This window comes from Paenibacillus sp. LBL (assembly GCF_029893715.1).
GTDB classification, from domain to species: domain Bacteria; phylum Bacillota; class Bacilli; order Paenibacillales; family Paenibacillaceae; genus Paenibacillus_AQ; species Paenibacillus_AQ glucanolyticus.
Genome location: NZ_JARXYU010000001.1, coordinates 173,014 through 288,356, shown reverse-complemented (window position 1 = coordinate 288,356; position 115,343 = coordinate 173,014). Strand labels below are relative to the sequence as shown.

Here is a 115,343-nt window from a genome sequence, read left to right as displayed (position 1 = left end):
CGGCGCCTGATCACTATAATAAAAGATATGGTGACGATCGCTCGGTGTATCGCCATACGTATAAAATATTGGTTAACGCATGGCTGTTGTCAAGGCATCTGTGTTGCAGGGAAGCTAATGAAACTGCCCGACATGTTCTGCTGAACCCTTTCATATATGTAAGAGTGACGATAATGAATCTATGAAATGGGGTATCTGACTCATGGCAAAACAAAAAAGAGGCAAATCACTTTGGCACTTACCTACTCGCGCTCGCGGTACATGTCCCGTATGTAAAAGCACTCGGATTAAACTGTTGTATCCTCGTACCAAATCGGACGGCACTGCGCTGAAAGTATGCAAGCGCTGTGATGGCGCATCCCAGGAGCGAGTGGATGCAGCAGTGTAGCGCTAAGAGCTGCAAGTCCCTTTGAGGGAGCCCGGCTCCGCTGATAGCTGCAAGTCCCTTTTAGGGGACTTGGAAGCTCGAGTCCAGCTCAACCCGGAGGCTTATTCACGTGTAACGGGCAAGCCTCCCCTCTCGTTGAATAACTCTGCTTTCCTTGCGGCTCAGGGATTATTTGGAATATAATAGTTTTACAATATGAGAGCATAGACCGTTTCCACGTGAGGCGGTCTATGCCTTTTTACACGGATTGAAGCGTGCTCTGTTTTTCGCATTCGGCCAGATCATGGGATATGTGGGAGATAGATGAACATGTGAACGTGAGCGTGAACAAGTAACACCATATTAAACCAATGGCGGTGAATTTAATGTTGGAGTTGCGGTTGAAGGAGTACATAAGGGAGCATAAGCAGCTGATGGATGATTTGGCTATCGTTCGAGATCTGGAGCTGTCGCAATGCTACATTGCGGCAGGCTATATTCGAAATTACGTGTGGGATATCCTGCATGGTTTTGAGAGAACCGACCGTCATACGGATATCGATGTTGTATATTTCGATCCCGATGATGTGTCGGAAGCACGGGATATCGATTTGGAACAGAAGTTAAGAGCAGCGACAAAGAATCCGAAATGGTCAGTCAAGAATCAGGCCAGAATGCATGTCAAGAATGGAGATGAGCCGTACAGCTCAACCCATGCAGCGTTAACCCAATGGCCGGAGACAGCTACAGCGATTGGTGCAAGACTGAACCGCGAAGGGGAGCTTGAGCTCTGCTGCCCTTACGGATTGGAGGATTTATTCGCTTTAAAGGTTCGAAGATGCCCGAATTTTCATAAGCGAAGCTATTATTTGGAGCGTGTCCGGAAGAAACAATGGAAGAATCAGTGGGCACGGTTAACAATACTCGAAGTTTAGAGGGGGAGAAGTTCTATGGAGATCCGTCCCTATCCACCGGTGATCTGGAGTCAAAAACCCCTTAATGAGAGCAATATAGGATATCCGGTATTGAAGGAGCGAATTTAGTGTCCGGATCGGATGAGAACACGGAATCGGCACTCCTTTATCATACCTTTGTAGCCAGCCGATCAAGCGAAGCGGGTAGCGGAGATGATCCGCTGCCGGGAATTTTTAAGTTATGAGAATAACGGAGTTGCCACGCACTTCAGTGCACTGTTTACATAGAAAGAGCGGCAAGGGCAAGGAATTGGGAGAACGCTTGTGGAATTTGTAAAGAGGTGGGCTCTGGAGAGGGGCGACAATGTGCTGCTGACCAGCGGGAACAAACCCGAGCGCAAGCGTGCCCATACGTTTTATGAGAAAATGGGGTTTCTCCATCGGGATTCCGGTTTGTGAAGACATTATAACAACATGATTGAGGGGTCTGTAGCATGGAAACATTCAATCACGCGCGTGAGAAGGAAATATTGTATCACGAGAAGTTTTATGAATCGGCCGCCTTGTTTGAGCCGGGCAGCTGGTTAGCACGCCCCGTCCAGACGGTTATGGATCATCTGGAGTTGTTGCCTTTTCAAAATATGCGAGTGCTGGATCTGGGCAGTGGTGTCGGTCGTAACAGCATTCCGATTGCACAGCGAATCCAACCTGCAGGCGGTAAGGTTCTATGCGTGGATTTGCTGCCCTCGGCAGTGGACAAGCTCCGGCAGTATGCTGCCTCCTATGGCGTAAGTTCCAGCATTGAGGCACTGGCAGCGGATGTGCAGCATTATGACATCGCGAAGGATACCTATCATTACATCATTGCCTGCTCTTGTCTTGAGCATATGAGCTCGGAGGCCGCCTTTGTATCCAAGATCAAACAAATGCAAGCAGGAACCATGGATCGGGGAATTCATTGCATATTAATGAGTACGGAAGTGAAGGAAATCGATCTGGAGACCGGTGTGGAGGAAGAGGGGTTAATCGAGTTGAATTTATCCGCTGACCAAGCCTTCTCTATCTTTTACGAGCTGTATCCAGAATGGGAGATTTTAATGAAGCGCCAAATACAGCAGGACATTCAAGAGGTGAAGGACGGAAGGGACGTCCTCTTTCGAAGCCAGTGGATTACGTTCATTGCCAGAAAAGGAGTGTCGTGACCATGGAGAAATATACGCATCTCGGCGTTTATGGTGTTCTGATCCAGGATGATCATATTCTGCTGATCCAAAAAGCAAGAGGGCCTCACAAAGGGAAGTGGGATTTACCTGGAGGTTCCATTGAATTTGGAGAGGAGCCGGAGTTTACGCTGAAGCGTGAATTTATGGAGGAAACCGGACTGTCTCCGATAAAAGGCAGTATTCGCACAGCCATATCCTATACCATTGTGTATCAGTATGCCGAGAACCAGATGGAAGAGCTGCATCACATCGGCATCATATATGATGTGGAGCTGTCTGATGATCAAGCTGTTATTAAGGCAGAAGGCGATGGACAGGATTCCTTAGGAGCCAGATGGGTTCCGCTTGAGTCGCTGAGTCTGTTACCGTTAACGCCATTTGTTGAGATGATGATGGAGTCGGCATTGATTGAAGAAGCCGAGGGGGAAGCATGACAACCTTATATTTTGTGAGACACGCAGAATCCCCGTATAGCGAAGGGAAGGAGCGGTCCCGCGGATTGTCCGTACAGGGTGCAAGCGATGCCGAGCGAGTTAAGGGTTTGCTGCTGGGAGAGGGTATTGGGGTTATCGTATCCAGCCCTTATCAGAGAGCGAAGGATACGGTACAGCCATTGGCGGATGCCCTGGGTTTACCGATTACGGTGCTGGAGGATCTGAGAGAACGGAAGATCGGGGATTTCCAAGGGAACTCATTTACGGATGCCAAAAGGAAACTGTTTAACGAACCCGATACCTGCTTCCCGGAGGGAGAATCCAGTAAAGATGCGCAAAGGCGTGCAGTCCAGGCAATGGAGGGAATTCTGGATACGTACAAAGGCAAGAATGTCGTGATGGGTACTCATGGGGACATTATGACATTAATGCTGCACCATTACGATCAGCGGTTCGATTATGAATTCTGGCAGGGAACGAGTATGCCGGACATATACCGAGCCGAATTTGAAGAGGGAAAACTCGTGAACATATCGCGGCTATGGCGTGAAGGCTAACAAGAAGCTCAAGTTGGTCCATAGTATATTGAATGTACAAAGAAACCGTTTCTTTCGTAAATGGTGGGTCGGACTTCCATTTTACCATAAGATGAATTCAGGATATTGGAGGGCAACAGCCGATTGGAGGGATGCTTCGTTCCGCAGCGGCAGCGTACTCATAACAGACAAAGGGGCCTCCCTCAGGTCAAGTGACTTTTGGGATACCCCTTCTGCTTTTATAAAAATAACAGCTTAACTAAATTCCTTATGTAGAATAGACGAATAAAAAATAGACGTTATACTTTTTAGAATTTGAAAATATTGATGGTCTTCTGCAGTTGGAAGACGGCATTATTCATCGCTTCGGCTTCCTCAGCCATCTTCTGGATAGACGAAATCCCTTCGTTCATGGAAGCAGATACCTGCTCCGTTCCTGCAGCGGATTGCTGCGTAATCGCAGATATGTTCTGAATGGCGGAAGAGATGTTCTGCGCACTCTCCAGCATGGACTCGCTCTCCTTGGAGAAAGCTGCGATCTGCTCCGAAATATACTGCACGCTGTTTACAATCTGCATGAACACCAGCTCCGCCTCACGGATCATCTCGGTTTGCTGCCGTACGACTTCTTCATTGATCTTAATATTCTGTGCTGCATGTTTGACATCCGATTCAATGCTCCGTACCAGATTAAATACCTCGCGGGTGGAGGAAGTGGATTCCTCGGCCAATTTACGGACCTCTTGGGCAACAACGGCAAAGCCTGCACCATGCTCGCCGGCTCTGGCCGCTTCAATGGAGGCGTTCAAGGACAGCAAGTTGGTCTGATCGGCAAGCTCGGATATGGTTTCGGTGATTTTGGTAATCCCTCTGGCGCTCTTGGCCAGTGCATCGATGGATTCCGAGACTTTTCCGGTGGCGTCGATATTTCGCTGCATCCCCGCGGATTGTTTGGCTACGGAATCTCTTCCTTGCTCAACGAGTCCCAGCGTCTCGATAGAACGGGCGTTCATTTCATGGGTGGAGTGCGTATAATTGCTGACCTTCTCTTCGATTTCGCGGATGGAATGCGTCATCTCCGATACGTCCTCCGAGATTTCGTTCGCACCGACGGCCAGCTCGTTGGAGGAGAGGGATACTTGATTCATAACTTGAATAAGCTCCTGATTTTTATTCGAAATGCTTCGGCTTGATGTCATTACCTTGCGGGTAATGTCCGAGGTTTCCTGTAAAATTTTGCGAAGCTTGTCCACCATGCTGTTGAAGGTTCGGCTTAGGTCGTTCATGCCTCCAACCTCTTCTACCTGGAAGGTAAAGTCGCCTTTGGCGATTTTGGCAGAAACGCTGGAAATTTCGGCGAATGAATTCGTAAGCGTTTTCTCAATAACGCGAGAAAGAGGAAGGGTAAGTCCAATTAAAGCCAAGACAAGTACCACGCCAATGATTGCTTTGCCCATTAGAATAAACGCAAGCAGCATTGGAACCGCAAATAAAGCGGCAATAAGATAACAGGCTGCAGTAATTTTTTGTGAGATTGGGAGTCTGTTGAACCATGCCATAAGAATGAGTCCTCCTCGACAACATAGGATATATTTACCATGATTATAGCATCGCCGGGCTGAACTAGATATAACGAATTGACAAAAAGTGTTGAAATGGGTCGAAAGAACTGATGTTTTGGAAGGGGAGGGGAAGCGCAGCTAACTAGCCAACAGACAAATCCCCTCTCGTTGCATAGATACGCAGCAATATTATTTTACGGCACGGAATAAGGCGGAAGCGAGATAATCGGTGTTATCCAGGATCATCCGGTCATGCTTGAATAACGTTTCCCATAACGTTACATCAAACAGAAGTCCTTTATCGCGCTGCTCAAATGTATCCAGATGACGTGTTTGCTCTTCCTTCAATTGTTCGTTGAAGTGGTTATACTCCAGAATTTCCTCCTGCTTAAAACCGCAAGCCAGCAAGGATTGTGCCCATTCTTCCCGCAGCATCAGATTCGGAATCCCGAAGAATTCCAGCAGCTCCTTGAGCTTTGGCTCAGGCATTGGCTTATTCAGCAGCAATTCTCTGTCCAGCAGAACGCCTCCTTGATCCAGAACGCGATAATATTCAGGGAGTGATCTCGACGTATCCGTGAATACGGTGACTGATTCGGCCATAATCAGATCAAACTGGTTGTCTTCAAAAGGCAGCTCGCACACATCAGCCTGCAAAAATTGCACGTCCATTTTCATGGCTTCGGCTCTGGTGCGTGCTTTTTTAATCATATTCTCATTGAGATCTATGGCCGTGACTTGATAGCCCATCTCCGAAAGATGGCATGCTGTCCTGCCTGTTCCGCAGCCAACCTCCAGAATACGACTGTTCGGCTCAATCGGATAATTCTTCAGCATTCTTAAGGTAGCCTCGAATCCGCCCGGATGCGCACTGCCCATACCTAATCTGGATAGCATGTGAATGTAGTTCATTTCATCTTCCCTTCTTCCTTGTAGTCATCATGAGGGTAATCGTTTATTTACCATATGATTAAGGTACGTTTGGGGTTTTTGCTGAATTAAATATTTTGAGCCCTTTTTTTCGGGAGCTATGAGAACTACTGGGGGAAATAGCCATGAAGAAGGAACCGATGGAGGCAGCAGAGCGTGTTATTCACCGTCATTATCCCGACTGTTTGCTAGCTGTGCTTGGCGGCAGTGCAAGCAGAGGAGAACATAACGAGCAATCTGATTTGGACATCGTCATCCTTGAGCGGGACGGAGATGAGATGCGGAGAAAGACCCTGGAAGCGGATGGATGGATTGTGGAATTGTTTATATTGTCTTTGTCATCCTATCGTGAATACTTCGACGAGGGCGTGATGGCAGCCAATCCGACATTGCAGCGGATCACAGCGGAGGGTAAGGTGCTGCGCTCGTTGCCGGAAGGAGAAGCAGTCCGCGCAGAGGCCCAGCATGATTTGAATTACGGACCGATGCCATGGATGCAAACCGATATTGATGAATACCGTTACATGATTACGGAATATGTGCAGGATTTGAAGAATCCTAAGCGGGATGGCGAGAAATGGTTTACGGTGCAAAAGATCATGATGGTACTTTGCGAATTTGTACTTAGAGTGAATGGGGAATGGACAGGGGAAGGCAAGATGCTGTTTCGGCTGTTCCACCGATTCAGCACGGCATTGGGAGATCAATTGGAGGTTTCGCTTTCAGCGATGTATCGACAGGACGATCCCTCCCTCCTTCTGGCATTCACAGAGCAAGTGCTGAACCCGTTCGGGGGCATGCTTCTTGTGGGTTATGAGGAATAGATTTTGACGGGTGAGCAATAAGAGAGGTACATTAGCCGTGACGTTCGCCTTCCACGACCAATACAATAATCATGTGATTCGGTCACGTCATTCTTTAAATCCAGGAGGGATCTTCATGAGCGGAGTATATGGCGGTGGATGGGGTAATTCAGTAGGTATTATTTTGGTTCTCTTCATCCTGCTCGTAATCATCTCGAGTGCTTGGGTTTAATTCGTCAAGCTCTTGGAGCAAATCGCAAAAGCCCGGCATGCGCCGGGCTTTTGCCTGTTATATAGAAGTGATCACGGTCTTGGCTTGGCTGATGGACTGTGTGCAGACACGACTGCGGTCATGACAAGGTGACTGCTGTCCGATTGGATCGCATGCAAAAACGCATCTTCGAGGGATTCAAACACCTTGGAGATGGAGCCGTCCAACCGGCTGGCATAGTGAACGCTTCCGGCGAACGTTCCTTTTTCCTTAGCCCGATGCACCTCTTTATAGATAACATCCATGTAATGGTCTGTACCCAGTGGATAAAGGGCAAATTGGCAGGCCGTGTCTATATCGGCATTCTTCCCAATCTCGCGGTTCAAACGCTCCGAATCCTCTGACATATATACATCGGCTTCCGTATCACCAGGACAGCCAATAGAATAAGTTCCGTTAAAGACGGTGTGCACACCGCTTGCTGCCGCATAAGCAAAAATCGCCCTCGTTACATCAAATACATGCTCCGCCCGTCCACGAATACAGGTGCTCACATCATCCGTCTGAATCCATACTTTCCCCGTGTTGACGGATTTCAGCGCGTCCATAATGACTTCCACAAATCGGTCAGTCATCGGAAACACCGAGAATCGGCATCCGACGATGCGACTGGTTCCACATGTTAGCTCACTCATTGTTGTTATCCTCCCCTATGATATAAATCCACGCAAAAAAACCGCACCCCGTGAAGAAAGTGCAGTTATGCCTACGTGAAAAAGTATAAACATAAATGCTACACTTCCCCACGCTAGTATGACCTAGATCGGGTGATAAGGGTTAACGGCAGCACGCCGTCTCTCAGCACATGGCACCCCTAGTACAGCCAACATGATATGCAGTTGGTCCCGGAACTATTGCCAGTTCAGGAAGACAAAGGTTTCTTGCTTGTGTTATTGTATCGTTTTGTCGGAAGGTTTTCAATCATTCGATTTTTTTTCGACATTGATCCAAATTGATGCAACCGATGAAAGACCAGACGCATCATAGTTATAGAGAGGGGGAGATGGCCTGGATGTCATACAGCGCTTAAAACAAAAAGAAGAGGCGGCTCTCCGGGAATTGATGGAACAGTATGGAGATTATCTGCTTCGCACGGCAGTATTGCTGCTGCGTGACCGTCAAGCGGCTGAAGAGGCCGTTCAAGATACCTTTATCCAGGCGTTCGAGAATATCGCTCAGCTTCGTGACGGCGACAAACTTCGTAGCTGGTTGACCCGAATTGCAGTGAATCGATGCCGGATGCGGCAGCGTACATGGGATTGGCGTCATATTTTTCCCATGCCGAGGATGGACCAGCATGTAAACGAAAGTGTACCTGCCGTGGATGAAATGCTGGGCGTCCATTGGCGTGAGGCTGAAATGATCAAATCAGTGCAGCAGCTGCCCTATACATACCGAGAAGTGATTACGCTCTATTATTATAATGAGTTGGGTGTTCAAGAAATTGCAGCGCAATTGCAGCTGAATATAAACACGGTTAAGGCACGTTTAATGAGAGGGCGGCATAAACTCCGGCAGATTGTTGTCGAGAAGGGGGAGAGCGATGCGTAGCGAAGAACAGGAAATGGCCGAACAACTAAAGCAGGAGCTGGAGGAAATTCGATTCCTGGGCGCAGAGAAGGTGATTTCTCGCACATTTCCAAAATCCAGCCGCGAACGTTTGTCTTCCTTGTGGAATAAGGAAGTAGAAATTTCTGCTGCCGCAATTGGTTATTTTGGCGCAGTAGCGGCCGTTCTGCTGCTCGGAGGTTTGTTATGGAGGGAAGCAATTGTGAAACCTGCTGTTTCCGTGCCCTTGCAGGTGAGCAATGAACTGCTTGAAGCCGGGGGGAATTATTACTGGAAGGATCAGTACGAGAGGATGGTGGCCAGGCTTGAAAATTCGGGTCAAGATTAAACACCTGGTGTTGGGGGTTTCGGGTTTAATCCTCTTCGTTATGATGGTATCTATGCTCACACCTCGAATAGGGCTGCTGATTGCGGAGAAGCAGATAGAACAAGGCCAAGCTGAGGGGATAGCCAAAGTCATTGACCTTATTCATGAAGAAAGCAGCAGCAACCGGAAATGGGAGATGATCGAGAAGTATGTGATTGTGCCTAGAGCAACAGAGCTATCTCATCGGTTTGATGTGTTTATTAGTCCGGGGTTCACCAGCACAGGAGGAAGCACCGATCAGCAGATTCGTTTTACTGAGGATGAACGTTTGCCGCTGCTGAATCAATATGTGCTGGGAGCGCCAGCCGGAGAATATATGAAATATGCCGCAATAGACCTTGCGGAGCATTATTCGATGAATGGTGATGTGGAGGGAGCAGCGGATATATTGGAAACCGCTATCCAAAAGTTCGGGGATCTGAGCAGCGGATATTCTCCGGAGCCTGTTCTTTATTCCTATCAGCATGAATTGGTGCTGGAGCTTGCGAGCCTCTATGACAGGCTGGACCAGCCTGATCAGGCGGCGCTGCAATATGAGCGATTAGGGAAAGTCCTTTCTGGAGATTGGAGGGACATCCATAGTAAGGCCCTTTTATATCACTCGGAAATGCTCCTGCGTCGGGGGAGCCCCCAAGCCGCTATGGACGTGTTGAATCGGATATCAGAAGGGTCCGGCGGGAACTTTGCAAATTCGGATATCTCAAAACGGGCGAATCAGCTGAAAGGACGGCTGAAGAGGATTTTAGACGGAGAGACCTTGTCAACAGTAAGCGGAACCTTGCGAAATCGTGAGGGGGATCCGATTCCATTCGCAGGTGTATTTTTACGTAAAAACAACGATCTGAATCACAGTCTGCTGTTAAGCGAACCGTACCAAATGCTGACAGACGCGAACGGTCGCTATCATTTCGAGGGTGTAGAGCCCGGCAGGTATCAACTCGGCATTGGTTTGAATTATGAACAAATCAATGGCAGAACGTGGCCTGTAGAATCGGGGGATTGGGTGGAGGTCGCCCCGGAATCGACACGACGGATTGATGTCACGCTGCAGCCATTGATTCAATTGACAACTCCAGTAAACCATGATGAGATACGCGGCGACATGATCTATTTTGAATGGGAGGCTATACCCGAAGCCGCCTACTATAAACTGAGTGTTGGTATCGAATTTGGCAGCGGATCGATGATGACGGCGATGGATAACTATATTGAAGGGAATTCGCTGCGGGTTGCTGTTCAGGATCTGTATGATCTCAGAATCGGACTTTCCTACGAGGATCCGCATGATTGGACGACCGTTGCACCTGAGAGTGTGCTTGGTTACTCCAACCCAGAGGCTCCCTATTTCTGGTCGGTGGATGCTTACAAGGATGACGGCACGAAGTTAACAAGCAGCAGCGGCTACCGGCTCAATGAGAGCACCATGGGTTATTTACCGTATTTCTTGTTAAAAGGTCGTGAATTGACGCCGGAGGACCAGCTGGTACTCGAACGTAAATATGATGAAGCGCTCGCGGCCTATAACGATAATGTGAGCTCGCATCCAGAAGATATTCACAGCTTAAGGATGAAACTCCGATTGCAACAGATCAAGGATCAGTTGTCCAAGGATGTAGATAACAGAAGTTCAGAGGAAACCTTATCCACCCTGCAGGAGATGATCGAACGGCATCCGGCACCAAGCTACCTGATGGATTTGACGAATTACTTCTATAATAATGAAGATTGGGACAGTTACAATCCGGCATTCGATCGGTACTCCTCTGTACGGAGCGAAAGCGAGGATCATTCCTATACCGATTCTCTCCACGCAACAGCGCTTATGAAGCAGGGCAGGCTGGAGGAGGCGGAGAGATGGTTTGCGCGGGTGATCCGACAGGATAAATCCCACCGTTTTATCGGCAATTACCTCGCCGTTCATATGCTGCACAGCGGTTCGCTGGAAAGCACGCTGCAATTGGCCCGGAAATATCCGGAGCGCATGATGTCAAGCGATACGGATTGGGCTGTTCTGGTGGAGCGAATGCTGATCGAATCTGAGGGAAACTCAGGCTATACCGAGATACTGAAAGAGAAATTGCAATGGGGCATGAGCGGAGAGCGGGATGCCATTCAGTTGTGGACGCCGGGAGAGGACTTCCAAGAGATCAAGCCATTCCTTCAGGCCTTATTACATGTTGATTAAGTAGAGTCGCAGTTTCACTGCTGGATAAAGTGTTGGTATGAAAAAAGGCCGCCTATCCAAGTTATCAAAAACTTGGGTGGACGGCCTTTTCCGCTAAGGACTTAGCTGTATACTTTCACGCGATCTTCAATCGGAGCAAATTCTTTTTCGCCTGGTTCAGCAACCGGTTTACCGAAAGGCATTTGAGCGATCAGTTTCCAGCTCTCTGGAATGTTCCATTCGGATTTCACCTTTTCGTCGATCAATGGGTTATAGTGCTGCAGTGATGCACCTAGGCCCTCTGCCTCCAGGGAAGTCCATACCACGAATTGCAGCATGCCGTTGGATTGGTTGGACCATACCGGGAAGTTGTCTGCATACAGCGCAAAGTTTTGCTGCAGGCCTGTAACGACGTCATTGTCCTCGAAGAACAGTACTGTACCGTATCCAGCGCGGAATGCGCCCATTTTTTCAGCCGTGGATTTGAATGCTTCTTCGTTACCGACAACTTCTTTCAAGATGCCCTCGGTCAGGTTCCACAGCTTGTCATGCTGTTCGCCGAGCAGTACAACGACACGTGCGCTTTGGGAGTTGAAGGAAGACGGAGTGTACTTAACAGCTTCGTTCACAATTTCCTGGATACGCTCGTCCGAAATGACAGGGTCCTTGCTGATAGCATAGTGGGAGCGACGATTTTTGAGTGCAGTTGAAAAATCTTTAGACATAAGAAAAAACCTCCTGATGTAATGGTGTTGCATAAGCCTGATAAGAAGATGTCCTTTAATTCAGGTAAATATGCATTTTAGTGAAGCATTTTGCTCATAATCATTATTCCATATCAACTAACAATTTGTTAGAAAAGATATTTATGTTAGCATGTTAATATAATGAGTTGCAAATGTCAACAATTCAGAACGAAACTCAGAACTAAAAGTTTATCTTTAATACCCGCTTACTGAGAATTAAAACACTTTTCTAAGGTCAGTCCTCTGATTGCTTTACACGATATGTCGAAACTTCATATCATGAACAAATCGTGAACAAATGATACGCAGATGAGAAAAATTAAATGATTTTGATTCTCAATTAGGGTTGTCGAGTGAGAATGAGAGTGATATAATGCATATCAGAACGCAATTGATAATCAATCTCATTGAGAAGCTGATGAGATTGCGGACTGTCGGATATTAAGAGACATACGCATAGAAGGAAGAGCCATGAAGATTAGATACTTATTTGCAGCCGTTGTGGTACTCTCCATAATCTCACTATTTATTGGAGTTAAGGACATTTCACCACTGGAACTGTTCTCCATGTCAGAACAACAACAACATATTATGCTTGTCAGCCGGATCCCGAGGCTTGTCAGTCTTATACTGGCAGGGGTCAGCATGAGTATCTGCGGATTGATCATGCAGCAGTTAAGTCGCAACAAATTCGTGTCACCAACAACAGCGGGTACGATGGATTCCGCGAGACTTGGAATTTTGGTTGCCATGCTGGTCTTCACAACAAGCGGTCCACTAATCAAGATGCTTGTGGCATTTGTATTCGCACTAGCGGGAACCTTCATCTTTATGAAGATCCTGGACCGGATCAAGTTCAAGGACGCCATCTTTATTCCCCTCGTTGGACTGATGTTCGGTAATATTGTTAGTTCGATAGCAACCTTCTTTGCTTACAAATATGATCTTATTCAGAATATGTCCGCATGGCTCCAGGGTGATTTCTCCATGATCATCAAGGGACAATATGAAATGCTATATATTAGTATCCCGCTTGTCATTCTGGCCTACCTGTTCGCTAACAAGTTTACGGTAGCCGGGATGGGAGAGGAGTTTGCAACGAACCTTGGTCTCAAGTACCGGAGAGTTGTGAACCTGGGATTGGTCATTGTAGCGCTGGTCACCGCATCCGTCGTTCTAACCGTCGGCGTGATTCCTTTTCTCGGTCTGATCATACCTAATATCGTTAGCCTGTATCTGGGAGACCACTTGAAAAAAAGCCTTTCGCATACCGCGCTGCTGGGGGCCGGATTCGTATTGTTCTGTGACATCCTTGGCAGGATCATCATTTATCCCTATGAGATTCCAATCAGCCTGACCGTGGGCGTCCTTGGAAGCGGTATATTCATTTTCTTACTGATGAGGAGAAAGGCTTATGACTTATAAAGCCAAAATCGGCCTGTTGGCCGCGGCGGCAATCATCCTGGTGGCAGTCTTTCTGTTCATTGATCTTGGCAGCAATTGGGACTACGCGCTTCCGAGAAGGATCAAAAAGGTGCTTGCTATTATTCTGACCGGCGGAGCCATTGCTCTGTCTACCACGGTGTTTCAAACGGTCACGAATAACCGGATACTAACGCCGAGTGTTATGGGATTGGATTCCTTATATATTCTTATCCAGACAACGGTAATCTTCGTCTTTGGATCGTTTACGCTGTACAAACTGGGCAGCAATGTGAACTTCCTGATTAATGTCGGAGCCATGATATTGTTTGCTGGAGTTTTATACAAAATACTGTTCAAAAGGGAAGGGAATAATATTTACTTCCTGCTGCTCATCGGTATGATATTCGGTACGCTGTTCTCCAGCATGTCCTCCTTCATGGAGGTGCTGATTGATCCGAATGAGTTCCAGTATGTGGCGGACAAAATGTTTGCCAGCTTCAACAACGTAAAGACGGAGCTGCTCATTCTTGCCATGATTGTGGTTGCTTTGTCACTTCTCTATTTTGCTCGATTCGCCAAGTATCTAAACGTGCTTTCACTTGGACGTGAGCAGGCGATCAACCTCGGTGTGAATTATGATTACGTGGTGAAGCGGCTCCTGATTATTGTCGCTGTTCTGATCTCTGTAGCAACTGCGCTGGTCGGGCCGATTACATTCCTGGGACTTCTTGTTGTCAATGTTGCCTATGAGGTTATGAAGACATATCGGCATTCATACTTAATCACAGCTTCTATACTTATTAGCATCATCGCGTTAGTGGGCGGTCAACTGGTTGTCGAACGGGTGTTTACGTTCTCCACAACGCTCAGTGTTATCATCAACTTCATCGGCGGTGTCTACTTCATATACCTGCTACTAAAGGAGAGTAAAGCATGATCCAGGTTACGAACGTATCGAAAGTCTATAGCGGCAAAAAAGTCGTTGATAACGTGTCGGTTACGATCCCGAAGGGGCAAATCACTTCCTTTATCGGCCCTAACGGTGCCGGTAAAAGTACTTTGCTGTCCATGATAAGCAGATTAACGGGCAAGGACAGCGGTCAAATTACGGTGGATGGCAAAGAGGTCAGCCAGTGGAAGAGCAGCGACCTTGCGAAGAAGGTTTCGATTCTGAAGCAATCTAACCATATCAGTCTTCGTTTGACCGTGAGGGAACTCGTATCTTTTGGCCGATTCCCTTACTCTCAAGGCAGGTTGAATGCGGAAGATGAGAAGTTCGTGGATGAAGCGATCTCGTATATGGAGCTCGGAGATATGCAGCATAAATTTCTTCATCAGCTCAGCGGCGGTCAAACCCAGCGTGCTTACATCGCTATGGTTATCGCCCAGAATACAGAGTATATTTTGCTGGATGAGCCACTGAACAACCTGGATATGAAACACTCCGTGCAGATCATGAAGATTCTTCGAAAGCTTGTCGCCGACATGAATAAAACGATTGTTATCGTGATTCACGACATCAACTTCGCTTCCTTCTACTCGGATTACATCGTTGCCTTGAAGGATGGCGCTATTGAGAGCGAAGGGAAGACCGAGAGCATCATTCAGAGCAATGTTCTGCGCGGAATCTACGACATGGACATTGAGATTGAAGAGATTAACGACAATAGAGTATGTGTGTACTACGCCTAATCTATAACAACGTTTGTAAGGGATAAGGAACGGTTCAACTGCCATCGGCAGGTTCCTTATCTCTGCTAAAATAGCTGGGGCTGCCTTGCGAAGGGACGGCATGATTCAATCTGTCCTTATTTAATTACTAATTCAACCATACATTCAAATATATGTTGAAGATCAATATGAAGCAGGAAAATACAAATATAAAAGATGGGGTGTACGTAATGAAAAAATGGTTAACTTTATTCATGGTAGTAATGTTCACGATTGTACTCGCAGCTTGTGGTCAAGACGATAAAACAACAGGTGCCGGTGGCGGAGACGCTGCAGGGGATACGCCTCCAGCCGAAGCGGAAACAATTAAGATCACCCACCAGCTTGGTGAAACCGATGTACCGAAGAACCCTTCACGTCTGGTTGTATTCGATTTTGGTATTCTGGATTCCGTAGATAAATTGGGCGTTGAAGTATTAGGCGTTCCGCAAGCGAATATTCCTGCTTACTTGTCCAAATTTGAAGATAAGAAGTACGAGAATGTAGGGAGCCTGAAAGAGCCGGACTTTGAGAAAATCAACAGCATTGATCCCGATCTGATCATCATTTCCGGCAGACAGCAAGATGCTTATGAGGAACTGAGCAAAATTGCTCCAACGATCTTCTTGGGCGTGGATACAAGCAAATACATGGAATCCTTCAAATCCAACATGAACACGCTTGGTCAAATCTTTGGTAAAGAAGCAGAAGTTGAGAAAGAAATGGCTGCCATCGATGAGAACATCAAAGCGCTGAATGAAAAAGCAACGGCAACAGGCAAGAAGGCATTGATCATTCTTGCTAACGAAGGCAAAATCAGTGCATACGGTCCAGGTTCCCGTTTTGGTATTTTGCATGATGTGTTTGGTTTCGGAGCAATAGATCCTAACATCGAAGTCAGCACACATGGTAAAGATATTTCGAACGAGTACATTGTAGAGATGAACCCTGACTATCTGTTTGTGGTTGACCGCGGTGCAGCTGTTGCCACTGGCGAAGGGGAATCAGGCGCTAAAGCGGTAGTTGAGAATGAGCTTGTAAAAACAACCAATGCCGCTAAAGACGGAAACATCGTTTACTTGAACCCGGATTTCTGGTATCTTTCCGGCGGCGGGTTGACTTCCGTATCTGAAATGATTACTGAAGTTGACGCAGCTATTAAATAATCCAAGACCCTTTCCGAAGGGAACGGTAATGAACATAGAAGACACCGGAGCAGCTTTTACCAGGCGCTCCGGTGTTTTATTTTTTTGCATTAGGGTAAGTGGTTAACGGATAATAAGATAAGGCAGATGTTGACGTAATAAGATGATGATCATCAGGCTCGCTCAACCTGGAATAGTCGATTAGGAGGAGGTCTTTATATGTATCGGAATCAAATCTATATAGATGGACAATGGGTTCAGACCGAGGAGCAAATGGACGTATATAATCCGGCGAACGGGAAGGTTATAGGCACCGTGCCTAAAGGCGGCAAGAGAGAAGCCCAGCAAGCGGTGGATGCTGCAGCGGCAGCTTTTTCGGATTGGTCCGGCAGAACCGCGAATGATCGCGGGGAACTGCTTCGCCGGTGGCATCAGTTAATTGCAGATCATACGGATGAATTGGCCCGAATCATGACCACGGAGCAGGGGAAACCGCTGAAGGAAGCAGCAGGCGAGATTCGATATGCCAACAGCTTTGTTGATTGGTATGCGGAAGAAGGTAAACGAATATATGGCGAGACCATACCCGGTTCTTCCAGTCGTCAACGTATCATCGTGACCAAGCAACCAGTGGGTGTTGTAGCTGCCATTACGCCTTGGAACTTCCCGGCTTCGATGATTACACGCAAGGTAGCCCCTGCGCTGGCAGCTGGCTGCACCGTAGTTATCAAGCCGTCCGGTGAGACGCCATTCACGGCGATCAAGCTGGTGGAGCTAGCAGATGAGGCGGGCATTCCTGCCGGGGTAATCAACATCGTAACTGGACCTTCAGGTGATATCGCTGACGTGTGGCAGAAGGACAGTCGGGTGAGAAAACTGTCATTCACGGGTTCAACCGAAGTGGGGAAACAACTGATGGCTGGCGCTGCGGCCAATGTGAAGAAAATATCGCTGGAGCTTGGTGGTCATGCTCCATTTATCGTGACAGATCAGGCAGACCTGGATCAAGCGGCAGCGGGATTAATCTCTTCCAAGTTCCGCAATGGGGGACAGACCTGTGTATGTGCCAACCGGATTTATGTTCAAGAATCAGTTGCGGAGAAGTTCGCAGCGAAGTTTACGGAGCTTGTCAAACAATTGAGGGTGGGGAATGGACTGGAGAACGGAATCGATATCGGACCCTTGATTAACGAGGAGGCTGTGGATAAAGTCGTTCGACAGATCAAGGATGCGGAAGAGAAGGGTGGCGTTATATTGGCTGGCGGTCAAGCTCTCCCTGATCTGGGAGGCAACTATGTCGAGCCAACCGTGATCATGAATGCCACGGATGACATGGAGTGCATGAATGAGGAGACCTTCGGTCCCCTTGCACCCATTACCACCTTCAAAACCATAGACGAAGCGGTCAAGCGAGCCAATAACAGTCCTTACGGATTGGCTGCCTATGTGTTTACGCAGAATTTGGGCGAAGCGGTCAAAATCGCGGAATCTCTCGATTATGGCATCGTAGGAGTGAATGACCCTGTACCTTCCACCGCTCAAGCTCCGTTTGGCGGATTTAAAGAGAGCGGACTGGGCCGGGAAGGCGGCCATTACGGAATGGAGGAATTCCTGGAGGTAAAGTACATTTCACTTGGTTTGTAAGAGCGGAATGAGTATTGCGATATTCAATGAACATGGACAAGCTGAGCTGTCCAAACGAATTTAAGCCGTACTGCATCAGGGCAACAAAAATTCAGGGGCGTTCTCCAGGTTCAGACCTGGAGAACGCCCCCTTTTGAGCTATTGCTGAATCAATACCGGCTTACCGGTTTCCGCGGATTCATTCGCGGCCAGCGTCACCTCGAGTGTCTTGAACCCGTCTTCGTAGGAGGCAAGCACAAGGCTTGGATCCTGGTTTCGAATGGCGTCGATCAAGGCCGTAGTAAGATCCTTGTAGAAGTCGGTTTTGCTGCGGTATACCACTTCTTTCTCCTTATCTGCGATGGAAAGCGTGGTTCCATCCAGAACGACCCGGAAATCGCGTCCCATGATCTCAATTCCGCTCCGATGATCGAATTGGATAAATCCCGTCTGCATATGGCCGACTGCTCCAGAGTCCAGCACGAATTGAATCGCGCCTACATCGGGAATGTCCAGATCCGGAATATCCTGCATAAGCAAGAGACTCATATCGGCATACAAACGGGTGATGTCGCCGCACAGGTAGCGTACAAGGTCCATGGTATGAGTAGACTGCTCAACCAGCTGTCCGCCGGACAATTCTTTTTTGCGCCACCAAGGAGTAGGTACAGGTGTCGTTATGTAGTGGGCACGGACCATGCCGATTTTTTTGTCTTTAAGAAAATCCTTGGCGATTGCAACGGTGTCCAGGTAGCGCAGACAGTATCCGGAAGCTGCTATGATTCCGCTTTCATTGATGACTTTGACTTTGTGACGGACGGACTTCACGTCCAGACCCAGCGGCTTCTCGACCATCAAGTGAATGCCCTTGGCTGCTGCCTGTTCTTCAATATCTCCATGGCAGAATGGCGGGATGCATACGTACAGAACATCCAGCGGTTCCTGCTCCAGCATCGTGCTGCCGTCCGTATAATAAGCGGAGCCATACAATTCGGCCTGCTGTTTGGCTAATGCTTCATTCGTATCGCATATTGCAGCCAGTTGAACATGTTCATTCTGGTGAAGGTTTTTAATATGGACAGCGCCCATACCTCCGGCTCCAATTACACCTGCTTTAATCATAGGTTGCTCACTCCTGATCGTATAATGATGATGGATAAATATTCCCCAATTCTAGGACTCACACGTGATTATAGCCCCGCTATCCATATTATTCAAGCTTTCCTTTGTATGCCGGTACAGAGGATTCACCTGGAAAAAAGTACAGCAAACCTTCCTGAATACATACTAGGTGCTTGCTGCTAATAACCCTCATACCCGGCATAGGTGCGTCGGCAGCGCCATAGGGACGATGTTTCCCATAGCGCCAACACCAACTCTGACATCGGTATCATCCGGCAGACTCCTTTATCGTGTATATTGCTGCGGCATGTGTTATCCTTTAATCCCGTTCATGGCAATGCCCTCAATGAAGTAGCGCTGAAGGAATATAAACAGGATGATGATCGGAAGGGTTGCCATAAGCGCACCGGCCATCAGGAGAGGATAGTCGGTGGAATGCTGTCCCTGAAAGCTGGAGATTCCAATGGATAGCACCCGCATGTCCTCTGAGCTTGTCATAATGAGCGGCCACAGTAAATCGTTCCACGAGGCGAGTATGGTGAAGATGGCCAGGGAGACAAGCGCAGCTTTGGATAACGGTAAGTAAATATTCCAGTAGATCCGGAAATAACTGCAGCCATCGATTTTGGCTGCCTCCTCCAGATCCTTCGGCAATGTCATGAAGAATTGTCTTAACAAGAACGTACCGAAGGCACTGAAAATACCCGGTACAATGAGCACATAGAACGTATCCAGCCAATTGAACTCACGCATAATGACAAAGCTCGGGATCATCACAACCTGTGACGGTACCATCAATACCGCAAGGAGCGCGAGGAAGATAGCATTCTTGAAAGGAAATCTCAGACTTGCAAAAGAATAGGCTGCAAGTGAGCACAGGACAAGCTGGCCCACTGTGCGTCCGAGTGTGACGATAACGGTATTCAAGTAATACGTGCCAAAATCAATGGTTTGAATGACACGGAGGTAGTTGTCCAAGTGCCATTCGACAGGGAGCCATTTGGGCGGAATCGACATGGAATCGGCAAAGGACTTGAAGGATGTGGATATCATCCACAGAAACGGCATAATCATGAGCAGCGCCCCGGCAGCTAACAGAACGTGGACTGCCAGACGGCTTGCTTTTCCCGATCGGGTTGAAGTATTCACGTCTTCATTCCTCCTGTTATTGGTAGTGAACCCAGCGCTTTTGAATATACATTTGAACCATGGTGATGACTAGAATCACAACGAATAGAATGAAGGCCTGCGCTGAAGCGTAACCCATATTGAAATATTTGAACCCGTCTTCCCAAATGCTGTAAACGACGGTCCGGGTGGATTCCAGCATCGTAGTCTGCTGATCCATCATAATGAAAATCAGGTCAAACACCTGGAATGAATTGATAAAGGACATGACCAATACAAAGAACAGGCTGGGCGTCAGCAGCGGCAGCGTGATCCGAAAGAACTTGTACATCGTTCCGGCACCGTCCAGCGAAGCGGCTTCATAATAGCTGCTGGAGATGCACTGGAGACCGGAGAGCAGAATGACGGCGTTATACCCGATACTGCTCCAGACGCTGACAAGCACGATGGAAAACAAAGCGAATTTTTCATCAAACATCCAATTCGGCTGAGGCAGATTCAACACTCCCAGCACATGGTTGATCAACCCGAATTCGGAGTTGTACAGCCATTTCCAGACCATGCCGACCGCAATCGGCATCGTGATTACCGGGATGAAATACAGTGTGCGGTAGAAGACCATGCCTCTGATCTTCTGATTCAGCAGTACGGCCAGAACCGTTGCGATTGCAACGGACAACGGAACGGTGCCGACGGTATACATCATCGTGTTCAGCATGGAGCCGGTGAATTTGTCGTCCTTCATCAGATTCGTGAAATTATCCATTCCGACGAACTGGGGAGAGGTTAACCCGTCCCACGATGTAAACGACAGGAACAGGGATGCGGCGGAAGGGGCCATGTAGAACAAACCAAGCCCCAGCACGACCGGCAGGATGAAGATATATCCCCACAGGGCTTCGTGCCGGGCAAGTTTCCCGACCTTTCGCTTGGGTATCTCAGGAGGTTTCGTGGTCACAGTTATGGGAGAGCTCACAGGCTGCACAGTCCTTTCTTGGTATTCCTACTTGGGAGCGGATGGTTGTCATTTGGTTTCAGTTGCAAGGATTGCATCCATTTGTTCACCGGCGTTTTTGAGCGCTTCTTCAAAGGTTTTTTTGCCAAGAAAGGCTGCCTGGATTTCCTTCACTTCCGCATCCTGCCATTCCGCTGTTTTCTGGGACACCGGATAAGGCACGGCAAATTCCAGACTGTCCACAAATACCTGCAGATCGAGAGAAGGAATGGATTTCAGCCAGCCACCTTCCGTGCCTTTGTAGGCAGGCATCGAGAAGCCGGAATCGGCCAGCAGTTCCTGTCCTTCCTTGCCCGATAGTATCTGCAGCAATTCCCAGGATTCCTGCTCTACTTTTGTCTTGCCGTTGATTGCCCAGCTCAGTCCGTGAACGATGGAAGCTTTCTGTTTACCGGCAGGAAGAACAGCAACGCCGAGTTTATCGCCGAGAAGCTTGTGCAGCTCAGGCGAGTTGACCGAAATCCCCGGAAACATGGCGGCCTTGCCGGAGCCGAACAATTGGCGGGACTTCGTTTCAAGCTGCTGCTGCGCATTCGGCGAGTAGCCTTTGTCAATCAAGCCTTGTTCCCACTTAAAGGCCGACAGAGCTTCAGGCGTATTAAAGCCGGATGACTTCTTATCGTCCGAGATTACAAATCCTCCTGCTTGGGCAATAAAGTTGTAGTAACCGATTTGATTGTCGATCGGCGCTATGTAACCGTAAATACCGTTTGTTTTATCGGTCAGCTTGGCCGCATTCTCCTCTACGGTTTCCCAGGTCCAGGTATCGTCGGGATAGGATAAGCCCGCGTTGTCAAACAACTCTTTGTTGTAATAGAGTCCGATGGAATCCTGGAAGTAAGGAAGACCGTGAAGCTTGCCTTGATAGGTATACATATCGACGAGTGCTTCGGTATAAACCGAGGTGTCCAGTCCGCTTTGCTCAATGAGGGGAGAGAGGTCTTTGATCAGACCGGAGGAGGCGTAGGAGTGAAAGTTGGGTCCGTTCATCCAGTAAACATCAGGACCACTATTGCCGGCGAGGCTTGTTCTCAGCTTGGTCCAATAATCCGCCCATGGCGTATACGTTACTTTCACTTGAACATTCGGATGCTTCTCATTGAAAATTTTGATGGACTTGTCCAGCGTGTCCCGTACATTTTCGTCCCAGAGGGCGACGTTGATTACCTTTTTCCCATTGTCGCCACCGGAGGCATTGCCACCACAAGCGGACAGTAAGACAGTAAACACGAATAGCATCGTAATCAGGACAGACATTCCTTTTTTCATTACATAACCCTCCTTAAAATGTTGGCATGGTTTTGATCAAGCATGATGGGGTCATAAAGCTTGTTCGACGTGAAAACCAGTCTCCTTGGATGGGAGCGCCCCCTTTGTATAGCTGGAGTAAAAAGCATTAGTTATTCCAATCATCGAAAAAAGTTAACATCAACATGCTATCTTTTGTGACAGAATAACTAGCTTCTATTGCGAAAGATTATATAATCCCCTCGATTATTTTTCAAGATAGCGATTTCAATTACTTTTAAATTATTTTTTTCACATATTGTGAGGTTGGGATGAATTCTTACATATAACATTATTTTGATTGATGGAATAAGTTAATTTCGGTTATTGAAAATGTTATAGTGTAGCTAACCTCATTTTTCCGATACAGAAAGTCGCACTAATTGATGAACCTATAGAAAGGTTGAGCTTGCTTGAACAATATGAAAAAAGGGGATCACAAGCTGATCCAGGCGTTAAACCGATCCAAGGTGCTGAACAAGATTCGTACGGATGGTCCCATATCGAGAATTGAGCTGGCCAAAAAAAATAAGCTGAGCCCCTCCACAGTCGCTTCCGCCGTTCAGGAGCTGATTAAGGAGGGCTACGTCTCTGAAATCGGCACGGGTTCTTCCAGCGGAGGGAGAAAACCCATTCTTCTCCAATTCAATCCGGATAATCATTATTTATTTGCTGTAGCCATAACGAATTCATTCCTAAATCTGGCCCAGATGAACCTGGAGGCAAGGGTGCTGAGAAAGGAAACCTATCCGATCGAAGGACTTCAGGGTAATGCGGTTATCGAGCGGCTGCTCGAGCTCATGGATGATTTCACTGCAGGAGCGGAGGACTTGGAACGTTGTGTCGGCATTTCCCTCACCGTTCCAGGTATTGTGAGTGATAGTCAGGGAGTGCTGCACTATAACACCAAGCTGCGGATGACCGATGTTCCGCTAAGGCAGATCCTCGAAGACCGCTATGGAATGCGGACCTGGGTTGAAAACGATATGAATTCCGTTGTGCTCGCAGAGCGGCGATTTGGTGATTATGCATTCGGGAATTTGATCTATATTTCCATCGGTGACGGACTCGGCTCCGGTATATTAATAAACGATAGCCTCCTGAGAGGCAAGCATGGGGGTGCCGGCGAGTTTGGACACACCAGCGTGAATCGCAGCGGAATTCGGTGTGAATGCGGCAATGTAGGCTGCTTGGACAGTTATATCAGCTGGATCGCCGTGTATTCACGAATCATTACAGCAATAGCCACAGGACGACCGACTCTAATTCAGGAGCTGAGCGGAGGGGATTACAGTAAAATCGTTCCGTCCGTGTACAAGGAAGCCCTGTGCAGAGGGGACAAGCTGGCCATGGATCTGAATGAAGAAGTAGCGGAACACCTCGGCGCAGCCATTGTTAATCTGGTCAATATGTTTAATCCCGAAGCACTCGTTCTGGGCGGGGAGATGGCGCATGGGAATCCGGAGCTTTTGGCAATGGTTCGAAAATATATGGACCGGCATGCGATGCCGATCCTGAAGGATGATATGGTGTTTGGATTGGCATCCCTTGGCGAAGATGATAAGTTAATCGGTGCGGCTTCTGTCCTTCTGCAGGACTTATTTGGTTTCACCCTGACGGAATAATGAATTTGACAACGTTTCCACCTGCACGTTATCTTTGGTTAAATGCACTTAACGGAAGGGGAGAAGATGATTGGAGCAGTACATTCTGTCGCTTGACCAGGGAACGACAAGCTCTCGGGCAATCTTGTTTAACAGGGAAGGAGAAATTGTACACTCAGCGCAAAAGGAGTTCCCTCAGTATTTTCCTCAACCGGGGTGGGTGGAGCAGAATGCCAATGAAATATGGGGCTCCATCCTTGCGGTTATTGCGACCTGTTTATCCGAATCGGGTGTGAAGGCGGATCAGATAGCGGGCATCGGGATCACGAATCAGCGGGAGACCGCAGTATTGTGGGACCGCAACACGGGTGAACCGATATATCATGCGATTGTATGGCAGTCCAGGCAGACAGCCGGCCTATGCGAGGAGCTGATCGCTGCAGGGCATGACGGAAAGGTCAGGGAGAAGACCGGGCTTTTGATCGATCCGTATTTCTCTGGTACCAAAATCAAATGGATTCTCGACCATGTGGAGGGTGCGCGGGAACGCGCCCGGGGTGGAGAGATTATATTCGGCACCATTGATACCTGGCTGATCTGGAAGCTGTCCGGAGGCCAAGCGCATGTGACCGACTATTCCAATGCTTCACGCACGATGCTCTATAACATCCATGACCTGAAATGGGATGATGAGCTGCTGCAGCTGCTGGATATTCCGAAGGTCATGCTGCCTGAGGTAAGGCCTTCTTCTGAGATATACGCCAATACGGTGACCTATCACTTCTTCGGGCGTGAAGTGCCGATTGCCGGGGCTGCGGGAGATCAACAGGCAGCGCTGTTTGGTCAGACCTGCTTCTCCGAGGGCATGGTGAAGACAACGTACGGAACAGGCAGCTTCATGCTGATGAACACTGGCGACAAGCCGGTCAAATCCGAACATGGGCTGATTACGACGATTGCCTGGGGACTCGATGGCAAGGTGCAGTATGCGCTGGAGGGCAGCGTATTTGTGGCCGGATCAGCTATACAGTGGCTGCGCGACGGTCTGCGGATGTTCCGTGAGGCGAAGGACAGCGAGCCTTATGCGCGCAGGGTTGATTCAACGGAAGGCGTGTACGTTGTGCCCGCTTTTGTCGGACTTGGCAGTCCGTACTGGAACAGCGACGTACGGGGCGCTGTTTTTGGTCTGACCAGAGGTACGTCGAAGGAGCATTTCATCCGTGCAACCCTGGAGTCGCTTGCCTACCAGACCCGGGATGTACTGTCCGTCATGGAGGAGGATTCAGGGTATAACATCACATCCCTGCGAGTGGATGGAGGCGCGGTGACCAACACCTTTCTTATGGAATTCCAGAGCGATATTCTGAACGTTCCCGTGGAACGCCCGGACATCACGGAGACGACGGCTCTTGGAGCCGCATTCTTGGCGGGTCTTGCTGTTGGCTTCTGGAAGGACCAGGATGAGATATGCAGCAAATGGAGCATGGGGCGGAGCTTTACGCCAACCATGCAGGAAGAAGTAAGGGAACAATTATATGCGGGGTGGAAAAAAGCCGTTTATGCGGCAATGGCTTTTCATTAGCATTTTATATGTTATAATAATTCATAAGTGAATATTTGTCTGGAGACTTGGAGAGACCACTAGGCGCGGAAGACCTCATGGAACGAGGTTTGTTACTGCGTGTTTCGTGGTCTCTTTTTTGTTGCTGTTTCTATAAGAGGTAACAATAGATAAAAAAAAGGGTAAAACATACTGGGAGGGATTTGTTTGATGTTGCCACAGTCGTTTTCAAGCTTGGATCGCAAGCGTCGTTTTGAAGGAATTGCAGAGAGCACTTATGAGCTGATCGTGATTGGCGGCGGGATCACCGGTGCGGGGATTGCACTCGATGCGGTCACGCGCGGCATGTCGGTCCTGCTGGTGGAGATGCAGGATTTTGCCGCAGGAACCAGCAGCCGCTCGACCAAGCTGGTGCATGGCGGACTGCGGTATTTGAAGCAGTTGGAAGTGGGGATGGTGGCTGAAGTCGGCAAGGAACGGGCGGTAGTCTACGAGAACGGACCGCATGTTACTACGCCGGAGTGGATGCTGCTGCCCATACATCAAGGAGGCACCTTCGGGAAGTTCAGCACTTCTGTCGGCTTGATGGTATACGATTTCCTGGCTGGCGTGAAGCGGGGAGAACGGCGCTCCATGCTGTCTGTCTCCGAGACGCTGAAGCGGGAGCCGCTTCTGAAGCAGGAAGGCCTGAAGGGCGGCGGTTACTATGTAGAGTACCGGACGGATGATGCCAGACTCACGCTTGAGGTCATGAAAGAGGCAGCTGCCAGAGGGGCTGTGCTGTTCAATTACGCGAAGGCCGAGTCTTTGAACTATGATACGAATGGACGGATTACCGGCATCACGGTGAGAGATATGCTGGACGGCGAGGTCAGGACCGTAACCGGAACCAAAATCGTGAACGCAGCTGGCCCTTGGGTGGATCAGGTGCGAGAGATGGATAGGTCCAAGAAGGGAAAAATGCTTCAGTTGACCAAAGGGGTCCATCTGGTCATTGACCAGTCCAAATTCCCGCTCCGTCAAGCGGTGTACTTCGATACACCTGACGGCAGAATGGTGTTTGCTATTCCTCGTGACGGAAAGACCTACGTGGGAACAACCGATACGGTGTACAAGGCCAATCCCGTGCGTCCCCTGATTACGGTGGAAGACCGGGATTATATATTGAAAGCTATTCACTATATGTTTCCCGATGTGAAGCTGTCCGCGGCTGACGTTGAATCTGGGTGGGCCGGAGTCCGGCCGCTGATCTTGGAGGAGGGCAAGAGCCCGTCCGAAATTTCACGCAAGGATGAGATATGGGAATCCCCGTCCGGCCTGATCACCATTGCGGGTGGCAAACTGACCGGTTACCGCAAAATGGCGGATACGGTTGTGGATCTGGTTGCCAAACGAATTCAGGAGCAGGGCGGCCAAACGTTTGGTCCCGGGACAACGAAGAATCTGCCGATATCCGGCGGGCATATAGGCGGCTCCCGTCAATTTCCTGAATTTGTTCGCAAGCAGGCGGATATCGGAGCGGCACAAGGAATCGACCGTAAGCTCGCCGAGCAATGGGCGCAGATGTACGGCTCCAACGTAACGGAGTTGTTTCGCTTGGCCAGCGCAGGATCCAATCAAGCGGAAGCATCCGCGCTTCCCGTATCGGTTCTGGTACCTCTGATGTATGCGATCCAGTATGAGTTGGCGTCGAAGCCGACGGACTTTTTCATCCGCCGTACGGGTTCCCTGTTATTTAACATCCAGTGGACAAGAAAATGGAAGGAGCCCGTAATGGATTATATGGCTTCCGTTCTGGCATGGAGCGAGCAGCAGAGAACGGAATACGCAAGGGAACTGGATGAGGAACTGGCATCTGCCACACAGCCAATAGCACAGGAGCAATCGGAGGCAGTGTCCCTCTCACAAGACTCCACACAAGAAAAACTATCTTCTTAAACGATGTGCCTAACCAAGATGCAAGGAAGAGGGTTTGGTTAGAGCCATAACGGCTTATTCAAGCTCGACAATCTAGTCGTAAGGGCAACGGTATGATAATCTATATACGTTCACATTGAGAGGAGAGATGACCCGATGAACCACAAAGCGTATGAAGAATTATATCACGGAGAGAGCGCGGTTTGGCTCCAGCATGGCCCTTACGAAGCGGCGATATTGCCTGGGATCGGAGGCAATCTCATCGCTTTCAGGGATAACGAAAGCGGTTACCGTTTCCTTCGCGAACCTGAAGCACACGAGATGGAAGCATTCAAGTCCAATCCAGGCGTTCACGGCATTCCTGTCCTGTTTCCGCCGAATCGATATGAAGACGGGAGGTTTCCATGGAATGGACAGACCTATCAATTCCCGGTGAATGAGGTTGAGACAGGTAATCACCTCCATGGCTTTTTACATACGATACCGTGGACGGTCGAGGATTATGGCAGCAGTGAGGCTGAAAGTTATGTGGTCGTTTCCGTAACGATCGATGAGGATCACCCGGTGTACGCCATGCTTCCGCACACGTTCACGTTTCGGCTCCGCTATACGCTGAATCGGGATGGATTAGCCCAGCATGTGTTGATACGCAACCGGGGAACGAGCAGCATGCCTTGCCTGCTTGCCTTCCATACGGCGATCAATGCTCCGTTTGCACCTGAGAGCACAGCGGATGATTGCGTTGCAAGAATAACGATCGGAGAGCGGTGGGAAATGAGTGACCGCATGCTGCCGACCGGGGAATTCCAGTCCCTGACGGCGGAAGAAGAACGGCTGCGGACAAGCGGGGTCAACCCCTATTTTGCCCCCATGGACAACCATTACACGGCTGTACCGCAGAACGGCAGAAACCGTATGGAATTGACGGATACCAGGCTGGGAAAAACCTTGGTCTATGATGTCGGCAACTCATATAAGCAGTGGATGGTATGGAATAACAAGGCATCCCGGAAGTTTTTCTGTCCCGAGCCTCAGATCAATCTGGTGAATGCTCCAAACGTGAATTTGCCGGCGGATGATATCGGTTTGTTCGGTTTGGCACCGGGTGATATTTGGGAAGCCACCTCTCGGCTGTATCTTAAAGGCTGATCCTTAATTCCTCCCCCATAAAAAAGCGTATGGATCGCAACACCTGTTACTCAGGGCGTTTACAGTCCATACGTTTTTGCTATAAGACATATGATTTCATGCTTCAGCTCCCTGCGGAAGAGCCGGGAATCTCTTCACGTCCATGCCTGCGACTGCGTTTGATGTGGTCCGGAATGACAAAAAAGACAACATACATAAGGATAAATAATACAAGTCCAATGAATTCCTCAACCATAATGTATAGGGGATGTGGACCCAGCAGATCCAGCAGCGACGCGGTTTCCGGCTTGCGCATCAGGAACATGTAATTGGAACCAACAGCCCAATTAACAAGACCGACAAGCACGGCGGACACGTTAAGAAATACCATCGTCCAGCCAATGGATTTCCAGGTTGGCCGGTATCCTCTTACCCATGTCATGTACAGCGCTGTTAATATAATGGCGGTATGGACGGTAAAGAAATGAAAGAAGCGGAAGTGAGGGAAAGGATAATCCAGATTGGGTGTCAGTATGGCCTGAAATGCCCCTCCAATGCCTGCAAAATAAACTAACGGATATAAGCGGCGTTCATCCGTAAGCAGGATGGCTATGGAGAGAAACAGGGTCAGACTGCACAATTCCAGCGGCAATGACGTGGCAGGATCCCAGATGCCGGTTAACACATACCAGAGATGAAGGGACGCCTCCGGCAACGAGAGTGCGGCAAGCAGGCTCCATTTCACGGTCTTTTGAAGGGCAGTCGTTGAGACGATTACAGACCTGAACAGATACAGGAGCGCGGCAAGGGCGATCAGGATAATGATGGTTATCCAATGCTCGGTGGAGAAGGCGGCAAATGCCTTCGGATAACTCGGATCAAATAAGGATTCGATGCTGTATCATCCTCTCTGTAGTTCGCAAGCCCATTATGATCGATATTACCATGAAGTGGATGTAGAATGAATATCATTTTTATGCCGGAATACATTGAATTTATGTCGGATCGAGAAAGCGAGAAGCATACCGTCATCATTGCTTATTAAGGAAGTGGGTGCATTATTGTGAATAGACTGTATGGGCTCAAGCGGTATTTGAGTATAGGATTAAGCTTGGTTTTGATCTTCACCCTCATCGGTTTTGCTTACCCTGGTGAGGCGGAGGCTGCTTCCTCCAAGTACAAAAAGTTTTTTGATATTAGCAGAAAGGGAGCCGTGGTTCCCGGCTTATCCGGAAACAAAGAATGGATACCGCAGGGACTCGCCCTTGTGCCGAGCAAGAAGTGGATTATTATATCTCATTATTGGGGCAATACAAAGAGCAAGCAGGCCAGCAGCATCTCGATCACCAGCAGCAAAACCAACAAGCGAATCAAAACGCTCTATTTATATGAGAGCGGAAGCAAAAAGCATACCGGTCATGTTGGCGGACTCGCCGTCAGCAAAAATCATCTGTGGGTGGCGTCTGGCAAAAATGTGTACAAAATTCCGCTAAGCACCATCGAGGGCAAAAAAGATTACAGCCATGTTGTCATGACCCGATATGCGCTCGGTCATAAGGCATCTTATGCCACTTATTCCGACGGGATTCTCTGGGTAGGTGAATATATGGATGGAGAGGATAAGGGCAGCAAGCAGTGTGCCCCCGGACCGAAGGGCAAGCTTCGAGGTTATAAATTGACTTCCGGCGATGACCTGTCGTTGAACCGTAAGGCGGATTATACATGGAGCACGCCTGATCGTATCCAGGGTGCGGTTGTGACGAAATCCCGCGTATTATACAGTCAGTCCTGCGGCCGCAACAATGCAAGCAAGCTGCTTATTTATACACGTGGGGCATCCGGCAAGGCCGCAGCTACCCCTTTGACCATGCCGCCCATGTCCGAGAATATTGCGATACGTGGCAATGATCTGTATGTTCTGTTTGAATCCGGTGCCCGGAAGTACAGAAACGGCGCATTGCCGCTGAAGAACCTTTACATTGTGAATGCCAAGAAACTGAAGATTTAATACTGAACAAGCAAAAGATCCCGACTCCGCTCAACGGATAAGGGATCTTTTGCTTGTGATTCGAAAAAACAGAACCATATACATGTTGCGGCACTGCTCAAACAGGCTGTTTGGCTTCCGTGATCAGGCGCTTCAGCGACTCCTGCTTCCATCTCGGAATACGCAGATGCTTGGCAGAGGGCGCCTTTTCTCCAAAGTAAACGATGCCTTGCTCTACCGTAGTGACTTTGTCTACATTCACATAGCAGTTGCCGCCGACATGATAGAACTGTTTACCGGAGAGCAGGGATGCGATTTTGTCGGCAGTCATTCTCTTTTTAATATTATAGTTCCTGCCGTGAAAGCTGACCAAACCGTGCGATCCGGTTTTAAAGAACAGAATGTCTGTCTCCACCACGAAGTCCTCATACATGTTGCGGGATTCCGATACGTGCTTCATCATTCTGCTTCCCCCTTTGTCAAGATCAACAATTGATAACGCTTACATTCTAACATGTTTTCCGCAGGGTTTAAAGAACTTTTTATTTTGGCATGATAAAAGCCCCACACCACGAGGGTGCAGGGCTTGGTCAATCTTTAAGGTGCAGCAGGTGCTTCCGGTGTCTCTGTAGCAGGATCTGCCGGCGCTACTTCCTCCAGCGTGTTGGTGATGGTTGCTTTGTCTTTTAACTCTTGAATATAAGCGGAAGATTCCTGGTAAACTTTTTGATTCTCAAGCTGTTTACGGATTTCATCCTTCTTGTCTTCCAGAGTAGGATTCGTAGCTTCCTTGCGATCGGTAAGCTTGATGATATGATAACCGAAGGAGCTCTTCACCGGGTCGCTGATTTCATCCTTCTTCAATTTGAAGGCTGCTTCTTCAAAAGCAGGATCCATCTCGCCGCGTCCGAAGAAGTCCAGGTCACCGCCTGTGTCCTTGGTAGCGTCTTGATTTTTCTCTTTGGCAATTGCCGCGAAATCAGCGCCATCCTTAAGCTGCTTCACAATCTCATCGGCTTCTTCCTTGGTTTCAACCAGGATGTGAGAAGCGCGAACCTGTTCAGGTGTAGCAAAGGATTCTTTGTTCTGATCATAAATGGTTTTGATCTCTTCGTCCGTTACTTTGATTTTGTCGCCCATCAGTTTTTTGAGTTCGACTTGGGTTTTGGTCTGCCCTTTCAGATCCTCAAGTGTCATTCCCGATTGCTGCAGGGCCATATTGAATTGATCTTCGGATGGGAAGGATGCCTTGAGAGCGTCAACTTCTTCATTCACTTCCGCGTCCGTCACGGTAATGGACTGCTTGGCCAGTTCCTGCTTAATCAGCTCTTCCGTGATCATGGAATTTACGGTTTGTTTCCCGCCCGCTTCAACAAGCTCATTGTACAGGGTATCCTTCGTAATCTTGACGTCATTGACTTTGGCCACTGCTTCGTTACCGGATCCCTTGGCAAATGGAGGTACAATCAGGACGACGATCAACGCTGCCGCGAGTACCAGTGAAGCGATCATCCAGCCTTTGCTTCCATTACCGCCATCACCAGCCGGAGGCTGCTCATCGTGCAGGGGCTGCTCGGGCTGATCCTCTGAATGCATGACAGCAACCGGAGACAGGGGCTGATCGCTCTCTTCCTTATAAGGTTCACTGGATTCAGGATAGGTTGAATCCGAATCTATTCTTTCCTCTTCATTAGACAAGTCGCCCGGTTCTTGGGGGATATTCTCTTTCTCTGGGGCTTGTCCCTGTTCATCCTCGGGTTGCCCCGGGTGGTTTGGCTGCAAATCGTTATCTTTCATTTAATGATTGACTCCCTTCGACTGCATATAATAATGAGTTGGTTCATTCTTTAATCACTTTACCAGATAAGCTTTTGGTTTACCTTAAGAAAAAATAAAAATTGAAAATATAATTGAAAAGCCCTTGATTTGATTATAACTGATTATAACTCTTTGAAAAAAAATGCACCCATGTGCTGGTTACAGTATAAGCATTCCCGCTATGCCGCATGAAATACCAAGCAAGACTACAGACGAAACTACAAACCATATGACCTTTCTCGGGAACGAACGTCTTACCATGAGAAGGGAGGGAAGGCTGATGGCCGGCAAAGTAAGGAGCAGCGCTGCTGCGGGGCCGGCTCCAAGACCTGCTGCCATGAAGGCTTGAATGATCGGGATTTCGGCGGCAGTCGGAATGACAAAGAGCATCCCCATGACGGCAAAGAAAATGACAGCCAGCAGGCTGTTCCCGGCTGCTGTTCCCAGGTGAGGGAACATCCAGACTTGCAGCGCGCCAAGCAGCAGGACTGCGATAAAATAAGCCGGAACCACGCGAATGAGCATATTGCCGATGCTGGCGAGCCAGCGTTTCCACAGTGGGCGATCGTCTTGCTGATCGGTGCTCGGCGGTGTGTCGATCTCCACCGGCTCCGATTCTTTGGCAAAGCGGTTTGCCAAGTAGCTGACGCCAAAGGTTAGAAGGATGCCAAAGACCAGTCGCAGCAAGGTGAATTTCCAGGATAGAACAAACGTCATAAAGACGAGTGTTGCCGGATTAATGGTTGGATTACCGATCCAGAACGCAAGTGCAGACCCTACAGATACCTTTTTCTTGCGTAGACCGATGGCGATAGGTGCGGCACAGCAGGAGCACATCATGCCTGGAATGGATGCAATCCCTCCTATCGCCGTACTGCCAAAGGTCGATTTGCCGAGAACGCGAAGGAGCCACTGGGAGGGCAGCAGGGACTGGACTAATGTGCCAAGGAGAATACCCAGCACGGCTGCTTTCCAGACGGCTTTGAAATAAGTGATGGCATAATCCCAGGCTGCTTGCCATGAAGGTGTGGCACTGCTATCCATGCCTAGTATGGAAGAGCCGATGCTGTGCTCGACAATCGCCTTGAGTGCTTTATCGTAATAAGGCCACCACTTCACATAGGTCAGACCGGTTGCTGCAATTATAATGAAGATTGTGATGAACCAGATGGTTTTTCTGCGATTCGAATGATCAAAGGCCATTTTGCCGTCGCTTGAGTGATTCATAATTCGTACTCCCCCGATATATCGTGAAATTATTTACATATCCAATCTAATAGTATATCACAATGTGGACTTGTCGTAGAGAGATTTTCCCGGGAATTGCAAGAAATAGGAAGATCATTAGACTTGCGGCAGCTGATTTCATATAATATAAGTATTGTGTGCATAAATGAAGTGATTGGCAAAGATTAATATTAGATGATCCCCGGAGTAGATGAGACGTATTTCGAGCATCCGCGCCGGGGTTGTTGCACGTGCTCTTGCAATATATCAAAACTTAGATGATGAAGGGACGATCTGTGATGACTCAATCGGAGAAAATAAAATTAACTTCCTATTCCTCTAAAGGAGGATGCGGCTGCAAAATTGGTCCTGCGGATCTGGCTCAGGTCATTCGCAAGCTCCCCCAAGCGGAACCCAATCCGAATCTGCTGGTTGGTCTGGATACGAGCGATGATGCAGGTGTATACCGTCTTACCGATGATTTGGCTATGGTCCAGACGGTTGATTTCTTTACACCGATCGTGGATGACCCTTATGATTTCGGTCAAGTGGCAGCGGCCAATGCAATCAGCGATATCTATGCGATGGGAGGCAAGCCGCTAACGGCACTGAATATTGTGGCATTTCCGATCTCAACCCTCGATAAGCAGGTGTTGACCGATATTTTGAGAGGTGCTGGGGATAAACTGAAAGAAGCGGGTGTAACACTGGTTGGTGGACACTCCATTGATGATAAAGAGCCGAAATTCGGTCTTGCCGTAACAGGTACCGTACATCCTGACAAAGTGAGAACGAATGCAGGAGCCAAGCCGGGCGATGTGCTGATTCTTACAAAGCCCATAGGTGTCGGTATCCTTACGAGCTCCATTAAGAAAAACCTGTTAAGTGATGAGGAGATCCGCCGGGTTACCGCCGTAATGGCAGCACTCAACAAGACCGCTGCCGAAATGATGGAATCGTATAACGTTCACGCGTGCACCGATGTGACCGGATTCGGGCTGCTTGGCCATACACTCGAAATGGCAAAAGGAAGCGGGACGGGGATACGCATTTCCAAGTCCTCTGTACCTGTCCTGGAGCGAGTTAGAGAAATGGCCGAGGGTGGCGTCATTCCGGGTGGGACAAAAAACAACTATGATCACGTGAAGGACGATGTTGATTTTCCGGACGACATGGATCAGATCGACAAGTGGATACTGTGTGATGCGGTAACTTCGGGTGGACTTCTTATCGCCGTTGACGGCTCGCAGGCGGATCAGCTTCTAATGGAGCTTCGGCAAGCCGGGCTGGAAGCGGGAAGTGTCGGCAAGGTCGTAAACGATCATCCGTCCCGCATTGTCGTTGAGTTGTAAGTGAGCCTTTTTTTTGGATCAATAAAGGAGCGAGCAGACCATGTTTCAAGACATCAGCGTTAACGAGTTATTGGAGCTTCAGAATAAAAAGAAGATGACATTAATCGATGTCCGTTCCCCGTCGGAATACAGGGATTCAACGATCCCGGGAAGCCTGAACATTCCGGTCTTTAATGATGAGGAACGGGCGGAGATTGGCACCATCTATAAGCAGGTAGGCGTAGACGCGGCTAAAGAGCGCGGACTTGCCATTATGTCGGCCAAGCTTCCCGCCTTCGTTAAGCAATTCAAGGAAATTGACGGTGATAAAGCAGTTTATTGCTGGCGTGGGGGGATGCGCAGCCGGACAGCGGCAACCGTGCTCTCCCTGATGGATATCCATGTCAGCCGGATTACTGGCGGGATTAAGGCTTATCGAAAGTATGTGCTGGATACGCTTGAACATAAGACATTAGAGGCCGAAGCGTTTGTTCTGCATGGTTTGACGGGAACGGGCAAGACGGCCGTGCTCAGGCAGCTTCAGCAGGAGGGGTATCCTGTCGTTGACCTGGAAGGGCTGGCAGGTCATCGCGGCTCGATATTTGGCCATATCGGTTTACAGGCCAGCAATCAAAAGACCTTTGATTCGGAATTGGTTGAACGACTGAAGCAAGTGGAGTCGGCCCCTTACGTGTTATTCGAAGCCGAGAGCAAGCGGATTGGCAAAATCGTTGTACCCGACTTCCTTATGGAGAAGAAGGAGTCCGGCGTAGCTATCGTACTTGAACTGCCGATGGAAGAGCGTGTTCGCCAGATCATGGAGGACTACAATCCCGCTGCATACAAAGAACAGTATTTGGCGGCTTTCCAATTGATTAAAAACAGGATCCATACTCCTGTTGCTGCTGAGATCGGGAGGTCGCTGGAGGAGGGACGGTTTCCACAGGGAATCCGGATGCTGCTTGAGCATTATTATGATCCCAAGTATAACCATACCTCCAGTCAATATGAAGATGCCTCGCCTATCGTTGTCTCAGTGGATAAAGTAGAGGAAGCTGTGAAAGCCGTAAAAGAAATATTGCGGAATCAGATGCTGCAGAAGACCGGCACGTAATCATTCGTATAATCCGAGAGGATAAGGAGGATCCATTGTGGTTCTGTATTTAATCGTGATTACTTTGGCTTTGATCGGCGGCATTGCGACGCTGCTTGTTGGTTTTTCCCAGGAAAACCGCAAGTCGAATCCAGCGTATGAAAGTAAAACCAAAGCTAATATTACCAAGCTGATCGTCATCTATGTGTTGGCCTTGATCGCATTTATTGTGATTTGGTCACTATTCGATTAGAAAAAACAGATCGCCCCTGACCAAGAGCTGGATACCTGACGTATCGCTTTTGGCAGGGGCGATTTCTTTGAGATGAAAGGCTTTCTTTAAATAGACGAAAGGGCTTCGGATATGGGCGAATCGCCTGCGATCAGATCGAAGGAACGCCGGAAGGTGTTCTCTTCATCCAGGGATAACAGAATCGTGCTTGCTACATCCTCCCGTGGAATGGAGCCGCTATGGATGTCCTCGGCAGCGGTGATACGGCCTGTACCGGGTTCATTCAGAAGTCCTCCTGGACGAATAATCGTATAGGAGAGGCTGCTGCTGCGCAGGATCTGATCCGCATAATGCTTGGCTGTATAATAGGGCTTGATTTTTTCATTCCAGGACTCCCGGTTGTGGGCCTGTATGGCGCTAACCATAATGAAGCGTGAGACATGTGCCTGCTCGGCAGCCTCGATCATTTTTGCAGCCCCATCCAGATCAATTAAGAGAGTTTTATCATAACCGGTTGCACCGCCTGAACCGGCGGCAAATACAATGGCTTGGCAATCCTGTGCGGCCTGTGCAAGCTCATCAACCGCTCCTTCCAGATCAGCAAGGACGGTTTCGATTCCGGCATTTTCGAAATATCGTGCCTGCTCCTCTTTTCGAACCATCGCTTTTACGGTGTAGGCTTCATGATCTTGAAGCAGGTGTGTAAGGTGTTTTCCGATTTGACCATTCGCACCGACTACTAGAACCTTCATAGGACAAACTCCTTTATCGTTAAAATTTCTCATATTAGAGTAATAATACCAAATTTAGCATAACCTAAGGGAGATTTCTTGGGAATCAGCGCTGGACTTTTCTTTATCTCTGGAAAATGATATTATCTTGTTTTCACCCAAGTCATATAGATTTGAAACAACGCAAAGGAGAAAAGAGAGTTTGAGCGGACAGATGAATTGGGCTTCAGGAAGACAACGCTGGATTTTCTTTATATCACTCATCAGCTTCGTAGGATTTATCATAATGGCCGCATTGGTTAAGTTTCAGCTCTTGGCTCCACTCGATCTGGCCATCATAACCTCAATACAGAACCTGGAGCATCCATTCATTACGGATATTGCAATAGGCCTCTCATTTATAGGCTCGATCGGTCCGGTTACTGTATTGTGTCTTATCGTAATCGCCGTGCTATATTGGGTATTGAGGCGTCGCACGGAGATTCTTCTACTTATTGTAGTCGTATTCGGTTCATCTATTCTTAATCTATTATTAAAATTGATTTTTCAACGGGTGAGGCCGGATATCCACCGCCTGGTTGAAATTACGGGATACAGCTTTCCCAGCGGGCATTCGATGGGTGCTTTTTCCTTCTATAGCGTGCTGGCATATTTGTTATGGAGACATATAGACAGCAGGACAGGAAGAGGAGTATTAATCGCTTTTGCAATCATCATGATTCTAAGCATTGGGCTTAGCCGGATATATCTGGGTGTTCACTATCCAAGCGACATCCTCGGGGGCTATTTGGCTTCCTGCGCATGGGTTAGTTTTATGGTCCGATATTATGAGAGAAGAATGGGGAAGCGGGCCTTCCCGGATGCGTGAACGTCATGTCGGCCTGCATCACTTTGGAAAAGTAAGGGTAATTCATGGAATAGCGGTTTAAGCGGAGGAGTATGTATCATGGTGTGTAAGCATAGATTTGAATTTGGGTTATGTAAGGAGGGCTGTCTATGGCATTTGGAGCAAGAATGTTCAAAACCGGCCTAGCCGTAACGCTGGCTCTTTATTTGGCTATGCTGTTTGATTTTCAATCCCCTGTTGTAGCAGCCATAGCCGCGATTTTTGCGATGCAGCCGTCTATCTATCGGTCGTGGAGATATTTTCTGGACCAGCTGCAGACGAGTACGCTTGGGGCGATACTGGCGATGCTCGGAGGATATTTTTTATCCAATCAACCGATTTCGGTCGGTCTGGTATGTATTTTAGTGATCATGATCTGCATGAAATTAAAAATGGGAGAGACGATCGGTCTCACCCTGGTTACGGTTATATCCGTAATGGAAGCTTCCGGTCAATGGGACTTTGCACTCAACCGGTTTATTCTCACGATCATCGGCATCGTATCTGCTTTCCTTATTAATATTCTCGTATTTCCTCCAAAGCCGAAGGAGCAGTACATCAAACGGATTCATATTGTCTTTGGCAAAATGTCGCTGCTGCTGCGGACGGCCATTTCCCATGAGATGAAGGATTCGGTCTACCGTGCGGAGAAGAAGGAACTTGAAACAGCAATCAAATCGTTGTCGGACAAATACAATTTGTTTGAGGAGGAGCAGAAGAAGCTGAAGCGAGCCAAGTATAGCCAAGCTAGACAGCTTGTTGTGTATAAGCAGCTGCTCCAATCCCTTCGTAAAGGATATGAAGTGCTGGACGCCGTGGAGAATCATTACTTCCAGGCGGAACGGTCGGAACTGATCGACGAGCAATTTGATAGCAATCTGGAGCGGCTGATGAAGTACCATGAGCATATTCTATGGAAGTTCGAAGGAAAGCTGAAGCCGAATGAGGACGAGGCGGAGACCATGGCCGAGAACAATGAAGCGTTTATGGAGCAAGTGATGTGCGGACCGGGCGCAGATCCTGGCGGGCTTCGGCTGTCGGTTGTGGCTGCCTCCATGTATGATTACGGTTATCAGCTTGACCGGTTGAATCGGGTGGCGGATCAAATCAGCCGTGTCGTGGAGGACAAGGAACAGGAAGAAGCCTTGTTCTCCTGGTTGAGAAAATAAGCATATCAAACGATATGAAGGGGCCGATCAAGACTCGCTTTTGATCAGCCGTTATGACCAACATGCGGATGGCAGGAGCTTTCTTGGCAAGCCCAATCGGACATGGTATGGTAGATGAACCACACGATATGAATGCAAAAAAACCGGCCATTCCGGCCGGTTACTAAATTCAAATGTTGTATTAACTGTAGCATGCTGTTATAATTAGCAATGGTTTGTCATTAAAAACAACTAATGTGGTTAGAATACCACAACTGTATTATATCACAGACATTTTGCGCTGTCAACCAGTAAATTAGGGGGATGAACAATGGCTATCAGCGAAGAGGATTGGCAAGAAGAACAGACACGGGTAACGGAAGTATCAACGAAAATCAGCAATAAAATATCTCAGTTGGAAGCGAGTGTCGGAGATATCCGTGATGTCGTTATCGATATGCGGAAGGACTTCTGGGACGAAGTTACGGTTAACTTCAGCAACCCGGATGATTTAGGTGAAACATCGACCAATCTGAGACAGCAGTCACAGGTACTGGCAGAACGTGAGCATGCTCATCTGCAGTCAAGCAAGCTGCTTAAAAAGTACAGAAAACTCGTGGAATCTCCTTACTTTGGTCGCATTGATTTTAAAGAGGAAGGAACCTCGGAGACGGAGACTATTTATCTGGGAACCGGCTCTTTTCTGGATGAAAATATGGAGACGTTCCTCGTGTATGACTGGCGTGCACCGATATCCAGCCTGTATTATGACGGAGCCCCGGGTCCCGCCCAGTATGAGACGCCCTCCGGCCTGGTGAAAGGTGAAATGCTGCTGAAGCGCCAGTTTGTAATCCATAGCGGCCAGATCAAGGTATTGTTTGATACTGGCGTGACGATTGGTGATGAACTGCTCCAGCAGGTACTCAGCCACAGCGCGGATGACCGGATGAAGAGCATTGTAGCTACCATTCAGAAGGAGCAGAATGCGGTCATACGAAACGACAAAACACGCATGCTGATCGTTCAGGGAGCTGCTGGCAGCGGAAAAACCTCAGCCGCACTGCAGCGGGTGGCTTATCTACTGTACAAATACCGGGAGACACTCCGGGCCGATCAGATGATTCTATTCTCCCCGAACCCGCTGTTTAACAGTTATGTGTCCACCGTGCTTCCCGAGCTTGGCGAGGACAACATGCAGCAAACGACCTTCCAGTCCTATTTGGAGCACCGTTTGGGCAAGGAATTTGATCTCGAAGATGTATTCACACAGACGGAAACTTTGCTGAATGCAGATGATTCGCTCCGCTACCGCGCGCGTCTGGAGAGCATATCCTATAAATCCTCCGGCGCTTATCTGGATACCATCCGACGATATAAAGAGCTGCTAGAGAAGAATGGCATGCTCTTTAAACCGGTTGTTTTCCAAGGCAAGGTCATCGTCAGCTCGGATGAAATGACCGCCCAGTTCTATGGTTATGATTCAGCGGTTAAACTCGCCGGCCGGATTGATCTTATGAAGGAATGGATGCTGAAACGTCTGTCGGAGTTTGCCCAAAGTGAAAAAGACGCTCCATGGGTCGAGGAGCAAATCGAGCTGCTGGATTCGGATGATTACCAGCGCGCCTTCCAAACGATGAAGCGGAAGCAGAAACGGAAGGAAGAGACGTTTGACGATTTTGATAAGGAAAAGGACGTCCTTGCAAAAATGGTGATCAGCCAACGTCTCAAACCGGTCAGACGCTGGATCAAGCGATTCCGCTACGTGGATGTCAAGGGGATGTACCGTAAACTGTTCACAGACGAATCCTTGTTCCGCCGGGCTGCGGGCGATCCTGAGAATCTTCCGGCACATTGGGAGGATATCTGTAAGCTCACCACAGCCTCCCTGGACGATAAATCGTTGATGTACGAAGATGCTACCCCGTTCCTGTACCTGAAGGAGCTGCTCCAGGGTTTCCGTACGAACACCGCCATTCGTCATGTGATTGTCGATGAGGTTCAGGACTATTCGGGTTTCCAGCTGGAATTCCTGAAGCGATTGTTCCCTCGGGCCAAAATGACGGTACTCGGTGATCTTAATCAAGCGATTTATGCGCATGGGGAAGCTCTGGGAAGCTTGGAGAACTTGGTCAGTTTGTATGGTAAAGAGGATACGGAAGTTATCACCCTGACGCAAAGTTACCGCTCCACGTATGAAATCGTTGATTTCACTCGGCAAATGATTCCAGGAGGAGAGCGGATCGTTCCCTTTAACCGTCCGGGTGAAGCGCCGCGGGTGATTCAGGTTCAGGATGAAGAAGCGCTGAACGGAACGATTATTTCCGATATACGTGAGCTTCATGAGCAGGGATTCCAGTACGTTGCGGTCATCTGTCGAACGGAAGAAGAGAGCCGGCGTGTGCACAAGCAGCTGTCAGCTGATATTCATACGAGATTGATCACCAAGACGACCCCGGCATTCGAGAAAGGAACCCTTGTTGTTCCCGCCTATTTGGCAAAGGGTGTCGAATTCGATGCGGTTATCATTTACAACGGTTCCGAGGCCGTGTATCACCGGGAAAGCGACCGGAAGCTGTTCTATACCGCCTGTACACGTGCGATGCATAAACTGCATGTTTATCATATCGGGGAAAAAAGCCATTTTATCCCGGAAACTTGAAATAGGAAGATCTGTCTGAGCTCTGGGTTCAGGCAGATCTTTTTTTTGAGGAGTGATTCATGAAAAAACTTGTTCTGTTTCATGCAAGGAAAAAATCGGAAATTATTTTGTGGATGAATCAGGGTAATTTCTTATGTCTTATGGAGGGTGTTATCCAATTTAAAGCATTATTTGACCGTTGATTAATAAATTTTTTGAAATATTTTTGGATTAAGCGGTTTCACGGCCTCCATAACTATTCATTTTAGACACAATTTTGACGAAAATAGAATGGGGGTATATTACTTATCAAAGGTCGGGTGCTTGCGGATGAAGATAAAAACAAAATTAATTCTATCGTCTACGATTCTTGCGACGGTTACGGCTGTTATCGTAATCATTGCATTTATCACTTCGAACATGACGGAGAAGAGGTTCAGCAAGATTATTGAAGAGGATCAAAAGGTCATTTACAACCTGACCCAACTTGAAACTTTATTGACAGGGATTTCAAATGACGAGCGCGGCTACTTGTTGACCGGGGATTCGACCTTTGTAGATTCGTTAAAATCGAGACAGGAATCCGTTAGTAAAGTTATGAAAGAAACCAAAGTCCTAATGACGACTGAGGAAGATGTAAAGGTCTTCAACCAGATTGAAACCGGATATGTAATTTACACGGAAGCTGTGACACAGGTCTTAAACAAATTGGGGTACGATACGGGGTTTTACAAGGCGGTACCGTTTCGGGTATACGAAGCCGCGTTTAACCAGGAACGTGAGATTCGCAACTCTTTCAGTACGCTTATAGCGGATTTCACGATCAATAAAAATGAAGCTTTGGCCAAGCAGGCCGATGAGATTGCCAGCAACAGCGAACTTCAGAATATGATGATTATGCTGATTGGTGTGGCAGCCGTCGTTTATTTTGCGATCCAGGGATATCTTCTTACCCGCTCCATTCGTCCATTGAACCAGATGAGTGATCAGCTATTAAGAATCGCTGATGGCGGCGGTGATCTTGTTACCCGCCTGAACATAACCACGAAAGACGAGATCAGGGCGGTTGCCGATGCGTATAACAAGCTGGTCGAGGGGTTCCGGGCATTGGTTGTACAGGTGCAGGATACCGCTGGACAAGTCGGTACCGCAGCGTCGACACTGCACTCCACCACGGAGGAAATTCGTCAGGCATCTCAGCAAACCTCGGGCATCATGGAAGAATTGGCAGCCGGGGTTGAGAACCAGCTTCAGGATACGGAGGAAACGACAGCAACGGTAACGGATATGGCGGAAGGAATGAAGCATATCACGCTCGCCGCAAAAGACGTGTCCGGATTGGCAGCCACTGCGAACAAGTTAGCATCCGAAGGCGAACAGGCGATTATACATACGTTGAACCAAATGGAAGGCATCCGCACCAGTGTAGATCAATCCGCACAGTCGGTAAGAGCTCTTGGTGAAAAAGCCTCAAACATCGGGGCGATGGGACAAATTATTATTGAAATTGCGGAGCAGACTTCCCTTCTGGCTTTGAATGCTTCGATTGAGGCTGCTCGCGCGGGTGAGCACGGAAGAGGTTTTGCAGTCGTTGCTGCTGAGGTGCGGAAATTGGCAGACCAGGCTTCCAATTCCTCTGTTGAAATCAGGCAGTTTGTGCACGAGCTTCAACAGGATATTTATGATTTGGCCGGGGTCATGGAACAGGGTACACGCGAGGTTACAGAAGGCATGTCCGTGGCACAGGGAGCCGAGAGAGCCTTTAAGGACATCGAGCAGTCCGTTGTGGAATTGAATGAACAGATTCAAGGCGTAACCGTTGCAACCGAACAGATGAACTCCGGGGCTGATGATCTCGTTCATGCCATTCGCAGAATTCAGGAAGTTACAGAAACCACAGCCGGTGGAACACAAAGTGTCAGCGCTGCAACGGAAGAACAGTTGGCTTCCATGGAGGAAATTACCAATTCCGTAGAAGATCTGAACGTAATGTCCGGCAAGCTGCGACAGTTGATGTCCGGTTTTAAAGTATAAATAAGGAAAAATTGCATAAGGGAAAAATTGACCACCTTGCAGTCATGCATATTCTAGGCGAAAGAACCTACAATATGGATGACAGATAACGCAAAGGTGGTCTTCTCATGGAAAACAAGAAATGGGATCTGGTTGCCTTGGCATCCATACCACTCATCATGACGCTGGGCAATTCCATGCTCATTCCCATTTTGCCGCAGATTTCCAAAGTCCTGGGAATCAGCTCCTTTAAGGTCAGTATGCTCATTACGGTTTATGCTGTTGTGGCTATCTTGTTAATTCCGATTGCCGGCTATTTATCGGATCGGTATGGACGAAAGAAGATCATCATCCCAAGCTTAATCATTGCCGCATTAGGCGGAGCGGTATCCGCCGTGGCCGCATGGATGCTGAGCGGGACGACGGCGTATTATGTTATTTTGGCGGGGAGATTTCTGCAGGGTATAGGGGCCGCCGGTGCATTTCCCATCGTTATTCCGCTTGTGGGAGATATGTTTAAGGGTGAAGAAGAGGTCAGCAAGAGTTTAGGCATTATAGAAACCTCCAATACATTCGGTAAGGTAATCAGTCCGATATTGGGTGCTTTATTAGGGAGTTTTATTTGGTTCCTGCCCTTTACAGCGATTCCGATTCTGTGTCTGATTTCACTCGTTCTGGTCATATTTCTTGTGAAGACACCAAAAACGAACAGCAACAATAATAAACAGTCCCTCCGTGAATTTTTGAAAAAGACAAAGCAGGTTTTGCATGAGAAGGGCCGATGGCTGTACGCGATTTTTGCCATCGGCGGTATCGCTATGTTCGGCGTGTTCGGTGTGCTTTTTTATTTATCAGAGACACTGGAGAGCACCTACAAACTGCACGGCGTGGTAAAAGGCCTTGTGCTTGCGATTCCGCTTGCATTGCTGTGTCTCGCGTCGTATCTGGCAGGTAAATTCACGGGCAAGAACAAGGCGGCCAAAAAATGGACAGGTTTTGCAGGTATGACCCTCTTAACCGCTTCCTTGATTGTGACCGGGTTCAGTTCACAGATTTATTTTGTGGTCGGTATGATGACGCTGGGCGGCATCGGGATCGGCATGGTCCTGCCATGCATGGATACGCTGCTTACTGAAGGCGTTGAGAAGGAACAGCGCGGCACCATCACTTCATTGTACAGCAGCATGCGTTTTATCGGCGTATCTCTTGGACCGCCTGTTGTCTCACTGCTGCTTGGCGCGAATCATTGGGTGATGTTTGGCACCTTGGCCGCTGTTGCAGCAGTGGGCGGGCTCCTCACATTATTCGCCGTGAAGCCGGAGGCCAAAGAAGAAGACGACTCGTCGGGAGGAAATGCATACCGAGCGGATTTCAAGAAGCCGCAGGAATTCAAGAAAAAGGGTCTTGTCCATAAATAATGGACAAGACCCTTTTTTTGTATGGGCGAAAGCCGTTCACTCAAAATTGAATCGCTGCATTCTACTCCGTATACGGGTCTATTTCTTTGATCATACGATGCCCGGATGGTGTTTCCTCCCCTAGGGCGATTCTACTTATCGAGATCTACTTATTGAGCAGTCCCGTTTTGACGAGGTACTCCCGCGCTACCAGATCCTCGCGGTATCCTTCATCCACCAGCGCGTTCAACTCCTGCATGTTCTCTTCGTTGATCTGTCCGCCAAGCGCATTCAGCGCTTCGCGCACTTCCGGATACTTTTTCAGCAGATCGCTCCGCACAATGGCACCCGCATCGTACGGAGGGAAGAAGCCCTTGTCATCCTTCAGAACAAAGAGATTGTTCACCTTGACCTGTCCGTCTGTTGTATAGGCACTGGCAACGTCAAGGTCATTTTGGGCAATCAAGCGATATTTGATCCCCTGATCCATTCCTTTGACACGCTTGAAGTTCATATGGTACAGCTCCTTCAGACCTGGATACGTATCTGGCCGGTCCGTGAATTCAAACTCGGCGCCAAGCTCCATATTCTCAGAAACCTTGGCAAGATCACTGTAGGTCCTGAGGCCGTATTTCGCGGCGGTATCCTGAGTAACCGCAAGAGCATAGGAGTTGTTGAATCCGATGGGCTCCAGGAATTCCAAGCCGTCTTGTGCAACGAGCTCTCTTGTGCGCTTAAGAGTCTCTTCCGCACTGCCGGTTTCCTCCAGATAATAGTTAGCCACAATGGTACCGGTATAGTCGGGATAGAGCTGTATGTCATTGTTCTGCAGTGCCTTCCAGGTTACGCTGGATCCCCCGAGATTCAGCGTTCGCTTGACGCTCAGCCCCGTACGGTCTTCGATCAGGTCTGCCATCATATGAGCCAGGATAATGTTTTCTGTGAAGTTTTTGGAGCCGATGACCAGATCGGCAGGACCGCTGGAACTTACGCCGGGGGATTGCGGATTGGTACAGCCGTTAAGGCTGACGGTCAACGAAACAAGTAGCAGTAAAGTAAGGATTCTAGAAGCGGCAGATTTTTTTGTGTTTTTCATGCGGTTTCCCTTTCGCTCCACGTTATATTTTCAATCCGCGCGGTGTTGTCCACTTCTCGAGGAGTCCGAGCAAATAATCCAGCAGCAGGGCCATAATGGCTGCCGGCAGCGCACCCAGGAGAATCAGTGCATCGATATTGCGGGTGATCCCGAGAAAGATAAAATCCCCCAGGCCGCCAGCCCCGATAAAAGCCGCCAGTGTCGCGGTACCGACATTAATAACCGTTGCCGTCCGGATTCCTGCAAGGATGACCGACATGGCGAGAGGCAGCTGAACCCGTAACAGGATTTGGGTTCCCGTCATTCCCATGCCGCGTGCCGCTTCGATAACTGAGGGGTCCACATCCTTGATACCGGTGAAGGTATTGCGGATAATCGGCAGCAGTGAATAGAGGAACAGTGCGGCTATCGCAGTTTTCATGCCGATCCCGAGGAGCGGGATCATAAAGCCGAGCAGAGCCAAGCTTGGAATAGTCTGAAGAATGCTGGCTCCGCCTATGATCCAGGTTCGCAGGAAGCTATACCTGGATACCAGGATTCCGGCAGGAACTCCAATGATGATGGCGATGACCATCGAGATGAGAACGAGCTGAATATGTTCTCCAACGGATACCAGAAGCTCGCCCCACCGCAAAGAGAACTGACGGCCGATTTGCTCCCAGATGGATGAGGAATTCATGCTTCATCACCCCCTCCGGCCCAGTGGCTTGCAAAGGTGGAGATTAGAGTCCCGCGTGTGACAACGCCAATGAGCCGCTCCCGCTGGTCGATAACGGGAATGATGCCGAATGGGGCATCATTTACAGCGATTAAGGCATCTTTGGCCGTTGCCGTATCAGGCAGCGTCAGCTTCACGGGTTTCATAATTTGCTGCACAGTCGCCGCGGTATCGATGTTGGATTGCAGATCATAGGCCGATACCAGACCCGCGAGAACGCCATCTTCCGTTAGCACAAGCAAGGTATCCGTCTTCCGCTGGCGCATAAATGTGATGGCGCGCAGCGGAGACCGGTTCAGGCTAACTGTCGCCGGGTTTCTGCGCATCACTTCCGTAACCGGTATGAAAGTAGGATTTTGATAAACCCGATTCTTGCCGATGAATTCTTCAACGAATCCATGTCCCGGCTCCCGGAGCAGCGTCTCAGGTGAATCCAGCTGAACCATCGTTCCGGATTTCATCACGCCGATCCGATCTCCCATCTTAAGGGCTTCATCCATATCATGGGTAACAAATACAATCGTTTTCTTCATATCCTGCTGCAGCCGAAGCACCTCATCCTGCAGCTGTTCGCGCGTGATCGGATCGAGTGCACCAAATGGCTCGTCCATCAGTATGATTTCGGGATCTGCAGCCAGGGCGCGTGCAACGCCGACGCGCTGCTGCTGCCCACCTGAGAGCTCTTTTGGGTATCTTGAAGCATAGGTGTCGGGATCGAGTCCGACCAATTCAAGCAGCTCATAGACCCGCTGCTTTTTCTTAGCCTTGTCCCATCCCTTCAAATCCGGGACCAGTCCGATATTCTGTTCCAATGTATAGTGCGGGAACAGCCCCGTCTGCTGGATAACATAACCGATGCTGCGGCGGAGCTCAACGGGATTGGTGGAACGGATATCCTTGCCATGAATCGTAATCGTTCCGCCAGTATGGGGAATCAGACGATTGATCATTTTCATGGTGGTTGTTTTTCCGCAGCCGCTTGGTCCGATCAGAACGAGAAATTCCCCCGACTGAATCTCGAAATTCAGTTCTTTAACAGCATGAAAGCCGTCGGAATAGGTTTTGCTGACGTTATCGAATGTAATCATAAACATCCTCCCTTGAACATGGGGGTTTCATATGGCTGTAACGAAAAATTCAAATAAAGCGCAAAAGTCTTCAGCGTAAGGCTGAAGACGGTTTGCACATGATTTTCATTTTGGCGTAAGTATGAAATCCAATTATCGTCATTGTGTCCGGGAGGTGGAAGCTTTATGCGTGAATGATCTGTGAATGGATGTTTACATGAGGGCAGCTCTGCCTGTTATGATCCTGCTGCCGCAGACTTGGTCTCCTCAAGTCTTGTTCGGGCTTTGGAGCGAGATTTGCCGATGATGTGCGCTAGGATATAGATCAGAATTAACAGTGCAAGCGCGAGGGCTGAATAACGGTACATGATGGCATACGATGTGGATTTGGCGATGGAACCGAGCACGATGGAGCCTATGGCAACACCGAAATCGAGGGAGTTAAAGAACATGCCGTTTGCCATGCCGCGCTGCAGGGGATGAACCTCCTGAATCATCCAGGTCTGGATGGACGGCTGAATGGCACCAAAGCCAAGACCGTAACATAATGCCGATAACAGCATGGTTCCGGTTGAGGATGCGAAGGTCAGGAGCAGCAGACCCGAAACCATCAGCACCGCTGCGGGCACAACGAGCGCTTTATGTCCATAACGATCATAAATTCTGCCGGAGAAGGGTCTGACCAGAATAATGGCGATCGCATTAAATAAGAAGAAATACTGGGGATTCCGAAGGTGAGCCTCGGCTCCGTACAGCGCCATGAAACTCAGCAGACCTCCGTAAGTAATGGACATTAAAAAGTTAAGAACGCTGGGGAGGATCAGCTTGCTGTTAAAGGAACTCCGTGGTTTATCTTCCAGGTGGACTGGCTCGGTTACGGGGCGCTCAGGTATTCGTCGTGCAGGCGCCCTGGACGTAAGAATGTAAGCGAGCGGGAAGATGAGGACATTGATGATAACGGTGATGATCACTAAGGGGGTGAAGCCGCCGCCTTGGAGCAATGTTAAACCGATCATAGGTCCGATCGACATGGCAAGGGTGGTGGATAATCCGAAGTATCCCATACCTTCACCCAATCGTTTGATGGGAATGACATCGGATGCCATCGTCGGAAACGAGGTGCTTGTCATACCGAATCCGATGCCGAACAAGATGCGCATCAGCAGCAGAAATACGATGCCGGATGCCCAATAGTATCCGAGCGTGGCTGCCAGAGATATCAGGAGTCCGACATAGAGAAGCAGCCGGAGCTTTCCTTTTTCAAGTGCTCTGCTTGAGACAAAGCGGGAAGCAATTGCACTGAAGGCGAAGAGGCTGGTAATGAGGCTGACCTGCAGGGGGCTTGCCATAAAAGTTTCCTTGGCATAAGCGGGCAGCGTGGTCAGCATCATCTGCAAGGTCAGAAACAGAAAGAGGTTGCTGACCATCAAGGTGATAAATTCTTTTGTCCATAATGGTTGTTTGGCTTTCATTTCATTCATGTGAAACATCTCTCCTGTTGTTGTGTATATGATTCATGTTGTTGTTGATGCGTGAGAGAGTGTCCCGGAACATCTCCAATTGACGACCGTCAATTCCTTCTATTATTTGGCGTCCGCATTCGCTTTCGATTGCGGTGGTAGCCTCGATCAATTCTTTTCCGGTGTCCGTCAAATAGAGCTGGAAAGCTCGGCGGTCGTTAACCGATACGGATTTGCGCGTGTAGCCTTTTTTCTCGAGCAGATCCAGTATGCGGGTTGTCGTAGGTTGGTCTTTGTCCGCTTTTACGGCAACTTCCTTTTGGTTTAACCCTTCATGTTCGCCAATATGAAACAGGACCAGCCATTGTTCAGGGGTGATGTCAAAGGGTTTTAGGGCATTGGCAAACAATTGGGATGCACGGCGATAGGTGTAACCCAGGTGAAAGCCGATGGAGGGATTGTGTGTAGGTTCTTTCAAGAAACAAGTCACACCTTTCATTTTTAGGTTATCGAAATAATAGTTGTCTTAACAATTATATGTTTAACAACTAAATACGTCAAATCCTCATAAAATTTAAATCGTTTACATGACAGGGTTTCACAGGCCGATGTGGAATATGAAAATTGACGATAACATAGTTCTAACAATTGGGAGCTATATTTATATTACAAAACCAATATCCCAATACTCAGGAGGAATAAGGAATGTCACAATTGATTAATTTTGCCCACCGCGGCGCATCGGCCGTATGCCCGGAGAATACGATGGCAGCTTTTGCAAAGGGGCTTGAACTGGGAGCTACCGGGATTGAAACCGATGTCCAGATGACCAAGGACGGAAAGCTGGTTCTAATCCATGATGAGAGCGTAGCACGTACGACGGGAGCCGAAGGACTTGTCAAGGATTACACTTATGAGGAGCTCTCTTCATTGGATGCGGGTTCATGGTTTGGAGCTGCATTTCAAGGCGAGCGCATTCCGCTGCTGGAGGAATTGCTGGAATTAACAAAGAATCCGGGCACAATCGTGAATATTGAGCTGAAGAACGGGGCGATTCAATATCCGGAGCTGGAGAAGCGTGTAATCGAGGCAGTAAGACATTACGGCATGTCGGAGCAAATCGTCATCTCAAGCTTCAATCACTATTCGCTGGTAGAGTGCAAGTTAATTGATCCTGAAATCCGCACGGGCCTGCTGTATGGGGAAGGCTTATACAAACCGTGGGAGTATGCCAAGCTGGCAAAGGCCGATGCCCTTCATGCATATCATCGAGCGGTTCTCCCGGAGTGGGTAACGGAAGCGAAGCTGCACGGCGTTGTTTATCATCCATGGACGGTGAATGACGAGGAACAGATGAAGGCTTTGATCGATGCAGGCGTAGCGGGAATTATTACCGATTACCCGGATGTGCTCAGCGGATTGCTTCAAACCAAGGGAGTGTGACCCTGTGAAGAAAACATGGCTGCTGGGCTTTGGTTTTTTCAGCATTAGCATAACATGGGCACTATATAATGCTTTTGTGCCCTATTTTCTGGAGGATTACATATCCAGTGTCGCATTGATCGGTTTTTTTATGACAATTGATAACTACTTTGCTCTATTCTTGCAGCCATGGATTGGAAGTCGAAGCGACCGGACACATACCCGGTTTGGAAGAAGAATGCCTTATCTGCTTATCGGAATGCCGCTGGGCGCCCTGTTTACGGCGATCATACCGTTTCATACCGGAATGGCAACACTCATTCTGTTCATGGTACTTATGAATCTGGCGATGAGCTTGTATCGTTCACCGACCGTCTCTTTAATGCCGGACATTACAGAAGAGAAGCGGCGGACAAGAGCCAACGGCGTTATTAATTTTATGGGTGGCATCGGATCGATACTGGCTTTTGGCGTGGGCTCGGTGCTTTACAAAGCCCATCAGTCCTTGCCGTTTATAGCCGCTGCCGGCATAACGCTTGTATCTTTATTTATCCTAATGACATTTATCAAGGAGAAGCGTGACGCACCCGGCTATCAGGCCCAGACTGCCGCCAAGCCCAAAGTTTCCTTCAGGAGCCAGCTCGATCGGACGACAGTGCTGCTCTTGGCGGCGATCTTCTTCTGGTTTGTAGCCTATCAAGGCGTAGAGACGCTGTTCACATTGTATGGCAAGAATGAGGTAGGGCTGACCGAATCGCAGGCTTCCTTCTCCTTAACGTTTTTTTCACTTGCTTTTGTGCTGTTTGCTATTCCAAGCGGATGGCTTGGCGGCAAATTCGGCAAAAAGCGGATGATTCTCATCGGTGTCAGCGGTCTGCTGATTGTTTTCTCGATGGTACCGCTGGTCGATTCGCTGTTATTGCTTCGCATATTGCTGACGGTGGGTGGGTTGTTCTGGGCATGCATCAATATCAATTCCTATCCATTCATCGTATCAACAGGATCGGAGGACAGCATCGGAACACGGACAGGGATGTATTATTTGGTGTCATCGCTCGCGGCGATCTCCTCACCTCCTCTTCTGGGCAAGCTCATTGATGGAATGGGGTATTGGATTCTGTTCTATTGTGCCGCGGGCAGCATGCTGCTCGCCTTGATCTGTGTACTGATGATTCGTTATCCGGAAACGGCAAGCCCCTCCACACCGAAGGGAGCGACTGCTGACTTATCCTAGCGGATGAATATGTCGTGACCGAAGTTTTGGCTCCTGCTTGTTAGTGCGGAATAACATTGACGAGAGCCGGTTAGCGCAGGTAGAATCTTATATCAGATACACCCGTATCGGAATATGCCGGCGAAGGTGCAGGAGCTGATTCTTAGGTTGACTACTATTTATGATATTGCGAAGAAAACAGGCTATTCGCCTACGACGGTGTCCAAAGTCTTCAACAACTATCCGGATGTCAGGGAGAAGACGAGGGTCAAGATTCTGGAGACAGCGAAGGAAATGGGCTATCTTCCGAACGCGAATGCCAGGTCTCTAACGACCAAGCGTTCATGGACCATCGGTATACTGTTCGTAGAAGCAACAGGAGCGGGGATTCGTCACCCTTACTTTGGGGCTGTTATCGAAAGCTTCAAGAAAATCGCCGTCTCCAAAGGGTATGATCTGATGTTTATTTCCAAGGATGTTGGCGGACGGAGAAGCAGCTACGTGGAGCATTGTAAAATCCGCGGGGTCGACGGCGTAGTTGTCATTCTCTCGAGCAGCGATGATCCTGATTTCCAGGAGCTGCTGGACAGCGGCATCCCTTGCGTTATTCTGGATTCCTCGCCAGAGAAGGCCCATTCCGTCTGCTCCGATAACATCGAAGGAAGCTTGCAGGCACTTCGGTATCTGCATTCACTCGGACATCGCAGCATCGCCCATATCTCCGGCGGATTGAATACGTTTGCAGGCGAGCAGCGTCAGCAGGGCTATGAGCAAGCTCTTCGCGAGCTGGGTTTGACATTCAGGAAAGAATACATAACAAGCAGCGACTTCTTCTCCATGGAGAGCGGATATGATGCGATGAACGGGTTGCTTGCACTGCCGGATCCTCCGACAGCTGTTTTTGCCGCTGGGGATTTACTTGCGCTTGGAGCTATTCGCGCCGTGCAGGATCGCGGCCTGAATGTGCCTGGGGATGTGTCGATTGTCGGGTTTGATGATATTGAGATGTCCCGTTACATAACCCCTGCGCTCACGACCATACGTCAGCATACAGAACAGCTGGGCGCTGTTGCCGCCGAGATTCTAACGTCTTCGATTGAAGAGCAAGATACCGCGGTGAAGTCGGTTATGCTGCCTGTTGAATTAATTATTCGGGATTCCTGCCGCCCGGTCACTTAGGTGAACCTGAAAGAGCAGGCCTATTTTTACACCATTTCGAAACCGGTTTCGAAATTAATTTAAGGGGGATACGAACATGGCAAATTACCGTTTTGAGAAGGATACCTTTGTTATCGAGCAATATGATCAAGCCAAGACCTTTTCCAGCTTTCTGCCGGGCATTGCAGGTTTGAAGGGAATTCCGATGTGGACTTTTTACGTGAATCGGGGTCAAGGGATATGCAGCTTCGGGATACGCGACAAGAACTCGCCGATTATGGAGTTTTCGCCAGCTAATATTGCATACAAGAATGTGTCTGCTACAGGATTTAGGACGTTTATCAAGCTTGCCGGGACCCCGTCCGTCTACGAGCCGTTTCAATCCTTTCAACCCGACCCGCAGGCGCAGCGAACGATGTTTATTCGTCAGAATGAGCTGGTGATCGAAGAAGATCATGCCGGAAACGGACTTCGCACCTCGGTATCGTATTTCCAGCTGCCTGGAGAAGACTTTGCCGCGCTGGTCCGTGAGGTTAAGATAACGAATGCTGGAACTCGGAACGTATCGTTTGAGCTGCTGGACGGTTTGCCGGAGATTTTGCCTTACGGTGTTGCGAACAGCGGCTACAAGGAGATCGGCAACCTGCTTCGCAGCTGGATGGAAGTGGAGAATCTGGATCAAGGCATCCCGTTTTATAAAGTGCGCTCCAGCACGCATGACGAGGCGGAAGTGAGCGAGGTTACGAACGGTCACTTTTATCTGTCATTTGATCAGCACGGGAAGTTAATCAAGCCACTCGTAGACTTCGAGCTGATATTTGGTGGGAATACATCACTAATCTATCCCGATCGCTTTGCCACAGCGTCCATCGAATCGCTGGCACAGACGATACCCTATGCTGTGAACAAAGTACCCTGCGGCTTTAGCGGCTTGCCGGCTGAGCTTGGGCCCGGGGAGTCGATAACCGTCTACACTCTGGTTGGTCATGTGAATGACATTACCAGAATCAATAAACGCTCAAATGATTTGTCCTCGCCTGCTTATATCCTCAGTAAGCGAATGGAGGCAGCCGCATTGACACGCGAATTAACCGATGATGTTGCCACGAATACGGGGTTGCCGATATTTGATGAATACAGCCGTCAATCCTATCTGGACAATTTCTTGAGAGGCGGGTATCCGTTTATATTCGATAACGGGAAGGAAGGCGCCGTTGTCCATCTGTACTCCCGTAAACACGGGGATTTGGAGAGAGATTACAACTTCTTCTCGCTCGCCCCGGAGTATTATTCGCAAGGGAACGGCAACTTCCGGGATATGAATCAGAATCGACGGAATGATGTGTTCTTTAATCCCAAGGTGGGCACATTCAATATCCGGATGTTTTTCAGTCTGATCCAAGCTGACGGGTATAACCCCTTAAGCGTGGAAGGGACCAAATTCCGCGTGACTGAAGGTATGGAGGAGCAGCTGGAGAAGCTGCTGCGCGCCTCGGTGTCCGGGGATGGGGATTACGATAAGCTGAAGGCGGTCTGTGGCGGCGATTATACGCCAGGGAACATCATAAACGCGATTGCGGATCAGGGCATTGAATTGTCCATCGGCGAGGAACCCTTCTTATCCAAACTGCTCACCATCTCCGATCAACATTTTGCAGCATCTTTTGGTGAGGGATTCTGGTCGGATCACTGGACATATAACATGGATTTGGTTGATGCCTACCTTAATATTTATCCTGACCGTTGTGAGGAACTGCTGTTTGGCGAGAAAACGTATTCGTTTTTTGACAGTCCGGTTTATGTGCTTCCGCGGCACGAGAAGGTTGTGATCAGCCGTGGCAAGGTTCGTCAATATGGTGCCCTGCTGGAGGATGAGGAGAAGCTGATGAAGCTGGGCAGAAAACGGAACGCGGCGGAATGGCTGCGGGTTGACGGCGGGAAGGGCAGCATATACCGTACCCATCTGTTTGTCAAAATGATCTCATTATCACTCAGCAAAATGGCTACACTCGATCCGTACGGAATGGGGGTCGAGATGGAGGCCAATAAGCCGGGCTGGAACGATGCAATGAACGGCTTGCCGGGCTTGTTTGGTTCAGGCATGAGCGAGACGATGGAATTGAAGCGCATGGTGGCTTTTATTGTGGATGCTGCTGAGCAGTTCAGCCGGCATACCATTCAAGTACCGGAAGAGATTGCTTCCTATTTAGAAGGTGTATTTGCTGCCGTGCAGCAATATCATTCCGGGGCATTGGATTCTTTCCGTTACTGGGATCAGGTGGCGGGATTACGCGAAGCCTACCGCGCTTCCGTAAGGTTTGGCATTACAGGCCGCGAAGTCGAGTTGCCGGTGAAAGACGTGAAGATCATATATGCTGCATTCCTCAGCAAAATTAATGAAGGGATTGAGCGTGCGGAGCAGATGGGAGGCGGAATCGTGCCGACCTATTTCCGGTTTGAAGTGGAGCAGTTTGAGGAGATATGGGATGCGGAGGGGAATCCGGTGATAACCGGATACGGCCTGCCTGCCGCTAAAGTACTCGGGTTCAAACCCTATGCGCTTCCGCACTTTCTGGAGGCGCCAGCCCGGGGAATGAAACTCGCCGGTGAGGAACAGGCAAGAGCGATGTATGAGCGAATCAAGGCTTCCGAGCTGTATGATCCGGAACTTGGGATGTACAAAACTTCCGTCAGCCTTGAGGAAGAAAGCGACGAAATCGGGCGCATTCGTGCTTTTACAGCCGGATGGCTGGAGCGAGAATCGGTATTCTTGCATATGACGTATAAATATTTGCTTTCTTTATTAAAAGCCGGCTTGTATGACGAGTTCTTCTCGGAGATCAGGTTATCGCTTATTCCATTTCTGGACCCGGCAGTGTATGGACGAAGTACGCTGGAGAACTCCTCCTTTATTGCAAGCAGCGTCAACCCGGATCCCCATGTCCATGGACGCGGTTTTGTGGCTAGACTTAGCGGATCGACGGCCGAATTCCTCAGCATGTGGATTGCGATGATGGCAGGGAAGCAGGTATTCCGTTACGAAGACCATCAGCTTCAGCTGCATTTGAACCCCGTGCTCCCGGCTTGGTTGTTCGATGAGAACCATGAGGTATCGTTTACTCTCCTCGGTTCCGTCAAGATTACGTATCGTAGTAAGCGCACCGCCAATACGTATGGACAAGATGGGGTACGCATCCAGCGTTTGACCCTGACGACAGTGGATGGAGATCAGGTTGAGGTAGATGGGCCGATTCTTTCAGGGAAATGGGCACATGAGGTTCGTAACGGGAATATCCAATCGATTCAAGCTGATATGGGGTAAAATAGTATCCCCAAACCAACAGACCGCCAGGCAGCAGCCGGGCGGTCTGTTAGTTTTCCTGAAGCTGCCCTTTATTCCTCGGGCGGCTTTTTATGTTTGGTTGTTAAGATGGAGCTAAACGAAATGCCTATGGCAACACCAATCGCTATCCCGATGGCGATGTTATTCATGGCGACGCCAATCGCAATGCCGACGCCAATTCCTATACTTATGCCTAATGCCGTATTGTTCTTTTTCTTTTCCATATTGCTGTCACCTCCGTCTTCATGATGCTGCTATACCGTTACTTCGCCGGGTCTCCAATCATCCTTGTCCTTGTGCTGGAGGATGTTGATCACAGCCATAGAAATACGGCTGCTTCGTATTCTTTCACTTGCAAGTCCTCTTGCTGCAACCCATAATAGGTATATCGATTTGCATACATAAATGAAACATCATCTTAGAGGGTTAGGAGGGGGCTGCATGCAGTGGATTGCAATGCTGACGATGCTGATTGATCATGTGGGGCTCGTGTTTTTTCCAGGCCAGGAGATTTGGAGAATTATCGGCCGCATTGCTTTTCCGATTTATGTATACGCTCTGGTTCAAGGACATCATTATACTTCTTCCAGGCCCAAGTATATCATGCGGCTGGCTATCATTGCAGCGATTTCCCAAATCCCGTATCAGCTTGCTCTGGATCCCGGGGGACTGAATGTGGTCGTAACGCTGGTTGCCGGAGCATTGGTGCTGTATGTGCTGGAACGCTCGGAGTCTTTGTTGCTATCAACGATGCTGGTCGTTGCCGCCTGCGCCTTGATGAGTGAATTTCCATTTGATTACGGGGCTTACGGTTTGCTGCTGATCTTGATTTTCCGTTATGCGCAAGCCAGCTGGCTTGTTGTTCTTCATATTTTATTAAACGTGATGTTCTGGTTTCTTAATAACTGGGAACTTCAGATGTGGAGTGTGATTCCGACGGCGATGATAGCTTATGGTCCGCATCTATGGAAAAAACTTGAGTCCATCCGGGTAAGCCAGTGGGTATGGCGTTCATTTTATCCTCTGCATTTACTTGCGATTGCATTATTAAGGGTATTTATATAGAGAGGTCCTGATTAGGTCATACCTAATGAATGGAATCCTTTACAAGGAGAGACATACATGTTGAATATAGCAATTGCTGCATGCGTCCTTTTGTTTGCTGCAGCGGGTTACATTGCGTTCATGAATTCCAGAATAATTGCGGATAAAAAACGGGAAGCATACATTCCTCCGCCCCCTTCGGAATATACCGTTTATATGACACCTCAATTCTCCGAGGAGGACAAAAGATCTCTTGCTCCCATCGGCGTGATGGAATTCCGTGATGCGCAAGGGATGATGAAGGTTTATCTGTGCAGGGTTAAAAATGAGAAGGATGACTTGCAGCTGGAGCAGGCCGGTAACGTATTTCTTCATCACCTGACCAAGGCCAGAGATACCGGCGCACTCATGTTTTACCGTACAGTGGAGGAAGCGCTGCAGGGACCGGAGGAGAAAAGCTTGACGGACCGAATCTCTGCGGTCGCGAAAAAAAAGGCGAGAACAGAATAAGGCTTTCCGGGTCAATCCACCTACTTGCGGGGTAATAAAGAATTAAAAGACCGAAAGGAGATTTTCCGAAATGAAAACATTTAAAATCGGAAGGACATCGGTCTCCGTCTTTATAGGCGATATTACGACATGGACGGGCGACATTATCGTCAACGCTGCCAATTCGGGACTGCTGGGCGGAAAAGGTGTGGATGGCGCAATTCATAGCGCCGGAGGACCGGAGATTATGGAGCAGTGTATGGAAATTCGCAAACAGCAAGGCGGATGCCCGCCAGGCAACGCTGTTATTACGGGAGCGGGCAATTTGCCTGCCCAGCACATCATTCACACCGTTGGCCCGATATGGGAGGGTGGTGGACGGCGTGAGGAGCATACTCTGGCCGAATGCTACCGCAATAGCTTACTGCTTGCAATAGAGGTCGGTGCGAGAAGCATTGCCTTTCCTAATATAAGCACAGGTATCTATGGGTACCCTAAAGCTCCTGCTTGTGATGTTGCGTTAAAGGCGGTTACCAAACTGCTGGAGGAGGATCTTCCGGATAACCGTCTGGAGCGGATAGACTTCATTTGTTTTTCTCCCGAGAATGAAGAGCTCTATGCTCATTGGCTTGAGCAATTCATCCAGGAGAAGGAGGCGCAAATATAAAAAGCAGGGGCGCAAATTGCGCCCCTGCCGTTTGTTTGGATGTCCTTACATATGATAAGAGCCGTTTGGCTCAAACAATACCCATTCCAGCATGGTGATCATATCGTCAAGACGAGTTTCCTGATGGAGAAGGGAACTGCGCTGAGGACTGTTCTCTTCAAGAGACGTTAGTCGGGTCTGCAGCATTTTCTTTTGCATTGTAAGTTCATTGATCTTGGATTTGATTTGATTTTCTGTTCGCATGGTATAAATCCTTTCGTTTGGTATGAAATCCACCACTTTACCCAATATTATAGCATTTGATGCTGCTTATGACGAAGGAGCGGGGCCGATATGACAAATGAAAAGAATATGAAGAAAATCGCGGCAGAGCATGCCGCGAAGTATGTGCAGGATGGAATGAGGATAGGCCTCGGTACAGGGTCTACTGCTTATTACGCCATTTTAAAAATTGGAGAGATGGTCAGAGGAGGACTTAACATTCAGGCAGTGGCTACCTCTGAAGCATCCGAGAGGCTTGCTGTTGAACAGGGGATATCCCTGACACCCGTACAACATATGGATCGTCTGGATTTGACCATTGACGGAGCGGATGAACTGGATGATCGTCTGCGGTTAATTAAGGGCGGAGGCGGAGCGCTTCTTCGGGAGAAGATTACCGCCTATCAAAGTGACCGGCTCGTGATTGTCGCCGATGAGGTCAAGCAAGTAACTCAGCTAGGAGCTTTTCCACTGCCGGTTGAAATTGTACCGTTTGCTTATGAGTGGACGGTTCAGTCACTGGCCCGGCTTGGGTGTTCGGTGCAGATACGCCGCAACCTGTCCGAAGGGTTTTATGTCACGGATAATGGGAACTATATTGCGGATTGCAAATTCCAGCTCATTACCCACCCCGAGGAATTGAGTATGCGCCTTGGCTCCATACCGGGCGTAGTGGAACACGGGCTGTTTATCGGTATGGCGGATCAAGCAATTATTGGCTGTCAGGATGGAACCGTTCGGATATTGCATTCCGGCAGCTCTGAGGCGAAGAATATATTTGACAGTTGATCCGGCGTTCATTAACCTTAATTACATGATATCTTTCGGAGGGTGAAGTATGTCGGATATTCAAGAACAAGAGGACTACCCATTATATTTGCTGGTGGTGCTGGCTAGAGCTTATAACGCAGTCATGACGCATTCGAATCGGAGCATCAACAGTCACGGACTGAATTCCACGGAATTTGGTGTGCTGGATGTGTTATACCACAAGGGGCCGCAGCCGCTGCAGAAAATCGGTGAGAAGGTACTAATTTCCAGCGGTAACATTACATACGTGGTGGACAAGCTCCAGAAGAAAAACCTGCTCGTCCGCCGGGCTTCCGCTGAGGATCGCCGCGTTATTTACGCTGAGTTAACCGCGGAGGGGAAAGAATTCTTTGAAGCCATCTTCCCGGTTCATCAGGAGCTGATGGTGAAGGTGCTCAGTGGTTTGTCGGAAGACGAGAGAGCGCAGGCGGCCGTTTTGCTGCGGAAGCTGGGTATCAGTGCTGAGAAGATGTTATAGTCCTAGTTAAAACAGATTGGAGATCAGTATGCTTAAAGATATAACTACGCAGGCTATGCAGCAAGAAGTGAAGGAATTGCTGGAATACTCGGTCTTTCCGGATCCAGAGGCGGTGGAACGCGCGGTCTCATCTTATCAGACCGGTGAAAGCCGGCTATTCGGATATGAAGAAGACGGGCTTCTAGTGGGAGTCATCGGTTTTGATGTTGAGCAGGACGAGCTTACGATAAGACATATCGCGGTTCTTCCCGAGAATCGGGGTAAGGGGTACGGACGGGGCATGATTCTGGAACTGCTGCTTGAGCTTCAGCCCAAACCGGATCGTGTCATTGCGGAGACGGACGAAGAGACCGTGGACTTTTACCGCAATATCGGATTTGAGGTTTACAGCCAAGGGGAGAAATATCCGGGTGTAGAGAGATTCCGTTGCATTTATGAGGTCGAGGAATCAGAAGAATAAGCTGTTATTGACATAGAGAAAGCATGTTCATCGTTGTGAAGTGGAATTAAAATTGCCATTCGAGACAATATACCGTTTCCCGTTCAAGGCATGATTCATATAATGTCGTAACGAGCGGGCAGGGGGTGAACATGTTGGTGTACCATTATACCGCTGTCGGCGATTCCTTGACCTTCGGGTTTGGGGCCATGCCAGGCAGCGGTTTTGTTCCGTTATACCGCCGGATGGCGGAGGAGAAGCTTCGCCAGTTCGTAGCCCACGAAAATCTGGGAGTCAACGGATTAACCTCGGATGAGTTATACGATCGGGTGGTTCAGTCTCCGGCTTATCGTTATCATCTGCAGCAGGCCCAGATTATAACGATATCCATCGGGGGCAATGATCTGATACGTGCCGTGAAGTCCACCGGGGGGCGTCCGAGCCGGGAAGTGCTGGATGCTGCATTGTATCGCTGTCAGAATCATGTAGCAAACATCGTCGGACATATCCGGAAAATAAAGTCACCTGTTAGCAAGCCGTATTATATTCGTGCTATCGGTTTGTATAATCCTTATCCGGTCTGGACAGAAGCTACGGAATACGTAGTTCGGTTCAATCGGCATTTGTTGGGGTTAAGTGATGGCTATTTTCGTATTGCTGATGTGTACTCGCAATTCTCAGGCAGAGAGAAGGAACTGCTGTCGGTGGATGGCATTCATCCAAACAGCCGAGGGTACCGAGTCATTGCAGAACAGCTAAACCGGCTTGGGTACAAGCCTCTGGGTTGAAAAATGTTTCATCAGACAAAAAGGGCGTCCATTGGTCATTTGACCAGTGAGGACGCCTTTGTTGTACGTTCCTGTATGTTCTACAATAATTTCCGGAAAAAACTCCGTACAGCCCATTTGCGTTCCTGCCGTTTTTTATATTTAGGCAGTGATCGATAAACGTCCAGCGATTCCTGATAAGATTTCTTGGCATCCTCGGTCCTTCCGAGCGATTGATACATATAACCAAGTAAATAGTAGGCCTCGCTTGAGGAGGAGTGAATGGAGTGGAACTGCTCCAAATATTGCAGCGCTTTCTCGCGGTCAGTATCTCGGAACGTATCAGCGAGGCGCAGATAAGGCCGGCCATATTTGACCCTTGGGTTGATCTCCAGTGCATGAAGAATATCAGCCTCGCCTTGAGCGATGCTGCCGGTATGTAAGCGAGCGCTGCCCAGATCGTCCCAGAACTCGGCGGAATCCTCCGAGCTTGATTGAATGGATTCGAGAAGCTGCAATGCTTCCCCATGCTTGCGCCGCTCCAGAAGCAACCTGGCAAGCTCATGCCGGGATGAGACATCGCTTGGGCTGACTGCAATCTGTCTGCGCAGCTTGGAGATATTTCTTGCACGTTTGATCGGCTTCGTAAAGCTTGGGAATATACCGACAAAACGGCGATCCAGCACATAGACAATGAGAAGCAGAACCAGGATGGCTGTAAACGGATTGCCGAAAATGTAAAACAGAAATCCAAACAGTATTAATTTAATCAAACAGATCCCTCGATTTCTATAGAATGTATAGCACAAATTATACCATATCATGAATTTTTTTAGGATGAAATGTCTTCGGTTCTATAGACCTTGATGGCATGCGCATGTCGGAATAGGTCATAGGTATTGAAAGACGGTCGAAGATAACCGATATAGTGTAGTAAAGAGGTGATAATCATGGCGAAAAAGGGACAGATATTCCATCATTACAGTTTCGAAACGAAGAAGAAGGCAGTCGCCATGCGGCTGGAAGGAATGACTAAGAAAGAAGTAGCATCCGCCTTGCAAATATCAGATATCGGACGGCTGAAAGTATGGATGCGTAAATACCGTGAATTTGGCGAGGAAGGTTTGGTCGATCGTCGCAGACGAAATTCAACTCCAGACCATGACAATGAGCGGGATGAACAAGAGCAGCTTGCACAGGTTTAAGAAGTTAACAGTTACATGAAGGCGTGATGAACGACGGATCGTTTCATTACGCCTTTTTGATATGGGATCAAGGAGAAGGAATGGCGTTCAACAAACCCCTCTCCAGACACATCTGGGCCAAATCACTATTCTTATTTCGAACAGGCGACAGCCTAGTCCACTTATAAGCCACTGACATAACATGTGGTATGTTCAAAAAAGGAGGGATTCATGTGAGCGGAGTAGTAGAAGGTTATGGCGGTTATGGATATGGTTCTTCTGTTGGTGCTATTTTGGTGTTATTCATCTTGTTGGTGATCATTACTCGCGCATTTATCTAATCCATCTTTTGAATGAACAATTCAAATGAATCAATAGGTGAATACCAATCAGGCAGCATGAGCAGTCACAACGACAGACCGTTCCAAGGGAAGGACCGACTCCTTTGGACGGTCCTGTTTTTTTTGGAGAGAACTGTCTGTGAAAAATAAAGTTATTCATCGCGGATTCAATATTAAATTGAGGATTTGTCGAAAATTGTCTGTTTATTAGTAATGTTTGTCCTATATAATTTTAGTATATTACCGATAGGACGGTGTCACGTGGATATTGTATTATACATTGGTTTGGGGATTTTAGATGCATTGGCAATGCTGCTGCTGATCATGAAATTATTTAAACTTCCGATTTGGACGTACCGCTACAAAATAGGTGGATTTGTTCTTTTTATTGCCGTTTTCTCTTACATAATAAGGATTGTTTTGGAAGTCCCGCAAATCGATTTGCCCTTGCAGTATATTTTGTTCGCGTTGTTTTTACGGTTGGCCGTGAAAATAAAATTGCATCTGGCAGCGTTCATGTGCGGAGCGGGAATCACAGCCTATGCCGTGCTGCAAATGGTACTCTATTTTATTTTTCAATACACGGGTATTATGTCGGTCACAGTTGTACAGCAATCTATGGGCTGGCTGGTCTATTTGCTGCAAGCGACCTCCATTCTGTCCGCTTATTTAATCTCATATGGCCTATATCGTTTTAATCTCGGGTTTTCCTTCATCCCCAGCCCTCCTCATGATTTCTATTCCAAGGAGGACTACCTCTCTGACCATAACTATGTTTTGGTGATCGGCAATGTGATTTCTGTTATTACGATTTGTTTGACGTTAGTGTTATTGTATCGTGCAAATCCACTTGGATTATTGGTGTTGGCCATTATGAATTATGCGATGCTCTATTACTTCTCTAAACGGAGGGAGGATCATGATTCTCGAAAGCCTGTCGAAATGCCTGGCAACCCAAATAAAGGAGGCTGACCCGGAAGGACCCGGTTCCATTGAGGTGCTGACCTATGGGATTGGATTGAAATTGAACCTGTTCACCTGTCTGGTGTTGACAGCGCTGTTCGGAACCATACTGGATACGTTGGCAGGTTCTTTTTTCGCATTGTTTTCCTTTATGGCTCTTCGAAGGTTTTCGGGAGGAGTTCATCTGCCCATTACACTATGTTCGATCGTCACAGCAATGGCTGCATCGATTATTCCCTTGATCACCATGTCGCCCTCGGCAATCCTGTGTGTGACAACGATCAGTTTTGTGCTGATGCTGATTTATGCCCCGCAATATTATGAAGCCGTTCGTCGTAGCCGGTGGGAACCATGGTACAAGTGGATTGCCGCCTGCATCGTAGGCAGCAATTTTGTTTTAGTATCCAATATTTTGGCATTGGCGTTTTGCTTGCAGGCTGTATTAATCGTGCCCCTATGGAAAGGACGAGAGGAGGTGAATTGGAATTGAAGCCATCAATAGCACGTATACTTGCCAAACTTATAACGTCGTCTGCACTAAAATCCGCCACGCAGCCCAAGAGCATTGTCGGCACGTTGCCGCTTCCTGATGAACTGAAGAACAACCAGAAATAAGCAATTATAACTATTCTTACTGGATGGAGTCGACACATGATGGTGCGGTTCATAACATAATGGATATCTGTATACAATAACGCCTCCAAGCAAACTACTTGGAGGCGTTAATCATTACATCATAATCAATATTACTTTTCCGTTCACAAAAGATACGATATCGAAATTGGAGTACCCCCAAGTTTCAATGGTTTTTCCACCACCAGTGGTAATGTCCTTGGCTGCCGGATTCCCCCATGAAAGCTGTACCTGCTCTTTGGTCATGCCGAGGGATACCTGGCCTGCTTTAATCTGTTTCCACACCGATGCGGACCATTTATATTTTTGATAGGGATCGTAATTTAATAATGAAGAACGATCTGCAAACAACTGCATTACTTCGGATGACCGCATGGGATAGCTTTTCACTGTTTTTCCTGATGCTGATGTGAAGATAACGTTGAATTCACCTTTGTCGTCCGGCAAGATATCGCTTACCTTTAATTTGGAGAAGCGTTCCAAGCCTTCAAAATCGTTCACCCAATACGTTCGGCCGATAAATTTAACCAAGCTGCCCTGCATCGCTTTTTTGATCAATCCAGCCGTTTCGCTGGAGACAACGGTCAGGGTTGCATCTCCGAAGGAGATATCCGCTTGTTTCCACTTGGCATCCCAGCTGATTTTGGCTCCCAGCGCATCGGAGAACACAGCAGCCGGAATCAGTAACTCGCCTTTATCCGTAAGTGGGGCTGTCTTCAGACGTATAGGATTACCATTCAGGATGGCTTGGCTGCTGCCAGCTTTGAACGAAAGCACGTTCTCGCCAAACTTCGCTTCGATGCCTCCGTTTTTAGCCGAATACGTGCCGCCGAGTGCCTGAATGATGGTTTTCGCTGGAACCATGACATTCCCATTGACCTGTTTGGCATATTTCAAATTGCTGCGAAGACTGGACGATACCGTTACCGACTTAGACAGGCCGCCAGAGGTTACCGTAATCTGTGTCTTGCCAACGCCCGCAGGTTTTAGCGTGCCGTTCTTTTGCATGTTCATTAAATATGGCTTCTCGATGTCGATCCGGGCATCTTTAACAGGTACCTTGATCTTGGCCCCATTGGTGTAGGTTTCCTGGATACTCATTTCCAGTGTGTCCCCTACAAAAGGCTTGGCATCGGAAATCGAGATCGATAAGCTCTTAACGACAGGCACATCAACAGGCTTGTTCTGTCCACCCTTATGATGTATCCAGCTTCCATCCGCACGCTGTGCATAGAACCCCTCCGACAGATCCGTTGCATTCCCATCTATGGATGTCCTAATGATCCCGCTAAGTCCGGAGACCTGCTCTTTGAGCTTCCAGCGGTCTTTATACACACCCGTTGTCCAAACAGTTCCGTCCTTCAGTGTCACAATCAGAAGATCCGTTGGCTCATTCGAGACATACACGATATGAACTGCATTCTGGGCCACGGTAACCGGTATGATGCGCCCGTTATCATCGAAGTTGGACGTCTCGTACACAACGACATCACCGTTGTCATGCAGGAGGGCAACGCGCCCGCTATGAACCGTCATGGATTTAACCGTGACCGGGCTTTCCACGATGCCCAGCTTTTTGAATTGACCCCTTTTGTAGTTATCCTCCAACAGCAGCTCTCCGTTCGAGGACAATGCGGCAAATTCCTGATCCGCATTGGCGATCAGCATAATGCCACTGAGGCTCTTTGCTTTTTCATTGCCGAACCATACCGTCCCGTCTGACTTCAGCCAGTAGGAACCCGCGATCTGCTTCACACCGCTTGTTCCCGGAACGACCTGGGGACCCTTGCCGATGTCCCATTCCGCTAATCGGCCATCCTTCGTCATGCCGATGCCCCTATACTCATAACCACTGATGGCAGCGACTGTACCGGGTGTCCGGATAGCATGGCGCCCGTCAATCAAAGACCACATCGAGCCATCACTCATCAGATAGGTGTTCCTTCCCGCAATGTCTTTGATCTGGAGCTCGGACTCCTCCGCAAAAGCAATGCCTTGCGTTGTCCCAGCAAACCCAAGCCCTGCCAGCATGCTGAACAAGACGAGAATATACAACATTCTTTTCACTTACATGACCTCTCCTCTGTACAAACAGGAATATTTTTCAAACAGCTTAATTGATTTCGACAAAATAGCTGTTATTCCTGCATGAGCGAATGGCTTGATAGCATAAAAAGAGAATCAAAAAAACGCTCCCCGAATATGAGGAGCGCTTAACTTATTTATAAGCAGATGAGGTTACGCCACCTTATGTGCCACCCTGAATAAAAAAGAACAAAAGCCCCGTAATCCATGCTGCCATTACAGGGCTTTTGTTCGGGAGCCTCCGGAGAGACTCCCTCATGGGAGAGGAGAAACCGGACGAAGAGCTTATGGGGAAACGTAAGTCTTCTCCGCGGTTGTCTACGACATTCATTGATGTCGATATTTCAAGGATGCCCGGCTGCTGCCTAAATATACCTTACTTAGAAAAAAACTTGGGAGCCATGAGGTTTCATTTTTCATATATGGGATGATTGTGTTACGATAATCACTGTCCATGGCGTTGTCATGGCATTAAATTTTTGGATAATGAAACGGGTGAATGAAGCAGTGAGAGTAGTATCCGGAAGTGCTAAAGGCCGGCCGCTCAAAAGTGTGCCAGGTACAAGCACCCGTCCGACGACGGATAAAGTGAAAGAATCCATATTCAGTATGATCGGCCCTTACTTTGAGGGGGGAACCGCGCTTGACCTGTTTGCAGGTACGGGAGGCCTTGGTATTGAGGCGTTAAGCCGGGGAATTGATCGTGCTGTTTTTATTGATGTGGAGCCGAAAAGTATCAGTACGATCAAGGATAATTTGAAGGCTGCCCGGCTTGAGGAAAGAGCCGAGATATACCGCAACGATGCGGCAAGAGCACTTAAAGCACTCGAGAAGCGCAGCTTCAAATTCGATCTGGTCTTTTTGGACCCGCCATACAGATTCAAGAACGGTGATGAGCTGATGGTGGATATGGCCGAGCGAAGTTTGCTGCAAGACCTGGCTGTGGTGGTATTGGAATACGAATCGAGTTACAATTATCCTGAGAAATTTGGTGATTTTTGTTGTCTCCGGACCGTGAAGTATGGAGAGACCGCCATATCGATATACCGTTATGAAATTGCGCAAGATCAAGCGGGCAAGCTTGACGAGGAGGAATTACAGGATGACAAATGAGAATACTAGTACATATCGCGTTGCCGTATACCCGGGCAGCTTTGATCCGGTCACAATGGGTCACATGGACATCATTACACGTGCTTCGAAGCAGTTTGATCTGCTGATCGTAGGCGTGTTGAATAATTTAAGCAAAAATCCGCTGTTTACGGTGGAGGAGCGGACGGAACTGTTGAGACAGGCCACAAAACACCTGCCTAATGTCGAAATCGACAGCTTCCGCGACCTTCTGGCGAACTATATCCGCCAGAAGAATGCCCAAGTCATCGTACGTGGCATTCGCACGGTCACCGATTTTGAATATGAACTTCAGCTGGCTTCCACCAATCACAAGCTGAACCCGGATGCGGAGACCATCTTCATGATGACCCATCCGAAATATTCGTTCTTAAGCTCAAGTCTTGTTAAAGAGATTGCCCACTTTAATGGAGATACTACGGATCTGGTGAGCCGCGAGGTTGATGCAGCCCTACGCCGCAAATTCAGCGGCGATAACGCTCAATAAAGCGGGAGCACAACCCGAAAACAGCTATCAACAACAAACAAATCACGGCCTGGAACTGCAAAAATGAAGGAAAACCGCTCCAAAAATTAAAAAGCTGTTCTGTGGCTGCATGCTCTAAAGGCTCCGTTCGGAATGCCGGTACAATGCCTGCCGAAAGAGCACTGGCGGGTTTCCATAATGCGATTGTAATCAGAAAAGCGAACACGGAATGCAGGGCGCGCTTCATCATAAAGAAACGCCAGGAGAGACCGGTTTCCCGCATCAGGGACAGGCTTTGCAGCTGGGCGCTTATCCCGCTCCATGCCAGTGTGGCGGACAGAACGGCCAGCTGCAGGGTTCCTGTTGAGAATGCTGAGGTGCTGATAGACTGGGCTGCGAGATGGATTTCCAGTAATCCTGATGTGAAATATGACGGAAGCTGCGGCAGCAGATGGCTGCTCAATACTCTTATAATGACGGCAAAGAACAATATAAAGCCGCCTGTCATCATTAAGGTCTGGACCGAACGGGTAACGGAATCGCCCAGCAATTTGCCGAAGCCCCGGCCATCCCGTTGATGAGCATCCAGCGCTGCGGCGGAGGCGCGTTTCAGGATGGGGTGTTTGGCTAAGTCGTTCATGTGTGTATGGTTCAGGGGCAGTGCAGCGATCTGCCTGTTTGCTGTATGGGAATTTTTACTGAATAGACCAAATGTCCAAGCGGCAAGCAGTCCGGAAATCCAGTGAACGATCAGCAGCAGGTAGCCTGCTTCAGGTTTATGCAGCAGCCCGGTTCCTATGACAACGAGAATGGTCATCGGATTGCAGAAATGGGATATAGCGGCGAGCTTGCCGGCATCGCTGGCATGGAGCTCGCCCTGTTTGTACATACCGGAGGCAGCCTGTGCTCCTGCCGGGAACCCGGCTGTCATTCCTGTTATGAGAACCCAGCCGCCAGTACCGGGAAGTTTGAATATTTTCCTCATCAGAGGGTCTAGCAGAACGCCAACTCCATTGGCCCAGCCATAGGCAATGAGTATTTCCACCAAGACGAGAAAAGGAAGCAAAGCGGGGAATACGATGTTCCACCATAGCTTGAGTGCTTGCAGGGTGGCTTGGAAGGCAGGCTCGGGTGCGCTGACGACAGCCAGTACAAGCAGGAATGCAGCGGCCCCCAGGAGGATGGTGTTCCACAGCCCGTTTGATGACTTGACGGCGTTGCCTTTATTCATAAGGAATCTCCTTTCTGCGTAAACATGGCTAGTACAACTTTATGCAAGGGAGACAACCGTCAGACCAAACTTGGTGGAAGGCTGGACATATAAGGCGGAGGGAAGGGAAATACATGAAGAAGTCCGTAAAACCGAATGGCTTAAAAATCGCGCTGTATTTATTGTTGGTCGGGGTTATGCTGTACGTTGTCGTTTATATGCCAACCCCTTATCTCGTATACCAGCCGGGAAGCGCTGAGGAGGTTCGCCCGATGATTAGCGTAGAGAAGGGCGATCCGGCGGAAGAGGGAACATTTATGATGACAACCGTGTCGGCAAGTTATGCGAATATTGCGCTGTTAATGCTGTCTGCGTTTAATCCCAATGCAGAGGTTGTAAAGAAGGCGGAAAAGATGGGCGAGCAGAGCAAGGATGAATATGCAGCCACACAGGTGTATTACATGAATTCCTCCCAGTCTGCCGCAATGGAAGCTGCCTACCAGGAAGCCGAGGTGGATTACAGTATTGAGCCTGCCTATGTATTTGTCATGTCGATCTCTGAGAATTCAGCCAATGCCGAGCATTTCCGGCCAGGGGACAAACTGATTAAGGTGGATGGGCAGCCGGCGGAGGATAATGAGAAAATTGCCAGCCTGTTAAGTGGAAAAAGCATAGGTGATGTGGTGTCCGTAGAACTTGACCGCAAAGGGAAAACCGTTAAGGAACAGGTGAAGCTGGTTAGCATCAAGGATGATAAGACAGGCGCGGAGCGTCCAGGTCTGGGCGTTATGATTGCCACGATGCAGAAGGTGGAGCCGGCTGATCCGGACCACACGATCCACTTCGCGGATACGAATATCGGGGGGCCGTCGGCCGGGCTTATTTTTACCCTGGAGATTTACAATCAGCTCACCGCTGGAGATTTAAGTAAAGGTTACCGGATAGCTGGAACTGGCACCATTGATAAATCAGGTGCTGTAGGCCCCATCGGGGGAGTGAAGCACAAGATTGTTGCTGCGGACCGGAAGGAAGCCGATTTCTTTTTTGTGCCACAAAAAAATTATGACGAAGCCAAGAAGCGGGCGGACCGAATCAACACGGATATGAAGCTTGTGCCGGTTGAGGATCTGCAGGATGCCGTGGATTACTTAGAGGAGCTGCCGCCTAAGGGGTGAGCGGCGGCAGCAGGTAGTCGCTGTAGAAGTGGCGGATATCCGGCACGGGGTGACCGTTCGCGTAAACGGCGGCAGCCATCAGGTCCCGTTCCAGCTGAGGATGCTGAAGTAGCGTGGGCTTTTGGATCACGGGAAGCGTAGCGCTCTTCTTCATCCGTTTCAGCAGCCCGCGTCCGGTCTCGTTGAATCCGAGTACCCGAATATACCCGGGACCTTTGGCGAGCTCTTCAGGGCTCATAGAGCCCTTGTCATGGTTCAGCATGATGTGCAGCAGCATGCGCTGAAGCTTGGTACGCGTATAACGTTTGGTCTTCAGCGCTCCAAGGAGTCCTTCAACCGTCGGGTTCTCCAACTGTGAGAGCATGCGCTGTACGCGATGCTCCAGACCCTCGGTGACTTCGAGGTAGTCTTCAAGCTGGGCGGGTGTGTGCGTGAGCAAGGTTTGAAACAAGGGCTGGCGAAATCGTTCCCAATGGATCGGAGCTTGTCCGGCCTGGATTTCCCGGTTCATGATCTCCAGAGTGAACTCCGGTATGTAAGGTCTGGCAGCATTCAATCCTTCCGAAAGGATGATATTCCGGATAGCGGTTGCGCTGGCAATGGAAGATGATCCTGGGAGCGGATCGTGATATTGTGCCTGTTCTCTTGGAATGGTATAAGGTGTAATACGGCTGTTTAGCCGGTTGAGTGCGATCAGATAGTGCAGCCCAAGTGAATTGTTCGGCTGTGTCAGCAGTTCCTGCAATGGGTTAACAGCGGGTCCGGATTGGCAGAACACGGCCGCAGCTGCAGCACCATAAGCGGACGGAAAGTTCATTCCTTCCCGAAGATGCTGTTCAATTTTCGACCGGAATTCGCCGGATTCGTTCGCAAGTAAACGGGAGAGCGGCAGAATCTGCTCCAGCGAGCCGCTCTCCGAACCGAAGGATAAACAGTCGACGACCCCGGTAGCCTCCAGAATGGATACCGCACCGTACGCGAACCATTCCGCTGGCTGAACGGCATAGGTGACCGGGAGCTCGATACATAGGTCAACTCCCATGGCGAGCGCCATTTCGGCACGGGCGCGCTTGCCTGCAATTGCGGGCTCGCCTCGCTGCAGGAAAGGGCCGCTCATGACTGCAACCACGGCGTCTGCGCCGGTTACTTCCTTGGATTTATGATAATGCAGGACATGACCATGATGTAAGGGGTTATATTCAACCACAATACCAACCGTTTTCATTTGCTTTTCAACTCCTTGATAAGAATATATCATAATTACATGACGTTCCTGTAACAATAAACGTGTCGCCCTAGCGGGTGATGTTCTTGGGGTAACATGAGAAATATCGGGAAACAATAATGGTTCTTCAAGGTTATCCTGTTGACAAAACTCTTGCGGAATCGGTATAATAATCTTTGTTTGTTTGGAGTGATGGATATGCTAATTCAATTTCGTAAATTGACAACCAGCGATCAACCGTTACAGTTCCATCAAACCGTGGATGTAAGCAACGCCGTTAAGGGCCGAAAAGATATTGTTGCTGTTCAACCACTAGACGTGGATTTGAAAGCAACACCTTCGATTTCCGGTACGGTTGATGTTCGTGGAAGTCTGCAGGGCGAGCTGGAGATGCATTGCTCCCGCTGCCTGAAGCCGATAAACGAACATGTGCACATCCCTTTTCATGAAGTATTCCAGCCGGTGGAAGATCCTGAAACCCTTCAGGATGAGAATGATGATACTACATACGTACAAGGTGAGAGTGTGGATCTCACTCCCTATGTAGAAGAAACATTTTTGCTCCACCTGCCGCTAGCTCCGGTTTGTAGTGCCGACTGCAAGGGACTTTGCCCGAACTGTGGCAAGGACTTGAATGAAGACACATGCAGCTGCGATACGGAAGTGATCGATCCAAGGCTGGCCGGACTCAAGGACTTCTTTAAATGATGATGGATATGGCACCCGTGTTCAGCGGGTTGAACTGATAAGGAGGTGGGAACATGGCAGTACCTCAACGTAGAACGTCCAAAACACGTCGTGACAAGCGTCGTACTCATTTTAAGCTGGCTGTGCCAGGCATGGTGAAATGCGAGCAATGTGGAGAATTGAAACTTGCTCATCGCGTATGTAAAGTATGCGGAACGTATAAGGCAAGAGAGATCATCAAACAATAGTTTTTAAATAAGTAGTACTTCATCTTTGGTGAGGTGCTATTTTTTTTGTCCGAAGTCCCCCTTTCTTTTTAACGTGACTTGATTTATACTTTACATTAGTACCAGGTTCTAATATTTGCGACTAATTTACATATATGAATTGAAGTATGGCGGCTTTAATAGCGGCAGAAGGAGTTGTTTCGTCATCGATCGTTTATCCAAGAAAGACCGTCACCAGCGGCTGATTCAGCTGATCGACGAGAATCCCTTTGTTACAGACCGCGAGTTGACTCGCCAGCTTAAAGTTAGCATTCAGACGATTCGCCTTGACCGCATGGAACTGGGCATACCGGAGCTTCGTGAGCGGATGAAGCAAATGGCGGAGCATTCCTATGATCAGGTTCGTTCCCTGTCGCTTGAAGAAGTGATCGGGGACGTTGTTGACTTGCAATTGGACAAGAGCGGAATATCGATATTTGAAATTCGTGAGGACCACGTATTTAGCAAAACGCGGATTGCCCGTGGACATTACGTGTTCGCACAAGCCAATTCACTTGCAATTGCCGTTATCAATGACGAAATCGCATTGACCTCTTCAGCGGATATACGGTTCCTGAGACAAGTGCGCCTCGGGGAGAAATGCATTGCCAAAGCCTACGTTAGGTCCATTGCCGGCCAGAAGGGAAAGGCCAAGGTGGAAGTGTTTACTTATGTCGCTGATGAAATGGTGTTTCAGGGGAATTTCGTAATTTACCGATCTACAGGAGAATGACATAAGTAAGGGAGGAACTTTGGCCATGAGAATTGTGGTTGATGCGATGGGCGGTGACAACGCCCCCAAGAGCAATGTTGAGGGCGCGCTGATTGCCGCACAGGAATGGAAGGATACAGAGATCATCCTCGTTGGGGATGAGGCGCAGATGGGAGATTTCCTTAAGGACAAGCCAGCTAATCTGAAGGTTGTTCATGCAAGCGAGGTCATTGAAGCGGAGGATGAGCCGGTGAAGGCCGTCCGCCGGAAGAAAGATGCTTCGATGGTTGTGGCGGGGCGAATGATTCGTGAAGGCGAAGCGGATGCCATGATCTCGGCAGGCAACACAGGAGCCCTGATGACAACCGGGCTCCTCGTTGTGGGGAGGATGAAAGGCATAGAACGCCCTGCGCTTGCGCCTATGATTCCTACGCTTGACGGCAAAGGGATGCTTGCCCTGGATCTGGGTGCAAATATGGACTCGAAGCCGGAGCATCTGCAGCAGTATGCCTTAATGGGCAGTCTGTATCGCGAGAAGGTGCATGGTATCGCCAAACCGCGGGTCGGTCTGTTAAATGTCGGCACCGAGCCGGGCAAAGGCAATGAATTGACCAAGCATGCATATCCATTACTGGAGGAGCTGCCGATTCATTTTGTTGGCAATGTGGAGTCGCGTGACGTGATGAATGGGGTTTGCGATGTGCTTGTGTGTGATGGATTTTCAGGCAACATCCTATTGAAATCGATTGAAGGAACAGCCGGTGCCCTCTTTTCACTGTTGAAAGAACAGTTCAGCAAGTCGCTTAAGACCAAGATGGCTGCTGCCTTGATGATGCCGGAATTACGCAGCCTGAAGTCCACGCTGGATTATAAGGAGCATGGCGGAGCGCCTCTCCTCGGTCTCAGCGGCTTGGTTGTTAAGAGCCATGGTTCATCGGATGCGAATGCCATCAAGAATGGGATTCGACAGGCGCGGACGGCGCTTCAGAATCGGTTGGTAGAGAGTATTTCGAATGAAATCAGCGGGAAGTGAGTGAGGACATGAACAATTTGCGTCCGGTCGGTATTATTGGAACAGGCAAATATGTGCCCGAGAAGATACTGTCGAATCGTGATTTGGAGAAAATGGTAGATACTAGCGATGAATGGATTGTCTCGATGACGGGCATCCGTGAGCGGCATATTGCCGCACCGAATGAAGCGACCTCGGATTTGGCTTATCATGCAGCGGTAAATGCGCTCAAATCCGCTGGAATGCAGGCTGAGGATCTGGAATTGATCATTGTGGCAACCATTACGCCGGATATGTTCTTCCCGTCCACAGCATGTCTGCTTCAGGATCGATTGGGAGCCAAGAAAGCGGCGGCATTTGACCTGTCGGCAGCTTGCTCGGGGTTTGTATATGGCCTTGCTACAGCCACGAATTTTGTGAAGACGGGCATGTACAACAATGCTCTTGTTATCGGTGTGGACTGCTTGTCCCGCATCACGGACTATACCGACCGGAACACATGCGTCCTGTTTGGTGACGGTGCCGGAGCTGCGATTGTCGGTGAAGTGCCGGAGGGCAGGGGATTCCAAGCGTTCGATCTGGGCGCGGAAGGCGCGGGCGGAGCCCACTTGTATATCGAGGCAGGCGGTTCCAGATTGCCGGCTTCTGCCGAAACGATCAATACGAATAAACATTATATTTATATGAATGGCCGCGAAGTGTTTAAATTTGCGGTACGGGTTATGGGTTCTGCGACGGAAGCCGTATTGTCCAAAGCAGGCATCGACAAAAAGGATATTGATTTATTTGTCCCTCATCAAGCGAACATCCGGATTATCAAGTCGGCTATGGAGCGTCTGGAGCTTCCGGAGGAGAAGGTTGTTATCAATGTTGATAAATACGCCAACACATCGGCTGCTTCCGTGCCGTTAGCTCTTGTCGAGGCGCAGGAGTCGGGCCGCTTGAAAGAAGGGGACAAGGTATTAATGGTTGGTTTTGGCGGTGGCTTAACCTGGGGATCCTCGGTACTCATCTGGTAACAGCATTTATTTAGATCCTTTTGATAGAGATAGAAGGGAGCCAACGATTTTGGGTAAAACAGCATTTATATTTCCTGGTCAGGGCGCTCAGTCCGTCGGGATGGGGAAGGATGCATATGACGCGCTTCCCTCCGTGCAGGATATGTTTCAAACAGCGGATGATAAACTTGGATTCTTGCTGAGCTCCATTATTTTTAATGGTCCTGATGCAGAACTTAAACAAACAGTAAATACGCAGCCTGCTCTGTTGGCAACAAGCCTGGCCTATCTGGAAGCCATTCGCGGTAAGGGAATCGAGCCGGATTACGTTGCAGGCCATTCCCTGGGCGAGTACAGTGCGCTTGTATGCGCAGGCGTGCTGTCGTTTGAAGAAGCGGTATCCATCGTAAGAGCCCGCGGGGAATACATGGAAGCAGCGGTTCCAGGAGGCCAGGGAGCTATGGCTGCTGTGCTTGGTGCAGACCGGGACGCTTTGACCACGCTGTGCAGTGGCATTACAGCAGAGGGGCACGTCGTGGAGTTAGCCAACATGAACTGTCCGGGTCAGATTGTCATTTCGGGCTCAGCCCAGGGCGTTGCAGCTGCTGCAGAAAGAATTAAGGAAGCGGGCGGCAAGCGTGCAATACCGCTGGAAGTCAGCGGGCCTTTCCACTCTTCCTTGATGAAGGAAGCGGCAAACCGGCTTGCAGATAAGCTGGAGCAGGCCTCCTTCCATGCACCTTCCGTGCCGGTGGTTGCCAATGTAACGGCACGCCCGGTGGACGATGCCGCTGCAATCCGCGGTTTGCTGGTGGAACAGGTATATTCCCCTGTGCTGTGGCAAGACAGTGTGGAATGGATGATCAGTCAGGGTGTGGATACCTTTGTCGAGATTGGTCCTGGCAGCGTACTTAGCGGTTTAATTAAAAAGATTGACAAATCGGTTAAAGTCATTAACGTGAATAGCCTGGACAGCGTCAACAGCTTGGAGACTGTCGTATAAAATAACTGCTGATCCATGTCGGATCACTCTAGAAAGGAGGAACAGGTATGAGTGAAGCTCTAAAAGGACAGACTGCGCTTGTTACGGGTGCTTCCCGCGGCATTGGCCGGAGCATTGCTCTCGGACTTGCTGATCTGGGCGCTAACGTAGCGGTCAACTATGCAGGGAGCGAAGCTGCCGCAGCCGAGGTTGTGGAAGCAATTCGCGCAAAGGGCGTATCGGCAATCGCGATAAAATCCAATATTGGACGAACCGAAGAAGCCGAAGCCATGGTAAAGCAGGTAATGGAGACTTTTGGTCGAATTGATATCCTGGTGAACAACGCAGGGATTACTAGAGATAATTTAATCATGCGTATGAAGGAAGAAGAGTTCGATCAGGTGATCGAAACGAATCTTAAAGGGGTATTCAACTGTCTTAAAGCGGTGACACGTCCTATGATGAAACAGCGTTATGGACGGATTATCAATATATCTTCTGTTGTCGGGGCCCTTGGCAATCCGGGGCAGGCCAACTATGTTGCGGCCAAAGCCGGTGTTATCGGCCTGACCAAATCCGCCGCACGGGAGCTGGCTTCCCGCGGAATTACGGTAAACGCCGTGGCTCCCGGTTTTATCGATACCGATATGACCCGGGAACTTTCCGAGGACATGCGGGAAGGTCTGCTCGGCGGTATTCCGCTCGCCCGTCTCGGTCAGCCAGAGGAGATTGCCGGGGTGGTTGCCTTTCTAGCATCTTCCAGCGCATCCTATATGACTGGACAGGTGCTGCATGTGGATGGCGGTATGTATATGTAGACGCCGCCGATGATCTGGCGCTGGCCGCTGGACATTAAATCGTTTTCAAATGCCTTCTATGGCAATTTGAAGTCATATCTCGTATAATTACCAAGAGGAGGTGAGCCGGATGTCCGATGTATTGGAACGCGTGAAACGCATCGTTATCGACCGCCTGGGTGTTGACGAAGCCGACGTAACATTAGAAGCATCTTTCAAAGACGACCTTGGAGCTGATTCTCTCGATGTAGTTGAATTGGTGATGGAGTTGGAAGATGAGTTTGATATGGAGATCTCTGATGAAGATGCGGAGAAAATTACGACCGTAGGTGAAGTTGTAAATTACATACAATCTCATACCTAAGTCATTACAGTTAAGTCCCGTTCTTTAGCAAGGCGGGACTTCTCCACATTCAATCCTAGCTTCAGTGGCAACAAGTGATAGATTATTACTGCCTTTGTTCAGCTTGAGCCGGAGGTTCGGACTTCATGTCTGGACGGGCAGTCCATATAGAGGTGAGTTTGTTTGAAACAAAGAGTCGTTGTAACAGGAATGGGAGTCATGACCTCGATCGGTCAAGATCTTGATACATTCTGGAATAGTTTAATGGAAGGCAGGTCTGGCGTATCCCGCATCGAAGCATTTGATGTCAGCGAATACACAACCCAGATCGCTGCTTCCATGAAAGAGTTTAACCCGGAAGATTATATGGATCGCAAGGAAGCGCGCAGAATGGACCGTTTCGTGCAGCTTGCTGTTGCAGCCGGTTCGAAGGCACTTGAGGACAGCGGTCTTGAAATTGGAGTGAATGCCGATGCTGAACGGGTTGGCGTATCGATTGGATCGGGTATCGGCGGTTTGGGAACCTGGGAGGATCAACATAACATCCTGCTGGAGAAGGGCCCGAAACGTGTAAGCCCATTCTTTATTCCGATGATGATCGCGAATATGGCTTCCGGCCAAATGTCGATCAATCTCGGAGCCAAGGGTCCGAACACAACGCAAGTTACGGCTTGCGCTACCGGAACGCATTCCATTGGTGATTCATACCGTCTGATCCAGCGCGGTGATGCAGATGTGATGATCTGCGGCGGAGCGGAGGCAACGATTCGTCCGACAGGGATGGCTGGTTTCTGCGCTATGCGTGCGATGTCAACCCGCAATGACGAACCGGAGAAGGCCAGCCGGCCATTCGATACCGGTCGTGACGGTTTTGTCATGGGTGAAGGTGCGGGCGTGCTCGTGATCGAATCTTTAGAGCATGCAACAAAACGCGGAGCTAAAATCTATGCCGAGGTGATCGGTTATGGTTTAAGTGCCGATGCTCATCATATTACCGAGCCGGATCCGGATGGAGCAGCACGCTGTATGAAGATGGCCATTCGCGATGCGGGCATTGAGCCGGAGGAAGTGGATTACATTAATGCTCACGGAACTTCAACACCGGTCGGCGACCGTTCGGAGACGAAGGCGGTTAAAATGGCACTGGGTGACCATGCCTACAAAGTTGCCGTAAGCTCAACCAAGTCGATGACAGGTCACTTGCTTGGAGCAGCTGGCGGCGTTGAGGCCGTTATCTGCGGGCTGAGCCTGAAGAACCAAATTATTGCACCAACAATTAATCTGGAGGATCAGGATCCGGAATGTGATCTGGATTACGTTCCTAATCACCCGCGTAAAGCCGATTTGGATATCGTCATGTCCAATTCGTTCGGATTTGGCGGGCATAATGCTACGATTATCCTGAAAAAATACGCCGAGTAAGGGGACAGTGTGTTGAGTGGAGATCTGAAGCAGTTACAGCATAAACTTCAAATCCAGTTTCGCAATGCAATGCTGCTGAAGCAGGCCTTTACCCACGCATCTTATGTTAACGAACATCGCTTCAGTCAGAGCCAGGACAATGAGCGCCTTGAATTTCTAGGAGATGCCGTTCTGGAACTGACGGTCAGCGAATTCCTATACAACCTTTTTCCGGACCGTCCGGAAGGCGAATTAACCAAGCTTCGGGCCGCGATCGTATGCGAGCCTTCGTTGGTACAATTCGCTGTAGGTCTGGACTTTGGTCGTTACGTTCTGTTAGGCAAAGGAGAGGAAATGACGGGCGGTCGAACCCGCCCTGCTCTTCTTGCTGATGTATTTGAATCATTTGTGGGGGCGCTTTATCTGGATCAGGGATTGGAAGCGGTTCGCCGGTTTTTGAGCGACCATGTTTTTCCCTCGGTGACCGTCAATGGTCGTCCGCAGATGAGCGACTATAAGACCGAGCTTCAGGAACTGACCCAGCATCACGGCATGGGCGCACTGGAATATCGTATCGTAGAAGAGCGAGGACCGGCACATGAGCGGGAGTTTGTCTCGGAGGTATACATGGGAAGCGAATGTCTTGGACGCGGAAGCGGCAGATCCAAGAAAGAAGCCGAGCAGCAAGCAGCGGCAGTAGCCTTAAAGCAGCTGAAACGTGCGGATGCCTAAAGCTTCGCTGATGTGATGACAAACAAAGAGCAAAGAGCAGTCAAGCGGAACCGGATAGGATGACTGTTTTTTGCTCTTTTCGTTGTCTGGCATTTGCCTTAGGGACAGCTGTTTATGACGTTAGTGGACCTCGTCCAAAGACGGCGGTGAAGCCGATTCTACTTGTGTTACAATAGCAGGAGAGGTGATAGGTCGAATATGTTTTTGAAACGGATCGAGTTAGCAGGATTTAAATCATTTGCCGACAAGACAGAGATGGAATTTGTCCGGGGAATTACAGCCGTTGTTGGTCCGAATGGCAGCGGCAAGAGCAACATTTCGGATGGGATCCGCTGGGTACTTGGTGAACAAAGCGCCAAATCGCTTCGCGGTGGCAAGATGGAAGACATTATTTTTGCCGGAAGCGACGCGCGTAAAGCGGTCAATTTCGGTGAGGTTTCCCTTACGCTGGACAATGAGGATCATGTACTGCCGCTGGATTTTAATGAGGTGACCGTAACAAGACGGGTACACCGCAGCGGTGACAGTGAGTATTTCATCAACAGGCAGTCTTGTCGGCTGAAGGATATAACGGAGCTGTTCATGGATACCGGGATTGGTAAAGAAGCCTATTCTATCATTGGACAAGGGCGCATTGAGGAAATTCTGAGCACACGATCAGAAGATCGCCGGGGAATTTTTGAGGAAGCATCCGGGATCGTTAAATATAAATCACGTAAAAAAGAGTCTGTGCGCAAGCTGGATGAAACGGAACAAAATTTGCTCCGTATTCACGATCTGGTTACAGAGCTTGAAGATCAGATCGGGCCGCTCAAAGAGCAGTCTGAGAAGGCGCTTCGTTATAAGGAACTCCGCGAGGAGCTGAAACACAAGGAAATTTCGCTGTATGTATATCAAATTGAGCAGATACATACCTCATGGAGTGAAGCCAATGCGAAGCTGGAGCAGCTGAAGGAAGAGCAGCTTGCCCTGTCTACTGTGGTGTCCGCCCATGATGCCAAGCTGGAGAGCGACAGATCGGCTCTTCGCCGGCTGGAAGAGGAAGTGGAAGAGCTGCAGAGCCAGCTGCTTCAATTCAGCGAGCTGTTTGAGAAGAGCGAGGGCTACGGTGAGGTACTTAAGGAGCGCCGCCGCAACCTGGAACGGACACGCGAGCAGCTGGAGGAGAGTCTGCACTCCGGCGATCATCGATTAGGTGAGCGCGTGGGCGAGCTGGCTAGAATGAAGAACAAGCTGCAGGAGCTGCAGCAGGAATTAACTCATGTGCGGGATCAGCTGTCAGCGGAAGAAGCGAAGCTGGTTGGCGTAACCGGTGGAATCAGCCAGCAGCAGGAAGAGAGCTTGAAAGGGAACCTGCTGGAGCTGATGAACCAAATGGCTCAAGCGCGGAATGAAATCCGCTATGCGGACCAGCAGCAAGAAGCGCTGGATCGCCGGATGAACCGGGCACAAGAGGAGTCCGGCAAATGGGAAGCGCTGAAAGAAGATTTACTGAAGCGCAAAGAGAGCATTGATCGCAGCATCGAACGTTTCGGCAAAGAGATCGCGGATCTCCGCAGCGGTTATATCAGTGAGAGCGAGCGGTATCAATCCCTGCAGAAGCTGCAGGAGGAGACGCAGGGAGCGCTTCGGAAATGGGAGCAGAAGCGGGAAGCGCAAATTTCGCGCCGTGATACCATGAAGGAGCTTCAGGACGACTTCGACGGATTTATGCTGGGTGTTAAGGAAGTATTGAAGGCTTCTCGCAAATCCGTGCTTCAAGGTGTTCACGGCGCAGTAGCAGAGCTTATTCGCGTACCGGAAAAGCTGGAGTTTGCGATGGAGACAGCTCTCGGGGCATCTGTTCAGCATATCGTCATGGAGAACGAGTCCGTATCCAGGCAGGCGATTGCCTTCTTGAAGCAGCGTCAGTTAGGACGGGCGACATTTCTTCCTTTGGACGTCATTCGTCCACGGAATGTATCCGCGTCGGATCGAACGCTGGCAGAAGGGGAAGCCGGATTTGTGGGCTTCGGCTCCGAGCTGGTTCAATACGATTCAAGATACAGCAACATTGTCGGAAGTCTTCTTGGCAATGTTGTCATTGCGGAGACTTTGGAGCAGGCGAACAAGATTGCAGCCAGATTCTCCTATCGCTTCCGCGTGGTCACCCTCGAAGGGGACGTGGTTAATGCCGGCGGTTCCATGACAGGCGGCAGTCAGCATAAGAAAACGAACAGTCTGCTGGGCCGTAAGCGTCAGCTGGAACAGCTGGATCAGGAAATCACGGAAACCGAGAAGCAGCTGGAGAAGCTCCAGCAGGGCATTGAAAGCGTCCGGAATCAAATGGTTGAATCTCAGGATAAACTGGACGAGCTTCGAAGAGCCGGGGACGACAAGCGTGTCGAGGAACAGCAGGCAGCGGGAGACCGTAAGCAGCTTGATCATGAGCTGCGCCACGTCCTTGAGCAAGCAGAGCTAGCCGGTGAGGAGAAGAGCAGCCACGAGAAGGAAGCAAAAGAAATTCAGGAAAACTGTGTTCGGGCACAGAAGTTATTGTCTGAGCTTGAAGACGAGGAGAAGTCGACACATCTAGCGATCCAGGCTGCTGAATTTGCCCGTAAAGCAAACGAATCGGCGAAGGAAGAACTTCAGAGTCAACTGACGAATCTTAAGGTTCGCGAAGGTAAACTGGATCAGGAAACCTTCTCGCTGGAGGAGCAGCTCAAACGCCTTCAATCGGATGTGGACAACCATGAGAAGGAACAGAAGCAGAACCGCACGATGCTGGCCTCCGTTCAAGCAGACCTCAATCAGAACCAAAGCGAGAGCGTGAAGCAGATCGAGGATCTGAATCAGTACAAGCTGAAGAAGGAAGAAGCTACGCAGCAGCTGGAATTCAAACGGGCAGCGCGCAGCGCATTAAGCCGGAAACTGGAGCTCGAAGAGAGTGAAACGAAGGAGCAGCGGACTCAGCTGCGGGCTGTGGACGATCAGCTTCGCCAGACCGAAATTGGAGTAAACCGGCTCGATGTTGAGCTTGAGAATATATTGAAAAAATTAAGCGAGGACTATGAGCTGAGTTACGAGCTTGCCAAGCAGCGGTATCCGATTCCCGAAGACATTCCGGCAGCGCAGAATGAAGTTCGTGATCTGAAACGGTCTATAACTTCTCTTGGTGATGTGAATCTGGGGGCCATTGAAGAGTACCAGCGCGTCAATGAGAGGTATCTGTTCTTGAGCGAGCAGAAGGCGGATTTGGTCGAAGCGAAAACTACGCTGTATCAGGTGATTAAAGAAATGGACGATGAAATGTCCAAGCGCTTCAAGCTGACGTTTGATGCGATCCGGCGCGAGTTCGGTACGGTGTTTACGAAGCTGTTCGGAGGCGGACGGGCTGATCTGGTCCTGATTGATCCGGATCGATTGCTTGAGACAGGGATTGATATCGTTGCCCAGCCACCCGGCAAGAAGCTGCAAAACCTGCAGCTGCTGTCCGGGGGAGAGCGTGCATTAACCGCTATGGCGCTGCTGTTCGCCATTTTACAGGTGAAGCCGGTTCCGTTCTGTGTGCTTGATGAAGTCGAAGCGGCGCTTGATGAAGCGAACGTGGTACGCTTTGCCCAGTATTTGCGGGAGTTCTCCGAGCAAACACAGTTTATTGTGGTCACACACCGCAAGGGAACGATGGAAGAGGCGGATGTACTGTACGGCGTCACGATGGAAGAGGGCGGCGTGTCGAAGCTGGTGTCGGTTAGACTTGAGGATGAGGAAGCGGAGATCGCCTAATTTAACATAAACCATCACATGGAGGGAACGTATGAGCTTTTTTAAGAAGTTAAAAGAGAGCATTTCCAGCAAGACAGAAAACGTAACGAAACAGTTCAGGGACGGATTGGAGAAAACCCGGAAGGGCTTTATCGAGAAAGTGTCGGACCTGGTCATTCGCCGCAAAAAGATCGATGAGGAGTTCTACGAGGAATTGGAAGAGATTCTGATTGGCGCTGATGTTGGCGTCAATACGGTCATGGACCTGATGGATGATCTTCGTGCCGAAGTGAAAAAACGGCGGATCGAGGATGCTGCCGATTTGCAGCCGGTATTGTCCGAGAAACTGATGGGTCTCCTTCGTGATGACAGCAGCAATGAACTGCGCGAGAATCCGGATGGAATTACGGTCATTCTCTTTGTTGGCGTAAACGGAGTTGGTAAGACAACTACAATTGGTAAGCTTGCGCACCGTTACAAGCAGGAGGGCAAAAAAGTTCTGCTTGCAGCGGGCGATACGTTCCGCGCAGGTGCTATTGAACAGCTCGAAGTATGGGGCGAACGGGTTGGCGTGGAGGTCATTAAGCAGCAGCCGGGCTCTGATCCGGCAGCGGTCATGTTCGACGCGGTTCAAGCAGCCAAGCAGCGGCAGGCAGATATTCTGATCTGTGATACCGCGGGGCGTCTTCAGAACAAAACGAATCTGATGGAAGAGCTGAATAAGATATTCCGTGTCATTCAACGCGAAATCCCAAGTGCGCCGCATGAGGTATTGATGGTACTCGATGCTACAACAGGTCAGAATGCGCTAAGTCAGGCCAAACTGTTCGGTGAGAAGAGCGGCGTGACCGGGCTTGTATTAACCAAGCTGGATGGTACGGCTAAAGGCGGAATTGTCATTGCGATTCGTCAAGAGTTGAATTTGCCAGTGAAGCTGGTAGGGCTTGGAGAGAAGATGGGGGATCTCCAGACTTTTGATTCGGAGCAATTTGTCCATGCCTTGTTTGCCGGATTGATTAAGGAAGAAGAGAATGAAGCAGAACAAGAAGATTAGACGCTTCTGAAGTTAAATCAAACACAAAAGGACCGAAAGTTGTACTTTCGGTCCTTTTTCATGTTCGATTCGAGTGATAACCGGATGTGATTAAGAAGAGACGATTCGAACGAATTCAATCGCACGAAGCGGGATGATAGCTGTATCGGTTGGCGGGCCATAGATGATGGGCGGGATTTTTAAAGAGATGGTCCCTTCTCCCACTTCGGTCAGGGTGCCAATGATCACATCTCCCGACACCGTTACTTCGGTTTCGGATCCGATAAATCCTTGCAGCCAATCCACGTAGCGCATATCGAAATTCCCTCCTTGCTGTAATGAAAGTTTGAAACGGAAGATCAGCAGCCATTGAGGGGATTTATTGAACGGAAGTAATATTCGCGAATGGAATCAGCACAAGATCTCCGGAAGCTTCACGGAGCTGTACCCCGTCCTCGGCAGTTGCAAGAACAACGCCTTCCAAGGTGACAAAGGTGGTGCTGACCCGTACTTGCTGCCCTGTGCGGACTTCGAAATAGTGAATCAGTTCCGGAATGATGGTTAAGCCCGTGAGCACCTGACTCTCCAGTGACTCTACGCGTTCGGTCAATTGTCCGGTCTGCTGGCTTAGAAACTCAACTTGCCGTGTTAACATCTTTACTCGTGCAGCAAGTCGTCTGCAGAACAGGAAGCAACACATAGTCATTCTCCTTTCTGTATTACCATCGGGTGTGCCCTTCAATATGATTCTTTAAATCCTGAAGCGAGGCCGTGCTTTCGTTCTCTGCTGCCCGGATCATAGGCATAACTTGCTGCACATGACCAGGACCGTACTTAAGGAAGGTTTCGGTTTTATCGATCAGGGCCTCAAGCGGTTGACGATAGTCGGTAAAATACTGACCTAGACCAAAGGAGCTTAGGAGGCTATGCACTTTGCTCATGGTGCTGAGCGCCAGTACAGGCTTACCCCCACGCAAGGCGGCCAGCGACGGATGAAGTTTGAAGGAGATTAAATAGTCAACGGATTGAATGAAACGGTAAGTCAGCTCAATGTCCATAAGAAACGGCAGTGTTTCAACGGAAGCTGCAGGCGTGCATTCCTTGATGTTTCGCTGCAGTTGTAAACAGGTGTTGTAGTCCGAGTACGCATTCCCCGGATGATGAATGACCGGTATAAGCACGACATGGTAGTCTTTTGCCGTAAGATGTCCCAGAAGTTTTGTCATATTGTCCATAGGGAATGATTCATAGGCGAATACAACAACCCCAATGGTTGGACGTCTGGAAAATCGCTGTACCGGGATGTCGGGCTGACGATAGCCGAACACCATGTCAGGAGCCGTCTCCACGTTAGGATGAAATCGCGCCCGCTTGGCTATAGCCGAGGAACGTTCATCCCGGAAGACGGCCCGGTTCGCTTTGGAAATCATGTCGCGATACGCGGCTACCTGCTCTTCGGGCCAAGTGTGTTCGGGGTAGGCATCAACGATACCTACGCCATACACCCATGTGGGCTGTCCGTTTAATTGTGGCGGGAAGTAATAACGGTTGAACGAGTAGGGTGTGATTAAATCGCCTCCTCCGATAATGAAAGCATCCGTTCGGCGCGGATCCAAGCGGGAGTTCCAAGGGTAGACGTGATGTTCGTGGAATACTTGCCTAAGGGTGTGAAGAAACAAGTCATCTCCGAAGTTTCCCATGCCATAGTATCCGGAAGCGGCAATATGCATTACGTTCACCTCCTTTGCGAATGCGTTCTAGATCTTGTCTGACTGCTGATTCCAGCTTTTGAACAGATTACGATTACGTTGGCTGATACTGGTGCCGTCGATGACACGATGATAGAGGACAGCCGTGACATGAGCTAGAGAGCTGTGTTTCAGGAGACGGGAGGTAACGTCCATATCTTCGAAGATACGTCCGAGGCGATCCTCACGATTCCACCAGCCGCCGATGGCGATCAGAGAAGATTTGCGATACATTCTGGGCACGATCGGGTGACTGCGGTCATTCGATGGATTGGGCAACGGAGCGGATGATTCTGAATGAAGCCTGCCGGAGTCCACATCTCTTCTCCACAGCGGACCGAACTGCCTGGTTCGTTCCCAGCAGCCATACCATCCCGTGGCGATACCGCCATCCGGATTCAGGTCAAGCGCTTCGGTCAGGAGTGCTACTGCGTTCGGTGCCAGCCAGTCATCCCCATCCAGTTCCAGAATGTAACGCCCCCGTGCTTCAAAGAGCAGCCGGTTCATCATCAAGGCTTTCCCGCGGTTACGCGCTTGCGAAAGAACACGTATTCTGCTGTCTTGATAAGCGCAGGCTTCCTCAAGACTCTCGTCCCCAGAGCCGTCATCCCCAATCAGCAGCTCCCAGTTTTCGTTGGTTTGTGCCAGCACAGAACGGATGCTCCAGCCCAGAGTGTCTTTCATATTATGAATGCTCATCAATATGGAAACTGCAGGTTGAGCAGGGACCACAGGAGATAAGTCCCCTTTGTCTCCAGTATGTTTCTCTTGCATCTGTGTGGATGCAAGTATCGGGAGAATATACGGCAGTTCCTTTTGAAACGAATCGTTCTGTGATGCATCCAGATGCAGAACAAGTCTTGAGTCCGTTGGCAGCAGATCATAAGGCAGAAATCGGGCAGCGGGGAGCCTGGCGTTCCAATGGGTGAGCCTTGCGAGCAGCCAGGTTTTTTTCCAATAGAGAGGAACACCATGAACACATATACAGACTACAGCGTCCGGGATATGTGCAGGCATAGGGAAGGAAATGAGTGTTCTTCTCATGGGAAAAGACCTGCTGAGGCTCCAGAGAACCCATTCTCTGTCCGCATGTGTGACTTCCTGAAGGATACGATCGCGGTACGCTGACGTATTGGTCAATCCATAGCCTAATGCTTGCGTGCGAAGTAAGTTGTACGGGATCAATTCGATGTCAAGCCTTTATCATGGAGGACTAGCCGGATGACCTGATCGGCTTTCAGTCCGCGCTCAATCCAGCGGTTCTCTCGGGCGTACGCAATCCGGGCCAGCTTATGCTCTGCAGTGTCAGGGTGATGAAGCATGGAGGCCAGCTTAACAAGGAAATCGTCATGGGTTGTCGCAGTGGTTACATGCGGCTCCATGGCGATGCATTCCGGCAAGGCCGTTGATAGCACCCGGACACCCGATGCCAAGTATTCATAGGCTTTAACGGGATTGGTTGCGAGCGTAATCGGATGGTATTGGAATGGAATCAACGCAACGTCGATATGAGTGAGGTAACACTTGAGCTCGTGGTGCGGCTTTTCCCCGAGTATATGCACGTTAGGCAGCTTCGAATAGTCGCCTGAGCTGCCGTAAGGAGCTCCAATGGATACAAACTGGACGTTCGGAAATTGAATGGCGGCTTTAGCGAACAGTTCATGATCTACCCAATAGGCCCAAGCACCGATATAAGCAACAACAGGACCCGGAGGCAGATCAGCGGGTCTATCACTGGATGGAATATGAAAAAACGAAGCATCAGCGCCATTCGGAATCAAGGTCAGTGGTTTGTCGGGGTATGCCAGTGACAATCGGGTGCGAATGACCTCTGCCGTACATACGACATGATCCGCCTCGTCAATCATTTTGGGTTCATATTTAGCCCAATGCGGAAATTCATCACAGCAGTCGTAGATTGTAATATCAGGGTCAAAGAGCGTGGAAATGCGCGTCCGGAGCTTGGACCAGGTCGTCCAGACGGCAACGGGATGCTCCTTTCGCAATGCAGGCAGCTTTTTGTGCAGAAATGCCTTGGTATCCGTAAACAGATACACATTCGGTTCAATCTCTTTAAACTCCTTATCCAGCGGTGCCAGGTTTTCGAAGAAAACCTGATGACCAAGCGAGCCCAATTGTGTCATTAGCTGCTGCGGTCTCTGTTTCATGTACGACCAGTTCATCGTTCTGGGATAAATGATGACAGCCAAGAGGTTTCCTCCTTTCTTTGTTCTCGCAATAATATATGCAATGCTAGCTTCATAGAATTGGACGAATGAGCCGAGTGATTGAAAAATGGTTGGTTTTTCTCAAGCGTGCGTATGACCAGAACGAATCTATCAAATTTCCATATAATGCTTAAGATATGTCATCCCAGATATATCTTTTCATATGAAAGCGAGGGGGAGTGTGAAGATTCGTGGATCAAAAAAATGTTCTTGTTATCTTCGGAACGCGTCCAGAAGCGATCAAAATGGCACCGTTGGTCAAGGAATTGGAACGTACTCCGGGATTGACCCCAATCGTCTGTGTCACCGCCCAGCATCGGGAAATGCTGGATCAGGTTCTCCAATTTTTTGAGATCGAGGCACATATGGATTTAAATATGATGAAGGAAGGACAGTCGCTGTACAGCCTGAGTGCCGACCTGTTAAAAGGGATGGAAAATGTATTCCAGGCGAAAAGGTACGATCTGGTCCTGGTTCACGGGGATACAACAACGGCATTCATAGGCGCCTTGGCGGCCTATTATGCGAAAGTGCCGGTTGGGCATGTGGAGGCGGGATTGCGGACCTATGACAAATACGCGCCATTTCCGGAGGAGATGAACCGGGAATGGATTGGCCGAATAGCCGATATGCATTTCGCTCCTACAGCGCTGTCAGCTTCCAATCTCAGAGCCGAGCATCGTACGGATCATGTGTATGTAACGGGGAATACGGGGATCGATGCCATGAAATGGACGCTGCAGGCTCCCTTTGAGCACCCTATACAGAGCAAGTTACGGGAAAATGCCCGCTTAATTCTCATGACGATGCATCGCCGGGAGAATTGGGGTGAACCTATGAAGGGCGTGCTTGAGGCTGTAAAGCGAACCGTCCAGAACCACCCGGATGTCGAAGTGGTGTATCCGGTTCATCCGAACCCCGTTCTGCAGCAGGCGGTAGCGCAAGCTCTGGAGGGACATGAGCGAATTCATCTGACAGGACCGCTGGATGTTGTTGATCTTCACCATATCATGCAGCGCGCATATCTCGTCTTGACGGATTCCGGGGGTATTCAGGAGGAAGCGCCGTCGCTGGGGAAACCGGTTCTGGTATTGAGAGACAAGACAGAGCGTCCTGAAGGGGTTACAGCGGGCACCTTAAAGTGTGTTGGCACGAATTGCGATGAGGTAGTGGCAGGAATAGAGAAGCTGTTAACGGATGAGGAGACCTACCGCAACATGGCAAGAGCCAGCAATCCCTTTGGTGATGGCACTGCCTCGCGTCAAATCGTCAACGCCATTTTGCAATTTTTCCGTTCAAAAGGGCGTTGATCTGGATGCTTGCTGGATTTTGTATGCTGGCAGGGCTTATAATGAAGTATAAGATTTCAAGCGAAAGGATACCTGTTATGGCCAATACTTACACTTATCCACGCCGAGAAGAGATAGCGAATGCAATAACACATGGCATAGGAGCGGCGCTAAGTGTTGCTGCGCTGGTGCTGTTGATTGTATTTTCAAGTTTGAAGGGCACTGCATGGCATATTGTCAGCTTTACGATCTACGGCTCGACGATGCTGCTGCTGTATTTGAGTTCAACGCTGGTTCACGGCTTGAGGGACGGTAAAGCCAAGGATTTCTTTGAGTTTATGGATCATTCCTCCATTTACTTGTTTATCGCAGGAACGTACACTCCCTTCCTGCTGGTGGCTATTCGTGGAACGCTTGGATGGAGCCTCTTCGGAATCGTCTGGGGAGTAGCACTGTTCGGCGTCATCTTCAAAGCCTTTTTCGTGAAGAAGTTTCTGTTTCTCTCCACGATATTCTACATTGCGATGGGCTGGCTGATCGTTATTGCCTGGAACCCTTTAACCGCGGTTGTGGCACCGCAGGGTATGAATTTGCTCGCTCTTGGCGGCGTGCTGTACACCCTAGGCACCATCTTTTACGTATGGCGGGGCTTCCCGTACCATCATGCGATCTGGCATTTGTTTGTACTTGCGGGATCGATTCTTCACTTTTTTGCGATACTGATCTACCTTCTTCCTGTCGGGTAAACAGGGTAGGAAAAAGGCTTGCTGCACATGAAGAAGGATGACAAGGGAAATTGCTTGACATCCTTCTTTGTTTTATGTATGATAAGGTTCGTTAAGCGAACTGTAAAGTGTTTTTCCTTGACGAGGGGGGTGCCCTTAAATGAGTCAGGAGAATCGGCTCGAGAAGACGAACCGGATCAATCTGCTGTTCGATTTTTATGAGCAGCTGCTGACAGAGAAGCAGCAGACCTTTTTGAAATATTATTTCCATGACGATTTTTCCTTGGGAGAAATCGCTGGTGAATTTGAGATTAGTCGTCAGGCCGTCTATGAACATATTAAGCGTGCAGAGCAGGTGCTTGAGTCTTACGAAGAGAAGCTTGGGCTGCTGAGCAAGCATGAAACGCGTGTCCGTGAGCTGGATAAGTTTCGGAAATGGGTGGAGATTAGCGACCTGGATGAACATGATAAGAATGTAATGACCGATATGGTTGAACGATTAAAGGTATGGGATTAAGTATGAACGGAGGTGGCGGATATGGCTTTTGAAGGATTGACCAGCAGACTACAGAATGTGTTCAGCAAGCTTCGTGGTAAAGGCAAGGTGTCCGAAGAAGATGTAACAGCCGCCATGCGTGAAGTAAGACTCGCGCTTCTTGAAGCCGACGTTAACTTCAAAGTGGTTAAGGATTTTGTATCCAAAGTGAAAGAGAAGGCCATCGGCAAGGAAGTGATGGACAGCTTTACGCCCGGCATGGTGATCATCGACATCGTTAATAAAGAAATGACGGAGCTGATGGGTGGCAGCCAGGCCAAACTGGTTAAGAGCAATAAACCGCCTACGGTCATTATGATGGCCGGTCTGCAAGGTGCAGGTAAGACGACGACATCCGGTAAGCTGGCCAAGCTGCTGCAGAAGCAGAACAGCCGACCGCTGCTCGTAGCCGGTGACATTTATCGTCCGGCAGCGATCAAACAGCTTGAGGTCCTTGGAGAACAGATTAATGTGCCTGTATTCTCTCTTGGAGACAAGACAAGCCCGGTTGAGATTGCGAAGCAAGGCTTGCAGCATGCCAAGGATAACGGTCACGATTATGTTATTATCGATACTGCGGGCCGTTTGCATGTCGATGAAGAACTGATGGAAGAACTGAAGCAAATTCACAGTGTTGTAAATCCCGATGAAGTGCTGCTTGTTGTTGATGCGATGACAGGTCAGGATGCGGTGAATGTTGCGGAAAGCTTCAATCTGCAATTGACGCTTACAGGCGTTGTATTGACCAAGCTGGACGGTGATACCCGAGGCGGTGCTGCCCTTTCGGTTAAAGCTGTTACCGGATGCCCGATTAAGTTTGCGGCGCTGGGTGAGAAGATTGATGCCCTGGAGCCGTTCCATCCGGAACGGATGGCATCCCGGATTCTCGGTATGGGCGATATGCTGTCCCTTATTGAGAAAGCCCAATCGAATATTGATGCAGACAAAGCCAAGGAAATGGAACGTAAAATGCGTAATGCTGAATTTACGTTTGAGGATTTCCTGGAACAGATGGACCAAGTGAAGAAGCTCGGTCCGTTGGATCAGCTGATGGATATGATTCCCGGCATGGGCAAGATGAAGCAGACCAAGGATCTCAAAGTTGACGAGAAGCAGATGGGACGCATTGAGGCCATTGTCCACTCCATGACTACAGCGGAGAAGCAGCAGCCTGATATTATCAATCACAACCGCCGCAAACGGATTGCGGCCGGCAGCGGAACCTCGCTGGCTGAAGTGAACCGGCTGATCAAGCAGTTTGATGAAATGCGCCGCGTCATGAAACAATTCTCGGATATGATGGGTCCCAAAGGCGGTAAAAATAAAGCAATGAAACAGTTAAAAGGCTTGACTGGTGGAAAAGGCATGAAGTTCCCATTCCGTTAAGTTTGGACATAAAGCATGGACATTTTTTGAAGGAGGTGAATTTTCAAAATGGCAGTACGTATTCGTCTGAAACGCATGGGTGCTCACAAGGCTCCTTTCTACCGCGTGGTGGTTTCTGATTCCCGTTCCCCACGTGACGGCCGCTTTATCGAGGAAATCGGTTATTACAATCCGGTTGCTCAACCGGCTGAAGTTAAGATCGATGAAGAGAAAGCACTGAACTGGCTTCAAAATGGTGCGCAAGCATCTGATACTGTTCGCAACTTGCTGAGCAAAGCGGGCGTAATGAAGAAGTTTCATGAGCTGAAGCATCAGAAATAAGACTGATCGCGAGGGTTATCTATGGAAGAATTAGTTCGCGTTATTGCTAAGGCTTTAGTGGATCATCCAGAAGATGTGACTGTGAAGACCGTTGAGAAGGAGCACTTGATTGTATATGAACTGTACGTGCATCCTGACGATGTCGGGAAGGTCATAGGCAAACAGGGGCGTATCGCCAAATCATTGCGTACAGTCGTAACATCGGCGGCAGTTAAAATGGATAAACGGGTGACCGTTGATATCATTTCTTAAAATATACGAAAGGGGGTTAGGATGCATGTCCTAGCCCTTTTTCGTACATGCTGAAGAAATCAGTCGGTCATACATGAGCGAACGTTCATTAAGTGATGCAGGAGGAAGACCATGTCTGAAAAGTTGTTTACCGTAGGCAAAATCGTGAATACGCATGGAATCCGCGGAGAAGTCAAAGTGATGCCGCATACGGATTTTGCTGACCAGCGATTTGCTGTTAAGAGCAAGCTGTTTATTGTCCCGGACAAAGGGAGCATGATTGAAGCAACGGTGGATACATCCCGTTTTCATAAAAATATGTATGTCCTTAAATTCAAAGAGCTGCATGGAATTAACGATGCTGAGAAGTATAAAGGCTCTCTGCTGAAGATCAAAGCGGACCTTCAGGAGGAGCTTCCGGACAACGAGTATTACTTCCATGAGATCATTGGCTGCAAGGTGCTGACAGATGATGAACCGGCAGAGGAGCTTGGCACGATTTCAGAAATTTTAACGCCCGGAGCTAATGATGTATGGGTTGTGAAGACCCCTCAAGGCAAGGAAGTTCTGCTGCCAGCCATCCCGGATGTCGTTCTTGACGTAGATAAGGAAGCCAAGCTTGTCCGCGTGCATCTTATGGAAGGGTTGTTATAGTCCATGCGGATTGATGTGCTGACGCTGTTCCCGGAAATGTTCGACGGTGTGTTCCATTCGAGCATTTTAGGTAAAGCGGCCGAGAAACAAATTGTGCATTTAAATGCTATCAACTTCCGCCAGTACGCCGGAAACAAGCATAGTCAGGTGGATGATACGCCATATGGCGGTGGGGGCGGGATGGTGTTGAAGCCGGATCCGATATTTGCCGCAGTGGAGGATATTCTAACTCCACGTTCTTATGATCAGATTTCGAACAACGAGGAAGAGGCTGGGCTGGCGGAGGGCTCATCGGAATCATCAGAAGGCGTTAAGCCTCCACGCGTTATTCTGATGTGCCCGCAAGGCGAGACGTTTACACAGAAGAAAGCGGAAGAACTGTCTCAGGAAGAGCATCTCGTGTTCATATGCGGTCATTACGAGGGCTATGATGAACGCATCCGCGAGTATTTGGTTACTGATGAATTATCCATCGGGGATTATGTGCTTACAGGCGGAGAGCTGCCCGCAATGGTTGTTATTGACTCCGTGGTTCGATTGCTGCCGGGTGTTCTTGGCAATGAGACATCGGCGGTGACGGATTCATTCAGTACAGGGCTGCTGGAATACCCTCACTATACCCGTCCGGCTGAATTCAGGGGATGGAAGGTGCCGGATATTCTGCTCAGCGGACATCACGCGAACATCGAAGTGTGGCGCCGTGAACAAGCGCTCAGACGGACTTGGGAGCGTCGACCTGAATTGTTGGACAAGCTGGAATTGTCCAAACAGGATCGGATTTATATCGCAAAGCTTCAGCAAGAATCGGAACGTTTATAATGAATGCCATAGACAAAGGAAAGATCTGCGTATGCCGATCTTTCCTTTTTTTCGTATAGATTACTGCCGAAATCAATAACAATAATAAGAGAGGCTGACGAGAACATAATCCATATCCATTGAATAATGTGCCTACATAGGCGTTTGCGGATGAATGAGAATTGTTAGGGGTGAGTAGGTTAGATGCAAGAGAAGAGGAGGCGTAAGGGCAATAAAGCCGTGATTCGTGGGCTGGCTTCTGGACGAATGCGAGTGAGGAGGACCGAAGCCGCGAGGTTTGTTGCGCTGATTTCCCAATTGGCTTCGCTGACAAGTGCATTTGTGGAGTTGCCAGAGAATGATAACTTCACTCGAATCAAAATACAATTACAGAGTCTGAACGAGCTGGTGTCCGACATGAGGTTTGCACAAAGAGAACACCGCAGTATGAAGGAAGCGGTCCAGCAAGTTGTGACGATTCCGAATGCAGATAACCTGCAGAATATTGCCTCAAGACTGAATGGGGTCGTAACCTTGCTGCAAACGTTTGGGGAACGCATTGGCGTAGGCAGTGTCATTAATCCAGTGCTTGCGGAAGTTCAGAATGGCATTCAAACCGTGATGAATGATCCGGCACAGCGTTCTGATCCGATTCCGTTAGCAAATCTGGTGATCAATTTGCCGCGATATGTTATGGATGCTGTCAAGAACCCGGGTGAACGATCCAGACAGCGCCTTGGAGATGTTCTTCAAGGTATCCATCAGCAGAGCAGTGTATTGGGTGTTTCGAAGCAGGAGCTTGACGGGATGCAAGCTCTTACAGAAGGAATGGATAGGCTCTTGGGGAACGGTGCATCTTCAGGTGACTTGAGCGTTCAACTGGCCAACTATACCAATGCCCTGTCAGGTGTTGTTTCGGGTCTGAACCTTCCGAAAGCGGTCCGGGAAGCTGCATTGCATTCATTATTGTCTATCTTAAAGAACTCCAGTGCTGATCATGTTCAGCATCATGTAGAAGCTAAAACCGCTCAAGGACACGGTTCTCCAAGCTCAAGAGAAACTGCTGAAGCAGGAGATTCCTTGGAATCAGGTCGAATCAGGGTCGCGGGACTAACGGGCCTGACGGTGGCTGCAGGTGCGACGGGAAAGAATCGGGCTACAGGTACTGCAAGAGTAATGACTCCGGGGGGCATTACTGGAATTACAGGAGTAAGAGGTTCAACCGGGGCGACAGGAAATACGGGAGCAACAGTAGCGTTTGGATCCATCGGAGCGACAGGCAGAGCGAGCCTTAAGGGATCGAGAGGGCCGACAGGTAGAATGGGAGCGGCAAGTCCAGCAGGCACAGCTAGAACAGCGGGTCCGACCGCGCCAACAGGTGTAGTTGGGGTCACGGGTGATAGAGGTCTATTGGGAGCGCCCGGATGTAATGGAGTTACGGGTACCACCGGGGGAACTGGGATGACGAGACCGAAGGGTGCTGTAAGTGGAAGGGCAGTAACCGTTCCAAGCGGAGCAGCGCGTGTGGTTGGGGTTACGGGAACTACGGGCGAAGCAGGAATCGCGGGTTCAGCTGAAGCAACCGCAACCGAAGCGGCAAGTCCAGCAGGCATGGCGGGAACAACTGTCTCCATAGGATTTACGGGTGTTACAGGAGCCGCAGGAGTGACAGGTGCAGTAACCATCACGGGGTTAACAGGCCCAATAGACACCACAGGAGTGACTGGAGTAATCGGTTCTACGGGGCCAACGGGCGGAGTTGAGGTTACAGCGGTAATTCGCCGTACGGGAACAGCAGGAGCCGCAGGAGCGTCTGAAGTAACCGATGCTGCTGGTTCAACGGGGGCCGGGCCATGGGTTGGGGGAGCTGTACTTTATAACGCGGCGGGAAGGACCCAATCGGTTCCAGCGATGTCGCCCATCATCTTCTCGCAAAATGAACTGCAAGGCGTGACTTTTAATGGAACCACGACACTCGCGATCAACACCGCAGGTTTTTATTTCATCAACTGGCAAGTTGCACTTTCCAACCAGCAAAATTCACCAGGCATCTTCGGAATTGTGGTTAATAGCAATACGACTTCTCCGGCCAACATGGCATCTAGTGCAAATGACGATCGGGTATCCGGCTCTGCCGTTATCAACATGAAGGTTGGCGATACCGTACAGCTATATAATTTGTCTGCACAGACCCAAACCGTTACATCTACACAGACCGCCGCCAGGCTCAATATCACCAGAATGGGTTATTAAAATAAGAACAGCTGCAAGATTTTACATGTTACAGCCGAAATGTTTGTGGTTAATACATTATTGGAAACAAGACATAAGCATTGTTGAGGAGGCCCTTAATCGTGTCAGATAATAATGTAACGTATAACAATCAAATGGAAAAAGATCATACAGAAGTATCCTTTCAAACCGTCGATGATATTCTGGAATATTACGGCAAGCGCCATAAAGAGGCAAGCGATTCGAAAGAATCCGTAAATTAATCTTAGTCTAACCACTTTTGACATGTTATCTTACATGCCAAAAGTGGTTTTTTAAAGGTGAGTGTACTATAATTATGGATCATCTGGATGGGTGTAAAGATGAAATACTTGATTCTAACCGCAAAATGTGATACTATTTCTTTTGTTGTGAATACGGTGGTCCGCTGCGGATAATGAAGGAAATACATAGAATTTCCGGAAGATGCAAGAACGCCTGTGTGAGAGGAGGGAGTCATAGATGATGAATATCGTTCAAGCGATTACTGAAGAACAACTTCGCAAGGATATTCCGAGCTTTCGTCCTGGTGATACTTTGAAAGTACACGTAAAGGTTATCGAGGGAACTCGTGAGCGTATCCAGTTGTTCGAAGGTGTTGTAATTAAACGTCGCGGTGGCGGAATCAGTGAGACTTTTACCGTTCGTAAAATTTCTTACGGTGTTGGTGTGGAAAGAACTTTCCCAATCAACTCGCCTAAAATCGATAAAATCGAAGTGGCTCGCCGTGGTAAAGTGCGTCGTGCGAAGCTTTATTATCTTCGTGAACTGCGCGGTAAAGCAGCGAGAATTAAAGAAATTCGTCGTTAATTACAAGGCGGTAAAAAGGGGCTTGTGCGTATATACAAGCCCCTTTTGTATATCCAAAAATCGCTATTATGGAAAGCGATCTATAGAGAAGGACGGTGGGTTATGGAGAAAGATCAACAACATGAGGCATTGGACACAAACGTGGGGAAACCGGCCAAGAAGGCCAAAAACGAGCTGGTAGAATGGCTAAAGGCTCTTCTTATTGCTCTGGTTCTCGTCGTTCTCATTCGCTGGCTTCTCTTTAAACCGTTTATTGTGCAAGGTCCGTCTATGGAACCTAATTTTGTATCCAATCAAAAGTTGATTGTTAACGAGATTCTATATGATATCCGCAAGCCAGAGCGTGGAGAAGTCATCGTATTCCATGTTCCTGATGAGGGTAGGGATTTCATTAAACGCGTGATCGCTGTTGCTGGTGATACGGTTAAAGTTGAAGGCGATAAAGTGCTTGTCAACGGAGAGCCTGTGAATGAAACCTACATACAGGAAGCAATTGATAAGGCCCATGCTGAGGACAGATTATACAATAACACAGATTTTCCGAACTCTTTTGTTCCGGAAGGCGTTGTTCCAGAAGGCCATGTGTTTGTGATGGGGGATAACCGTTCCAACAGCACAGACAGCCGAATGATAGGATATGTTCCTTTGGGGGATATTATCGGTCGAGCAGACTTGATTTTCTGGCCGATTAAAGACGTAGGGCTCATCAACCATTAGCCACGACGCTATAGAACGATGAAAGTTTGCAGAGCAAAGTAGAGGTGACGACGTTTGACAATACAATGGTTTCCTGGACATATGACCAAAGCGCGCCGCCAAATTCAGGAGAAGCTGAAGCTGATCGATGCTGTAATTGAGCTGATCGATGCGAGGCTTCCGCTCTCAAGCCGAAATCCGATGATTGACGAGATTTTGCAGGGCAAGCCGCGGCTGATCATCATGAATAAAGCCGATTTGGCCGATCCTGAGGTTACAAGGCAATGGCAGGCTTATTTTAAAGAAAATAGCCTAACGGCCTTTCCTGTAGATGCATCAACAGGAACAGGCATCAAGGATATTCCCAACCAGATTAAATTGCTGTTGAAGGAAAAAATCGACAAACAAATCGCCAAGGGAATGAATCCGCGTGCGATGCGTGTGTTGATTGTAGGTATACCGAATGTGGGCAAGTCCACTCTGATTAACCGGCTTGCTGGCCGTAACATCGCGGAGACGGGGGATCGTCCAGGTGTAACGAAAGGGCAGCAGTGGATTAAGGTTGCCGGCGGGGAGATGGAGCTGCTGGATACACCAGGTATCTTGTGGCCGAAGTTTGAGGATCAGAATGTAGGGTACCGACTTGCGGTAACTGGCGCGATCAAGGAAGAAATATTGAACGTAGAGGATATTGCGTATTTTGCGATCAAATATTTCTCCAACTATTATTGGGAGACGATGAGTGAGCGATTTGATCTCAAGGAACGTCCGACGGATCTGGACAATCCGGATGAAATCGTTGCCGTCATGGAAGCGGTCGGAAGAAAACGCGGCTGTATCGTAAGCGGCGGCAGAGTCGATCTGGAAAAAGCCTCGAGCATATTCCTGCGTGAGCTCCGTGCAGGCAAGCTAGGCCGCTATTCCATGGAGTCCCCTTATTGATTAGCTTGGGATAATGCGATACATCTCTGCTCATGTCCGCCATGAGGATGATACAGCATAAAAGTTTTGTTTTTGGCACGTGATAAAAAAGTGAATGTAAGACAAGGTAAGAGCTGCCGGTGATGGCAGCTCTTTTTGTTGAAATGGTATGATCCTACCTGTTCTGGAATCGGCGTTTGCTGCGAAAGGGTGACGCCCTGTGTCTTGTGTGATAATCTAGAAGAGTTACTAGATTGAGAGTGTAGTTGACAGACCGTATGTACGGACTTGAAACAAGCGGTAATTTGGAACCAAAGGGGTTAAACCTATGACGGATTTATTAATGTACGAGCGTGACTATTGGAATCATTATATACATATTGCAGGCATTGACGAAGTTGGCCGGGGCTGTTTGTTCGGAGATGTGGTTGCGGCGGCGGTTATTTTACCGGAAGGGTTAGTAATCGAAGGGATTGATGATTCGAAGAAACTCAGTGCCAAGAAGCGGGAGACACTCTATGATCTCATCATGGAAGATGCGCTCGCTGTCGGTGTGGGGTTGGTGGATGCGGAAACGATCGACAGGATCAACATTAAACAAGCGGCAAGGCTTGCGATGAAGATGGCTGTTGAGCAATTGGCGGTCACCCCTCAATTTCTGCTTGTTGATGCTGAGAAGGTGGCTTGCGATATCCCGCAGCGTGCGATTATCAAAGGCGATGCCAACAGCCAGTCCATTGCCGCGGCTTCCATTATTGCGAAGGTCACCCGTGACAGATTGTGTGAAAGGGAATGGGAGGCGCGATATCCGGAATACGGAATTGCAGTACATAAAGGCTACGCAACCAAATTTCACCGGGAACAGCTGCAATTGCACGGACCTACGTCCATGCACCGGAGAAGTTTTTTGAAAAACATGGAGATTGAGCAATTGTCCTTATTCTAGAATTCGATGCAGCCCGCCCTCGTCAAAAGGCGGGCTGCTGCCGATATATAAGGTAAATAGAAGGCGTGGGAGGATAAATCGTGAACATCGGATCGTTGATTCGCGGACTCCTGGGAGAGCAAAAGCCGGGAGACGCCAAGACGTTGGAATTAAAGCCGGGTCAGGTCGTTCGCGGTGTGGTTATGAACGTATCGGAAGATGGGCAGGAAGCGTTAGTGCAGATCCAGGGCGTTCAAGTGAAGGCAAAACTGGAAACGCCGCTCCGAGCCGGAGAAACCGCGCTTCTGCAGGTTCAGCCGCCGGGAGAGGGAGGGCCAGCCGTACTCAAGCCGCTTAGTCCAACGCCGGGCCAGCCGTTGTCCCCATCCTCCATGGCGGAGGTGCTGGACTTTGCCGGTCTCCCGGATACGAAGGAAAACCGGGAAATGATTAAGGGCATGCAGACGGCAGGAGTTCCGTTAACGAAGGAAAATATAGCTATGTTTCGTGAGGCGTTGGCTGTGAAACCACCAATGGTTCCTGCTGCAGAATGGGCGGAGTCGGCTGCTATCGCGTTTCATCGCGGACTGCCGATTACTCCCGAAAGTGTGAAGGGGCTGCATCAGGCAGTATTCGGACCTCAGCTCCATCAATTACTGCAGTCTCTTGAGCAGCAGCTGGCGTCTGTTATAAGTGTCGGCGCCGTGCCTGCTGGAGATGGGGGGAAAGGCGCCGTGCCTGCATCTTCTCCTCTAGCCGGTGCTGCGAGCGGCGCAGCAGCTGAAACCGTACCGCAGCAGGCCAGCCCTCCAGCAGGAGGCGCTGGCAGCGCAGCGCAGGCCGCGACAGGTCAGCAGCAGGCACTGCTGACCAAGCTGCAAGGCCTGCTGCAGCAGCTGCGCGGCGAGCTCGCGCAGCCATGGGCTGGCGGCGGCACGGCAACGCCTGCCGCCGGACAAGCCGCCGTGCCCGCTGGGCCGGCGGCAGCCCCGGGCGAAGGGGCCGCAGGCCCTTCGCCCAAGCCGCCCACCCCTGGCGCGGAGCCGTGGGTGGGGCGGCTCTTGAAGCTGCTCGGTGCAGAGCACGAGCAGCAAAGCCTGCGCGGGGCCGTCAGCGGCCCCGCGGGTGAAGCGGCGCGCACGGGTAGCGCCGCTTTGCCGGGCGGGCAGCAGGCGACCGCGCTGCCCGCCGGCGGCGCGGCAGGAGCGAGTGCGGTAGTGCCCGCACCTGCTCCTGCTCCAGCACCCGCTCCATCGACAGCGGGTGCTGCTTTATCGCCGCCTGCTGCGGCACAGCAGCAGGCGGCAGCTGGGGGAGTCGCCGCTTCCCAGCCGCCAGCCGCCAATGCTGCCGGTACCGGCTCAGGGGCCGTAGCGAGCGCCCCTGTTACGACTGGTAACGCAGCAAGCATAAATCATCAAGCTCCGGTTGCCCAAGCGGGCACAACGAATCAGCCGGGCGTGGCACAACCCTCTGTGCCTTCTGCACAGCAGAGTATGGCCCAGGGCATGCAGCAGCAGTCAGTCATCGCCTCAACGCAGGCAGGCGACTCGTCACAAGCCCTTCAGGACACCTTGAAGGGGGTGCTCCTTCAAGTTCTGTCCAGCCAGGAAACACCGTCGGCACTGAAGGAAGCCGCTCAGCAAATCGTGCAGCATTTAACGGGGCAGCAGCTCCTGCTGAACACGGATAGAACAGCACCGTTCGCCCAGGTTACCATGTTTATCCCTCTGCATGGCGCGGACGGAGAACAGACCGCCTCCGTACATATTCAGTCGCGCAGAGGGCGCAAAGGCGAGCTCGATGCCACCAACTGCCGGCTGTTGTTTGATCTGGATATGAGATTTCTGGGACCGACCCTCATTGATGTGCAGGTCGTCGACCGGATTGTCAGCCTCAGCTTCCGGAATGACCAGAGCTTTGCCGCGGAACTGTTTGAAGGAAAAAAGCAAGAGCTGGCGACGGCTGTTGCGTCCATTGGTTATCAGTTGTTAAGCGTAAAAACAGAACCGCTGCCCGTTGATCCACAGCCGTCTTCGGATATGTCGGTGCAGGGAACGGCCGCAGAATACGCCCCTCAGACCTATAAAGGGGTGGATATGCGGATATGACCAAGCAAGAGCAAGAACAAGGATCGATGACGGCCATGAAAAAGGCCGTTGCTCTTAAATATACGCCTGGCGAGAGTGAAGCGCCGATGGTTGTTGCCAAAGGACAGGGCAAGCTGGCGGAATCTATTCTGGATAAAGCCAAAGAGCATGGGGTTCCTGTTCAGGAGGACGCCGCATTGGTGGAGATTCTCTCCAAGCTGGACCTGGACCAGCAGATCCCTGCAGAGCTTTATCAGCTCGTAGCCGAAGTGCTGACATACGTTTATCGCGCGGATGGTCAGGCGAAGCAGGAGGGAATGATGCCGTAATGCCCTCTCGATTCGGGAAGAAAGACAGCCGCAAGCAAAAAGGTGCGGCTGCTGAGGAATTGGCGGCAGCAGCCTTGGTTGAGAAAGGTTACCGCATACTGGACCGCAATTGGCGCTGCCGCTTTGGAGAACTGGATATCGTTGCCGAGATCGGGGCGACCCTCGTGATCATTGAAGTAAGAAGCCGAAGCGGGACGACAAGCTTCGGTACGCCTTCGGAATCCGTAAATGCCCGCAAAATGATGCAGGTTCGGAATACGGCACAGCAGTACGTGCATCAGAAACGTCACCATGAACGGTCGGTTCGCTTCGATGTCATCTCGATAATTCTTGGCGCTGATCTGACGGCTGTCTCGATGGAGCATATCGAGAATGCATTTTAGATTGAAAGTGAATGCTACCCCGCATAACACGAATTAAAAAAAGAAGGTGGCGGAGTGATAAACTCCTTCACCTTCTTTTACTTAAACGGTGAGTTTCCATTAGTATTGGCAGACTTCCAGACAGTTGTCATCCAGATCATAGAAGGTAAAGTAGGTTGCGCCGTACTCCAGAATGGTATCGACGCGTACGCCATGGTCCTTCAGGTGTTGATAAGCCTCCTCGGCATTGGAGACAAAAAAATTAAACATAGCGTGACGGGGCTCAAAATACTTACCCTCTTCTGTAGAGAACAGGGTGAGGGATGTCTGCCCGAACAGGATGCATTGGTATTCGCCTTGCTCGCTCTCCCAACCGACTCGGCCTCCCAAAACATTTGTGTACCACTCCTTTGCAGCTTTCATATTCCGGGTGGGTACAAAGACAGTGTCAATATGCTGAAAAATAGAAGTAGTCATGGTATCACTCCTTGGTTTTATTTGTTGCTGCTCCAGATCAAGACCTGTTCTTTTTGCCCCGTGTCGCTGTCCACCGAAACATCAAGAACTTCAAAACCGTTTTTTATATAGAAGCGGAATGCCCTCTGGTTCTTCTCATACACCCGAAGCTTCAAAACATCTCTAAGGTTCATGGCGCAGTGAAGAAGTGCTTTTCCGTATCCCTGATTTTGTTGGCCTGTGTTAACAAATAATGCGGCAAGATCATTTTCAACCATGGAGACGAACCCTTGGATGCCTCCTGCGTCTTCAATCAAGTAGGTTTCTGACATCGGGAGATAGACATTCCGCATTTCCGCTTGCCGGGACTCCCAATATTCGGCTGGGACAAAATGATGGGCTTCCTTGGATGCATCAAGCCAGATTTGGATGAGATCATCCATATCAGCAGGGGCCATCGGTCTGACTTCCATGATGTATTCACTCCAATCGCTGTCATTTAGCGGGATGTTTCTTCGGTCGCGATATGCTGTCGATCCAGCTGCCGGTATTGAATCGCTTCAGCAACGTGACGGCTATGAATCTCTCGGGATGCTTCCAAGTCTGCAATGGTTCTAGCCAGCTTCAGAATCCTGTCATAGGCGCGCATGCTAAGACCAAGTGTGTCGATTGTCGCTTGCAGAAGCTCTGCCGAGTCCTTGTCCAGCAGCACATGTTTCCTCAGGAAGCTTCCAAAGAGTTCACTGTTCCAGCAAAATGGAAGTCTGTGGTAGCGCTCTAACTGAATGGCTTGCGCCGCGTAGACTTGATCCCGCATTTGCTGTGAGGATATAGGAGTGGAGCTTCCCGGCCATTCCTTAGGCCTGGGCACGTCCACCTGCAGGTCGATCCGGTCCATTAAGGGACCCGAGATCTTAGCGCGGTATTGAGCAATTCGAGTAACGCTGCAAGTGCATCGCTGATGGGGATGATCGCTGCCGTAATAACCGCACGGACAAGGGTTCATCGAACAAGCCAGCATGAAATGCGCCGGGAAGGTAAATACCGCCCGTGCCCGGCTGATGGTTACTTCGCGGTCCTCCAGGGGCTGGCGCAGCACCTCAAGCACATGCCTGGAGAACTCAGGGAGTTCATCAAGGAACAGAATGCCCTTGTGGGCCAGGCTGACCTCCCCCGGCTTCGGAATGGTTCCGCCTCCGATGAGCCCGCCTGCCGAGATGGTATGATGCGGAGACCTGAAGGGGCGTTTGGTCATCAAGCCATCGGACGATTTTAATTTGCCGGCAGCGCTGAATATTTTTGTGGTTGTCAACGCTTCTTGGTCTGCCAGCGGCGGGAGGATGGTGGGAAGACGCTTCATTAGCATCGTTTTTCCGGTACCGGGAGGGCCGATAAGCAAGATGTTGTGCATCCCGGCAGCAGCAATCGTGAGGGCCCGCTTGATATGCTGCTGTCCGATCACATCTGTATAATCTTCAAGCTGTGTGTCCTGCGGGCTTTCATGTTGTGTTCCACCAGACTGCGATGATTTATCATAGCGGAGCTTTGACAGCGAAACCGCAGCCATTAAATTTCCCATGGCTCCATTGGCATCATTCCCATCCTGAACGAGCTCTTTCAGGTGCTGCAGCCCGTAAACCTCGATTCCCCCAATTAATGCTGCTTCAGGAGCATTCTCGAGCGGCAGGACAACCCCAGTAAAACCCTCTTTTTTGGCTTGCTCCACCATGGGCAGAACACCCGTTACGGGTCTGAGCGCACCATCCAGTGCAAGTTCGCCAACGATTAGCATTCGTCCTGCATCCGTAAAGGTCCATTGCTCGCTTGTCAGCAATATGCCAACAGCGATCGCCAGATCGAAGGAGGATCCCACCTTGCGAAGATCTGCCGGGGCGAGATTGATGGTTACCCGTTTAAGCGGGTAGGTAAATCCGCAGTTTTTGATCGCTGCCCGTACCCGCTCCACGGATTCCCGGATAGAGGAATCGGGCAGCCCGATAATGGCGGTTTGCGGCAGACCATTGGCAAGGTCCACCTCTACCTGAATGACAACGCCATCAATGCCGTGCAAGCACGCGCTATGAAGTTTTCCATACATAAAAAAGCACCTCTTTTTCAGATATCAGTGGATTGTATTCGTTATAGAACATCCGTGATTTCGAAAAGGGTGCTTCCTCCTTTCGCTGGTGATTATAGTCCGTATTGTAAAAGCTTATCCAGCTTATGTCAATTCATATGCGTTCTCTCTGTTTTACAGTTTCCTCGATATCGACAGCAAATGGGTTGCCCTCGATTTTAATCACACCCCACCACGGCGTAACTGGTTAGAAAATCAAATCATATTAGGAGAGGCTCGAGAGAAATATGAGTTGTCTGCATTTGAAAGAGTATGAACATTATTAGTAAAACCAAGACAATAAGTAAGCGCATGAACCCATTTTTTATAAAGATGGGTTCTAATCTAGCCCAATCTGGATATTAGTCCAACCTTAAAGCAAAACACTCAAGTACCCTAAACCATCTTTATGGGGAGGTGTCATGATTGAGTTGCCTTGAACATGGAATTAACCGTAAAAAGAAAACCGAAGTGGTTTGTCCTCCGAAAGAAAGAAGGAAGAAGTGCAGGCGTCGAGTCTTTAAAAAATAGTGAGGGTCTCATGTCCTCCGCCCATTTTGACACTTTCCATGGTATCTGGAGTTTATGCTTCCGAAGCAAGTGATTTGAATGTTGCTGAGTTACAAGACGCCATAACAGAACATAATGAATCCTTTATACATTCATTAGAAGCGAAAAAAAAACGAGATTGTAGATACACTTAACAAGTTTCCAGAAGATGAAGTATTACAGGAAGTAAAACAATACTTGAATGAAAAAACCTGAACTTTCTGATGGGCAAATCATCAGTGATTTCAGTGTAAATGTTTTACTGTACAATGATAGTGGAGCGACTTTATCGCTCGACAATTATATTGAAGAACTCGAAGAGCAAGCCTCCTTTAAAACAAGTCTTAAAGACGAAGAGATTAAACCACTTGCTACTGGTGGAATTGTTTGGGTAAACTCAATTAATGGTAATTTAAATACTAGAAATATCGAAATCACAACAAAATACGTTAGTTATGTAGGAAGTAAACCCGACAGTGTAAGTTTTACCAATAAATTTCTTGCCAGTGATGTACAAACAGTAACAAAGGATACTACGCAGAGAAAGGAAGAGATTCAAAACACTTAACAAGAAATCAATCATTTACTTCAACTTTAAGATCTCAAACGAAGTATTGGATTGGATCGACTGAAGTAAAAGTCTTTGAAAAAGGAGTACCGGTCGGACTTCAAACCGGTGACACTGATCGAATACTGTATAACAACGCGGCAATGCCTTATTTTAAATATGTAGATTCACTCTCTGGATTGGTCAATTATGAGCCGTCTTATACAACATGGAAAAAGGTTCCAAATCCAACTCCGTGGGATAGCAGTAAGGATAGAGGTGCATACATTACTTATTACATTAATACTTATGGAAATCCTGGATGGGATTGGGCATCATACGATATACATCATATAAAACCACGTGAATATGGTGGTGGAAACGAAAAATCTAATTTAATACCTGTTCCTCGATCAATTCATCAACAACTTATAACAGCTTGGTGGAACAGCTACAATAAAGGGTGATTAAAAATTGGCATCAGATGTAGTTAACAACTTAGAAGCATATAGAAAATGTTTAAATAATGATAAATATATTCAACATTACAGCAGCGGTAATCTGAATGAGACTAAATCAGCATTTAATTCCCCTGCATCACTAAGTGACATTCAAAATCTATGCCAGAAAAAAGGCTGGACACTTCCAGATCAGTATGTTGAATTTTTGTTGTATTGTAACGGATGCTATTTGTTTAGAGACCAGTTCGGGACAGGTTTTGACTTGTTAAGCCATAAACAAATGGATGAATACCACTTAAATTACATGCCAAAAACTGGATTCCTATTTGTTATTATGTTGGAGATTATTTATTCATCGACTCAGATAGAGTGGATACTGGAAAAGGATATTTGATGTGGCACAACCACGAACAATATTTTGAGGATCCACCAACTATCAGGTTTGAAATTGATTTTAATACTTGGCTTGAAAGATTAATAATTGCCCAAGGCTCACCTTTCTGGGAATGGAAAAATTAATATTGCCAAGTAAATAACCCGCGGGATTTTCCTGCGGGTTATTTACATTATTCAAGAATTTTTTCTCGTAATAGAATGTAAGCATGAAAAAGGGGAGAAAGACACGCACGGCTGCATGAGTGCGGCGTGCCTTTTCCCGCTTTTTCATTTGTCAAACCTTGCACAATCGTCGAGATATGGGCCACTTGTTTCCGGCTTTTAAAGGCTCATAAAAAGGAAAGGGATGTGGATTCATTTTTGGTTGTTCATCCCATGGGATTTTCAGTTCTTTAAGCAAAGAACCTACTAGCTATATGCCAGCAGGTTCTTTTTTGCGTCTAGTCGTATTAATCGACTCACATGCTTTATTTCCTCTAATGGTACCCAAACGGGTCCATAAACGCTCCGCATCTTTAAGCAATCTGTACAAGCATCAGGGATGCCTTGTAATACTGCGCCATCGATAAGATATATCGTCACGCTTTGCTTCTTCTGTATGGCTATCTTCAGTTCTTTTTCCCACATTTGATTGATCACGCACCTATGACTAAAGTAATGATTTCAGTATATCAAAAGTGGGTAAAATTTACTACGATTTATCTGAATACAAGTAAAGATCATTTGAAAAAGGGATGTGGATTTACATCCTCGGTAGGATTAAAAAGGAGCCTTGAATGGCTCCATTAAAGGTTAATGCGGCAGGCCGCACACTTGTTATTTCCGGAGCCAGTGAGTCTTTCGGTATTCGACAGGTGTCGGCCGGTCATTTTTTTAACAAGCGATCGTCCATTTTGCTAATACCATCCGCCTGCTTGCTGATATCCACAAACTCATCATGCTGATGCAGAACGACCCTAATATTGTAGGAAAATAATACGACATCATGATGAGAAAATAAACCAGTACCATTCTAGTGAATGGCATAAAAAGGATAAAAAGTTTTAATTTAAGCCATAGTTTAGTATATTGAATAAGGGATTTAATGGTATAATATTACAGTATATGCTAATTAAAACAGGTTGGGGAGGGGACGAAATGACAATATTATGGGGGAATATCATCATTACGCTCGTTGCGGGATTCATCGGAGTTGCCGTCGTGGTTTTAGGGATTGTCGGATTACTGCACTATGTGAAGAAAAAGTAGATTTTATTTTACATACTTTTCCAATTTATATCTGGAAGGAATCAAACCCATGCTAAATAGAGTGGATAAACGGTGAACTTTTTAAGGTAAGCGTTTTAAAAACATGTTACAATAGCTTGGGTTTAATATACAAAGGTTGACACGAGAATAACTTTCTTTCATAGATTAGTCTCATGTTAACCAGCCTTGTTCCAGTCATGTTGATAGGAGGATTCGAGAATGAATATCCATGAATATCAAGGAAAACAAGTACTGAAGCAATATGGAGTAGCTGTTCCGAACGGCAAGGTAGCGTTTACGGTGGAAGAAGCAGTGGAAGCTGCACAGTCTTTGGGCAGTCCCGTAACCGTTGTCAAAGCACAGATCCACGCAGGTGGCCGGGGTAAAGCCGGCGGCGTTAAAGTGGCGAAGAACCTGGATGAGGTTCGTGCTTATGCTGAAGAAATTCTGGGCAAGGTGTTGGTAACTCACCAAACGGGTCCAGAAGGCAAGGAAGTTAAGCGTCTCCTCATTGAAGAGGGCTGCGATATTCGCAAAGAGTATTATATCGGTGTTGTAGTTGACCGTGCTACTGGCCGTGTCGTCTTGATGGCGTCTGAAGAAGGCGGTACTGAAATCGAAGAGGTTGCAGCAGCAACTCCTGAGAAGATTTTTAAAGAAGTCGTGGATCCAGCGATCGGACTTCAAACGTTCCAAGCACGGAAATTAGCGTATTCCATTAATATCCCGAATGAACTGGTTGGTAAAGCCGTTCAGTTCATGCTGGCCCTGTATAAGGCATTTGTTGAGAAGGATTGCTCTATCGCTGAGATCAATCCGCTTGTCGTAACAGGTGACGGAAACGTCATGGCTCTTGATGCCAAACTCAATTTTGACTCCAATGCGCTGTTCCGTCATAAGGACATTCTTGAACTGCGCGACCTGGACGAAGAAGACGAGAAGGAAATCGAAGCATCCAAATACGATTTGAGTTACATAGCTCTTGATGGCAATATCGGCTGCATGGTTAACGGAGCCGGTCTTGCGATGGCTACTATGGACATCATCAAGTATTATGGCGGCGACCCTGCTAACTTCCTTGATGTTGGGGGCGGTGCAACAACGGAGAAGGTAACGGAAGCCTTCAAGATTATTTTGTCCGATCCTCAAGTAAAAGGAATCTTTGTCAACATTTTCGGTGGTATTATGCGTTGCGACGTTATCGCTACCGGTGTTGTTGAAGCAGCGAAACAGCTGGGCTTAACTCGTCCGCTTGTTGTCCGCTTGGAAGGAACGAATGTTGACCTCGGCAAGCAAATTTTGGCTGAGTCCGGTCTGAACATAGTGCCTGCTGATTCCATGGCCGACGGAGCACAGAAGATCGTCTCCCTCGTTCAGTAATAATTCATTCCTGAAGGGGCATGGCACGATGGGCTTTAGGGCTCTGCCGTGCGGTTGCTTTCATTTTCAAATAACAATAGGGGATGTGAATCAATCGTGAGTATTTTGATCGATAAAAATACAAAAGTTATCACACAAGGGATTACAGGCAAGACGGCCCTTTTCCATGCAAAAGGTGCCCTGGATTACGGTACCCAGATGGTCGGTGGAACTTCACCTGGTAAAGGTGGAACTGAAGTCGAAATCACGCTGGAGAACGGTGAAACCGTCAAATTGCCGGTTTACAACACCGTTGAGGAAGCCAAAGCCAAAACTGGCGCGACCGCAAGCGTAATCTATGTACCGCCAGCTTTTGCAGCAGATTCCATTCTGGAAGCTGTTGATGCTGAGATGGACCTGGTTATCTGTATCACGGAAGGTATTCCAGTGCTCGATATGGTGAAAGTATCCCGCTATCTGGAAGGCAAGAAAACTCGTCTGATCGGACCTAACTGTCCAGGTGTCATTACACCGGGCGAATGTAAGATCGGTATTATGCCGGGCTACATCCACACGCCGGGACATGTAGGGGTTGTATCGCGCAGTGGTACCCTGACTTATGAAGCTGTTCATCAGCTGACCGCTCGCGGCATTGGACAATCCTCAGCCGTTGGTATCGGTGGTGACCCGGTTAAAGGAACTGAGTTTATCGATGTCTTGAGACTGTTTAATGAAGATCCTAACACCAAAGCGGTAATTATGATCGGTGAGATCGGTGGTACAGCTGAAGAAGAAGCGGCTGAATGGATCAAAGCGAATATGAACAAACCCGTTGTTGGCTTCATCGGTGGAGCCACAGCGCCTCCAGGAAAACGCATGGGCCATGCTGGCGCGATTATTTCTGGCGGTAAAGGAACGGCTAAGGAGAAAATTGCCGTGCTTGAAGCTTGTGGTGTCAAGGTAGCTCCAACGCCTGCCGAAATGGGCTCAACTCTGGTTAGCGTTCTTGAGGAGAAAGGTCTTTTGGAGTCTTGCAAGACTCACTAAGGCATGATTTTTTCCAGATAACAGGTTAAGTCTGTGTTCATAATGTAAGGTAAGCAACCTTTTATTTCCTGAACAGGAAATGAAGGGTTGCTTTTTTGTTTTCGATTTTATATTTTAAGGAGGTCACATAATGAAGCTGGAAAGCGTGCTGCTGGTCGCCCTGCATGAAAGTGACGGCATTGGATGGAAGACGATTAACCGGATTATAACTAGAGGGGAACTGCATGAAGGGATGTTATCCTACGATGCAAACGATTGGAGAGCATGCGGGCTATCTGTCGAAAGAGCGAATAAATTGACTAAGGAATTCCCACTCACCGTCGAAAGAAAACGCAGCGACATGTCGAATGTTGACGACGGCGAATTTCGACAGAATCAAGCTGAGGTATGGAATTTGACAAACCGCTCAAAAATACGTATTATAACAGCCCTTGATGACTTTTATCCGGAATCATTGAAATCTTCACCCCAGGCCCCGTGGGTATTGTATTGCATGGGTGATTATCGTCTGCTGTCTAAACCGGGGATCGCTATGGTGGGTACAAGAATGCCAACAGCCTATGGGCGCAAGATTGCATCGATGCTATCCGAAGAGCTGACAAGGGCGGGATTAATGGTTGTTAGCGGTATGGCCAGAGGCATCGATAGCGTTGTCCACGAAACCGCATTGAGAAGCGGCGGAATGACGGTGGCGGTTCTAGGAGCGGGCATTGACGTCATCTATCCACCGGAGAACCGTTCGCTTTACGAAGAGATTGCGGCCAAGGGACTTGTCATTTCTGAATATCCGCCGGGAACGAAGGCGTTACCAGGATTTTTCCCGCAGAGAAACCGGATTATCGCCGGATTAACGCTGGGTACCGTGGTTGTTGAGGCGGATGCTCGCAGCGGGTCATTAATTACGGCAGATTATGCGCTGGAGGCAGGAAGGGATGTGTTTTCCGTTCCGGGACCTCTTACTTCATCTAAGAGCAGAGGGACGCTGGATTTGATCAAGCAAGGGGCCAAGATGGTCACGGATGCCCGGGATATAATAGAAGAATATGATTCCTGGTTGCCAAAAGAGGCTTCGGATACATACAATAAGGAGCGGCGGGCCCATCGTCAGGAGCAGCCGGATTTACAAGCCGGGTTGACAAATGATGAACGACACATATACCATATGCTCGAACAGGGGCCCGGGTCGCTGGATGAGATGATCGAGCGAACCCAGTGGGATTTTGGACATTTGCATTCAGTTCTGTTATCTTTAATCATAAAAAAGCAGATTACCCAATTACCCGGTGCTATATATAAGATCATATAATGGGAAAGTTTGAATGTTGGAGAGGAGGATGAACCTGTGGCGGATTCACTCGTCATCGTAGAGTCGCCTGCTAAGGCGAAAACGATTGGCAAATATCTCGGCAGCAAGTATATCGTGAAGGCTTCAATGGGTCATGTTCGCGATTTGCCGAAGAGCCAGATCGGGGTTGAGGTGGAAAATGACTTCAATCCGAAATACATTACGATCCGCGGAAAAGGTTCTGTCTTAAAGGAACTTAAGGATGCTAGCAAAAAGGTGAAGAAAGTATACCTCGCAGCTGACCCCGATCGCGAAGGGGAAGCCATTGCATGGCATCTTGCGCATGCATTGGAGCTGGACGATACCCAAAGCCTGCGGGTTGTATTTAATGAAATAACGAAAACGGCCGTGAAGGATGCCTTTAAGACGCCGCGCAAAATTAACATGGATTTGGTTAACGCGCAGCAGGCAAGACGCATCCTGGATCGTTTGGTTGGTTATAAGATCAGCCCTATTCTATGGAAGAAAGTGAAAAAGGGTCTCTCGGCTGGTCGTGTTCAATCCGTAGCCGTCAAAATCATCCTGGATCGCGAGAACGAAATCAGTGCATTCGTTCCGGAAGAATACTGGACCATTACGGCCAAGCTGGCCGTGAACGGATCTGCATTCGAAGCGAAATTTACACAGTTTAACGGTGCGAAGAAGGAATTGACCAACGAACAGGAAGTGAATGAAATTCTCGAAGCCATTCGGGATGCTTCCTTCCAAGTGGGTGAAGTGAAAGAGCGGGAGCGCCAGCGTCACCCGTCACCACCATTTACGACCAGTTCACTGCAGCAGGAAGCTGCACGCAAACTTGGTTTCCGGGCTGCCAAGACGATGTCGGTTGCCCAGCAGCTTTACGAGGGTGTCGAGCTGGGCAAGGAAGGCACTGTCGGTTTGATTACCTATATGCGTACAGACTCGACCCGTATTTCCGGGACAGCTCAAGAAGAAGCGAAGGAATATATCACCGAGAAGTATGGTGATCCGTTCGTACCGGAGAGCCCGAGACAATATTCGAAAAAAGCAGCCAACGCTCAGGATGCGCATGAAGCGATACGTCCCACTTCCATACTTCGGGATCCGGAATCCATGAAACCGTTTATGAGCCGGGATCAGCTTCGCTTGTATAAACTCGTTTGGGAGCGTTTTGTGGCGAGTCAAATGGCTTCAGCAGTACTGGATACGCTTTCTGTAGATATCGCTGCAAACAATACGGTCTTCCGCGCGACCGGTTCCAAGGTTCGTTTCCCTGGATTCATGAAGGTCTACGTCGAAGGTAACGACGACGGGACGACAGAGGAAGATAAGTATTTGCCGGAGCTTCACACGGGTGACGTGCTGGAGAAACAGGATATTGAGCCGAAGCAGCATTTCACACAGCCGCCGCCACGCTATACAGAGGCAAGGCTGGTCAAGACGCTTGAGGAACTCGGCATAGGGCGTCCTAGTACGTATGCGCCGACACTGGAGACGATCCAGAAGAGGGGCTACGTTGCAATCGAAGAGAAAAAATTCATGCCAACCGAGCTCGGTGAGCTTGTCATCGAACAGATGGAGCAGTTCTTCCCTGAAATCCTCAATGTGGAGTTTACCGCGAACATGGAAGAGGACCTTGACCATGTGGAGGAAGGTTCCGAAGACTGGGTAAAGGTGTTGGCTGAGTTCTACGAATCCTTCGAAAAGCGTCTTGAAGTAGCAGAGGAAGAAATGAAGGAAATCGAAATCGAAGATGAGGTTTCCGATGAAATATGCGAGAAGTGCGGCAAGCCCCTGGTTTATAAGCTTGGCCGTTTCGGCAAGTTTCTTGCGTGTTCGGGCTTTCCGGATTGCCGTAACACCAAGCCGATTGTGAAAGATATCGGTGTGGCGTGTCCGAAATGCAAGGAAGGTCACGTGGTGGAACGGCGAAGCAAGAAGGGGCGCGTCTTCTTTGGATGTGATCGTTATCCTGAATGTGATTTTGTATCCTGGGATAAACCTTCAACGAAGCCGTGTCCGAGCTGCAGCAGTTTAATGGTGGAGAAGAAGAGCAAGCAAGGGGTCAAGCTTCAGTGTACCTCTTGTGATTATTCCGAAATGGTTGAGGAACCGGATGAAGCGGCAGATTTGTAAGGCATACAGGGGGTAATGACGTTGACAGATTCACAGAGGGTTACGGTTATCGGTGCGGGACTTGCAGGCAGTGAGGCTGCCTGGCAGATCGCGAGCCGTGGCGTACCCGTTACACTATATGAGATGCGGCCGGTCGTAAAGACACCGGCGCATCATACGGACAAGTTCGCTGAGCTTGTGTGCAGCAATTCACTTCGGGCGAACGGCTTGACTAATGCGGTAGGCGTACTAAAGGAAGAAATGCGGATGCTGAACTCGCTTGTTATCGGCTCGGCAGATCGCAATTCCGTACCGGCAGGCGGCGCACTGGCCGTTGACCGTGATGGATTCTCAGGCGAAATTACGGAAACGCTGCATAACCATCCGTTGATTGAGGTCGTAAATGAAGAAATTCAGCATATACCTGAAGAAGGCATTGTTGTTATCGCAACAGGACCGCTCACTTCTCCCGCACTGTCATCGCAAATCCGAGAGCTGATGGGCGAAGACTATTTCTATTTTTACGATGCGGCTGCTCCGATTGTGGAGAAGGATTCCATCGATATGAGCAAAGTGTATCTGGCATCCCGCTATGATAAAGGTGAGGCAGCTTATCTCAATTGCCCGATGACGGAAGAAGAGTTTGATGCCTTCTATGATGCCCTTATCAATGCCGAGGTTGCCCAATTGAAAGAGTTTGAGAAGGAGATTTATTTTGAGGGCTGTATGCCGATCGAGGTTATGATGAAACGCGGCAAACAAACGGCCTTATTCGGCCCGATGAAGCCCGTGGGACTGGTAAACCCGCATACGGGCG

The 115,343-nt window shown here is 49.0% G+C and carries 115 protein-coding genes, 1 pseudogene and 1 riboswitch (1 of these 117 running past the window's edge); of the genes and pseudogenes, 84 read left to right on the top strand and 32 right to left on the bottom strand.

Features of this window, described 5'->3' with window-relative positions; translation table 11 throughout:
* Positions 1-202: 202 nt before the first annotated feature.
* The 6 genes and pseudogenes from M2277_RS01415 (at position 203) to M2277_RS01390 (ending at position 3,495) form a co-directional block, all read left to right on the top strand.
* Complete coding sequence (locus M2277_RS01415; protein ID WP_076150397.1) at positions 203-388, top strand: hypothetical protein; 186 nt, start codon at positions 203-205, stop codon at positions 386-388.
* Between the two features lie 365 nt (positions 389-753).
* Positions 754-1,302 carry a nucleotidyltransferase family protein gene (locus tag M2277_RS01410; protein WP_036641913.1) on the top strand — a complete coding sequence of 183 codons (549 nt, stop codon included), beginning with the start codon at positions 754-756 and terminating at the stop codon, positions 1,300-1,302.
* 279 nt (positions 1,303-1,581) lie between these two features.
* Positions 1,582-1,740: pseudogene (locus tag M2277_RS01405) on the top strand (GNAT family N-acetyltransferase); the annotation flags it as partial.
* A 35-nt stretch (positions 1,741-1,775) separates the two neighbouring features.
* Positions 1,776-2,483 (top strand): class I SAM-dependent methyltransferase, encoded by a 708-nt coding sequence (locus M2277_RS01400; protein ID WP_036641916.1) that lies wholly within the window; start codon positions 1,776-1,778, stop codon positions 2,481-2,483.
* Positions 2,484-2,485: 2 nt separating this feature from the next.
* Positions 2,486-2,938, top strand: a complete 453-nt coding sequence (locus M2277_RS01395) for an NUDIX hydrolase (RefSeq protein WP_280753964.1) — start codon at positions 2,486-2,488, stop codon at positions 2,936-2,938.
* Entirely contained in the window at positions 2,935-3,495 is a 561-nt protein-coding gene (locus tag M2277_RS01390) for a histidine phosphatase family protein (RefSeq protein WP_280753963.1), read from the top strand. The genes M2277_RS01395 and M2277_RS01390 overlap by 4 nt, the downstream gene beginning before the upstream one ends.
* 287 nt (positions 3,496-3,782) lie before the next feature.
* Here the strand turns inward: M2277_RS01390 and M2277_RS01385 are convergent, their stop codons facing one another.
* Both M2277_RS01385 and M2277_RS01380 read right to left on the bottom strand, forming a co-directional pair.
* Positions 3,783-5,033 carry a methyl-accepting chemotaxis protein gene (locus M2277_RS01385; RefSeq protein WP_036641922.1) on the bottom strand — a complete coding sequence of 417 codons (1,251 nt, stop codon included), beginning with the start codon at positions 5,031-5,033 and terminating at the stop codon, positions 3,783-3,785.
* Between the two features lie 192 nt (positions 5,034-5,225).
* Positions 5,226-5,948: a class I SAM-dependent methyltransferase gene (locus tag M2277_RS01380; protein WP_036641924.1), complete on the bottom strand. Its 723-nt coding sequence runs from the start codon at positions 5,946-5,948 to the stop codon at positions 5,226-5,228.
* 143 nt (positions 5,949-6,091) lie between these two features.
* Between M2277_RS01380 and M2277_RS01375 the strand changes: the two genes are divergently transcribed.
* Positions 6,092-6,790, top strand: coding sequence for a nucleotidyltransferase domain-containing protein (locus M2277_RS01375; protein ID WP_036641925.1), 699 nt, complete (start codon positions 6,092-6,094; stop codon positions 6,788-6,790).
* A 115-nt stretch (positions 6,791-6,905) separates the two neighbouring features.
* The gene (locus M2277_RS01370) at positions 6,906-7,001 is read left to right on the top strand and encodes a YjcZ family sporulation protein (protein WP_006211454.1); all 96 of its coding nucleotides are present in this window, start codon (positions 6,906-6,908) and stop codon (positions 6,999-7,001) included.
* 71 nt (positions 7,002-7,072) lie between these two features.
* On the opposite strand, the gene M2277_RS01365 is transcribed toward M2277_RS01370, so the two are convergent.
* Positions 7,073-7,675, bottom strand: a complete 603-nt coding sequence (locus tag M2277_RS01365; RefSeq protein WP_036641926.1) for a YkoF family thiamine/hydroxymethylpyrimidine-binding protein — start codon at positions 7,673-7,675, stop codon at positions 7,073-7,075.
* A gap of 88 nt (positions 7,676-7,763) precedes the next feature.
* Positions 7,764-7,866, bottom strand: a riboswitch (TPP riboswitch).
* A 233-nt stretch (positions 7,867-8,099) separates the two neighbouring features.
* On the opposite strand from M2277_RS01365, the gene M2277_RS01360 reads away from it, so the two are divergent.
* Genes M2277_RS01360 through M2277_RS01350 form a run of 3 tightly spaced genes read left to right on the top strand, consistent with a single transcriptional unit; the run spans position 8,100 to position 11,161 of the window.
* Entirely contained in the window at positions 8,100-8,591 is a 492-nt protein-coding gene (locus M2277_RS01360) for a sigma-70 family RNA polymerase sigma factor (protein ID WP_280753962.1), read from the top strand.
* Positions 8,584-8,937 (top strand): hypothetical protein, encoded by a 354-nt coding sequence (locus M2277_RS01355; protein WP_063480070.1) that lies wholly within the window; start codon positions 8,584-8,586, stop codon positions 8,935-8,937. Before M2277_RS01360 ends, M2277_RS01355 begins: the two co-directional genes overlap by 8 nt.
* Positions 8,915-11,161 carry a carboxypeptidase regulatory-like domain-containing protein gene (locus tag M2277_RS01350; RefSeq protein ID WP_280753961.1) on the top strand — a complete coding sequence of 749 codons (2,247 nt, stop codon included), beginning with the start codon at positions 8,915-8,917 and terminating at the stop codon, positions 11,159-11,161. Before M2277_RS01355 ends, M2277_RS01350 begins: the two co-directional genes overlap by 23 nt.
* 101 nt (positions 11,162-11,262) lie before the next feature.
* Here M2277_RS01350 and M2277_RS01345 read toward each other — a convergent pair whose 3' ends face one another.
* On the bottom strand, positions 11,263-11,865 hold the full coding sequence (locus M2277_RS01345) for a nitroreductase family protein (protein WP_006211447.1): 603 nt from the start codon (positions 11,863-11,865) through the stop codon (positions 11,263-11,265).
* Positions 11,866-12,357: 492 nt separating this feature from the next.
* Here M2277_RS01345 and M2277_RS01340 point away from each other — a divergent pair, with 492 nt between their 5' ends.
* The 5 genes from M2277_RS01340 to M2277_RS01320 all read left to right on the top strand — a co-directional run bounded on the left by M2277_RS01340 (position 12,358) and on the right by M2277_RS01320 (position 17,810).
* Entirely contained in the window at positions 12,358-13,311 is a 954-nt protein-coding gene (locus tag M2277_RS01340; protein WP_006211446.1) for an ABC transporter permease, read from the top strand.
* Positions 13,301-14,248 (top strand): iron chelate uptake ABC transporter family permease subunit, encoded by a 948-nt coding sequence (locus tag M2277_RS01335; RefSeq protein ID WP_006211445.1) that lies wholly within the window; start codon positions 13,301-13,303, stop codon positions 14,246-14,248. The genes M2277_RS01340 and M2277_RS01335 overlap by 11 nt, the downstream gene beginning before the upstream one ends.
* On the top strand, positions 14,245-15,003 hold the full coding sequence (locus tag M2277_RS01330; RefSeq protein WP_036641932.1) for an iron ABC transporter ATP-binding protein: 759 nt from the start codon (positions 14,245-14,247) through the stop codon (positions 15,001-15,003). Before M2277_RS01335 ends, M2277_RS01330 begins: the two co-directional genes overlap by 4 nt.
* 209 nt (positions 15,004-15,212) lie before the next feature.
* Complete coding sequence (locus M2277_RS01325) at positions 15,213-16,187, top strand: siderophore ABC transporter substrate-binding protein (RefSeq protein WP_063480067.1); 975 nt, start codon at positions 15,213-15,215, stop codon at positions 16,185-16,187.
* Between the two features lie 198 nt (positions 16,188-16,385).
* Positions 16,386-17,810 (top strand): NAD-dependent succinate-semialdehyde dehydrogenase, encoded by a 1,425-nt coding sequence (locus tag M2277_RS01320; RefSeq protein ID WP_148246885.1) that lies wholly within the window; start codon positions 16,386-16,388, stop codon positions 17,808-17,810.
* A gap of 138 nt (positions 17,811-17,948) precedes the next feature.
* Here the strand turns inward: M2277_RS01320 and M2277_RS01315 are convergent, their stop codons facing one another.
* From M2277_RS01315 to M2277_RS01300, 4 genes are all read right to left on the bottom strand, one after another.
* On the bottom strand, positions 17,949-18,911 hold the full coding sequence (locus M2277_RS01315) for a Gfo/Idh/MocA family protein (protein ID WP_148246886.1): 963 nt from the start codon (positions 18,909-18,911) through the stop codon (positions 17,949-17,951).
* A 312-nt stretch (positions 18,912-19,223) separates the two neighbouring features.
* A complete protein-coding gene (locus tag M2277_RS01310) occupies positions 19,224-20,060 on the bottom strand; it encodes a carbohydrate ABC transporter permease (RefSeq protein WP_036641938.1) in 837 nt (278 codons plus the stop codon).
* 16 nt (positions 20,061-20,076) lie between these two features.
* Positions 20,077-21,015: a carbohydrate ABC transporter permease gene (locus tag M2277_RS01305; protein WP_280753960.1), complete on the bottom strand. Its 939-nt coding sequence runs from the start codon at positions 21,013-21,015 to the stop codon at positions 20,077-20,079.
* Positions 21,016-21,063: 48 nt separating this feature from the next.
* Positions 21,064-22,323: an ABC transporter substrate-binding protein gene (locus M2277_RS01300; RefSeq protein ID WP_036641942.1), complete on the bottom strand. Its 1,260-nt coding sequence runs from the start codon at positions 22,321-22,323 to the stop codon at positions 21,064-21,066.
* Between the two features lie 440 nt (positions 22,324-22,763).
* Between M2277_RS01300 and M2277_RS01295 the strand changes: the two genes are divergently transcribed.
* The 4 genes from M2277_RS01295 (at position 22,764) to M2277_RS01280 (ending at position 28,572) form a co-directional block, all read left to right on the top strand.
* Positions 22,764-23,966, top strand: coding sequence for an ROK family transcriptional regulator (locus M2277_RS01295; RefSeq protein ID WP_036642413.1), 1,203 nt, complete (start codon positions 22,764-22,766; stop codon positions 23,964-23,966).
* 70 nt (positions 23,967-24,036) lie between these two features.
* A complete protein-coding gene (gene glpK / locus M2277_RS01290) occupies positions 24,037-25,527 on the top strand; it encodes a glycerol kinase GlpK (protein WP_280753959.1) in 1,491 nt (496 codons plus the stop codon).
* Positions 25,528-25,716: 189 nt separating this feature from the next.
* Positions 25,717-27,444 (top strand): glycerol-3-phosphate dehydrogenase/oxidase, encoded by a 1,728-nt coding sequence (locus M2277_RS01285; protein ID WP_280754297.1) that lies wholly within the window; start codon positions 25,717-25,719, stop codon positions 27,442-27,444.
* A 135-nt stretch (positions 27,445-27,579) separates the two neighbouring features.
* A complete protein-coding gene (locus tag M2277_RS01280; protein WP_280753958.1) occupies positions 27,580-28,572 on the top strand; it encodes an aldose 1-epimerase in 993 nt (330 codons plus the stop codon).
* Positions 28,573-28,675: 103 nt separating this feature from the next.
* Here M2277_RS01280 and M2277_RS01275 read toward each other — a convergent pair whose 3' ends face one another.
* The gene (locus tag M2277_RS01275) at positions 28,676-29,446 is read right to left on the bottom strand and encodes a YwaF family protein (protein ID WP_280754296.1); all 771 of its coding nucleotides are present in this window, start codon (positions 29,444-29,446) and stop codon (positions 28,676-28,678) included.
* Between the two features lie 168 nt (positions 29,447-29,614).
* Here M2277_RS01275 and M2277_RS01270 point away from each other — a divergent pair, with 168 nt between their 5' ends.
* On the top strand, positions 29,615-30,559 hold the full coding sequence (locus M2277_RS01270) for a hypothetical protein (protein ID WP_280753957.1): 945 nt from the start codon (positions 29,615-29,617) through the stop codon (positions 30,557-30,559).
* A gap of 97 nt (positions 30,560-30,656) precedes the next feature.
* Here M2277_RS01270 and M2277_RS01265 read toward each other — a convergent pair whose 3' ends face one another.
* The 3 genes from M2277_RS01265 to M2277_RS01255 all read right to left on the bottom strand — a co-directional run bounded on the left by M2277_RS01265 (position 30,657) and on the right by M2277_RS01255 (position 33,583).
* Positions 30,657-31,001, bottom strand: coding sequence for a hypothetical protein (locus M2277_RS01265; RefSeq protein ID WP_006211427.1), 345 nt, complete (start codon positions 30,999-31,001; stop codon positions 30,657-30,659).
* Positions 31,002-31,135: 134 nt separating this feature from the next.
* Positions 31,136-32,335 (bottom strand): peptidyl-prolyl cis-trans isomerase, encoded by a 1,200-nt coding sequence (locus tag M2277_RS01260; protein ID WP_280753956.1) that lies wholly within the window; start codon positions 32,333-32,335, stop codon positions 31,136-31,138.
* Positions 32,336-32,515: 180 nt separating this feature from the next.
* Positions 32,516-33,583 carry a permease gene (locus M2277_RS01255; protein WP_280753955.1) on the bottom strand — a complete coding sequence of 356 codons (1,068 nt, stop codon included), beginning with the start codon at positions 33,581-33,583 and terminating at the stop codon, positions 32,516-32,518.
* 299 nt (positions 33,584-33,882) lie between these two features.
* On the opposite strand from M2277_RS01255, the gene selD reads away from it, so the two are divergent.
* From selD to M2277_RS01240, 3 genes are read left to right on the top strand one after another with little or no spacing between them, the layout of a single operon-like run.
* The gene (gene selD, locus M2277_RS01250) at positions 33,883-34,935 is read left to right on the top strand and encodes a selenide, water dikinase SelD (RefSeq protein WP_063480057.1); all 1,053 of its coding nucleotides are present in this window, start codon (positions 33,883-33,885) and stop codon (positions 34,933-34,935) included.
* 40 nt (positions 34,936-34,975) lie between these two features.
* Positions 34,976-36,028 (top strand): tRNA 2-selenouridine(34) synthase MnmH, encoded by a 1,053-nt coding sequence (gene mnmH, locus M2277_RS01245; RefSeq protein ID WP_036641961.1) that lies wholly within the window; start codon positions 34,976-34,978, stop codon positions 36,026-36,028.
* A gap of 37 nt (positions 36,029-36,065) precedes the next feature.
* The gene (locus tag M2277_RS01240) at positions 36,066-36,260 is read left to right on the top strand and encodes a hypothetical protein (RefSeq protein WP_006211422.1); all 195 of its coding nucleotides are present in this window, start codon (positions 36,066-36,068) and stop codon (positions 36,258-36,260) included.
* An 86-nt stretch (positions 36,261-36,346) separates the two neighbouring features.
* Here the strand turns inward: M2277_RS01240 and M2277_RS01235 are convergent, their stop codons facing one another.
* Positions 36,347-36,991 (bottom strand): SDR family oxidoreductase, encoded by a 645-nt coding sequence (locus M2277_RS01235; protein ID WP_152826321.1) that lies wholly within the window; start codon positions 36,989-36,991, stop codon positions 36,347-36,349.
* Positions 36,992-37,172: 181 nt separating this feature from the next.
* On the opposite strand from M2277_RS01235, the gene M2277_RS01230 reads away from it, so the two are divergent.
* The 5 genes from M2277_RS01230 (at position 37,173) to bcbE (ending at position 45,073) form a co-directional block, all read left to right on the top strand.
* Entirely contained in the window at positions 37,173-37,838 is a 666-nt protein-coding gene (locus tag M2277_RS01230) for a phosphatase PAP2 family protein (protein ID WP_152826322.1), read from the top strand.
* Positions 37,839-37,966: 128 nt separating this feature from the next.
* Complete coding sequence (locus tag M2277_RS01225) at positions 37,967-39,025, top strand: FUSC family protein (protein WP_006211418.1); 1,059 nt, start codon at positions 37,967-37,969, stop codon at positions 39,023-39,025.
* Positions 39,026-39,335: 310 nt separating this feature from the next.
* A complete protein-coding gene (helD, locus tag M2277_RS01220) occupies positions 39,336-41,663 on the top strand; it encodes an RNA polymerase recycling motor HelD (RefSeq protein ID WP_280753954.1) in 2,328 nt (775 codons plus the stop codon).
* 309 nt (positions 41,664-41,972) lie between these two features.
* Positions 41,973-43,676: a methyl-accepting chemotaxis protein gene (locus tag M2277_RS01215; protein WP_280753953.1), complete on the top strand. Its 1,704-nt coding sequence runs from the start codon at positions 41,973-41,975 to the stop codon at positions 43,674-43,676.
* A gap of 107 nt (positions 43,677-43,783) precedes the next feature.
* Complete coding sequence (bcbE, locus tag M2277_RS01210; protein ID WP_006211414.1) at positions 43,784-45,073, top strand: bacillibactin exporter BcbE; 1,290 nt, start codon at positions 43,784-43,786, stop codon at positions 45,071-45,073.
* A 145-nt stretch (positions 45,074-45,218) separates the two neighbouring features.
* Here the strand turns inward: bcbE and M2277_RS01205 are convergent, their stop codons facing one another.
* The 5 genes from M2277_RS01205 to M2277_RS01185 all read right to left on the bottom strand — a co-directional run bounded on the left by M2277_RS01205 (position 45,219) and on the right by M2277_RS01185 (position 49,871).
* Entirely contained in the window at positions 45,219-46,148 is a 930-nt protein-coding gene (locus M2277_RS01205) for a glycine betaine ABC transporter substrate-binding protein (RefSeq protein WP_280753952.1), read from the bottom strand.
* 22 nt (positions 46,149-46,170) lie between these two features.
* Positions 46,171-46,827: an ABC transporter permease gene (locus M2277_RS01200; RefSeq protein ID WP_006211412.1), complete on the bottom strand. Its 657-nt coding sequence runs from the start codon at positions 46,825-46,827 to the stop codon at positions 46,171-46,173.
* Complete coding sequence (locus tag M2277_RS01195) at positions 46,824-47,954, bottom strand: ABC transporter ATP-binding protein (RefSeq protein WP_006211411.1); 1,131 nt, start codon at positions 47,952-47,954, stop codon at positions 46,824-46,826. The genes M2277_RS01200 and M2277_RS01195 overlap by 4 nt, the downstream gene beginning before the upstream one ends.
* Before the next feature lie 215 nt (positions 47,955-48,169).
* Positions 48,170-49,414: an MFS transporter gene (locus tag M2277_RS01190; protein ID WP_148246896.1), complete on the bottom strand. Its 1,245-nt coding sequence runs from the start codon at positions 49,412-49,414 to the stop codon at positions 48,170-48,172.
* Complete coding sequence (locus M2277_RS01185) at positions 49,407-49,871, bottom strand: MarR family winged helix-turn-helix transcriptional regulator (protein ID WP_006211409.1); 465 nt, start codon at positions 49,869-49,871, stop codon at positions 49,407-49,409. The genes M2277_RS01190 and M2277_RS01185 overlap by 8 nt, the downstream gene beginning before the upstream one ends.
* Before the next feature lie 227 nt (positions 49,872-50,098).
* Here M2277_RS01185 and M2277_RS01180 point away from each other — a divergent pair, with 227 nt between their 5' ends.
* From M2277_RS01180 to M2277_RS01165, 4 genes are all read left to right on the top strand, one after another.
* Positions 50,099-50,836, top strand: coding sequence for a glycerophosphodiester phosphodiesterase (locus M2277_RS01180; protein WP_036641986.1), 738 nt, complete (start codon positions 50,099-50,101; stop codon positions 50,834-50,836).
* A gap of 4 nt (positions 50,837-50,840) precedes the next feature.
* Positions 50,841-52,049, top strand: a complete 1,209-nt coding sequence (locus M2277_RS01175; protein WP_063480049.1) for an SLC45 family MFS transporter — start codon at positions 50,841-50,843, stop codon at positions 52,047-52,049.
* Positions 52,050-52,196: 147 nt separating this feature from the next.
* Positions 52,197-53,207: a LacI family DNA-binding transcriptional regulator gene (locus M2277_RS01170; protein WP_006211406.1), complete on the top strand. Its 1,011-nt coding sequence runs from the start codon at positions 52,197-52,199 to the stop codon at positions 53,205-53,207.
* Between the two features lie 76 nt (positions 53,208-53,283).
* On the top strand, positions 53,284-56,508 hold the full coding sequence (locus M2277_RS01165; RefSeq protein WP_280753951.1) for a cellobiose phosphorylase: 3,225 nt from the start codon (positions 53,284-53,286) through the stop codon (positions 56,506-56,508).
* A gap of 71 nt (positions 56,509-56,579) precedes the next feature.
* Here the strand turns inward: M2277_RS01165 and M2277_RS01160 are convergent, their stop codons facing one another.
* The gene (locus M2277_RS01160) at positions 56,580-56,753 is read right to left on the bottom strand and encodes a glycine zipper domain-containing protein (RefSeq protein WP_172963930.1); all 174 of its coding nucleotides are present in this window, start codon (positions 56,751-56,753) and stop codon (positions 56,580-56,582) included.
* Positions 56,754-56,970: 217 nt separating this feature from the next.
* Here M2277_RS01160 and M2277_RS01155 point away from each other — a divergent pair, with 217 nt between their 5' ends.
* The 3 genes from M2277_RS01155 to M2277_RS01145 all read left to right on the top strand — a co-directional run bounded on the left by M2277_RS01155 (position 56,971) and on the right by M2277_RS01145 (position 58,729).
* Entirely contained in the window at positions 56,971-57,594 is a 624-nt protein-coding gene (locus tag M2277_RS01155) for a TraX family protein (RefSeq protein WP_148246899.1), read from the top strand.
* Between the two features lie 57 nt (positions 57,595-57,651).
* On the top strand, positions 57,652-58,083 hold the full coding sequence (locus tag M2277_RS01150; protein WP_006211403.1) for a hypothetical protein: 432 nt from the start codon (positions 57,652-57,654) through the stop codon (positions 58,081-58,083).
* Between the two features lie 70 nt (positions 58,084-58,153).
* A complete protein-coding gene (locus M2277_RS01145; RefSeq protein WP_006211402.1) occupies positions 58,154-58,729 on the top strand; it encodes an O-acetyl-ADP-ribose deacetylase in 576 nt (191 codons plus the stop codon).
* 45 nt (positions 58,730-58,774) lie between these two features.
* Here the strand turns inward: M2277_RS01145 and M2277_RS01140 are convergent, their stop codons facing one another.
* Positions 58,775-58,972: a hypothetical protein gene (locus M2277_RS01140; RefSeq protein ID WP_006211401.1), complete on the bottom strand. Its 198-nt coding sequence runs from the start codon at positions 58,970-58,972 to the stop codon at positions 58,775-58,777.
* 90 nt (positions 58,973-59,062) lie between these two features.
* Here M2277_RS01140 and rpiA point away from each other — a divergent pair, with 90 nt between their 5' ends.
* The 4 genes from rpiA (at position 59,063) to M2277_RS01120 (ending at position 61,505) form a co-directional block, all read left to right on the top strand.
* Positions 59,063-59,779, top strand: coding sequence for a ribose-5-phosphate isomerase RpiA (gene rpiA / locus M2277_RS01135; protein ID WP_006211400.1), 717 nt, complete (start codon positions 59,063-59,065; stop codon positions 59,777-59,779).
* 49 nt (positions 59,780-59,828) lie between these two features.
* Positions 59,829-60,278 carry a MarR family winged helix-turn-helix transcriptional regulator gene (locus M2277_RS01130; protein ID WP_063480046.1) on the top strand — a complete coding sequence of 150 codons (450 nt, stop codon included), beginning with the start codon at positions 59,829-59,831 and terminating at the stop codon, positions 60,276-60,278.
* 28 nt (positions 60,279-60,306) lie between these two features.
* Entirely contained in the window at positions 60,307-60,738 is a 432-nt protein-coding gene (locus M2277_RS01125) for a GNAT family N-acetyltransferase (protein ID WP_063480045.1), read from the top strand.
* A 131-nt stretch (positions 60,739-60,869) separates the two neighbouring features.
* Positions 60,870-61,505, top strand: coding sequence for a GDSL-type esterase/lipase family protein (locus M2277_RS01120; RefSeq protein WP_063456013.1), 636 nt, complete (start codon positions 60,870-60,872; stop codon positions 61,503-61,505).
* A gap of 80 nt (positions 61,506-61,585) precedes the next feature.
* On the opposite strand, the gene M2277_RS01115 is transcribed toward M2277_RS01120, so the two are convergent.
* Positions 61,586-62,257, bottom strand: a complete 672-nt coding sequence (locus tag M2277_RS01115) for a tetratricopeptide repeat protein (RefSeq protein WP_063480044.1) — start codon at positions 62,255-62,257, stop codon at positions 61,586-61,588.
* Positions 62,258-62,434: 177 nt separating this feature from the next.
* On the opposite strand from M2277_RS01115, the gene M2277_RS01110 reads away from it, so the two are divergent.
* From M2277_RS01110 to M2277_RS01090, 5 genes are all read left to right on the top strand, one after another.
* A complete protein-coding gene (locus tag M2277_RS01110; protein ID WP_006211395.1) occupies positions 62,435-62,689 on the top strand; it encodes a helix-turn-helix domain-containing protein in 255 nt (84 codons plus the stop codon).
* A 212-nt stretch (positions 62,690-62,901) separates the two neighbouring features.
* Positions 62,902-63,009, top strand: coding sequence for a YjcZ family sporulation protein (locus M2277_RS01105; RefSeq protein WP_006211394.1), 108 nt, complete (start codon positions 62,902-62,904; stop codon positions 63,007-63,009).
* 261 nt (positions 63,010-63,270) lie between these two features.
* On the top strand, positions 63,271-63,981 hold the full coding sequence (locus M2277_RS01100; protein WP_082834426.1) for a hypothetical protein: 711 nt from the start codon (positions 63,271-63,273) through the stop codon (positions 63,979-63,981).
* Positions 63,929-64,462 carry an accessory gene regulator B family protein gene (locus tag M2277_RS01095; RefSeq protein WP_006211392.1) on the top strand — a complete coding sequence of 178 codons (534 nt, stop codon included), beginning with the start codon at positions 63,929-63,931 and terminating at the stop codon, positions 64,460-64,462. Before M2277_RS01100 ends, M2277_RS01095 begins: the two co-directional genes overlap by 53 nt.
* A complete protein-coding gene (locus tag M2277_RS01090; RefSeq protein WP_006211391.1) occupies positions 64,459-64,587 on the top strand; it encodes a hypothetical protein in 129 nt (42 codons plus the stop codon). The genes M2277_RS01095 and M2277_RS01090 overlap by 4 nt, the downstream gene beginning before the upstream one ends.
* Before the next feature lie 114 nt (positions 64,588-64,701).
* Here M2277_RS01090 and M2277_RS01085 read toward each other — a convergent pair whose 3' ends face one another.
* Positions 64,702-66,663 (bottom strand): stalk domain-containing protein, encoded by a 1,962-nt coding sequence (locus tag M2277_RS01085; protein ID WP_280754295.1) that lies wholly within the window; start codon positions 66,661-66,663, stop codon positions 64,702-64,704.
* Positions 66,664-67,197: 534 nt separating this feature from the next.
* Between M2277_RS01085 and rsmD the strand changes: the two genes are divergently transcribed.
* Positions 67,198-67,803 carry a 16S rRNA (guanine(966)-N(2))-methyltransferase RsmD gene (rsmD, locus tag M2277_RS01080; protein WP_040680801.1) on the top strand — a complete coding sequence of 202 codons (606 nt, stop codon included), beginning with the start codon at positions 67,198-67,200 and terminating at the stop codon, positions 67,801-67,803.
* Positions 67,793-68,308, top strand: coding sequence for a pantetheine-phosphate adenylyltransferase (gene coaD, locus M2277_RS01075; protein ID WP_006211388.1), 516 nt, complete (start codon positions 67,793-67,795; stop codon positions 68,306-68,308). The genes rsmD and coaD overlap by 11 nt, the downstream gene beginning before the upstream one ends.
* Here the strand turns inward: coaD and M2277_RS01070 are convergent.
* A complete protein-coding gene (locus M2277_RS01070; protein ID WP_280753950.1) occupies positions 68,286-69,518 on the bottom strand; it encodes a nucleoside recognition domain-containing protein in 1,233 nt (410 codons plus the stop codon). The genes coaD and M2277_RS01070 overlap by 23 nt on opposite strands.
* 113 nt (positions 69,519-69,631) lie before the next feature.
* Here M2277_RS01070 and M2277_RS01065 point away from each other — a divergent pair, with 113 nt between their 5' ends.
* Entirely contained in the window at positions 69,632-70,672 is a 1,041-nt protein-coding gene (locus M2277_RS01065; protein ID WP_280753949.1) for a SepM family pheromone-processing serine protease, read from the top strand.
* Here M2277_RS01065 and M2277_RS01060 read toward each other — a convergent pair.
* Positions 70,662-71,897, bottom strand: coding sequence for a nucleotidyltransferase (locus tag M2277_RS01060; RefSeq protein ID WP_148246904.1), 1,236 nt, complete (start codon positions 71,895-71,897; stop codon positions 70,662-70,664). The two genes, M2277_RS01065 and M2277_RS01060, sit on opposite strands and share 11 nt — an antisense overlap.
* A gap of 198 nt (positions 71,898-72,095) precedes the next feature.
* Between M2277_RS01060 and M2277_RS01055 the strand changes: the two genes are divergently transcribed.
* The 12 genes from M2277_RS01055 (at position 72,096) to ftsY (ending at position 84,628) form a co-directional block, all read left to right on the top strand.
* Positions 72,096-72,605: a YceD family protein gene (locus M2277_RS01055; RefSeq protein ID WP_036642015.1), complete on the top strand. Its 510-nt coding sequence runs from the start codon at positions 72,096-72,098 to the stop codon at positions 72,603-72,605.
* Positions 72,606-72,658: 53 nt separating this feature from the next.
* Complete coding sequence (rpmF, locus tag M2277_RS01050; protein ID WP_006211382.1) at positions 72,659-72,832, top strand: 50S ribosomal protein L32; 174 nt, start codon at positions 72,659-72,661, stop codon at positions 72,830-72,832.
* 184 nt (positions 72,833-73,016) lie between these two features.
* On the top strand, positions 73,017-73,583 hold the full coding sequence (fapR, locus tag M2277_RS01045) for a transcription factor FapR (protein WP_036642423.1): 567 nt from the start codon (positions 73,017-73,019) through the stop codon (positions 73,581-73,583).
* 25 nt (positions 73,584-73,608) lie between these two features.
* A complete protein-coding gene (gene plsX / locus M2277_RS01040) occupies positions 73,609-74,595 on the top strand; it encodes a phosphate acyltransferase PlsX (protein WP_280753948.1) in 987 nt (328 codons plus the stop codon).
* A gap of 8 nt (positions 74,596-74,603) precedes the next feature.
* Positions 74,604-75,593: a beta-ketoacyl-ACP synthase III gene (locus M2277_RS01035; protein ID WP_006211378.1), complete on the top strand. Its 990-nt coding sequence runs from the start codon at positions 74,604-74,606 to the stop codon at positions 75,591-75,593.
* 49 nt (positions 75,594-75,642) lie between these two features.
* The gene (gene fabD, locus M2277_RS01030; protein ID WP_280753947.1) at positions 75,643-76,575 is read left to right on the top strand and encodes an ACP S-malonyltransferase; all 933 of its coding nucleotides are present in this window, start codon (positions 75,643-75,645) and stop codon (positions 76,573-76,575) included.
* A 47-nt stretch (positions 76,576-76,622) separates the two neighbouring features.
* A complete protein-coding gene (gene fabG / locus M2277_RS01025; protein WP_280753946.1) occupies positions 76,623-77,372 on the top strand; it encodes a 3-oxoacyl-[acyl-carrier-protein] reductase in 750 nt (249 codons plus the stop codon).
* Between the two features lie 109 nt (positions 77,373-77,481).
* The gene (acpP, locus tag M2277_RS01020; protein WP_006211375.1) at positions 77,482-77,715 is read left to right on the top strand and encodes an acyl carrier protein; all 234 of its coding nucleotides are present in this window, start codon (positions 77,482-77,484) and stop codon (positions 77,713-77,715) included.
* Positions 77,716-77,877: 162 nt separating this feature from the next.
* Positions 77,878-79,116 carry a beta-ketoacyl-ACP synthase II gene (gene fabF / locus M2277_RS01015; RefSeq protein ID WP_006211374.1) on the top strand — a complete coding sequence of 413 codons (1,239 nt, stop codon included), beginning with the start codon at positions 77,878-77,880 and terminating at the stop codon, positions 79,114-79,116.
* Between the two features lie 12 nt (positions 79,117-79,128).
* On the top strand, positions 79,129-79,827 hold the full coding sequence (rnc, locus tag M2277_RS01010) for a ribonuclease III (RefSeq protein WP_006211373.1): 699 nt from the start codon (positions 79,129-79,131) through the stop codon (positions 79,825-79,827).
* A 198-nt stretch (positions 79,828-80,025) separates the two neighbouring features.
* Positions 80,026-83,595: a chromosome segregation protein SMC gene (smc, locus tag M2277_RS01005; RefSeq protein WP_280753945.1), complete on the top strand. Its 3,570-nt coding sequence runs from the start codon at positions 80,026-80,028 to the stop codon at positions 83,593-83,595.
* A 31-nt stretch (positions 83,596-83,626) separates the two neighbouring features.
* Positions 83,627-84,628: a signal recognition particle-docking protein FtsY gene (gene ftsY / locus M2277_RS01000; protein WP_280753944.1), complete on the top strand. Its 1,002-nt coding sequence runs from the start codon at positions 83,627-83,629 to the stop codon at positions 84,626-84,628.
* Positions 84,629-84,718: 90 nt separating this feature from the next.
* On the opposite strand, the gene M2277_RS00995 is transcribed toward ftsY, so the two are convergent.
* From M2277_RS00995 to M2277_RS00975, 5 genes are all read right to left on the bottom strand, one after another.
* On the bottom strand, positions 84,719-84,922 hold the full coding sequence (locus M2277_RS00995; RefSeq protein WP_006211370.1) for a hypothetical protein: 204 nt from the start codon (positions 84,920-84,922) through the stop codon (positions 84,719-84,721).
* 64 nt (positions 84,923-84,986) lie between these two features.
* Complete coding sequence (locus tag M2277_RS00990; protein WP_228030025.1) at positions 84,987-85,262, bottom strand: hypothetical protein; 276 nt, start codon at positions 85,260-85,262, stop codon at positions 84,987-84,989.
* 64 nt (positions 85,263-85,326) lie between these two features.
* Complete coding sequence (locus M2277_RS00985; RefSeq protein ID WP_280753943.1) at positions 85,327-86,337, bottom strand: polysaccharide pyruvyl transferase family protein; 1,011 nt, start codon at positions 86,335-86,337, stop codon at positions 85,327-85,329.
* A gap of 27 nt (positions 86,338-86,364) precedes the next feature.
* A complete protein-coding gene (locus M2277_RS00980) occupies positions 86,365-87,399 on the bottom strand; it encodes a glycosyltransferase family 2 protein (RefSeq protein ID WP_082834424.1) in 1,035 nt (344 codons plus the stop codon).
* Positions 87,400-87,536: 137 nt separating this feature from the next.
* The gene (locus M2277_RS00975) at positions 87,537-88,565 is read right to left on the bottom strand and encodes a glycosyltransferase family protein (protein WP_280753942.1); all 1,029 of its coding nucleotides are present in this window, start codon (positions 88,563-88,565) and stop codon (positions 87,537-87,539) included.
* Between the two features lie 209 nt (positions 88,566-88,774).
* On the opposite strand from M2277_RS00975, the gene wecB reads away from it, so the two are divergent.
* The 17 genes from wecB (at position 88,775) to M2277_RS00890 (ending at position 102,947) form a co-directional block, all read left to right on the top strand.
* Positions 88,775-89,893 (top strand): non-hydrolyzing UDP-N-acetylglucosamine 2-epimerase, encoded by a 1,119-nt coding sequence (wecB, locus tag M2277_RS00970; RefSeq protein WP_280753941.1) that lies wholly within the window; start codon positions 88,775-88,777, stop codon positions 89,891-89,893.
* Positions 89,894-89,970: 77 nt separating this feature from the next.
* Positions 89,971-90,618: a PAQR family membrane homeostasis protein TrhA gene (gene trhA / locus M2277_RS00965; protein ID WP_036642034.1), complete on the top strand. Its 648-nt coding sequence runs from the start codon at positions 89,971-89,973 to the stop codon at positions 90,616-90,618.
* A 139-nt stretch (positions 90,619-90,757) separates the two neighbouring features.
* The gene (locus M2277_RS00960; RefSeq protein WP_006211363.1) at positions 90,758-91,114 is read left to right on the top strand and encodes a putative DNA-binding protein; all 357 of its coding nucleotides are present in this window, start codon (positions 90,758-90,760) and stop codon (positions 91,112-91,114) included.
* Positions 91,115-91,135: 21 nt separating this feature from the next.
* Positions 91,136-92,518 carry a signal recognition particle protein gene (gene ffh / locus M2277_RS00955; protein WP_280753940.1) on the top strand — a complete coding sequence of 461 codons (1,383 nt, stop codon included), beginning with the start codon at positions 91,136-91,138 and terminating at the stop codon, positions 92,516-92,518.
* A gap of 48 nt (positions 92,519-92,566) precedes the next feature.
* Positions 92,567-92,839 carry a 30S ribosomal protein S16 gene (gene rpsP / locus M2277_RS00950; protein WP_006211361.1) on the top strand — a complete coding sequence of 91 codons (273 nt, stop codon included), beginning with the start codon at positions 92,567-92,569 and terminating at the stop codon, positions 92,837-92,839.
* 21 nt (positions 92,840-92,860) lie between these two features.
* Positions 92,861-93,091, top strand: coding sequence for a KH domain-containing protein (locus M2277_RS00945; RefSeq protein WP_006211360.1), 231 nt, complete (start codon positions 92,861-92,863; stop codon positions 93,089-93,091).
* A 111-nt stretch (positions 93,092-93,202) separates the two neighbouring features.
* Positions 93,203-93,724 carry a ribosome maturation factor RimM gene (rimM, locus tag M2277_RS00940; RefSeq protein ID WP_006211359.1) on the top strand — a complete coding sequence of 174 codons (522 nt, stop codon included), beginning with the start codon at positions 93,203-93,205 and terminating at the stop codon, positions 93,722-93,724.
* Positions 93,725-93,727: 3 nt separating this feature from the next.
* Positions 93,728-94,543 (top strand): tRNA (guanosine(37)-N1)-methyltransferase TrmD, encoded by an 816-nt coding sequence (gene trmD, locus M2277_RS00935; RefSeq protein ID WP_063480035.1) that lies wholly within the window; start codon positions 93,728-93,730, stop codon positions 94,541-94,543.
* A 183-nt stretch (positions 94,544-94,726) separates the two neighbouring features.
* On the top strand, positions 94,727-96,775 hold the full coding sequence (locus tag M2277_RS00930) for a collagen-like repeat preface domain-containing protein (RefSeq protein WP_280753939.1): 2,049 nt from the start codon (positions 94,727-94,729) through the stop codon (positions 96,773-96,775).
* A 101-nt stretch (positions 96,776-96,876) separates the two neighbouring features.
* Complete coding sequence (locus M2277_RS00925) at positions 96,877-97,017, top strand: hypothetical protein (protein ID WP_006211355.1); 141 nt, start codon at positions 96,877-96,879, stop codon at positions 97,015-97,017.
* A 241-nt stretch (positions 97,018-97,258) separates the two neighbouring features.
* Positions 97,259-97,603, top strand: coding sequence for a 50S ribosomal protein L19 (gene rplS, locus M2277_RS00920; RefSeq protein ID WP_036642425.1), 345 nt, complete (start codon positions 97,259-97,261; stop codon positions 97,601-97,603).
* Between the two features lie 102 nt (positions 97,604-97,705).
* Positions 97,706-98,320, top strand: a complete 615-nt coding sequence (gene lepB, locus M2277_RS00915) for a signal peptidase I (RefSeq protein WP_006211353.1) — start codon at positions 97,706-97,708, stop codon at positions 98,318-98,320.
* A 54-nt stretch (positions 98,321-98,374) separates the two neighbouring features.
* On the top strand, positions 98,375-99,241 hold the full coding sequence (gene ylqF, locus M2277_RS00910) for a ribosome biogenesis GTPase YlqF (RefSeq protein WP_006211352.1): 867 nt from the start codon (positions 98,375-98,377) through the stop codon (positions 99,239-99,241).
* Positions 99,242-99,548: 307 nt separating this feature from the next.
* Positions 99,549-100,166: a ribonuclease HII gene (locus tag M2277_RS00905; RefSeq protein WP_280753938.1), complete on the top strand. Its 618-nt coding sequence runs from the start codon at positions 99,549-99,551 to the stop codon at positions 100,164-100,166.
* An 80-nt stretch (positions 100,167-100,246) separates the two neighbouring features.
* The gene (locus M2277_RS00900) at positions 100,247-102,256 is read left to right on the top strand and encodes a hypothetical protein (protein ID WP_280753937.1); all 2,010 of its coding nucleotides are present in this window, start codon (positions 100,247-100,249) and stop codon (positions 102,254-102,256) included.
* Positions 102,253-102,564, top strand: coding sequence for an EscU/YscU/HrcU family type III secretion system export apparatus switch protein (locus M2277_RS00895; protein ID WP_006211349.1), 312 nt, complete (start codon positions 102,253-102,255; stop codon positions 102,562-102,564). The genes M2277_RS00900 and M2277_RS00895 overlap by 4 nt, the downstream gene beginning before the upstream one ends.
* Positions 102,564-102,947: a YraN family protein gene (locus M2277_RS00890; RefSeq protein ID WP_280753936.1), complete on the top strand. Its 384-nt coding sequence runs from the start codon at positions 102,564-102,566 to the stop codon at positions 102,945-102,947. The genes M2277_RS00895 and M2277_RS00890 overlap by 1 nt, the downstream gene beginning before the upstream one ends.
* A 99-nt stretch (positions 102,948-103,046) precedes the next feature.
* Here M2277_RS00890 and M2277_RS00885 read toward each other — a convergent pair whose 3' ends face one another.
* From M2277_RS00885 to M2277_RS00875, 3 genes are read right to left on the bottom strand one after another with little or no spacing between them, the layout of a single operon-like run.
* Positions 103,047-103,403, bottom strand: a complete 357-nt coding sequence (locus tag M2277_RS00885) for a VOC family protein (RefSeq protein WP_006211347.1) — start codon at positions 103,401-103,403, stop codon at positions 103,047-103,049.
* 17 nt (positions 103,404-103,420) lie between these two features.
* Entirely contained in the window at positions 103,421-103,855 is a 435-nt protein-coding gene (locus M2277_RS00880) for a GNAT family N-acetyltransferase (protein ID WP_063480032.1), read from the bottom strand.
* A 26-nt stretch (positions 103,856-103,881) separates the two neighbouring features.
* Positions 103,882-105,480: a YifB family Mg chelatase-like AAA ATPase gene (locus M2277_RS00875; RefSeq protein ID WP_280753935.1), complete on the bottom strand. Its 1,599-nt coding sequence runs from the start codon at positions 105,478-105,480 to the stop codon at positions 103,882-103,884.
* Between the two features lie 769 nt (positions 105,481-106,249).
* On the opposite strand from M2277_RS00875, the gene M2277_RS00870 reads away from it, so the two are divergent.
* The 7 genes from M2277_RS00870 to trmFO form a co-directional block, all read left to right on the top strand.
* Positions 106,250-106,615, top strand: a complete 366-nt coding sequence (locus M2277_RS00870) for a hypothetical protein (protein WP_063480030.1) — start codon at positions 106,250-106,252, stop codon at positions 106,613-106,615.
* A gap of 453 nt (positions 106,616-107,068) precedes the next feature.
* Positions 107,069-107,449, top strand: coding sequence for an SMI1/KNR4 family protein (locus tag M2277_RS00865; RefSeq protein ID WP_280753934.1), 381 nt, complete (start codon positions 107,069-107,071; stop codon positions 107,447-107,449).
* A gap of 1,469 nt (positions 107,450-108,918) precedes the next feature.
* A complete protein-coding gene (sucC, locus tag M2277_RS00860) occupies positions 108,919-110,079 on the top strand; it encodes an ADP-forming succinate--CoA ligase subunit beta (protein WP_006211339.1) in 1,161 nt (386 codons plus the stop codon).
* A gap of 96 nt (positions 110,080-110,175) precedes the next feature.
* Positions 110,176-111,105, top strand: coding sequence for a succinate--CoA ligase subunit alpha (gene sucD, locus M2277_RS00855; protein ID WP_280753933.1), 930 nt, complete (start codon positions 110,176-110,178; stop codon positions 111,103-111,105).
* Positions 111,106-111,235: 130 nt separating this feature from the next.
* Positions 111,236-112,411 (top strand): DNA-processing protein DprA, encoded by a 1,176-nt coding sequence (dprA, locus tag M2277_RS00850; RefSeq protein WP_152826332.1) that lies wholly within the window; start codon positions 111,236-111,238, stop codon positions 112,409-112,411.
* A 36-nt stretch (positions 112,412-112,447) separates the two neighbouring features.
* On the top strand, positions 112,448-114,547 hold the full coding sequence (gene topA / locus M2277_RS00845) for a type I DNA topoisomerase (RefSeq protein ID WP_148246920.1): 2,100 nt from the start codon (positions 112,448-112,450) through the stop codon (positions 114,545-114,547).
* Between the two features lie 15 nt (positions 114,548-114,562).
* Positions 114,563-115,343, top strand: the 5' portion of a protein-coding gene (gene trmFO / locus M2277_RS00840) for an FADH(2)-oxidizing methylenetetrahydrofolate--tRNA-(uracil(54)-C(5))-methyltransferase TrmFO (RefSeq protein ID WP_370511096.1). The gene runs 554 nt beyond the window's last position; 781 of the gene's 1,335 nt are visible here — the first part of the coding sequence; its start codon is at positions 114,563-114,565; its stop codon lies off the right edge, out of view.

Coding starts and splice junctions, on each gene's coding strand:
- M2277_RS01330 (WP_036641932.1), top strand. CDS start 14,245: ATGATCCAGGTTACGAACGTATCGAAAGTCTATAGCGGCAAAAAAGTC.
- M2277_RS01370 (WP_006211454.1), top strand. CDS start 6,906: ATGAGCGGAGTATATGGCGGTGGATGGGGTAATTCAGTAGGTATTATT.
- M2277_RS01400 (WP_036641916.1), top strand. CDS start 1,776: ATGGAAACATTCAATCACGCGCGTGAGAAGGAAATATTGTATCACGAG.
- M2277_RS01390 (WP_280753963.1), top strand. CDS start 2,935: ATGACAACCTTATATTTTGTGAGACACGCAGAATCCCCGTATAGCGAA.
- M2277_RS01295 (WP_036642413.1), top strand. CDS start 22,764: ATGAAAAAAGGGGATCACAAGCTGATCCAGGCGTTAAACCGATCCAAG.
- mnmH (WP_036641961.1), top strand. CDS start 34,976: ATGTTTCAAGACATCAGCGTTAACGAGTTATTGGAGCTTCAGAATAAA.
- dprA (WP_152826332.1), top strand. CDS start 111,236: ATGAAGCTGGAAAGCGTGCTGCTGGTCGCCCTGCATGAAAGTGACGGC.
- M2277_RS01125 (WP_063480045.1), top strand. CDS start 60,307: ATGCTTAAAGATATAACTACGCAGGCTATGCAGCAAGAAGTGAAGGAA.
- M2277_RS01150 (WP_006211403.1), top strand. CDS start 57,652: ATGTTGAATATAGCAATTGCTGCATGCGTCCTTTTGTTTGCTGCAGCG.
- M2277_RS00995 (WP_006211370.1), bottom strand. CDS start 84,922: ATGCGCTACGTGGATTGGCTGCAAGGATTTATCGGATCCGAAACCGAA.
- M2277_RS00990 (WP_228030025.1), bottom strand. CDS start 85,262: ATGTTAACACGGCAAGTTGAGTTTCTAAGCCAGCAGACCGGACAATTG.
- M2277_RS01345 (WP_006211447.1), bottom strand. CDS start 11,865: ATGTCTAAAGATTTTTCAACTGCACTCAAAAATCGTCGCTCCCACTAT.
- M2277_RS01200 (WP_006211412.1), bottom strand. CDS start 46,827: ATGAATTCCTCATCCATCTGGGAGCAAATCGGCCGTCAGTTCTCTTTG.
- M2277_RS01205 (WP_280753952.1), bottom strand. CDS start 46,148: ATGAAAAACACAAAAAAATCTGCCGCTTCTAGAATCCTTACTTTACTG.
- M2277_RS01035 (WP_006211378.1), top strand. CDS start 74,604: ATGAACAATTTGCGTCCGGTCGGTATTATTGGAACAGGCAAATATGTG.
- M2277_RS01055 (WP_036642015.1), top strand. CDS start 72,096: ATGCTAATTCAATTTCGTAAATTGACAACCAGCGATCAACCGTTACAG.
- fabG (WP_280753946.1), top strand. CDS start 76,623: ATGAGTGAAGCTCTAAAAGGACAGACTGCGCTTGTTACGGGTGCTTCC.
- lepB (WP_006211353.1), top strand. CDS start 97,706: ATGGAGAAAGATCAACAACATGAGGCATTGGACACAAACGTGGGGAAA.
- rpsP (WP_006211361.1), top strand. CDS start 92,567: ATGGCAGTACGTATTCGTCTGAAACGCATGGGTGCTCACAAGGCTCCT.
- M2277_RS00905 (WP_280753938.1), top strand. CDS start 99,549: ATGACGGATTTATTAATGTACGAGCGTGACTATTGGAATCATTATATA.
- M2277_RS01160 (WP_172963930.1), bottom strand. CDS start 56,753: ATGGAAAAGAAAAAGAACAATACGGCATTAGGCATAAGTATAGGAATT.
- plsX (WP_280753948.1), top strand. CDS start 73,609: ATGAGAATTGTGGTTGATGCGATGGGCGGTGACAACGCCCCCAAGAGC.
- M2277_RS01285 (WP_280754297.1), top strand. CDS start 25,717: ATGTTGCCACAGTCGTTTTCAAGCTTGGATCGCAAGCGTCGTTTTGAA.
- M2277_RS01130 (WP_063480046.1), top strand. CDS start 59,829: ATGTCGGATATTCAAGAACAAGAGGACTACCCATTATATTTGCTGGTG.
- M2277_RS01260 (WP_280753956.1), bottom strand. CDS start 32,335: ATGAAAGATAACGATTTGCAGCCAAACCACCCGGGGCAACCCGAGGAT.
- ftsY (WP_280753944.1), top strand. CDS start 83,627: ATGAGCTTTTTTAAGAAGTTAAAAGAGAGCATTTCCAGCAAGACAGAA.
- M2277_RS01395 (WP_280753964.1), top strand. CDS start 2,486: ATGGAGAAATATACGCATCTCGGCGTTTATGGTGTTCTGATCCAGGAT.
- M2277_RS01280 (WP_280753958.1), top strand. CDS start 27,580: ATGAACCACAAAGCGTATGAAGAATTATATCACGGAGAGAGCGCGGTT.
- M2277_RS00895 (WP_006211349.1), top strand. CDS start 102,253: ATGACCAAGCAAGAGCAAGAACAAGGATCGATGACGGCCATGAAAAAG.
- coaD (WP_006211388.1), top strand. CDS start 67,793: ATGACAAATGAGAATACTAGTACATATCGCGTTGCCGTATACCCGGGC.
- M2277_RS00875 (WP_280753935.1), bottom strand. CDS start 105,480: ATGTATGGAAAACTTCATAGCGCGTGCTTGCACGGCATTGATGGCGTT.
- M2277_RS01070 (WP_280753950.1), bottom strand. CDS start 69,518: ATGAATAAAGGCAACGCCGTCAAGTCATCAAACGGGCTGTGGAACACC.
- M2277_RS01380 (WP_036641924.1), bottom strand. CDS start 5,948: ATGAACTACATTCACATGCTATCCAGATTAGGTATGGGCAGTGCGCAT.
- helD (WP_280753954.1), top strand. CDS start 39,336: ATGGCTATCAGCGAAGAGGATTGGCAAGAAGAACAGACACGGGTAACG.
- M2277_RS01195 (WP_006211411.1), bottom strand. CDS start 47,954: ATGATTACATTCGATAACGTCAGCAAAACCTATTCCGACGGCTTTCAT.
- M2277_RS01255 (WP_280753955.1), bottom strand. CDS start 33,583: ATGAATCACTCAAGCGACGGCAAAATGGCCTTTGATCATTCGAATCGC.
- M2277_RS01235 (WP_152826321.1), bottom strand. CDS start 36,991: ATGAAGGTTCTAGTAGTCGGTGCGAATGGTCAAATCGGAAAACACCTT.
- M2277_RS01340 (WP_006211446.1), top strand. CDS start 12,358: ATGAAGATTAGATACTTATTTGCAGCCGTTGTGGTACTCTCCATAATC.
- M2277_RS01320 (WP_148246885.1), top strand. CDS start 16,386: ATGTATCGGAATCAAATCTATATAGATGGACAATGGGTTCAGACCGAG.
- M2277_RS01335 (WP_006211445.1), top strand. CDS start 13,301: ATGACTTATAAAGCCAAAATCGGCCTGTTGGCCGCGGCGGCAATCATC.
- M2277_RS01315 (WP_148246886.1), bottom strand. CDS start 18,911: ATGATTAAAGCAGGTGTAATTGGAGCCGGAGGTATGGGCGCTGTCCAT.
- M2277_RS01375 (WP_036641925.1), top strand. CDS start 6,092: ATGAAGAAGGAACCGATGGAGGCAGCAGAGCGTGTTATTCACCGTCAT.
- M2277_RS01365 (WP_036641926.1), bottom strand. CDS start 7,675: ATGAGTGAGCTAACATGTGGAACCAGTCGCATCGTCGGATGCCGATTC.
- M2277_RS00945 (WP_006211360.1), top strand. CDS start 92,861: ATGGAAGAATTAGTTCGCGTTATTGCTAAGGCTTTAGTGGATCATCCA.
- M2277_RS01190 (WP_148246896.1), bottom strand. CDS start 49,414: ATGAATGAAATGAAAGCCAAACAACCATTATGGACAAAAGAATTTATC.
- M2277_RS01410 (WP_036641913.1), top strand. CDS start 754: ATGTTGGAGTTGCGGTTGAAGGAGTACATAAGGGAGCATAAGCAGCTG.
- M2277_RS00870 (WP_063480030.1), top strand. CDS start 106,250: ATGAAAAAACCTGAACTTTCTGATGGGCAAATCATCAGTGATTTCAGT.
- rplS (WP_036642425.1), top strand. CDS start 97,259: ATGAATATCGTTCAAGCGATTACTGAAGAACAACTTCGCAAGGATATT.
- rpiA (WP_006211400.1), top strand. CDS start 59,063: ATGACAAATGAAAAGAATATGAAGAAAATCGCGGCAGAGCATGCCGCG.
- M2277_RS01385 (WP_036641922.1), bottom strand. CDS start 5,033: ATGGCATGGTTCAACAGACTCCCAATCTCACAAAAAATTACTGCAGCC.
- M2277_RS01165 (WP_280753951.1), top strand. CDS start 53,284: ATGGCAAATTACCGTTTTGAGAAGGATACCTTTGTTATCGAGCAATAT.
- trhA (WP_036642034.1), top strand. CDS start 89,971: ATGGCCAATACTTACACTTATCCACGCCGAGAAGAGATAGCGAATGCA.
- rpmF (WP_006211382.1), top strand. CDS start 72,659: ATGGCAGTACCTCAACGTAGAACGTCCAAAACACGTCGTGACAAGCGT.
- M2277_RS00960 (WP_006211363.1), top strand. CDS start 90,758: ATGAGTCAGGAGAATCGGCTCGAGAAGACGAACCGGATCAATCTGCTG.
- M2277_RS01265 (WP_006211427.1), bottom strand. CDS start 31,001: ATGATGAAGCACGTATCGGAATCCCGCAACATGTATGAGGACTTCGTG.
- M2277_RS00885 (WP_006211347.1), bottom strand. CDS start 103,403: ATGACTACTTCTATTTTTCAGCATATTGACACTGTCTTTGTACCCACC.
- smc (WP_280753945.1), top strand. CDS start 80,026: ATGTTTTTGAAACGGATCGAGTTAGCAGGATTTAAATCATTTGCCGAC.
- selD (WP_063480057.1), top strand. CDS start 33,883: ATGACTCAATCGGAGAAAATAAAATTAACTTCCTATTCCTCTAAAGGA.
- M2277_RS01180 (WP_036641986.1), top strand. CDS start 50,099: ATGTCACAATTGATTAATTTTGCCCACCGCGGCGCATCGGCCGTATGC.
- M2277_RS01300 (WP_036641942.1), bottom strand. CDS start 22,323: ATGAAAAAAGGAATGTCTGTCCTGATTACGATGCTATTCGTGTTTACT.
- rimM (WP_006211359.1), top strand. CDS start 93,203: ATGTCTGAAAAGTTGTTTACCGTAGGCAAAATCGTGAATACGCATGGA.
- M2277_RS01355 (WP_063480070.1), top strand. CDS start 8,584: ATGCGTAGCGAAGAACAGGAAATGGCCGAACAACTAAAGCAGGAGCTG.
- M2277_RS01145 (WP_006211402.1), top strand. CDS start 58,154: ATGAAAACATTTAAAATCGGAAGGACATCGGTCTCCGTCTTTATAGGC.
- M2277_RS01415 (WP_076150397.1), top strand. CDS start 203: ATGGCAAAACAAAAAAGAGGCAAATCACTTTGGCACTTACCTACTCGC.
- M2277_RS01225 (WP_006211418.1), top strand. CDS start 37,967: ATGGCATTTGGAGCAAGAATGTTCAAAACCGGCCTAGCCGTAACGCTG.
- M2277_RS01110 (WP_006211395.1), top strand. CDS start 62,435: ATGGCGAAAAAGGGACAGATATTCCATCATTACAGTTTCGAAACGAAG.
- sucC (WP_006211339.1), top strand. CDS start 108,919: ATGAATATCCATGAATATCAAGGAAAACAAGTACTGAAGCAATATGGA.
- M2277_RS00985 (WP_280753943.1), bottom strand. CDS start 86,337: ATGCATATTGCCGCTTCCGGATACTATGGCATGGGAAACTTCGGAGAT.
- M2277_RS01155 (WP_148246899.1), top strand. CDS start 56,971: ATGCAGTGGATTGCAATGCTGACGATGCTGATTGATCATGTGGGGCTC.
- M2277_RS00980 (WP_082834424.1), bottom strand. CDS start 87,399: ATGAGAAGAACACTCATTTCCTTCCCTATGCCTGCACATATCCCGGAC.
- ffh (WP_280753940.1), top strand. CDS start 91,136: ATGGCTTTTGAAGGATTGACCAGCAGACTACAGAATGTGTTCAGCAAG.
- M2277_RS01065 (WP_280753949.1), top strand. CDS start 69,632: ATGAAGAAGTCCGTAAAACCGAATGGCTTAAAAATCGCGCTGTATTTA.
- M2277_RS01215 (WP_280753953.1), top strand. CDS start 41,973: ATGAAGATAAAAACAAAATTAATTCTATCGTCTACGATTCTTGCGACG.
- bcbE (WP_006211414.1), top strand. CDS start 43,784: ATGGAAAACAAGAAATGGGATCTGGTTGCCTTGGCATCCATACCACTC.
- M2277_RS00930 (WP_280753939.1), top strand. CDS start 94,727: ATGCAAGAGAAGAGGAGGCGTAAGGGCAATAAAGCCGTGATTCGTGGG.
- M2277_RS01140 (WP_006211401.1), bottom strand. CDS start 58,972: ATGCGAACAGAAAATCAAATCAAATCCAAGATCAATGAACTTACAATG.
- M2277_RS01095 (WP_006211392.1), top strand. CDS start 63,929: ATGATTCTCGAAAGCCTGTCGAAATGCCTGGCAACCCAAATAAAGGAG.
- M2277_RS01325 (WP_063480067.1), top strand. CDS start 15,213: ATGAAAAAATGGTTAACTTTATTCATGGTAGTAATGTTCACGATTGTA.
- M2277_RS01085 (WP_280754295.1), bottom strand. CDS start 66,663: ATGTTGTATATTCTCGTCTTGTTCAGCATGCTGGCAGGGCTTGGGTTT.
- acpP (WP_006211375.1), top strand. CDS start 77,482: ATGTCCGATGTATTGGAACGCGTGAAACGCATCGTTATCGACCGCCTG.
- M2277_RS01060 (WP_148246904.1), bottom strand. CDS start 71,897: ATGAAAACGGTTGGTATTGTGGTTGAATATAACCCCTTACATCATGGT.
- M2277_RS01120 (WP_063456013.1), top strand. CDS start 60,870: ATGTTGGTGTACCATTATACCGCTGTCGGCGATTCCTTGACCTTCGGG.
- M2277_RS00890 (WP_280753936.1), top strand. CDS start 102,564: ATGCCCTCTCGATTCGGGAAGAAAGACAGCCGCAAGCAAAAAGGTGCG.
- trmD (WP_063480035.1), top strand. CDS start 93,728: ATGCGGATTGATGTGCTGACGCTGTTCCCGGAAATGTTCGACGGTGTG.
- M2277_RS00880 (WP_063480032.1), bottom strand. CDS start 103,855: ATGGAAGTCAGACCGATGGCCCCTGCTGATATGGATGATCTCATCCAA.